Here is a 115,343-nt window from a genome sequence, read left to right on the forward strand (position 1 = left end):
CGCTGCGGTGGAACAGAACCAGCGTGGAAGCGCGGGTGCCGTAGTCGGGAATGGGAGCGTCCCCCGTCGCGGGGCAGGCAATAAAGCGTGAAGACAGGGCTCGTTCTTTATCCAAAGGAATGCCGGTGTCGGGCAACTGGTCCAGCGGTGCCAGGGTGTCATCGGCCAGCAGGTTGAGCAAATCCGCTTTGCGCTCATCGAGTTGCTGCCAGTTGCGCTCCAGCAATTCAGAGAGCATTGCCTTGCCTGAATCCACCTTGGGCCAGGGACTGTTCAGTCCGCCATTGCTCAGTCCGTAGACACCCGCCTGGAGCTCTTGAGTATGGGTCTGATGGCGGTTCGATGCATAAAACAGCTGTTGCGGGGTGCCGGCCAGTAAATTAAATCCATGGTACAGATCTTGGCGGTTGGCGATCTGTTGCAGGGCATCGGTGGTGCTGGCATGGCGCAGGCAGTCTGTGACCAGCTCCCCGCGAGAGCCCGGTCGTGCCTGAGTGTCGAGACCATTGCGGACATTGGTGACGGCGGCGAAGCGCGCCTCACGGTTGATTCCCAGCCAGGTGCCGCCGGCTTGAAGGTCTCTGCCGGCCAGCAAGTCCGGCTGATCTTCCCAAAACTCGGCAAACCGGGTTGGGCGGGCAAAAAACTCATCGCGGTTGGCGGCGACGATCAGTGGGTACTCGCGGTGGCAGCGCAGGGCAAAAAGAATCAGGCACATAGGGTTTCTGCAGAGGTGATGTGTGGTGCGGTCGTATTTTAAGCCGAAAGGTTCAGCAGGCTCATGGTGATGATTAAGGGATAGGATGCCATATCTGGCTGGCCATTGTCGCATCCTGCCCCGATAATGGCGCTGAATTTTCACAGGGGCATTGAGAGATAAATGCTGACAACGTTGATAGTGTTTGCCGCAGTGGGGATCGCGGCGGGTTTGATTGCGGGGCTGTTCGGTCTTGGCGGCGGGGTGGTGATGGTCCCGGCTATGATTTACACCTTTGGTGTGTTGGTGTTTCCTCAAGAGGTGACGGTTCATCTGGCGGTAGGTACCTCACTGGCGTGCATCGTGGTGACGGCGACCGTGGCCAGCTGGACGCACTGGCAAAAAAAGGCTGTTGATCCGGCGCTGTTGAAGCCCCTGGTGCCGGGCGTGATTGTCGGTGCCTGGCTTGGTGGCGTGCTGGCAGCCCAGCTTGAAGGGCATGCTTTGAAGTTGGCGTTTGCGGTGTTTCTGATTTTCGTAGCCATCACCATGCTCAGAACCGTGCCAGCCGAGGGAGCCAGTTTGACCGGACGATTGAAACTGGGTTTGTCTGCAGTGGTCATCGGTGGTTTTTCATCTCTGTTTGGGGTTGGGGGTGGTTCCATGACGGTGCCCTATTTGCGCTTTTATGGTGTCATGATGTCGCGAGCCGTGGCGACCTCTGCCGCGTTGGGGCTACCAATTGCCCTGTCCGGGGCGATTTCCTATATGGTGCAGGGCTGGGGGCGGTCGGAGCTGCCTCAGTGGTCGCTGGGTTATGTGTACTTGCCTGCATTTTTAGGGCTGGTAATCTGCAGCGCGCCGGCATCCCGTCTCGGCGCCAAACTGGCTCACCGCTTACCGGCCGAACGTCTGCAGAAAGCGTTTGCTGTCGTTCTGCTGCTGGTTGCTGCACAGCTGTTGGTCAGTGGTATGATGTCTGCCACTTAGGGGGGATTTCTGGATATTGCTCTCACTGTCCGTAACCGGTAATGGTTACAGGAAGGACATTGACAGCCGGTATATTATGGCTGTGTACGCGGCTACACTCACTCGTTAAATATTGACTCACAACAAGCAAGCAGGATTTATGCTGACTTACCCGGATTTTGACCCCATTGCAGTTGCCATCGGTCCCTTTGAGGCGTTTGGAAAGACCCTGGGCCCGCTGGAAGTACACTGGTACGGCATCATGTATCTGCTGGGGTTTGCCTGTGCCTGGTTTCTGGCCATGCGCCGCACCCGCAGACCGGATTCGCCCATCCAGTCCTCCCAGATCGAGGATCTGATTGTCTATGGCGCCATGGGCGTGGTACTCGGCGGACGCTGCGGCTACGTGCTTTTCTACCACTTTGACCGCTTCCTTGACGATCCGGTCTGGCTGTTCCGGGTGTGGGAGGGCGGTATGTCATTCCACGGAGGTTTGCTCGGTGTGCTGTTGGCCATGGCTCTCTATGCTCGCAAGATTCAGGTGCCCTATTTCAGCCTGACGGATTTTATTGCTCCTCTGGTGCCACTGGGTCTGGGTTTTGGGCGTCTGGGCAATTTTATTGGGCAGGAACTGTGGGGGCGCGCTACTGATGTCTCCTGGGCCATGGTCTTCCCCAAGGATCCGTTGCAGCTGGCTCGACACCCGTCACAGCTGTATCAGGCGGCGCTTGAGGGCCTGGTGTTGTTTGTGGTGTTGATGTGGTTTTCCGCCAAGCCCCGTCCGCGGATGGCGGTGAGTGGACTGTTTCTGCTGCTGTACGGCAGCTTCCGCTTCCTGGTGGAATTTTTCCGCGAGCCGGACAGCTTTATCGGCTTTGATGCCTTTGGCTGGATGACCCGCGGCCAGCTGCTCAGTTCGCCCATGATTGTGCTTGGCCTGTTGTTGCTGGTGCTGGCGTACCGCAGCCAGTCGACCCCTGCCAGCGAGGCGGGTGCTGCTAAAGCCAACGTTCGATAACACAGGATTACAGAGAGAAGGTTATGAAACAGTACCTGGATTTGTGCCGACGCATTATTCAAGAGGGCCACTGGGTTGAAAACGAGCGTACCGGCAAGCGCTGTCTCACCGTCATCAATGCGGATATGACCCATGATGTCGGCAGCAATCAATTCCCGCTGGTGACGACTCGCAAAAGTTACTGGAAAGCGGCTATCGCCGAATTGTTGGGCTATTTGCGCGGCTATGACAACGCGGCAGATTTTCGCCAGCTCGGTTGTAAAACCTGGGACGCCAACGCCAACGAAAATGAGGCCTGGCTGAACAATCCCCACCGTCGGGGTGAGGACGATATGGGACGCGTCTACGGTGTGCAGGGGCGGCGCTGGCAAAAGCCGGACGGCGGGCATGTGGACCAGCTGCGCAAGCTGATCGATGACCTGTCCCGCGGAATTGATGATCGCGGTGAGATTTTGTCCTTCTACAATCCCGGTGAATTCCATATGGGGTGTCTGCGTCCGTGCATGCACACTCACAACTTCTCCCTGCTGGGCGATACGCTGCATCTGACTTCATACCAGCGTTCCTGCGATGTACCACTGGGGCTCAACTTCAATCAGATTCAGGTATTTACCCTGCTCAAGCTGGTGGCCCAAATGACCGGTCACAAGCCCGGCATGGCCTATCACAAGATTGTGAATGCTCACATTTATGAGGATCAGCTTGAGTTGATGCGCGATGTTCAGTTGAAGCGTGAACCCTTTGCGCCACCTCAGTTGCATATCAACCCGGACATCAAATCCCTCGAGGATCTGGAAACCTGGGTGACCCTGGCGGATTTTGAAGTGACCGGTTACCAGTACCACGAGCCGATCGCCTATCCGTTTTCGGTGTAGCGGTTTTCAATTACTTCTTCTATATATCATTTCACTCCTGCGGGGTGCACATGTCTTGCTCCGCAGGCTTCTGGTTGCGGACTGTGTCTTTCACAGGCCGGTGACCTAAAAGAAGCAGCCTTAAAAAACAGGAAACTTCATGACGGATGCACAACCCCGACCCCGGCTCGCACTGATTGTGGCGCAGGCCGAAAATCGTGTGATAGGCCTCAATAACGAAATGCCCTGGCATTTGCCCGAAGATTTGCAATATTTCAAACGGGTGACGCTGGGCAAGCCCATCATCATGGGGCGCAAAACCTTCGAATCCATAGGTCGTCCATTGCCCGGTAGAACTAATATCGTGATTACGCGTCAAACAGATTGGCGTGCGGATGGGGCTCAAGTCGTCGACAGTCTGGACGCTGCGATTGAGCGCGCTGCTCAGGAGTCGCCTGAAGAAATCATGGTTATCGGCGGTGCTCAGATTTATGAGGCCAGCTTACCGCTGGTGGATCGGGTGTATCTCACTCAGATTCATCAAAGCTTTGAGGGCGATGCTTTTTTTCCGGAGTTAGGTGACGCTTGGTATGTCAAAAACTGTGAAGCTGGTCTGTCCGGGAACAGCGGACTTTCCTACTCTTTTTTGACGTTGGAGCGTGTTACCAATCGTTAACTTTATCAGTGCGATAAAAAATAGTTTGCTAATGTAAGTGTTTACTTCGGCTTCTGCCATTGTTTATGCACGCTATTGGGGAGTGATGTTACCCATTGCCCCTTGTTAAAAAAACGATGTGTTACTTTTTGTGATACTAATTTACTCATAGGGCACCTGACATGGATTAACCATTGAATGTTTATGGCCGCTGTTATTAAATGGCCAGCTTCAAATTATTGCCTGTGGCAGTAAATAATGAAAAAGAGCGGCCTAACCGGTCGCAAATGAGTTGATTGTACGCACCCACACTGGGGGATTTATGAAGAAGCAGCGATTAAAAGCCGTGGCGCTGTCCACCGTGCTTTCTGCTGGCGCGCTGATTGGCAGCGTCGCTCAAGCGGACCAAACGTTGAATTCCATTCTGCAAGTCGGTGAGCAGAAAGTTAAACTTGCTCAAACCTCTCAGCAAAAGATCGACAAGATCGCTGAGCAAACTTCCAGCCTGCTGAATGATTTCAAAGTCGTAAACAAACAAATCGAAGGTTTGCGCGTTTACAACGCCCAGCTGGAAAAGCAGATTGCCAACCAGTTGGAAGTTATTGCTCAGTTGGATGAGTCCATCGATAACGTTACCGTCATGGAGCGTCAGGTTCAGCCTCTGATTCTGAAAATGCTCGACGGTCTGGAGCAGTTTGTTGCTCTGGATGTTCCTTTCCACAAAGAAGAGCGCGAAGAGCGTTTGGAAATGCTGCGTAACAACCAGGAGCGCGCGGATATCTCGGTTTCCGAGAAGTTCCGTCAGGTTCTGGAAGCTTACAAAATTGAATCTGAGTACGGTCGCAAGATCGATACTTACGAAGATACTCTGCAGGTAGATGGTCAAGAGCGTGAAGTTAACATTCTGCGCGTAGGCCGTGTTGCCCTGATGTATCAAACCAAGGATACCGAATTGTCCGGTGCCTGGGATCAGCGTCAGAAAGCCTGGGTCGAGCTGGACTCTGGTGAGTACCGCAGTGCCATCCTGAAAGGGATTCGCATTGCTAAGAAGCAAGCTTCTATCGACGTTCTGAAACTGCCAGTGTTGGCTCCGGAGGCAGCGCAATGAAAATGAATTTTGCTAAAAGCTGCCTGGTAGCGGCAGTTGCCGGTTTGTTAGGTTCCGGCGTTGTAATGGCACAGGAAGAAAAGGCTCAGTCTCTGGACCAGCTGCTGAACATGGTTCAGAAAAGCAAGGTTTCCGAGTCTGCCGAGCATCGCAAGCGCGAAGCTGAGTTCCGTCGTCAGAAGGCCAACCAGCAAGAGCTGCTGAATCAGGCCAAGCAAACCAAGGCGAACGAAGAAAAACGTTCTGAAGTCCTGGAAGAGAAATACGCACAGCAAGAACTGGACGTTTCTGCCAAGCGTGCCCAGCTGCAAGATCGTTTGGGTTCTCTGAAAGAGCTGTTTGGTCACCTGACTTCAACCGCTGGTGATCTGCGTACTACTCTGAGTACTTCTATCGTTTCTGCTCAATACCCTGGTCGCGCAGCGTTCCTGGATACACTGATCGAAAAAATGAACAGTGCTACCCAGCTGCCAACCATCGAAGAGATCGAGCGTCTGTGGTACGAAATTCAGCGTGAGACAATCGAAGACGGTAAAGTTGTTAAGTTCAGCGGTACTGTAATCAAGCCTGACGGTGAGCAAGCGACTCAGGATGTTGTTCGTATTGGTAACTTCCAGTTGCTGTCTGACGGTCAATACCTCGAGTACTCTCCGAAGAGCGAAAGCATGGCTGAGCTGACTCGTCAGCCTTCTGGTCTGGCTGCCGGTGCCATGGCTCTGCAGAACTCTACCGACGGTTTCACCCGTGTGGGTATCGACCCAACTGGTCCTACCGGTGGTTCTTACCTTGCTGCTCTGATCAACAGCCCTTCACTGGTTGAGCGCTGGCATCAAGGTGGCCTCGTAGGCTACATCATCTCTGCAGTTGGTGTGTTCGCAATGTTGTTGGCTATCTGGCGCTTCATCGTGCTGGCCGGTATCAGCAGCAAAGTAAACGCCCAGTTGAAATCAACTTCTGCCAATACCAATAACCCACTGGGTCGCGTATTGAAAGTCGCTGAAGATAACAAAGGTCTGGACGGTGAGTCTCTGGAACTGAAACTGGAAGAGGCTACTCTGAAAGAGCGTCCAGCGATCGAATCCGGTCTGAACCTGCTGAAAATCATCTCTATGGTAGCCCCTCTGCTGGGTCTGCTGGGTACCGTAACCGGTATGATCATCACCTTCCAGGCGATTACGATCTTCGGTGCGGGTGATCCAAAAGCCATGGCGGGTGGTATCTCCGGTGCACTGGTAACCACAGTTCTGGGTCTGGTAGTTGCAATCCCGACTGTACTGATGCACACCTTAGTTAACGGCCGTGCCAAGCGTGTTCTCCATATTCTGGACGAGCAGAGCGCTGGTATCATCGCTGAAAACGCGGAACGTAAGTAGGAGATAGCGCATGTTGGCATTGATGGACGCACTAGCAGCCATTAAGGCCTTTGTGGCTCAGGGCGGTGATGTATTGTTGTTGATCGCCGCACTGACCTTCGTCATGTGGACTCTGATTTTTGAACGTGTGTGGTATTTCCACGGAGCCTTGAAGAAAGATGTTCAGGGCGCCCTGGACACCTGGGAAGCGCGCTCCGAGCGCAAATCCTGGAATGCCCACCAAGTTCGTTATGCACTGATTTCCCGCGTATCTGAAAAGGTAAACGTGAACATGGATATGGTTGCCACTCTGGTGGCACTGGCACCCCTTCTGGGGCTGCTGGGTACCGTAACCGGTATGATTGAAGTGTTTAACGTACTGGCTGTAACTGGTGGTGGTGATGCTAAATCCATGGCTGGTGGTGTATCCAAAGCAACAATCCCGACTATGGCGGGTATGGTTGCTGCACTATCAGGCGTATTTGGTAACACTTACATTACCCGTACTGCAGAGCGTGAAAATCAGCTGCTTGAAGACCACTTGACGATGGACCATTAAGGCTTGAAGTTAAAAGCATTAACCGGTTACTAAGAGAGTTATCATGGGCAGAAGAAATAAGGCAGCTGAAGAAGAAGCACAAGCCATCGACTTAACGCCGATGCTCGACGTGGTTTTTATCATGTTGATCTTCTTCATCGTTACCGCTTCTTTTATTAAGGAAGCCGGCATTGAAATTGATCGCCCTGAGGCGACAACCGCGATGCTGAAAAAGAATGCCAACATTCTTATCGCTGTCAGCTCTAGTAATGAAGTCTGGATCGACAAATCCCGTGTAGATATTCGTTCTGTCAAAGGCAGTATCGAGCGTCTGCACGCGGAGAACCCAAAAGGTGCTGTCGTAATCCAGGCGGACGATGATTCCAATATCGAGACCCTGACCAAAGTCGCGGAAGCGGCTCGTGAGGCAGGTGTATTGGATGTTTCTGTATCTACTGAGAAGAAATAGAGCGCTATGAATGTTGCAAGATTACTATTGGCAGGGTTGCTGGCGGCAGCCACAACCTTCGGCCTGCTGTTTTTGATGCATGCATTGATTGAAGCTAACAATAAGCCACCCGAAGCCGGGGAAGAGCGTAAAGTAGCGGATATTCTGATGCCTGAGCGTCAAATCGAAACGCAGTACGAGACCGAGAAACCGGAGAAACCGGAAGACCCGGAAGAGCCACCACCCGATATGCCAGAGCCCGATTTTGACCAACCTGAGGTCAGTCCCGATGCTTTGAATATGTCGGCTCCACGAGTTAAGCCAAACCTGAACGTTAAAGGTGTAGGCGGCTTTGGATCAGATGGTGAGTATCTACCAATTGTGAAGGTTCAGCCGAACTATCCACGCCGGGCTTTATCACGGGGTATCGAAGGTTATGTAATTGTTGAGTTCACTGTAACGGCAAACGGTTCTGTAAGAGATCCTGTCGTTGTGGAAGCTGATCCGCCAAATATCTTCGACAGTGCAGCTATGAAAGCGGCGTTGAAGTTTAAGTACAAGCCTCGTGTTATTGATGGCGAAGCGGTAGAAGTTCCAGGCGTACGCAACAAAATTACCTTTGCTATTGCCAAGTAAACAATGGGAAAGACTATGAAGATGACGGCTAAGGTTTTGAAGCTCGTCAGACAATCTCTGCTGGTGGCGCCGATGGCATTGGCGCCCGCAGCCTCGAGTGTTGTACTGCAATCCCTGGGGATGAACGCACTGCCGTCAGGTAGCGTGTTCGCTCAGGAAGGCGAGGAAAAGCCTCAATACAAGACGAAAAAATCATACTCATTGCGTCAGCCCGTATTTAAAGACTTCGCAAAGGTTCAGGAAAAGACCGATGCGAATGACTGGAAAGGGGCTCTTGTTGTCCTGAAGGATCTTGAGGCAAAGAGCGGTAAGTACACCAGTTTTGAAAAAGCTAACCTGTGGAACTACTACGGTTGGGTTTACTATTCTCTGGAAAATTACCCGCAGTCTATCCGTTATTACGAAAAAGTACTGGCGGAACCCGAGCTGAGTGATGCTCTGCAGTTGGGTACCTTATATACCTTGGCACAGCTGAAATTTGTGCAAGAGGATTATCGCGGTGCCGTTAATCTGTTGCAAAAATGGATGAAACTGCAGCCTATCGTCGGTGCGGATGCTTACGTATTGCTGGCGCAGGGTTATTATCAGCTTGACGATATGAAGTCAGCGCTGAAAAATATCAACACTGCTGTCAGTGATTATGAAGGCAAGGGTAAAGTGCCTAAAGAAAACTGGTACACCCTGCAGCGTGCGATTTACTACGATCAAGGTAACAACAAGAAAGTTATCGAGATCCTGCAAAAGCTCGTTCGCCATTATCCGAAGGCCACCTACTGGAAGCAGCTTTCCGGTATGTACGGTCAGGTTGAGCAAGAGAAAAATCAACTTTACGCACTGGATGTTGCCTACCTGATGGGTGCTCTGGACAAAGAAAAAGAGTTGATGAATCTGGCTTACCTGAACATGGGTCAGGATGTGCCGAACAAGGCGGCTCGCATCATTGAAAAAGGCATGAAAGAAGGCAAGATCGAGAAGACTTCCAAAAATCTGGAAGTGTTGGCGACCGCCTTGCGCCTTGGACAGGATGTGAAAGAGTCGATTCCAGTGATGGAGCAGGCTGCTCAAAAGTCTGACAAAGGTGATTTGTACGCTCGCCTGGCCGGTATTTACCTGGACAGCGATCAAAACAAAAAAGCTTTGGAAGCTGGCTCTAAAGCTTACAAGCGTGGCAGTATCAAACGCCCTGATCAGTTGCAAATCGTTATGGGAATGGCCAATGCCAACCTGAAACGTTACGACGCGGCAATCAAAGAGTTTGAAAAAGCGGCGAAAGATAAGCGCAGTAAGAAATTTGCGGTTCAGTGGATCGAGTTCTGTAAGAACGAGAAGAAGCGTGAAGAGTCGCTGAAAATCTAAAGATAAACACCCATTTATGTAATCCATAAATGGGTGTTTTGATGTGGCTCACAAGGCCACATCATTCTCCTTCCATTTTTCACCGTCCGGTGATGTTTTCCTCGATTTGATTATTCTGTTGGTGCTTTACCTGTCTCGTGTAGAGTGGCTGACTTCTCGTTTTAGCTGTCGGATGCTTCACTTAGTGCGTCCTGATCCAGCAGTATCACCTTGCGATAACCCACATCAATCAAGCCGGCGGCCTGCCAGCGCTTAAGGGCTTTGTTAACGTGCTGTCGGCTGACGCCCAGAGTTGCAGCGAGCTCATCTTGCGACACGTCGATCTCGCATTGGGCTGATTGTGTTCGGGATTGATTTTTGGCCATAAATAGCAATCGCTTCGCCAATTGTTGAGGCAGTTCCAGGCTGGTTGAATCCTGATGGATGTTCACCAATGACCTGAGTCGATGAGAGAGAAATTGCAGCATGCTGCTTATGATGGCGGGATGCTCGCGACACAAAACGTTGTATTGCTTGCGGTTGAGAACCGCCAGGGTGCAGTCGGTGCTGGCCGTGGCAATGTTTTGCCGGGGAAGTTCATCGACAAAGCTTAGCTCACCAAATGTGCAGCCTCGCGGCATGGTGCTGATGGCGATGTCTTTGCCTGACAGAGCCGAGTTGCTGAGACGAACATTGCCCTGTATTACCGTATAAATTTCATTGGTGGGCGAGTGGTGGGAATAGATGGTGTCATGGCGTCTAAAATTTTGAATTTCCATCGCACCAATAACTTCCGGTTGCAGTTCTTCGGGTAGGTAATAAACCCATTGTTCAGACGAGTGGATTGGGTAGTCGGAAATTTTGTCGGGCAAAGCTGAAAATCTGGTCATGGAGTCGAGTGATCACCTTGTGAAATCCCAGAATAATCTGACCGGGACTGTAAACCCAGTCTAGCTGTGTTATTTATTGTTATTTGTAAGTGGCGCAAGTCGTACCCGGCTGTGAAGGATCCGGGTACGGCTTACGGTGTCTGACAGCTATTCGAAAAATTAGTCCAGCTTGCTCAGGTCGCGAACTGCTCCCTTGTCAGCACTGGTTGCCAGTAATGCATAGGCTTTCAGTGCGGCACTGACTTTACGAGGTCTGTCTTTTGCTGGTTTCCAGCCGAGTTTGTCTTGCTCTTCGCGGCGGCGATCAAGCTCTTCAACACTGACCAGGACATCGATGGTGCGGTTAGGAATGTCGATCTTGATGCGATCACCGTTACGAACCAGACCAATGGCACCACCCGCAGCGGCTTCAGGAGAAACGTGGCCAATTGACAGGCCAGAAGTACCACCAGAGAAGCGGCCGTCGGTGAGCAGGGCACAGTCTTTGCCGAGACCTTTGGATTTGATGTAGGACGTTGGATAGAGCATTTCCTGCATGCCGGGACCGCCACGTGGGCCTTCGTAACGGACGATGACCACATCACCGGCTTTGACCTTGTCTGCCAGAATATCCGCTACGGCTTCATCCTGAGACTCGGTTACATAGGCGTTGCCCTCGAACACGAGGATTGAGTCATCGACGCCCGCGGTTTTGACCACACACCCATCAAGCGCAATGTTTCCGCGCAATACCGCGAGGCCACCTTCGCGACTGAACGCATGCTCCAGAGAGCGAATACAGCCGTTGGTGCGGTCTGCGTCCAGGGTTGGCCAGCGAGTTGCCTGACTAAAGGCCGTCTGTGTGGGGATGCCAGCAGGGCCAGCTTTATAGAACTCCATAACTTCCGGAGTTGGGCTGCGCATGATGTCCCACTCGTCCAGTGCGTCTTTCATGGTGGCGCTGTGAACCGTGGGCAGATGGGAGTGAAGCAGACCCGCACGATCCAGTTCACCGAGAATGGCCATGATGCCGCCCGCGCGGTGAACATCTTCAATGTGATACTTCGGAGTATTTGGTGCGACCTTACACAGTTGAGGAATTGTCTTCGACAGACGGTCAATATCGTACATGTCGAATTCCACCTCAGCTTCCTGGGCGATGGCCAGCAAATGCAGGATGGTGTTGGTGGAGCCGCCCATGGCAATGTCCAAAGCGATGCAGTTCTCAAAAGCTTCGAAGGTACCGATAGAGCGGGGCAATACCGTGTAATCGTCCTGCTCGTAGTGGCGCTTGGCCAGGTCGACGATGGTACGGCCTGCACGCAGGAACAGTTGTTCGCGGTCAGCGTGGGTGGCGACAACGGTACCGTTACCGGGCAGGGCAAGCCCCAGGGCTTCAGCCAGACAGTTCATGGAGTTGGCAGTGAACATGCCGGAGCAGGAACCGCAGGTAGGGCAGGCGCTGCGCTCAATCTCGGCGACATCTTCATCGGAAACACTGTCGTCTGCCGCCACTACCATGGCGTCAACCAGGTCCAGCTTGTGCTCGGACAATTTGGTTTTGCCAGCCTCCATAGGGCCACCAGAAACAAAGATCACAGGAATGTTCAGGCGCATGGCGGCCATCAGCATCCCCGGAGTGATTTTGTCACAGTTGGAAATACACACCAGTGCGTCGGCACAGTGAGCATTGACCATATATTCCACTGAATCGGCGATGATGTCTCGTGAAGGCAGGCTGTACAGCATGCCATCGTGACCCATGGCAATACCGTCATCAACCGCGATGGTATTGAACTCCTTGGCGACTCCTCCCGCTTTTTCAATTTCGCCGGCAACCAGTTGACCCATATCTTTCAGGTGAACGTGTCCTGGGACGAATTGTGTAAAGGAGTTGGCAATGGCGATGATGGGCTTATGAAAGTCTTCGTCTTTCATGCCGGTTGCGCGCCACAGTGCGCGGGCGCCGGCCATATTGCGGCCAGCAGTGGATGTCTTGGAGCGATAGACGGGCATGGGTGAAACCTCTTTGCCGTTAAAACGAATTAATTACGAAATCTTATGAATCAGGCCGACGATTTTAACAGATATTGGCTCGTTTGAATGCCCGTCTGTACAGTGGATTATGTGAGCCGTTATTACCGTCAAATCGTCTTTAGGCAAGGTAAACAGAGGGAGCACGCCTCCGTGAGCACTCTGTGCTCTGGAGGCTTGGGGTTTCAGGTGCGAAACGTTATCACCTGGTCTTTAATGAGCCTTAGAGCCGTAGTGGACTAGTTTAAGGGCTTGATAAAGACCTTGGAGTTGCGCTGAAAATTGTAGAGCGACTGCTTTTCTTCGGGCAGGCGATCCAGAGCTGCACCGACGAAGCCCTGTTCCAGAAACCAGTGGGCAGTTTGTGTCGTCAAAACAAACAATTCACGAATTCCCTGTTTCCGAGCTTTGCTTTCAATGGCGTCCAGCACCATCTTGGCCCTGCCGCCTTTGCGGTATTCGCTGTGGGTTGCGACACAGGAGAGTTCCGCAGTCGTCGGATTCTCACCAAAAGGGTAGAGGGCCGCACAGGCGATAATGGTGCCGTCCTTTTCGAGAATGGTGAAGCGGTCAATTTCGCTCTCGAGCAGCTCGCGGGAACGCCTTACCAGCGCACCCTGCTGCTCAAGGGGTTCAATCAGCTCCAGCAGGCCGCCCACATCGTCGATATTGGCCTGGCGGATAAACTCATAATTGTCGCGATGCACCAGCGTGCCCGAGCCGTCGCGGGTGAACAGCTCTTGCAACAGTGCACCATCTTCCTGATAGCTGATGATTTGTGCCCGGGGTACGCCCAGTTGGCAGGCATCGTAACAGGCCTGCAGCGATTGCGAGCGGTCGTGATCCTGCTCCAGTTGGGTCAGTTGCTGGGCACATTCCGATACGCTGAGCTGGCGACACAGGTTGCCATCGTGATCGTAAAAACCGGTTTCAGAGGTGAATGCAATCAGCTTGTCGGCTTTCAGTGCGCTGGCGACCTGGGTGGCGATTTCGGCAAAGCTGAGATTGAACAGCTCACCCGTGGGTGAATAACCCAGCGGTGATATGACCACGATGGTGCCGTTGTCCAGCGCCTGGTGCAGGGCAGCACTGTCGACCCTGCGGACCTTGCCGGTGTGTTGCAGGTCGACACCGTTGATGACACCAATCGGTTTGGCCGTAACAAAATTGCCGCCCACTACGCGTATGTGCGCACCGTGCATCGGGGAGTTGGGCAATCCGGTCGACAGGGCTGCCTCGATGGCAAAGCGCACTTCACCGACAGCCTGGCTGACGCCGGTCATCTGAGACGCGTCGGTTACCCGCCATTGTTCGTGGAAATCCGAATTGGCGTGTTCCAGTCCCAGACGCGCGTCGATCTGCGGGCGCGCACCGTGTACCAGAACCAGGCGAACCCCGAGGCTGTTCAGCAGGGCAATATCGTGAATGATGTTGTGAAAGTTTTCACTCTGCATGGCCGCGCCGGGCAGCATCAGCACAAAGGTTTTATTGCGGTGTGCGTTGATGTAAGGAGAGGACTGGCGGAACCACTTGACGTAGTTTTGGGCGTAGTTCTGGACATAGTTCTGATCTGGCTTTTGGACGTCGTTAGACATGCCTGAATGAGCACCGCTTTTGCCTGAGTCCTGACTGCTGTTTTTCACGGGTGTTCCTTGTGTACCTGAATGTGACGAAGATGATGAAAGAGTATTCCATAAACCGGCCTGGATAAACAAAAGCCTTCTATAAGCAGAATCGTCGGATCAGGCCTTTCAGGGTTTCAATCGCCGGTCTGACCTGATCAACCGGAATGTACTCATTGGGCTGATGAGCCTGATCAATATGGCCGGGGCCCATAACAATCGTTTCCATCCCCAGTCCTTGAATAAAAGGCGCTTCTGTGGCGAAAGCAACACTGTTCGCGGTGTTGCCGGTGAGTTGTTCTGCGGCCTGAACCAAAGCCGAATTGGCAGGCTCTTCGTAAGCGGGTACACCTCCGAACAGGGTTTCTCTGGTGATTTTTGTGCCACTTTCCGAGGCGATCGCCTGCAGCCGCGCGTCGATTTGTTGCCGGAGTTCGTCGTTGTCCATACCGGGAATGGCGCGTAAATCAAATTGCAGCTCACAGTGGCCGCAGATCCGATTCGGGTTGTCGCCACCGTGTATGCAGCCCAGGTTGAGGGTTGGACCCGGTATGGTGAAGCCGGGATTGTGGTATTGCTGCTGTAAATGCCGACGGTAATCCATCAGGTCAGACATCACTCGATGCATGGACTCCAGCGCATTGTTGCCGAGCGACGGGTTGGAGGAATGCCCGGCGAGGCCTTCAATACTCACCTTTTCCATCATGATGCCTTTGTGCATACGAATGGGCACCAGACCGGTGGGTTCACCGATGACCGCGTAGCGTGCCTTGGGGCGTCCCATTTCTGCCAGGGCACGGGCACCACTCATGGAGCTTTCTTCATCGGCGGTGGCGAGAATGATCAGTGGCTGTTTCAGAGGCGTGCCGGCAAAGGCCTTCGCCGCCTCAATGGCGATTGGGAAAAAGCCTTTCATATCCGTTGCACCGAGGCCAAACCAGCGGTTGTCTTTATCGGTCAACTTGAAAGGATCGCTCTGCCACTGAAAATCGTCGTAGGGCACGGTGTCGGTATGTCCGGCCAGTACCAGTCCTCCGGGTCCGGTTCCGAGGGTGGCAATCAGATTGCACTTGTGACCGTTACTTCCGGGTATTTCCAGAATTTCCGTTTCAAAGCCCAGATCGTCGAGCCAGGTGGCCAGCAGCTCGATCACGCCTCGGTTGGGCATGTCCCACTTCTCGCTGTAACTGCTGACGGAAGGGTTGGCGACTAACTGTTGCAATTGAGAGAACAGCTTGGGTAACGGCATATGGGGTAAACCTGAAAGCGGTTAAAAGTTAACGGGAGAGATGGTCAATGTAACAGATTATGGCTGCTATCCGCTATGAATTGCAGTACGGCTGCGCCGATGTGGCGGGGCCTGCGAGCCGGATTACTTGCTCCAGCTACGTCATTTGACGTAGTCCCTTGAGTCGATTGCCGCATGGTGGTGATTTCGGTGCTGTGTGTAAATAGAGATTCTGAAAAAACTATTACGAATCCAATCACGGGTCACAGGGGCACACTATGAAAAAGGAACTGACTGGGCTGCTCAATCGCAGCTTGAAGATGAGGGCGGGGCTTTCTGCCGGCCTCTTGAGTATGGCGTGTATTTCACCAGCTGCGCTGGCGGGTGGAAAAATCGAAATCGATGACACCAAATGGGTGAGTGTGGGAGCAGGCCTGCGTGCTCAGTATGAGTCTGTAGAAGATGGCGCTGACAATGGTGAAGATCGCAGTAACGATTTTGCCGTGACCAACATGCGTCTTTATATGGCGGGCCAGATCCACGAGTACATCAAATTTACGTTTAACACCGAAAAGCTGGATGGCGAAGATGTTGAAGTGCTGGATGCCATAGCGCAATTTGAGCTGAGCCCGGGGTTTAATGTCTGGGCCGGCCGTATGCTCACTCCGGCGGATCGTATTGAAATGAGCGGTCCGTTTTACGCGCTCAGCTGGAATCAATACCGCCAGCCGCTGTACGCCTCTGATCAGGGGGGTGAGGCTGGTCGTATCGGACGTGACGAGGGCGTCACCGTGTGGGGCAAGCTGGGCAAGTTTCAATACGCTGTGGGGGCATTTGACGGTCTCGAAGGTGGTGCGAATGACTCGGATAATCTGCTGTTTGCCGGCCGCTTTGCCTACAACTTTCTCAACATGGAAGACAATCCCGGTTACTACACCAGCTCAACTTATTATGGCGGTCTGGGCAATATCCTGACCGCAGCGGTTTCCTTCCAGACGCAAAGTGACGGTGTCGGCGTGGTGGGTGAAGCCGGTGACTTTACCGGTTATACCTTTGATGTGCTCTCTGAAACCGTTTTTGACGGCGGCAATGTGTTGACGATTGAAGGTGAGTACAAAGACTTCGATGCGGACTACACCCTGGCAACACCGCCCATTGCTGCTGGCGATTGTTTTTGCCTGTTCGATGGAACGTCTTACTTTGCCACTGCGGCATTTTTGTTTGGCGCGGAAGTGGGGCCCGGGAAATTCCAGCCTTATGTCCGCTATGTGGAAAATGATCCCAGTGATGCAGAGACCAGCGACTCAACAGAAGTGGGTCTGAACTATGTGATTTCCGGTCACAACGCTCGCCTCAACATTAATTATGTTGATGGAGACGCAAATGCCAGTGGTTACGCTGGGCCTGACGTAAACGCACTGACCTTTGGTGTGCAAATCCAGATTTAATCTTTTCAATTTTCTCTAAGGGACAAGAATTATGAAACTGAAAAAAATTGCAGCAGGGTTGGCATTGACGGTAGGTACGTCTGCTTTCTCTTTGATGGCACTGGCCGCTGATACCATCAAGGTGGGTGTGTTGCACTCGCTATCCGGTACCATGGCCATCAGTGAAACCACGCTGAAAGATACAGTTCTGATGATGGTTGAAGAGCAGAACAAAAAAGGCGGTGTCATGGGCAAAAAACTGGAGGCCGTTGTGGTCGATCCTGCTTCCAACTGGCCACTGTTTGCCGAGAAAGCCCGCGAGCTGATTTCCAAGGATGAAGTTGATGTGATCTTCGGTTGCTGGACTTCCGTGTCCCGCAAGTCCGTTTTGCCCGTGATCGAAGAGTTGAATGGTCTTATGTTCTACCCGGTTCAGTACGAAGGGGAAGAGTCGTCCAAAAATGTTTTCTATACCGGTGCTGCGCCCAATCAACAGGCGATTCCCGCAGTAGATTATCTGATGAACGATATCGGGGTTGAACGTTGGGTTCTGGCCGGTACGGATTATGTCTATCCCCGTACCACCAACAAAATTCTCGAAGCCTACTTGAAAGCGAAAGGTGTCGCAGCGGAAGACATTATGGTGAATTACACCCCGTTTGGTCATTCCGACTGGCAGAGTATTGTCTCCGACATCAAAAAGTTTGGTAGCTCCGGCAAGGCCACAGCCGTTGTTTCCACCATCAACGGTGATGCCAATGTGCCTTTCTATAAAGAACTGGCGAATCAGGGCATTTCTTCCGAGGATATTCCGGTCGTGGCCTTCTCCGTGGGTGAAGAAGAGTTGTCCGGTATCGACACCAAACCGTTGGTGGGGCATCTGGCGGCCTGGAACTATTTTCAAAGTGTGGATGCTCCGGAAAATGAAGCCTTTATTGAGCAGTGGCATGCGTTTACCAAGGATGACAAGCGAGTTACCAATGACCCAATGGAAGCGACCTACATCGGTTTCAATATGTGGGTGAAGGCCGTCGAGAAAGCAGGCTCTACCGATGTGGATAAAGTCGAGCAGGCCATGATCGGCATGACGACTCCGAATCTGACCGGTGGCATGGCGGTAATGAACAAAAACCACCATTTGTCCAAGCCTGTATTGATTGGTGAAATTCAGGATGATGGCCAGTTTGAAGTAGTGTGGAGCACTGAAGGCTTGGTTGTCGGTGATGCCTGGTCCGATTTTCTTCCGGGTTCCAAGGACTTGATCGCCGACTGGACTGCGCCTGTCAAGTGCGGCAACTACAACACCAAAACCAAAACCTGTTCAGGTCAAAATTACTGAGTGAATTCAATCGAATTCGAATTAAATTGAAGTAAACGGTGCTGCCCGAATTATGTTTTGTTCGGGCAGTGCTGCTTAAAGATGTTTGCCAATGTTTTGTCGTCATGGGGTATTTCAGTGAAGCAGACTAGACAGTTAATTGGGTGGGTGTTTTCACTCTCCCTGCTCTTGGGGAGCTCCTGGCTTTATGCGCAGCAGAGCATTGATAAAATTGAAAGTACGGATAACTATGCAGTAGCAATTTCAGCCGATGTGGATCAATTATTCAAAGATCTCGCGGCCGCAAATCTTAGAGAAAAATCCAATATCATCACGTCACTGGATCAACAGTCCGGGCGCGAAATGTTGCCGGTCTATCAGGCCATGCTCAATGGTGAGCTTTACTACGATAAAGAATCTCTCCAGCTCTATCAGGTAAAAGATAACGATCAGGGTAAGGAGTCAGTCTACTCAGTGTTCAGTGGCGAGCTGGTTGAAGGCCAGACCGCCAAAGGACTCAAAAAAGTCAGGGTCAATAACAAACTTCGCAAACAGCTGAGAGGCAGTATTGCCCGAATCCAGTTGTTGTTTGGTGAACGGGCCGAACGTCAGGCTGCAGCGCAAACCATGCTCGACAATATCTCGCCAGAGACTCTGGCGCTGTTTCAGGATGCAGCCGAGAATGAAAGTGATCAGGAGATTCGCGACCTGTTGGCTGTCGGTATGGCGATGAATACCGTGGCGACTGCCAGTGCAACGGAGGAGCGTGTCGCAGCGATTGGTGTCTTATCCACGCGGCTGGAAACCCCGGTTCGCAATCAATTGATGAATCTGGTGGATAAAGACTCCAGTGGAGAGTTTGTCGAGCAGGATGCAGCGGTCAGGGCCGCTGCTGAAAGTGCCTTGAAAGAAATTGATGGGAAAATCCGTTTTTACGGCTTTATGGAAAAACTGTTCTTCGGCTTGAGTCTGGGGTCGGTCTTTTTGCTGGCTGCCATCGGACTTGCCATCACCTTTGGTGTGATGGGTGTGATCAATATGGCGCACGGCGAAATGATCATGTTGGGTGCCTACACCACGTATGTGGTGCAGCTGTTAATGCCCAATCATCTGGAGTGGACGATTCTGGTGGCCATCCCGGCCGCGTTTTTGGTGTCAGGCAGTGTGGGTGTCATTATTGAACGCACGGTGATTCGCTTTCTTCATGGCCGGCCATTGGAAACCCTGCTGGCGACCTTTGGTATCAGCCTGATTTTGCAGCAACTGGTGCGCACCATCTTTTCACCGCTAAACCGTCAGGTATCAACGCCGGACTGGTTGAGTGGTTCTATTGAATTGAACCCGGTGTTTTCTCTTACTTACAACCGCCTGTCGATCCTGATCTTTTCGCTGGTGGTATTTGCCATCCTGATGCTGGTGATGAAAAAAACCTCCCTGGGACTGAACGTTCGCGCGGTGTCTCAAAACCGCAACATGGCCAAGGCCATGGGGATCAAAACCGAGCGGGTAGATTCCATGACGTTTGGTCTGGGTTCGGGCATTGCCGGTGTTGCCGGCGTGGCCTTGAGTCAGCTGACCAATGTGGGACCCAATCTGGGGCAGTCTTACATTATTGACTCCTTCATGGTGGTGGTGTTTGGCGGTGTGGGCAATTTGCTGGGCACTCTGGTGGGCAGCTTCTCGCTGGGCGTTGCCAATAAATTTCTCGAACCGGTCACCGGTGCAGTATTGGCCAATATTATTATTCTGGTGTTTATTATTTTGTTTATTCAGAAACGACCCAAAGGTCTCTTTCCGCAAAAAGGGAGGGCCGCCGAATGATTTCATTAAAAGGACTTTTTGGAGAAAAGAGTGCGCCGACGGCGGGCAGTTTAACCTCGGGCTTTACGTCCAGAACCACTGCAATTGTGGTGGTGGTATTGTTTGCCACCACCATTTTGGCGTCGGCGGCAAACCTGTGGTTATCTCCTGATTCACCGCTGTATGTCAGTACCTATACCATTACGCTGCTGGGCAAGTATCTGTGTTATGCATTGCTGGCTTTGGCCGTGGATATTGTCTGGGGCTATTGCGGTGTACTCAGTTTGGGGCACGCGGCCTTCTTTGCCCTCGGCGGTTATGGCATGGGGATGTACCTCATGCGCCAGATCGGTGATCGCGGAGTGTACGGCAATCCGGAACTGCCTGATTTTATGGTGTTTCTCAACTGGGAATCTCTGCCCTGGTACTGGCTGGGTATGGATCAGTTCTGGTTTGCCATGCTGATTGCTTTGGCGGTGCCGGGGTTACTGGCGTTTGTCTTTGGCTGGCTGGCGTTTCGTTCCAGGGTCACCGGTGTATATCTGTCAATCATGACACAAGCCCTGACCTACGCGTTGATGCTGGCCTTCTTTCGCAACGAAATGGGGTTTGGCGGTAACAATGGTCTGACTGACTTCAAAGACATTTTGGGATTCAGTTTACAGTCGGACAACGTGAGGGTTGCGCTGTTCGCCATTACTGCGTTGATGTTAATGCTGGCCTATGTGCTCAGTCATTTCATCATGTGTTCCCGTTTTGGTCGGGTGATTGTCTCCATTCGCGATGGTGAGGCCCGTGCCCGGTTTATGGGGTATCGAACCGAGCGTTTCAAAGTCTGGTTGTTTGTTTATTCGGCGCTGTTGGCAGCAGTGGCCGGTGCTCTCTATGTGCCCCAGGTGGGCATCATCAATCCCGGTGAGTTCTCACCCATCAATTCCATTGAAGTCGTGGTTTGGGTGGCGCTGGGCGGACGAGGCACTCTCTATGGTGCAATCATTGGCGCGATTCTGGTGAACTACGCCAAAACCCGATTCACGGCCATTATGCCCGATGGCTGGTTGTTTGCTCTGGGTGCTCTGTTTGTTCTGGTCACGGTGTTTTTACCCAAAGGCATCGCCGGTTTTATCGAGCAGCGAGTGGAGGCCATGCGCGGTGACAGTGGCAGTGGGGGAGACGGTGGCTCAAGCCATAAACAACAGAATGCAGAAGGAGCGTCAGCATGACGGTATTGGACGCAACCCGGGAAATGTTCCGGCGGGATCAGGTGTGGCCATTTCTGGTGGATGAGTCCTCGGCGGTGGATGTTTCCCATAACATGATTTTGTATGTCGAGGGATTGAGTGTCAGCTTTGATGGTTTTAAAGCGCTCAATGATTTGAATCTCTATGTAAAAGACGGTGAATTGCGTTGTCTGATTGGTGCCAACGGGGCCGGTAAAACCACCTTGATGGATGTGATTACCGGCAAGACTCAATGCGATCAGGGCAGTGTCTACTTCGGACAAACCATTAACCTGTTGCAGCGTTCGGAGCCGGAAATTGCCCAGTTGGGGATCGGGCGCAAGTTTCAAAAGCCCACGGTGTTTGAGGCCCATACGGTGTTCGACAATCTGGAATTGTCATTGAAAGCCGATAAAGGCATCTGGTACACCCTGAGAGCTTCACTGAGCTCGGAAGATATCGACCGGATCGACGATGTGCTGGAACTGATTGGCCTGAAAGAGCAGCGCTTTATGCAGGCTGGCGCTTTATCTCACGGTCAGAAACAGTGGCTGGAAATCGGCATGTTGTTGGCTTCGGATCCCAGACTATTATTGATTGACGAACCTGTAGCAGGAATGACCGCCCAGGAGACGGAGCGTACCGCCGAGTTGCTGACCTCTCTGGCCGGTGACCGTACCGTAATTGTGGTTGAGCACGACATGGAGTTTGTCCGCAGTATTGCCCGAACCGTGACGGTGTTGCATCAGGGAACGGTATTGGCAGAGGGAACCATGGACGAAGTGCAGAATAATCGCGATGTGATTGAAGTGTACCTGGGTGAAGAGGCGGGTGAAGAGGCGGGGGAAACTGCATGATCTCAATCAATAAAGTGAGTCAGCATTACGGCGGCACACAAATTCTGTGGGATCTGGATCTGGACATCGAAAAGGGTTCCTGTACCTGCATCATGGGACGCAATGGTGTGGGCAAAACCACATTACTGAATGCTCTGATGGGCTTGCTGCCTGTCACCAGTGGCAGTATTGAATTTGAAGGCAAACCCATTCACGGGCGTCCGGCCGATTCTCGCGCGCACATGGGCATTGGCTATGTGCCTCAGGGCCGACATATTTTTCCGTTGATGACGGTAGAGGAGAATCTGCGTACAGGCCTGCCGTGCCGAAAAGAAAAAACCAAAGACATTCCCGACAAGATTTATGAACTGTTTCCGGTTCTCAAGGATATGAAAAACCGGCTGGGAGGCGATTTGTCCGGTGGTCAGCAGCAGCAACTGGCTATTGGTCGTGCGCTGGTGATTGATCCCAAAGTCTTGATCCTGGATGAACCCAATGAAGGTATCCAACCCAATATTGTTAAACAGATTGGTGATGTTATTTTGAAATTGAATCAGGAAGACGGCTTGACTGTTATTCTGGTAGAACAGAAACTGGGCTTTGCCCGTCGTGTTGGAGAAGAGTTCCGGCTGATGGAAAAAGGACGCGTTGTCGCCAGTGACAAGATGGCAAATCTCAACGACGATTTGATTAAACAACATTTGGCCGTGTAAATGTGAATACCGCGTTAACCGCTGTTTTAAAGAACGAACTGAGCACCAACTCATCAGACCCGTCGGCGCCATCCCGTTGGCATGCGCGACTGAGCCTCGGGCTGAAATTGGGTGTGCGAGGTACTCGTCTTGTTCACAATGAGCACGACGGTCCCTTGTATGTGCAAAAGCCGTTTTATCCGGAAGGGGCAGAATTGCCCCATCTTTATATCCTGCATCCGCCCGGAGGTCTGGTCTCCGGTGATCGATTGCAACTGGATGTCGAGGTTGAAGAAAAGGCACAGGTTCTGTTGACCACTCCCGGTGCAGGGCGTGTCTATCGCGCTCGTGCCGACCGCACATTGCAGCATCAAATCAACTCCTTTCAGGTAAAAGAGGAAGCCACTTTGGAGTGGTTGCCGTTGGAAACCATTATTTTTCCCAATGCCCGCACCCGACTGGAAACCAAAGTGGAACTTGATGCGGGCGCTCGCTTTGTGGGTTGGGAAGTGACGTCACTGGGATTGCCCGCCTGCGATCTGGATGCGGCAGATGCAGAAGTTTCACAGCGCTTTACCGTCACCCTTCAGGGCAAACCGGTGTTTGTGGAACAGTTTCATTTGAATGCCAGGACCAGACGGTTGTATCAGGCAATGGTTGGAATGCAGTCGAAGCCGATCAATGGCGTTTTCGTGGCCGGCCCTTTCAAAAGTGATTCCCCTTTCTCGGCAAAAACAAAGGCCAGTCAGCAGAGGGCGCAGTGGATTGCCGATGAAAATCACCGGCAGTCGGAACATATTCTGAAACAGAATGGTCAGGTACTGGCAGCATTAAGTCAGGTAGGGGACTTTGTCGTCGGCCGGTATCTGGGCGATTGTTCTGAGCAGGCCAGACAGTTATTTGAACGATGGTGGGCAGCCTTACGACCCGAGCTGCTGGGACGTAAAGCGTGTCCGCCCCGTATTTGGTTAACCTAAAATCAACAGATCAAGATGGCCCGGTTGGGCGCAGGTTCAAGGTATTTATTATGGAATTATTGCCTAGAGAAAAAGACAAACTGCTGCTGTTTACGGCAGCACTGCTGGCAGAAAGACGATTAGCCAAGGGATTGAAGCTGAATTATCCTGAGGCGATGGCGTTAATCAGTATGGAAATCATGGAAGGTGCCCGTGAAGGTAAAACGGTAGCCCAGTTAATGAGCGACGGTAAAAAAATTCTGACCTGTGATCAGGTGATGGATGGTGTTGCAGAAATGATCAGCGAAGTGCAGGTTGAGGCTACCTTTCCCGATGGTACCAAACTGGTAACGGTTCATGATCCCATTAATTGATCGATACGAAAGAACTGATGGGTACCAAAGAACTGAGTGGTATCGAACGAGACAGGAGTTGATGTTATGAAGCCCGGAGAAATCAAAACAGCGGCCGGTGATATTGTCCTGAACCCGGGACGTGAGCTTCGCACCTTGCGCGTGGAAAATACAGGCGACCGTCCAGTACAGATCGGCTCTCATTATCATTTTGCGGAAGTCAATCCGGCATTGTCGTTCGATCGTCAAAGCGCCATGGGGTTTCATTTGAATATTGCTTCAGGCACGGCGGTTCGATTTGAGCCGGGTCAGGGGCGAGAAGTGGAGTTGGTGGCTTTTGCGGGTGAACGTAAAATTTACGGATTCCGCGGCGAAGTCATGGGTGATTTGCCGCAGAGTGGAGGAAGTCAATCATGACCACCATGGACAGACACAGCTATGCCCACATGTTCGGCCCCACGGTGGGTGATCGGGTGCGTTTGGGCGATACCGAGTTATGGATTGAAGTTGAAAAGGATTTCACCCACTACGGGGACGAAGTGAAATTTGGTGGCGGCAAAGTGATTCGCGACGGCATGGGCCAGTCCCAGCGCTCCTGCTCGGAGACTGTGGATCTGGTGATTACCAATGCGCTGATTCTGGATCACTGGGGCATTGTCAAAGCCGACGTCGGTATCAACGAAGGGCGCATCGTGGCGATTGGTAAAGCCGGTAACCCCGACGTGCAGGACGGTGTTGATATTATTATCGGTCCGGGTACCGAAGTGATTGCCGGTGAAGGATCGATTCTGACCGCTGGCGGTATCGACGCGCACATTCATTTTATTTGTCCGCAACAGATAGACGAAGCGTTGATGTCCGGTATAACCACCATGATTGGCGGCGGCACTGGCCCTGCCACGGGTACCAATGCCACGACCTGTACACCGGGGCCGTGGAATATCGGCAAGATGTTACAGGCAACGGATTCTCTGCCAATGAACTTTGGTTTTCTCGGCAAGGGCAACGCCAGTTTGCCCGAAGCCCTGGAAGAGCAGTTGTTGGCGGGAGCCTGTGGCCTGAAGCTTCACGAAGACTGGGGCACCACACCGGCATCCATCGATTGTTGTTTAACCATGGCTGACAAATACGATGTGCAGGTGGCGATTCATACTGATACCCTGAATGAATCCGGTTTTGTGGATGACACCATCGGTGCCTTTAAAGACCGGGTGATTCACACCTACCATACCGAGGGTGCAGGCGGCGGGCACGCACCGGATATTATCAAGGCTTGTGCCTATCCCAATGTGTTGCCTTCATCGACCAATCCGACTCGTCCCTACACGGTGAATACCATTGATGAGCACCTGGATATGCTGATGGTCTGCCATCACCTGGATGCCAGTATTCCTGAAGACGTCGCCTTTGCGGATTCCCGCATTCGTAAAGAAACCATTGCGGCAGAAGACATTCTCCACGATCTGGGCGCTTTCAGCATGATCTCGTCGGATTCGCAGGCGATGGGACGTGTTGGCGAAGTCATCACCCGGACCTGGCAAACCGCTCACAAAATGAAAGTGCAGCGCGGTCCGTTAAAAGAAGACCAAGCGGGTGAACCCAACAGTGTGGGCAACCCCAATACCGACGGTGCGGATAATTATCGCGCGCGTCGCTATGTGGCCAAGTACACCATCAATCCGGCAATCACGCATGGCATCGCCCACGAAGTGGGCTCGATTGAAGTGGGCAAGCTGGCGGATCTGGTGTTGTGGAAACCCGCTTTCTTCGGTATCAAGCCCTCGCTTATTTTAAAAGGCGGCATGATTGCTGCGGCTCCCATGGGGGATGCCAATGCCTCCATTCCCACACCGCAACCGGTTCACTACCGGCCAATGTTTGGATCCATGGGACTGGCTGTTGCCAGGACGTCATTTACCTTCGCGTCACAGGCTTCCATTGATGCCGGAGTGGCAGAGAGTCTCGGCTTGCAACGCGAGCTGTTGCCGTGTCGCAACACACGCACACTCACCAAAAGCGACATGATTCACAATGACTGGCTGCCCGATATAGTGGTCGATCCGCAAACCTATGAAGTGCGTGCCGATGGTGAGTTACTGACCTGTGAGCCGGCAAAAGAATTGCCGCTGGCACAGCGTTACACGTTATTTTAAAAACCGGCTGGATTATCGATTGTCCAGTTGATTGCAGGGAGTTATTTGTTTGGACGTATACCAACGCCTGGGGTTGGACTCGGGTTTGCAAAGTGATGAAGTGATTGTGCTGACACAAGAGCAGCGGGATAAGGGGCGTCTGAAAGCCATCTCGGACAGCGGTACAGAGGTTCGGGTCTTTCTGGAAAGAGGAAAGCCCTTGCAGGTCGGAGAGATCCTGAAAACCGAATGTGGAAAACATATCCAGGTTCAGGGTGCGGTTGAACCCGTGACCCGAGCCGAATGTGATGACTGGCATACCTTCAGTCGTGCCTGTTACCACCTGGGTAATCGCCATGTGAAACTGCAGGTGGGCGATCGCTGGTTACAGATGACGCCGGATCATGTGCTGGAAGATATGTTGAAAATGTTGGGGCTGACGGTATCCCATGTGGATGCGGTGTTTGTGCCAGAATCGGGAGCCTACAGTCATGGCCATCACCACCACTGATACCGGGCTGCTGCGTCTGCTGCAGCTCAGCAGTGTCAGCCTGCCGGTGGGTGGCTATGCCTTTTCCCAGGGACTGGAATACGCCATCGAGGCCGGCTGGGTTGACTCTATCAGCAGCGCTGAGGCCTGGCTGGAACTGCAAATGCACGACGCATTGGCACGTGTTGACTTGCCGATACTGTTGCGAAGTTATCAGGCGTGCAGTTCGCAGCAGGGCAACAGGTCAGAACAGGTTTACTACTGGAATCAAATGGCACTGGCCTGTCGCGAAACCCGTGAGTTACGACTCACTGATACGGCCATGGGCGAAGCGCTAATGCGCCTGTTGCCCAGTTTGGGGGTCAGCATCCCGCTGTCTGAACACTCTAAAGATACACCGGAAGATGTGAGCTTTGTCACCGCTTTTGCCTGCGTAGCCCATCAGTGGCAGGTAGAACAGGATGCTGCCCTGTTGGGTTATGCCTGGTCCTGGCTGGAAAATCAGGTGGCTGCGGCGACCAAGTTGATTCCACTGGGGCAAACTCAGGCGCAGCAATTGTTGGGGGCCTTGCAGCAATACGTTCCCGAGACGATCGAAACGGCAAAGGCGCTGGCCGATGATGAACTGGGGGCAAGTCTTCCCGCGCTGGCCATCTCCAGTATGTTGCACGAAACACAATACACGCGATTGTTCCGTTCCTGACGGGACCATCCATTAAAAACGAAACAATCCGTTAAAAAACAGCAAGAAACACGATGCAAAAGGATAGAACCGTATGACTCAGTTGCATGATGCATCCGCTTCACAGGGTGCGCAGTCCAGACCAAAACAAACGTTGCGTGTGGGTGTGGGTGGGCCGGTAGGTTCCGGTAAGACCGCGTTGCTGCGTACCCTGTGTTCGGCCATGCGCGATTATTACAATATCGCTGTCGTCACCAATGATATTTACACGCAGGAAGACTCACAGTTTCTGACCCGCCATGAAGTGCTCAGTGAAGATCGTATTATCGGTGTGGAAACCGGTGGTTGTCCGCATACCGCCATTCGCGAAGATGCCTCGATGAATCTGGCGGCCATTGATGAGCTGCTTCGACGTCACGGTGAGCTGGACGTGGTCTTTGTGGAAAGTGGTGGTGATAATCTCAGCGCGACCTTCAGTCCGGAATTGTCTGACCTGACGATTTATGTGATTGACGTATCCGCCGGCGATAAAATTCCCCGTAAAGGTGGGCCCGGTATCACCAAATCGGATTTGCTGATCATCAATAAAACCGATCTGGCTCCATTGGTGGGAGCGTCTCTGGACGTCATGGATGAGGACAGCAAAAGAATGCGTGGCAGCCGACCTTTTGTTTTTTCGAATCTGAAGGCGGGGCAGGGTATTGACGATATTATTCGCTTTATTGTCAGTGAAGGCATGCTGCCCGAGCGCGAGATCCCGCCAGCCAAGGCCGTCGTTTAGTTTTTAAAAATGTATAGCAAAAAAGTTTATAGCAACGTCAAGAATCAGGAGTGACACAATGACGACATCAGCCGTACTGAAATCTGCAGGCTTATTCATTTTGAGTTTTTTATCTCCCTGGGTACTGGCTCACCCAGGGCACGGAGGAGATGCAGGTGCTGTGCACGATATGGAACATACCCTTTGGGTGTTGCTGGGGGTTTCTGCCGTGGTGATTGCCGCGTTGCTAGTAGCCCACAAAAAGTGGGGCTTGTGGAAATAATCCGCCCGAACCCGCTGTCGATGAACCCTGTGGTATTTTCTCAAAGGGCAACAATACTGAAAAAGTACTACAGGGGCTCGTTGGCAATCTTGAGGGCAACACTGGCTGCAGCGGTTCTGTTCTCTACCCCGATCTTTTGAAAAACCTGTTCCAGATGTTTATTCACCGTCCTCGGGCTGATGGACAGTATCTCCCCGATTTCCCGATTGGTTTTACCGCTGGCGATCCAGTGTAAAACTTCCGCTTCGCGAACGGTTAACGACAGCTTTGTCTGAAATAATTCCTGGTCGGATACCACCACATCAGTCACCAGTTTGAGCAGGAATTCCTGTGGGGCTCTCTTTTCAATAAAGACAACGCTTAATGGCAGGTCGAGCTTTTCCAGTTTCAGTTTTTGTTGAGCCTGGGGGTTGTGCTGCAGCCAGTATTTTAATTCCTGACCCAGGCTTTGGTGGAGTTCCGGCGAAGAAAGATCCGATTGATTCATCAATTCCCGTACCTGTGGCGTCGCCCACAACAGTTGCCCGTTCTGGTTGACGGTCAGCAGGTATTGTCCGGTAGAGTCCAGCGCCGTTTGGGCACTGGCCGTCAGGCGTGCGTTGCTGAGATGCACTTTCATCCGCGCCAGCAGTTCGTTGGGTTTGATGGGTTTGGTCAGGTAGTCCACCCCGCCAGCTTCCAGTCCCTGTACGATATTTTCCGTTTCGCTCAAGCCGGTCATGAAAATTACCGGGATGTCGGCAAGAGCCGGATCGGCTTTCAATTGCCGGCAGGTTTCAAAGCCATCCATTTTGGGCATCACTGCATCGAGTAAGATCATGTCGGGGCGTAACCGCTGGGCAATCGTCAGCGCCTGCCGTCCTTCCAGGGCAACCAAAACACTGATGTTGGCCTCTTCCAGTACGTCACTGATCAAACTCAGGGAATCGGGTGAGTCGTCGACCACCAGTACGATGTCTTGTTGGTCTGAGTGCGTCATGCGGGGTTGATCTCCAAAAGGGTTTCTAATTGCTCGTACTGCATGGCATGAGCCAACTTCCGTAAGTGACTGACTTCGTCAGGGTCAAGAATACCGGATGCCTGAATTTCGTCCAGTGTCTCCAGTACTCCCTTGCGATGGGCGACCTGTACACGCGTTATCAGCTGTATCATCAACGGGTGATCGGCCAGTGCGGTAAAGTCTGGTCTGTCGGGGTTAACAGGGGATGAGGTGCCGGGCGACTCCAGCGGTGGCTGAAGGGCGGGGTCATCGTGGTAATGCCATTCCAGTTTCAGCAGATGTCCTAATTTTTCCAGCAGTAGCTGATTGCGGATCGGTTTCACCATATAGTCATCGTGGGGTGCCTGGTTGTCTGGAATCTGGGTGTGGATGGTGGAACCAGATGGCTCACGATGACGTTCATTGACTTCTGCAGACAACATCAGAATGGGGGTCTTGTATCCTTGTTGGCGCAGAGCCGTCGCCAGCTCAAAGCCGCTTTGTCCGGGCATGTTGACGTCGAGGATAAAACAATCGGGTTGAACATTCTCAAGTTGTTGCAGGCAGTCTTCAGCGCAACTCGCTTCGATAATATTGAAGCCCAGCGGAGTAAGGATGTCGGTCAACAGACCGCGGTTAACCGGGTCGTCATCCACTGCGATGATGGTTTTTTCTGCCCCGTGATAAGCGGTAATAAGCCGCTGTGGGGGCGCCGCATCCTCCGGTACATCCACCCAGGAGAGCATAATGGCGACGTTAAAACAGCTGCCTTCACCGGGGGTGCTTTTGATGTCGAGATTGCCCCCCATGATTTCAGTCAGCAATCTGACAATGGTCAGCCCCAGTCCTGTCCCCGGTGTGTGTGGCGTGTTGCTGTTGCGCACGCGCTCGAATGGGGTAAAGATGCGTTCGATATCGTTCTTGTGAATGCCGATGCCGGTATCAATGACGGCAAATTCCGCCACCTGATTTCGGTAATACACGTGAAAATCCACGCGCCCCTCATCGGTGTACTTGATGGCGTTGGAGAGCAGGTTAATCAGAATTTGGCGCAGGCGTTTTTCATCGGTGATGACAACCTTGGGAAGTCGATGGTGCAGGTGGAAGTGAAAGTCCAGCCCTTTGAGCTGTGCCTGTTGCGTAAACATTTGCACCAATTGATCGAGTAACTCTGGCAGCCGTACCTGATTGCGATAGATATCCAGACGCCCGGCTTCAATCTTGGAAATATCCAGCAGCCCTTCAATCAACCCGGCCAGGTGTTCACCACTGTTGCGAATAATCCCCAGCGGGTGTTGATGTTGTTGAGGTATATCGTCTTTTTGCGAGAGCAATTGCGCATAGCCGAGAATCGATTGTAAGGGGGTTCTCAATTCATGGCTGATGCCGGAAAGGTAGCGGCTTTTGGCATTGTTGGCTCTTTCGGCCAGTTCTTTCGCTTCCTGCAGGGCTTTATCGGTCTCCTGGTGAGCGTCAATTTCGTCTATCAGCAAGCGGGTTTGCCGGTTGGACTCCTGTTGTGCCACCAGGCGACTTTCGTGTGCCAGTAAAATCAGCCAGGAGATCACCCCCGAGATGATCATAAGAGCGTAAAAGATCATCCAGATGGTGGTTCTCAATAATTCAGCGGCTGCAGCCGAATCGGGTTTCAGGTGTGAATAGATCAGCGCTAAAAACGCACCGTTCAGCAGTGCCACGGAAATCAGAATAAAGGCAAAGCGGGCGATGCGGGAATTCAGCGCTCTCACGACTTTCTCCGGTGCAAAGCTGGACAGCCACTGGTTGAGCTGTACCTTCAGACGGGCATCGGGTTTACAGCTGTCGAGGCAGCGAGCGTCCAGTGAGCAACACAGTGAGCAGATTGCCCCCTGATAAGCCGGGCAATAACTCATGTCTTCGTGTTCAAAATCACTTTCACAGATGCAGCAGCGCATGGTGGCCGGTTCGCTGTCGAGCCTGGTGGCAACTTCACTCACACCCATGGAAGAGTCTTCCGCGGGAAGTTCATAAAATTGAATATCGCTTTGCGGGCGGGCCAGATAAAAACGGCCTTTGGTCACCCAGGCGATGGTCGGTACCAGCACAAAACAGGCAGCCAGACTGATAAAGTGAGCCAGGTAGCTGGCGTTATCCCCCAGATACCCCAGATAACAAATGATCCCCAGTGCGGAAGCCACAACCATGGAACCTACCCCGACCGGGTTGATGTCATAGAGGTGCGAGCGTTTGAATTCGATCAGGGGAGGGCTGAGCCCCAGCGGTTTGTTGATCAGCAGGTCTGCGGCGAGGGAGGCGAGCCAGCTGAGCGCCACAATCGCAAACACGCCGAGAATCGCTTCCAGTACCCGATAGACCCCCATTTCCATCAGAATCAACGCGATGGTCACATTAAAGACCAGCCAAACCACCCGGCCGGGGTGGCTGTGGGTCAAGCGGGAGAAAAAGTTTGACCAGGCAATCGAGCCGGCATAGGCGTTGGTTACGTTAATCTTCATCTGCGAGACAATCACCAGGATTCCGGCAAGCACCAGAGAGGCCGATGGCGACTGGGTAAAATAATTAAAGGCCAGTTGATAGAGGTAAACCGGATCAGTGGCTTTGCTGAAGGACATGGCCTGTGTAAATGCCAGGTAGGCGAGAAACGATCCCAGCAGCATTTTGATCATGCCGACGAAAATCCAGCCCGGCCCAGACAGAATTAACCAAAACCACCAGCGGTATCGGTTTTCCGCGGTCTTTGGGGGCATAAACCGCAGGTAATCCACCTGCTCCCCGATTTGAGCAACCATGGCAAAAAAGATGGATACGGAAGCACCGAACAGCATTAAATCGAATCCCTGCACCCCCGCATGTTGCCGTGGCACAAAGCTGACCCAGTTATCCAGCCGGTCCACTTCGTAATACACCACAGCGATAAGTGCACAACACTGCAGAATCAGCCAGAGTGGCTGACTGCCCACCTGGAAACGGCTGATGGCTCGTATCCCGTGGGTCACAATGGGGACCACCACCAGCGCGCTGATGATATACCCAATCCACAGTGGAATACTGAACAGCGCCCGCAGTGCCGAGGCGAAGATCGCGGCCTCGATGGCAAAAAAGATAAAGGTAAATGACGCATAAATCAGCGACGTAATGGTTGAGCCAAGATAACCAAAGCCGCCGCCGCGTGTGAGCAGGTCGATATCCAATCCGTGCTTGGCAGAATAGTAGGAGATAGGAAAGCCGATAATGAAAATGGCCACACTGATGGCCAGTATGGCCCAGAGCGTGTTAACAAATCCGTACTGTAGTGTGGCTGCTGCACTGAGTGCTTCGAGAGCCAAAAAAGCAGTGGCGCCCAATGCGGTCATGCCAATGTGGCTGATGCTCCAGCGGCGTGCTTTCTTGGCGGTAAAACGCAGGGCGTAATCTTCCAGTGTTTCATCGCCGACCCATTTATTGTACTGGCGTCTGACTCGAAATATTGATTGTGTAGCCCGCATGGGCGATTCCTTGTGGTTTTCATTTTTTTTGCCTGCACTGTTGTGGTGCAAGCGGGCGTGTGTGCGTGGTGCCAAGCCCGTTTTGGCTAAAACTCCAGCGCCGGAGACCAAAAAGACGCAAAAGATGCGCCATTTTAGCAGATTCCGGTCTGGCAGAAGTGGTTGGACGTCTGGAGCCAATCTGCGCGCTCTTCAATTCGCCATCAGACCAGATGAGCGCGATGACCTTACTGGTCTGATTAATATCGCTGGGCTGGATCTTTGGCGACTTCGGTGAGCTCATTACTATGGATTTCATCAAAATACTTAGGGTCGTAATAACGGTTCCGGGCACTAGCCTTCGTGAACCTGCGGTTACGATGAATCCGTTCTAACGATCAGTTTCAATATACGTTTTAGCCGAGGTGGACATGACAGACTTGAAAGCAGGCAGCCTGATTGCCGGTGAAATTGAACACAAGGAAATCGCCGCCAAGGCCGTGAAGCAAGATGCGAAACACGTTTGGCACCATTTGACTCCTCATACGGGGCAGGAGTCCATGGTGATTGTCAAAGGTGAGGGCATGAGAGTCTGGGATGCCCAGGGCAATGAGTTTCTGGATGCCGTGTCCGGAGCCGTATGGACGGTGAATGTCGGCTATGGTCGCAAAGAGATTGCCGATGCGGTCCACCAGCAGTTAATGACCATGAACTATTTTGCCCAAACCGCGGGCAATATTCCTGCGGCACAGTTTGCCGAGCGTTTGCTGGAAAAAATGCCGGGGATGAGCCGGGTTTACTATTCCAACTCAGGCTCTGAAGCCAATGAGAAAGCTTTCAAGATGGTGCGCCAGATTGCGGCGAAAAAATATGGCGGTAAAAAGCATAAAATTCTCTATCGTGAGCGCGATTATCATGGCACCACCATCGGTTGCCTGAGTGCCACAGGGCAATTTGAGAGGAAAAATCAATACGGTCCTTTCACGCCAGGTTTTGTTGAGGTTCCGCACTGCTGTGAATACCGCTCCCAGTGGGGAGATGTTGAAGATTACGGGGTGCGCGCGGCCAATGAAATCGAGCGGGTCATTTTGGAAGAAGGACCCGATACCGTTGGCGCAATCTGCCTTGAGCCCATCACCGCTGGCGGTGGTGTTATAGAGCCTCCGACAGGTTATTGGCCCCGTGTGCAGGAAATCTGTAAAAAGTATGATGTCCTGTTACACATTGACGAAGTGGTTTGTGGTCTTGGGCGGACCGGCACCTGGTTTGGGTACCAGCACTATGGTATCGAGCCTGACTTTGTGACCATGGCCAAAGGCGTTGCTTCCGGTTACGCCGCCATTTCCTGTACCGTGACCAATGACAAAGTCTTCAACCTTTTGCAGGATGATGATGGCGATAGTCGTATGGATTACTTCCGTGACATTTCCACTTTTGGCGGTTGTGCTGCAGGTCCGGCTGCCGCTCTGGCCAATTTGGAAATCATTGAGCGCGAAGACCTGCTGACCAATGTTCAGGTGCAGGGAGAGTATTTGCGTCAGCGACTGCTGGAACTCAAGGACAAGTATCCGATGGTTGGGGATGTCCGTGGGAAAGGTTTGTTTATGGGACTTGAGCTGGTTAAAGATCGTGCCACTAAGGAGCCAGTCGATGAATCCGTCGCCATTGCGGTTGCCGGTCACTGTATGAAGCAGGGGGTCATCATTGGGCGCACCAATCGCTCATTCAAGGAGTTTAATAACACACTCTGCTTGAGTCCGGCGTTAATTGCCACCAAAGAGGACATCGATACGATTGTTAATGCAATTGATCAGGCGTTGCTGAATGTTAAAGATTGAGTCTTAGTCATCAACGATTGAGTTGTACAGCTATTCATTAGATGTCGATGACAGAGAAACCGGCCACTTGGCATTATTGCGGAGTGGCCGGTTTTTTTGTGCCTCAGTTTTTCTGAGTGTCAGCCTGGTGAAAGTCCCCTTTCTGGACAGAGATGAGTTTGTCGTCAAAGTGACCTTTAGAGTATTTTTTACCCTTCCTAAATTATTGGCTCCTCTCGTCAACAGCGCATAACAAGAATCCAGGTTTTAGCATCAACCGCCTAACTTTCCGATTAATCGGAAATAAAATTCCATTTATTTTTTTTATGGTCTTTCTCTGGTCTTTCTCTGGGTTAGGAGCAGCGGTTTTTATGCGTCGAGGTTGTAAAGTTTTAATTACACTGTCCATATAATCTTCAACCTGCTGTTGGGTAAGGATTTTTCCCGTTTCTCTCATTGATTGTATTCAGATGTGTTATTCCTGCTTTACAGGTTTTGTGAGCTCAGGTTGGTTTGTGAGTGAAAACATTTTATGGCTTCTTGAAATTAATTCTTTATTTTTCTTTTAAAACAATCGGTTAAAGAAGTCATTATTTTCGTGGCACAGTTGCTGCAGTTGTCAGGCTCGTGGAGGGAATCGCGACGAAAATTATCATGCTGTTTCTTTTCCATATTAACGACACAGGTGCTCTTGAGGAATCTGTGTTTTCAATGCGGAACAGGTAATTGAGTTTTTATCAGGAGATCAAGATTATGAAATTCAAACGTAAAATTCTGACAGCGGCCGTGGCAATGAGCATGTTTGCCAGTTATCAGGTGTTTGCTGATCTAGACAACAATAATACCGCGTTGTTGGGTGCAGTGGCATTCGATGACGGAAGCAACTCACAAAACTGGACGGATAATACGGACAATTCTGACAGTTCCACAAATGATTCAAGTGCAAATGCCAATGACTCGTTCAAGTATTCGGATTCTTCGGATAATTCGGACAACTCTGATAATTCTGACAATTCGATGACCGATGACAGTGTGAATACCAATGATTCATTCAAGTATTCAGACGCTTCGGATAATTCGGACAACTCTGATAATTCGGACAACTCTGATAATTCTGACAATTCGATGACCGATGACAGTGTGAATACCAATGACTCATTCAAGTATTCAGACTCCTCGGATAATTCGGACAATTCCAACAACAGCGATCAGAACAATACCGATCTCGCGGTGTCGGATTCCTTCCAGGATAATGACGACAGTTCTGACAACTCCAATAACAGTGATCAAAACAACACTGATGTTGCGGTTGATGTTGCCGATTCCTTCCAGGACAACTCCGACAACTCCGACAGTTCAGACAACAGCAATGATGTGTCTGTTGCTGATTCGTTTCAGGATAATTCAGATAACTCCGACAGCTCGGATAATTCAGACAGTTCCGATAACAGCAATAACCTGGCAATCAATGATTCGTTCAAAGATCAGTCAGATAACAGCGACAATTCGGACAACAGCGATAACCGGGATCAGAGTGATAACTCCATGACCGATAACAGCGATAATCGGGATCAGAGTGACAACTCTATGACGGACAATTCCGATAATTCTGATAACAGCTGGACCAATGTCGGTAACACCACGCTCACCGTTGGTGATATTGATCTGTCGTCTGCGGTCAATACTTCAACCCTGAGCGGTAGTGTGACTGGCGGTACCTATGTCGGTTCAATTGCGAATAACGGCAGCACCATTGATAAGAGCAATGTTATCAACGGTGGTGTGAGCTCTGCCGGTATTACCGTGATTAATCAAAATACCGGTGCAGGCGGTCTGACTCAGTCCTCCGTGGCTGTTCAATCTAATCTGCAGCTCTAAGTCCACGTCCCAGCACTTCTTTGGCATGAGGCCGGAGAGGTGCTGGCTCTTTTGAGAGGAATGAGTTCTCGAAGTGTTTGGATTCTGATGCAGTCATAACTCTCACCGGATGCGACTGTTTGTTGTCCGGTTGAATGGAGGCGCATGTGAAAAGGAATGTGGTCAGGGGTTTAAAGCAGGGCGTTGTGCTGTTTGGCATGATGCTGGTCGTACCGATCAGTTATTCAGAAAGTAATAAAGAACTTGTTTTTTTAGAAGAAACTGCCATCAGCACAGAGGCGCTGTCAGCCCAAAGCGGAAAATCTGATCTAAACTTACAATTCCAGGTTAATGATTCTGAGCAAAATGCATTATTACAGAACAACACTCTGAATAATGCGGTCACGGGTAATAACTCAATATCGGAAAATGCCTTATCTGGTGCATCGGGTATTTCCACAGTTATTCAAAACACCGGCAATCAGGTCATTATTCAGGGCACCACAATGGTCAATGTCTTAATTAACCAGTGAGAGCCTTTGTGAGGGATTATGAAACACTTGCCGCTGTTGGGAGCAGGGTTCTTACTGCTAACCCTATCCATTCCACCACTCTTTGCCGGCAGCATGCTGCTTCCGGGTTTGGGCTCAACGTATAACGTCGAGGTTGACAGTTATAAAGAGCTCAAGTTTCAAAACGTCATTAAACAGCAGTATGACTTCAGTTGTGGTTCGGCGGCTGTCGCAACGCTATTGACCTACCACTATGACTACGAAGTCACTGAGCACAAGGTCTTTAATGAAATGTTCAAGAGGGCCGATCGCGAAAAGGTCAAACGGGAAGGTTTTTCCATGTTGGATATGAAAAACTATCTCGAGTCGATTGACTTTCTTGCCGATGGTTACCGTCTGCCTCTGGAGAAACTGGATCAGGTTGTCAGGGTTCCTGCAATCACCATCATCAACACCAATGGATACAACCATTTTGTCGTCATTAAAGGTGTTCGTGAGGGACGTGTTCTGGTGGCCGATCCGGCAGTGGGAACCCGGGTGTTTGAGCAGGAAGAGTTTGAGCAGATCTGGAATGGTCTGGTTTTCCTGATTCGAAGCCATGCGGAACAAGGGCGGCTGGCGTACGATACCGATAGTTCATGGGAAGCCTATTCCAAAGCAAATTATGCCAGCCTGTTAAACAACAAAAATTTGGCTCAGTTTACGTTGTCTTTACCCCGCGCTTCTGAGTATTAGTGACACGTTTCTGAAAGCAGATGTGTGTTCACCAGAAGCCCCGGGTTCGCGTGTCTGAGCAGCAGGTACAGTCATGGACAGAACCAAAGGGTTTGCAGGGAATGCGCTGACATTGGCACTGGCAGGGTTTTGCAGTTCGGCTTATTGCAGTCTGGATGCACTCACTGATCGTAATGTCATAGCGTTAAATGAATCGCCGTTATCACTGGAAACGCTGGATCGGCAACGCGGCGGTTTTATCGATGCCAATGGTCTGAAAATACAAATCGGACTTGAAAAAGTGGTGTTGGTGGATGGCGTGGTGGCCGCACGGTCACGCCTGGTTATTCCGGATATGAATCTTCGGTCGAAGATGGAATCGAGTATGGCTGCGGCCAAAGGAAACATGGCAGACTCGAAAGCTGCCATGCAAGAAACTTTTTCAGATAATCGAAAAACGCTTGATCAGCAGATGGCGCAATCGTTTGATGCTGTTAATCAAGTGATTGGTCAAGCGGCAGAAACAGACACCTTGGGTGATAAAAGTTTGACTGCAAACGATGCGGTTGCTGTTAATGCATTTTCTGAAAGTCTGAAAAGTGTACAAAAACAACTGCAAAAACTTCCTGGGGCACAGCGGTCTTCGAGTGGCGCTTCACTGGATGTCAAATCCAATGCCCAGGCGGGAGTGAACACCGAGACGGCAACGCTCAGTTTGGCGAATGCCAATCAGGTTTCCGTTCATCAACCAATGGTTGTCTCGACTCCCGCATCGTCTGAAACTCAGTTAACACAGCCAGCCGCTGAGTCGGTATCGCAGCTGCCGATACAATCGTCGTTGCAGCCGTCGATGTTGGTTGATCAGGCGCTCACCCGGGTGACAGAAGTCGGGAATACCACATTAATCCAGAATTCGGCAAACAACCGCTTGATTCAAACTGTTCAGGTGCTGAATATTGAGCTATCCAATCTCTCCCAGCTTCGCGGCCAGCGAATTCAGGCCCGAATGCTGCCTCAGATGATTCAATACAGTCGTTGACATTGTTGGGACTAAAACTGGATTGGTGCACGTATTGAGATTTGCACATCAGGGCTCTGTTCTGTGACGCCTACAGCGACGGAAACGTTCACGGCGTTGCCGCCGAACATTTGTTGGGATATGCCAAATAGCAAACTTCCTGAGTGATAGGTGTCAAACTCAGCATCTTCAAGGTCGGGGGCGAACTCGATTTCCGTTTTGTCTATGATGTTATGCTCGTAGCCAATGCTGAACGAGGTCTGCTCGTTGACGGAAAAGCCAATCCCAAAACTGAACCCAATGATATCGCCGGGATCAATTTCGCCACCGTACTCTATGCCCTTGTCGTCCTCCTGATTCCACATGTAACTGATGCTGCCGTAAAGCACTGCCGGGTCTGTTGGATAGAGAACGGTGAGTCCCGGCTGTACTCCCCAAAAGCCTGAACCGGTAGGTTGCTCGTCGAAAGCGACACCAATGATGGCGCCGTCAGGTGTGGTAATAGGGCGCTGATCCAAATCAAAAATACTGGTGCCGGTATCGCTTTTGATCCGCAAGTTGGCGATAAAAAACGGCATTCCGTTGAGACCGTCGTTGATTTGGTAGTTGATCGACATTTCAACATCGCCAAGTCCGTCGCCACTGGTATCGCTGATAATGTCGACAGGAGTACCATCAAACACCTGGCGTTCGCGAATGCTTTCGTCAATCTGTATGTATGGTACTTTCAGGCTGAGTTCCAGTCTTTGAGTGAGTCCGTACCGCGCTGTCAGTGAGTAGCCAAAAATATCCCGTTCGGCCTGGCTGATATTGATCAGGCCAACCAGCAGTGCCGGAAGCACCGTGACGCCTTCAATCGCGACAAGGGTTGAAGAACTGTGTGTATAGGTGAACGCTGGCTCCAGAATAAAACTGCCTTTTGACGTAAGTACCCCACGATTTTCGATGGTACTGCTGACCACTTCGCTGACTTGCTGATTTCGCTCCCGGTTTTCAGGTGTCGTAGCAGTTGCCTCTGACTGGCTCCAGCCAGCTGAGCTGAACAGGGAAAAAATCATGATCGATAATGTGCGCGCGGTGTATTTTTGAATCGTTGGATTTTCAAGAGCTGAATAACGTGCAGGTGTCATCATGTGTCTCCTTGACGATGATCAAAAGCGGGACCTCAGGCTTTCTGTTGAACTGTTTTTGGGAGAAAGGTTATGGCGGGCAATAAGCTTGTAAAGAGTGGGTCTTGAAACCTGAAGCAGGCGTGATGCTTCAGAAATATTATTCTGGGTGTAGTCCAGAGACGCTTTGATGATGTCGGCTTCCGCCAGCTCGCGGGCTTTGAACAGTGTCAACGTATGTTTATGGTTATCGTTGTTCTCAAGTCCAAGGTCTTCATCGCTCAGTTCACAGCCGGTGCTCATCATCACCGCTTTGAATATGCGATTTTTGAGCTCTCGTATATTTCCTGGCCAGTTGTGTCGGTGAATTGCCTTGAGTGCGCGAGGGGAGAAATGCAGGTTACGGTCTTGTCTGACCCGAAACTCGGCGAGAAAATGTTCGGCCAGTTCGACAGGATCCTGATCCCGCTCCCGCAGTGGAGGCATATGTACATTGAGAACGTTGATGCGGTAGTAGAGGTCTTCGCGAAAACCTTGCTGTTGGATAGCTTCAACCAGATCTACATTGGTCGCCGCGACGATGCGAATATCAACAAGAATGTTTTTGCGTCCGCCAACCCGCTGTATGACGCCGTCCTGCAGAAAGCGTAAAAAGTTAACTTGCTGATTGAGGGGCAGTTCACCAATTTCATCCAGAAACAGTGTGCCGGTATGAGCTGATTCGACTTTGCCCACTCGCATTTCGGTGGCGTTGGTAAACGCTCCCTTTTCGTGGCCAAACAGCTCTGACTGGATAAGGTTGTGAGGTATGGCTCCGCAGTTTACTGCCACAAAGGGGCCGCGCCGTCGACTGGATTGTTGGTGCAGCTCTCTGGCAACCAGTTCTTTTCCTGTACCACTCTCTCCGGTTATGAGCACAGGTGCATCAGCGCAGGCCGCACGCTTGATCATACTCTTTACCGACTGAATACTGTCACTGGATCCGATCATGGTTGTCGTAGAGTAGGCGCCGGTTGTGTGGGACTTGTCCCGTCTGAGCCGGGCCATGCCCTGGGCATGGCCAATGGAATATCTCAGGCGTGCCTTGTCTGCTGGCAGAGTGTGATAATCAAACGCCAGGTTGGCAATCAGTTGGCGGGAAGGGGGATCATTGAGGCACTCTTTATCGACCAGCGCTACCCAGGGAATGTGAACATTGTGTCGGATAAATTCAGCAATATCTTCTGTTGTAGCAGACGCTGTGTTAGCTGCCAGTCTTACAATCCCCACGGATGCCTGATTGTTGGATAGGGTGACAGGTTCGGTGATGGGAGGTTTAACAGGTTGAATATTCCAACTGGGTAACAGTTGCTTGAAATTTTCTGCGTCTTGATTTGAAAGAGTACCCAGATGCCAAATTTTTCTATTGTGCTTGTCCATAAAATATCCCTTTCTATTTTGGCGTACACAGGCATTGCAGCATCCGGCTGCAACAAACCCCATGTTTTAATTTTTATATCAGTGTATCTTCCGGTTTCCGTGTTGTTCTCTGAGCTGTGTTGAAGGATAGACGCGGGTTATGAAAAGGGTAAATATGTTTTATCTATTAAAAAAACTTTTGATAACTCACATAACAATGTTTCTACACTCAGTTTGAAACTGATAAAAGTCGAGTCTAATGCGTTGATCTTTTTTAAACGTGGGAATTGTGTAGAACCGACAATAAAAAAGGCCGCGAATGCGGCCTTTTTTGGTGACATGCCCAGCCAGAAAAAACACAAGGAGTTCTGGCTGCGGGTGTTTGGTATTAACCAAACATGCCTTTGAAGAAAAAGAAAAACAGAATCGCCAGACCTGCGCCTGCAGGCAGAGTAATGATCCAGCTGGTAAAAATGGTGCCAATGACGCGCATGTTAATTGCACCAATCCCGCGGGCGAGACCAACGCCCATGACAGCGCCTACCAGGGTGTGTGTGGTGGAAACCGGAAGTCCTGTGCCAGACGCGAGCACGACGGTGGCTGAAGCTCCCAGCTCGGCAGCAAACCCGCGGCTGGGTGTCAGTTCAGTGATCTTTTTGCCAATGGTTGCAATCACTTTCCAGCCGTAAGTAGCCAGACCCACCACAATACCGATCCCCCCAAGCAGCAGTATCCAGCTGGGCATCACGGTATTAGCAGCGACAGCACCACTGCTGACGACCCCGTAAACGGCTGCCAGTGGGCCAACCGCGTTGGCAACATCGTTGGAGCCGTGGGCGAAGGCCATGGAACAGGCGGTAAAAATCATCAGAATGGCAAAAACCCGTTCGACACTGGCAAAGCGGCTGTCTTCATTGCCTTCGTCTTTGATCTTGCGCAGCATCCACATGCCGATGGCCATAACCAGCAGACCCAACAGCGTTGCCGCTCCCAGACTCTGGGCAAAGGAAAACGATACGCCAGCATCTTTGAGTACATGTTTGAGACCCTTAAGCAGGGTGACCATGGCCATCAAAAAGCCCACGGCAAACATGTAAATGGGGATATAGCGCTTGGCGTTCTGGAAGGGGTTTTCGGTGTTGAGGATGAGGCGTTGCACACTGCGGAACAGGAAGAAGCTGATCGTGCCTGCCAGCAGTGGTGAAACGACCCAGCTGGCAACGATGTTGCTCACCTTGCCCCAGGCGACAGCATCGGGTGAGATACCCACTGCGGCAAACCCCACAATGGCGCCCACAATGGTGTGGGTGGTTGAAACCGGCCAGCCCAGGATGCTGGCCAGCAACAGCCAGGTACCGGCTGCCAGCAGGGCTGACATCATGCCGAACACCAGCAGTTCCGGGGTTTCTGCCATGCTGGCGGGATCAATAATCCCCTTGCGGATGGTGGAAGTCACTTCTCCGCCGGCCAGATAGGCCCCGAGAAACTCGAACACCATGGCAATCAGAATCGCCTGTTTGATGGTTAGTGCGCGGGAGCCTACGGATGTTCCCATGGCATTGGCCACATCGTTGGCACCTACGCCCCAAGCCATAAAAACGCCAAAGATACAGGCGAGGATCAGTAAAGTCTGACCGTGTTCAGCAAGAATGGACATGAAGAAAAGTCCTCTGTTATTTAATCGTTAGATAGTGGCCCGCAGCCAGATGGCGTCAGCGGGCTAAGAGAAGTTGCAGTCGGGAACCGACTTTTTGAGCTCGGTCGGCAACATCGCCAACCCATTCGATGACGCGATAAAGGAACATCACGTCAACAGGAGGAAGATCCTTCTCCACTTCAAACAAATTACTGCGCACGGAAATTTGCAGTTTATCCGTCAGGTGCTCCAGGCGATCCAGCTCTTCGATCAGCTTGGCAACCATGGAAATTTCGCGACCGCTGAAACCGGTTTCCAGCAGCTCGCTCAGCTCTTTAATGGCTTTCAGGGCCTGAGCTGAAGTGGCAACGGTGGTTTCGACAAATTCCTGCATGTCCGTTTCGATGGTTTTGGGAATGGACATCTCGCGTCCCAGCATAATGCCGGCGATGTCTTTGGCGCGGTTGGCCAGGCGATCCTGAACGGAGAGCAATTCCAGCAGATCGGTTCGGGGAACCGGCAGGAACAGGCTTTTCGGCAGGTGCAGACGGATTTCTTTTTTCAGCTCATCGGCGCGGTTTTCCAGCTCGCCAATGCGTTGCTGGATGTTGGCGGCCTCTTCCCAGTTATCGGCTTTAACAGCGTCAAAGAAAGGGGACAGCTGCTCTACGGCCTGATGGGCCACCGCCATATGCTCCTGAATGGGCTTGATGGGGGATTTTCCAAAAAGGTTTCCGAGTGGGTTTGCAATAGGCATCGTAAGTCTCCCTTGGCTTGCTGCGCGGAGTATAAAGAGTGAGGCGGCAGAACTCATTAAAAAAATGAACTTTTCGTGGCAGTTTTATGACGTTTCTGTGCCGATGCGCGCGGATCTCTGCGAGGCAGTTGCTGTCACTGGGCCGTGTTTCTGGCTACAATCCGTGTAAAACCAGCAGCTTACGTGGATCTTGGCCGACAGAAGTTAGTCATTACTTAGAGTGGACCGAGCCTGAGGGCCGCTCAGTTTGTGGTTCAGTCGCGATAACGTACGGTGTAAGTCATAACGTCTAATAACGTCTATAAGAAGGGTTTTACATGAATGTTCCGGTGACCGTAGAGCGCACTGTCGATTTAAGGAATTTGCTGGACGATCTGGTCGCCGATGGTCGTATCACTCAGCGCGATGCAAACTTCATCGCCGGACAGAGCCGCACCCGCGAGCAGGCCACCATGCACCCGCTCAGCTATATCGCCACCCAGCGGCTTGATGACGGACTGAAGCCCGGTCGGGCACTGGATGAACAGGTGTTGTCCCAGTGGCTGGCTGAAAAGGCCTCGCTGGAACTGGTGCACATTGATCCTTTGAAAATCAACGCCGGGGATGTCACTGAAGTGATGTCCTACGCCTTTGCCAAACGCCACGGCATTCTCTGTGTCGAGATGAACCAGGATGAAATCGTGGTGGCCTGTAAGCAGCCCTATCTGATGGAGTGGATTCCGCAGCTGGAGCATGTGGCCCGGCGTCAGGTGAAGCGTGTTTTTGCCATGCCCTCGGACATCGAGCGTTACATGGTGGAATTTTACACGCTGTCCAAGTCCATTTCCGGCGCTGCGGGCATGGCCGGTGCGTCCAGTGTCACCAACTTTGAGCAGCTGCTGGAGCTGGGGGCACTGAAGGACCCCGAAGCCAATGACCAGCATATCGTCAATATTGTCGACTGGTTGTTGCAGTACGCTTTCGATCAGCGAGCCAGTGATATTCATATTGAGCCCCGTAGGGAAGTGGGGCGCATTCGTTTTCGCATCGACGGGGTACTGCACCAGGTCTACGAGTTGCCGTCTGCCATCACCACCGCGGTGACCAGTCGGTTGAAGATTCTGGGGCGCATGAACGTTGCCGAAAAGCGTAAACCGCAGGACGGCCGTATTAAAACCAAGCGCCCCAACGGCAGTGAAGTGGAGCTGCGTCTGTCCACTCTGCCCACGGCCTTTGGTGAAAAGATGGTGTTGCGGATCTTCGATCCCGATGTGCTGTTGCGCAGCTTTAATGAGCTGGGGCTGACCGGCGACGACTACGCCCGTTGGAAATCGATGGTGAGCAAACCTCACGGTATCGTGCTGGTGACCGGTCCCACCGGTTCCGGTAAAACCACCACTTTGTATTCGTCCCTGAAGTCTCTGGCTTCCAGTGAAGTGAATGTCAGCACCATTGAAGACCCCATCGAGATGGTCGAGGAAAGCTTCAACCAGACTCAGGTACAGCACAATATCGATCTGGATTTCGCCGCCGGTGTCCGGACTTTAATGAGGCAGGATCCGGACATCATTATGGTGGGGGAGATTCGCGACCTTGAAACCGCCCAGATGGCCGTGCAGGCCGCTCTCACCGGTCACCTTGTGATTTCTACCCTGCATACCAATGATGCCGCTACCGGTGTCACCCGTCTGCTGGATCTGGGGGTGCCGTCGTATCTGATCCGCTCCACGGTGATTGGCATTATGGCCCAGCGTTTGGTGCGCACCCTGTGTCCTCACTGCAAAGAGGCCGTGGAAGTGGATAAAAGTGCCTGGCAAGAACTGGTAAATCCCTGGAAGGTGGCGGTGCCTAAGGTCATGTACCAGCCGGTCGGCTGTCTGGAGTGCCGCAACACCGGATACTATGGTCGTCAGGGTGTGTATGAAATCATGCCGCTGAGCGATTCTCTGCAGCCGTTTTTGGAAGATCACTGCGACCTGCTGGCACTGCGCAAGCAGGCCATGCGCGAAGGCATGCGCACCCTGCGTCTGTCCGGAGCACAAAAAGTGGCTCAGGGGCTGACCACCATTGAAGAGGTCATGCGTGTAGCACCACCCGCGGACGGTGGCCGTTAGGCCATTTTCCGCCGATCTCCTATCCTTTTATTTAACCTTTTTCTTTTTGTCTGTGTTTTAACGGAACATTTATGCTGTCTTTTGATTCAATTCCCGCACGTTTTCACCCGGTTTTGCAGCGCCAGCTGGAGCTTTGGCAGGACCGTACCAGCGAAGACCAGCAACAGCGGCTGAACGACTGGGCAGCCACTCACCCGGATGCTGCACAGCAACTGGCCCGGCTGTGGGTGACCAGCGATTACGCCGCCAAGATTGCACTGGATCAAACGGACCCGTTTCTGTTGTGGCTGGGGTCGGAACCCTATGCGCAAACACTGACCCAGGTCGAAATGGCGGGGCAGTTGGCGCTGCGATTGGCGGAGCATAATCTGGATATCACCAGCGACGGATTTGAAGCCGATGACAAGGCGTTTGATCGCCAGTTGCGCTGCTTCCGTCGGGATATGATGTTGCGCATTCTCTGGCGCGATTTTTGTCGTTTGGCTGACATGACCGAAACCACTCGGGATATGTCGCATCTGGCGGAAGTGACCATTCAGGCTGCGATGGCGTACCACCATCATCAGTTGCAGGGGCGTTTTGGTATCCCAATGGGAAAATACAGCAACACCCCCCAGCCCATGGTGGTGTTGGGGATGGGCAAGCTGGGAGGTTTTGAGCTGAATGTCTCATCGGACATCGATTTAATCTTCACCTACCCCGAATCCGGAGAGACTCAACCCGGAGATACCGGCGCCAAGCGGTCGATTTCCAATCAGGAATACTTCATCAAACTGGGGCAAAAGGTCATTAACAGTCTCGATTCCGTGACGGGGGATGGCTTTGTTTTCCGTGTCGACATGCGCCTGCGTCCCTACGGTCAGAGCGGTGCGCTGGTGCTTAACTTCGATGCCATGGAGGAGTATTACCAGACCCAGGGGCGGGAATGGGAGCGCTATGCGATGATCAAGGCGCGGGTTGTCTCCGGCGAGGTCATGCCGGGCGGAGAGCAGGCGGGCGAGCAACTGATGGACTTGCTGCGGCCGTTTACCTACCGCCGTTATCTGGATTTCAGTGCCATTGATTCCATGCGGGATATGAAAACCCTGATCAACCGCGAGGTGCAGCGCAAAGGCATCAGTACCGATGTCAAACTGGGGGCCGGTGGCATCCGGGAAATCGAGTTTATTGTGCAGGTGTTTCAGATGATTCGCGGCGGCAAGGATGTGCGGCTGCGCGAGCGGCAGGTGTTGCTTTTGCTGCCATTGCTGGAAGAGGAGGGCTTCTTGCCAGAGGGTGCTGCTGCCGAACTGAGTGATGCCTATATCTTTTTGCGAAACACCGAGCACGGCATTCAGGGGTATCAGGACAAGCAGACCCAATCCCTGCCGGTTGATGAGCCCGATCAGGAACGTCTGGCCTGGCTTATGGGGTATGACAGTTTTGAAATCTTCCATGAAGATCTGGCGGATTTTCGAGTGCGTGTAAATGCTCACTTTCAGGATGTCATTGCCGAGCCCGAAGACAGTAAGCAAAGCGATGATGACTTTGCCGAGTGGGAGCCTTTGTGGCCCAAGCAGTCGGGGCCGGAAGATGTGCTGCCCGACCTGGAGCATTACACCAGCCAATTGCAGGAAAAGGGCGTTGTCGAGCCACAGCAGGTGGCTGAGATTCTGCTCGAATTGCTGTCGAGCCGTGCCCTGCAGACCATGCAGGTTGATGGCCGTACACGTCTCGATGCCCTGATGCCGCGTCTGCTGGCATTGCTCAGCGAACTGCAGGAGCCTGCGGAAACCCTGCGCAGAATTCTGGTGTTGGTAGAGGCGGTGGTGCGCCGGACAGCCTATCTGTTGCTGCTGGTTGAAAACCCCGACGCTCTGCGGCAGTTGGTGCGGCTGTGCGGTAGCAGCAGCTGGATCGCTGACCAGCTGGCTCAGCATCCGGCGTTGCTGGATGAGCTGCTCGATCCCCGCAGTTTGTACAGCCCTCCGGACAAGAATGCCCTGCGTGATGAGCTGCGCCAACAGGTGTTGCGGGTCAGTTGGGATGATCTGGAAGGGCAGATGGAAACCCTGCGTTATTTCCGCATGGCCCACGGACTGCGGGTAGCGGCCAGTGAAGTGACCGACGTCCTGCCGCTGATGAAAGTCAGTGATTACCTGACCTGGCTGGCAGAGGTGATTCTGGAGCATGTGCTCAATCTGGCCTGGCAGCAGATGGTGGAGCGCCACGGTCGGCCGCAGCCGGTGGATGGCCAGCCGGAGCCGGATTTTGTGGTGGTGGGCTACGGCAAGCTGGGCGGCATTGAGCTGGGCCACGGTTCCGATCTGGATCTGGTGTTTATCCACGACGCCAGTGCCAAAGGCTACAGCGATGGCGAGCGCTCCATTGATAATCAGACCTTTTTCACGCGACTGGGTCAGAAGATGATCCACATCCTCAACACCCAGACCATCTCCGGCAAATTGTATGAAGTCGATATGCGTCTGCGGCCATCGGGGAACTCGGGGCTGCTGGTCAGTTCGCTGACGGCCTTTGAAAAATACCAGCGCAATGAAGCCTGGACCTGGGAGCATCAGGCGCTGACCCGCGCCCGGGTTGTGGCCGGTGGCGAGCGTCTGACGGCTGAGTTTGAGGCGTTGCGCAATGATCTGCTGCAGCAGGAGCGGGATGAAACGTCACTGAAGCAGGATGTGGTGGAGATGCGTGAGAAAATGCGCGCTCATTTGGGCACCAAGGGCTCAGAGGAGAAGAAAGCGGAGCAATTCCATCTCAAGCAGGACGCTGGCGGTATTGTCGATATTGAATTTTTGGTGCAGTACGCGGTGCTGGCCTGGTCGGTGAAGGCGCCTGAGCTGTGCCGCTGGAGTGACAATATCCGGATTTTGGAAACGCTGCAGCAGGTTGGATTGCTTGCTGACGAAGAGGCCAGCCAGCTGATTGAGGCGTATAAGGCCTATCGCTCTGCGGGGCATCGTCTGGCGTTGCAGCGTCTGCCGGGTGTCGTGGGTGGTGAAGAGTTTCAGGCAGAACGGGAGAGCGTCAAGCAGATCTGGAACCGCTATCTGGGAGGGTGAGGGTGTTCGACGTCTGACAGGGGCATACGGGCGCCGGAGCGCCTCGCAATGGCCTGTCGGAAAAGACTCGGGAAGAGGGGGGTTAGATGCTGGTCAGCCAGCCGTGTTTGTCTTCGGTCTGTCCCCACTGAATGCTGTTCAGGGTTTGGCGCAGTTTGGCGGTAGTGGCGCCTGCCTTGCCGTCGCCAACCTGATGCTCTTTGCCTTTGTGCAACAGCGTACCTACCGGAGTCAGTACCGCGGCGGTGCCTGACAGAGCAGCCTCACAGCCGGGTTTACGGCTGCGCTCGAGCAGTTCGTCAACGCTCAGGTCGCGCTCTTCCACGTTCATGCCCAGATCGCGGGCGATGGTCAGCAGCGAGTCGCGGGTGATGCCGTGAAGGAAGCTGGAGTCCAGAGCCTTGGTGATCAGTGTGTCGCCGTCGATGAGCAGGAAGTTGGCGGCGCCGGTTTCCTGTACATCGCCGTTGGGGCAGAACAGGATCTGATCCACTTTCAGGTCGCGCTTGGCGATCATGGTCGGCAGCAAGGCGCTGGCGTAGTTGCCGCCGCTCTTGATGCGTCCCATATGAGGGGCACAACGCATGCTTTCTTCTTCCAGCAGCAGGCGCAGGGTGGTGTCAGAACCACCGGCGAAGTAATCGCCCACGGGAGAAACCAGTACGTATTGCATGGACGTCAGTGATGGTCCGGCAGCCTTGCCGATAGCCGGCTCAGTGCCAATGTGCGTCGGGCGGATATAGAGCGAGCCCGGGGCTTCCGGTGCCTGATCGGCAAAGCGGGCAACCACATCCATGATCATGTCCCGGGTTTGCTCGGGATTGATGGCGGGCAGTGCCAGCAGCTCTGCACTCTGGGCAAAGCGGGCGATATTGCAGTCCATGCGGAAGATCTTGACGCTGCCGTCGGGGTGACGAAACGCTTTCAGGCCCTCAAAACAGGTGCTGGCGTAATGCAAAACGTGGGCACCGGGGTGCAAGCTGAGACTGTCACTGGGGACCAGTTTGTGCGCACCCCACTTTTCTCCGTCAAATTCAGTCAGAGCCATTTCTGGCATGAAAACACTACCGAAGGCCGTCATAGGGAACCTCAGAAACAGGGATCAATAGGAGTCGTTACAGTGATCAGGGTATTCAGCTTGCTAAAGTAAGCGCACGGGTGTTGCGCTGAGAGCGTTGTACGAGTCTGTGGGGAGCCGTCAAATCGGTATCCTATGGCTCATTCACAGCACATGCCTTTATTTCAAGGGGCGACATGGGTACAAGCGCGGTGCAAAGATGCCGGTAAGCATCGTGCAAAAAGCCTGAGACGGGGAATTGTAATGAGCCTGCTCAAAAATTGGAATACCGCAAGCTTCTTTAGCGGCACTTTTACTGACCTTTACAGGCGACTGGGGTATGATGCCGGGTTTTATTTCGCCATGGGATGACCGGGTAAAGAGCACATGGGTAACAAGCGGATTTTGATCATCGGACCCTCCTGGGTCGGCGATATGCTGATGAGCCAATCGCTCTATCGTCAGCTCAAGGCTCAGAACCCTGAGTGCGAGATTGATGTGCTGGCGCCGGACTGGTGCCGGGCGGTGATAGAGCGTATGCCGGAGGTCGCCAACTCCATCGCCATGCCGGTGGGGCATGGCAGTTTGCAGTTGGGGGTGCGCAAGCGGCTGGCGGCGGTGCTGGAAAAGCGTGGCTATGATCAGGCGATTGTACTGCCCAACTCGCTGAAGTCAGCGCTGGTGCCCTGGCTGGCCAATATTCCCTTGCGCACCGGCTGGTTGGGCGAGATGCGTTATGTGTTGCTGAACGACCCGCGCAAACTCGATAAAAACGCCTTCCCGCGAATGGTCGAGCGCTATGTGGCGCTGGCCGGCCCCGGCGTGCGTCGCGCGGAGGATTTGCCCGAGATTCTGCCGCCTCAGTTGCGGGTTTCTGCCGCGGATCAGCAGTCGGCCATGGCAGAGTTCGCCCTGCCTGAAGAGCGTTTGATCGGCATTTGTCCCGGTGCTGAGTTCGGACCGGCCAAGCGCTGGCCGGATTATCACTATGCCGCGCTGGCCAGCCGTCTGATTGAAGATGGCTGGCAGGTTGCTTGCTTTGGCTCTGCCAAGGATGCCGAGGTGGAAGCTGAGATCAAGTCGCAACTTCCCAGGGTGCAGCAAGATTCCTTCCATGGCCTGGCAGGGCGTACCAGCTTGCCTCAGGTGATTGATTTGCTGGCTGCCTGTGATGCCGTGGTGACCAATGACTCCGGTTTGATGCATGTGGCGGCGGCGGTCAATACACCGCTGGTGGCGCTTTATGGCCCTACCAGTCCGGATTTTACGCCGCCGTTGAGTGACAGGGCAGAAATCATCCGCCTGATCGACGGGTATTTGAAAATTCGCAAGGGTGATGCCGATCTGGGGTATCACCAAAGTCTGATTGATATTCAGCCAGACAATGTGCTGGCAGCTCTGGAGCGAGTCTTGAGCCGATGAGTGTGCCGGAATTGATAAATGTACTGGAATTTACGAGCGTGTTGGCCTGATGAGAGTACTCATTGTTAAAACCTCCTCCATGGGAGATGTCATCCATACCCTGCCTGCGTTGACTGACGCAAAGCGCGCTTGCCCCGGAATCGAATTCGACTGGGTGGTAGAGGACAGTTTTGCCGAAATTCCCGGTTGGCACCCCGCCGTCAATACGGTGATTCCGGTGTCCATTCGTCGCTGGCGCAAAGAGATTTTTAAAACCATCGGGTCGGTGGAATGGAAGCAGTTTCGCACCTTGCTGCGCAAGCATCATTACGATCTGGTGATTGATGCTCAGGGGCTGCTGAAAAGTGCCTGGGTTGCACGTCTGGTGAAAGCGCCGACAGCGGGATATGACAAGCACTCCGTGCGGGAAAAACTGGCGGCACTGGCGTATCAGCATCAGTACCATGTGCCCACTGAAATGCACGCCGTGGAGCGCATTCGGCATTTGTTTGCCCAAGCTCTCGACTACCAAAAACCCGAAGGCAAAGGCTCTTACGGAATCGATCGCAGCCGGTTTTGCAGCGTCACTCAGGAAGCCGCCAATGTGGTTTTCCTGCACGGCACCACCCGCCACGACAAACACTATCCGGAAGAATACTGGAAACAGCTGGCTGAGACTTTAACGGCGCAGAATATTCGCGTGCGCCTGCCCTGGGGTAACAAGGACGAAAAGCGGCGCGCCTATCGCATTGCCGGTGAGAACCCCAATATTCAGGTGTTGCCTAAACTGAATCTTAACGGTGTTGCCGGTGTACTGGCACAGGCGACGGCGGTGGTTGCCGTCGATACCGGGTTGGGGCATTTAAGTGCCGCACTGGATATCCCGACGGTATCTCTCTACGGTCCCACCAGCCCGTTGTTGATCGGTGCCTACGGGGAGAATCAAATTCACCTGTGCGCCAAAGACTGTGAACCGGTGGATTACGTTGCCGATCCCGATATTTTTTCGCCGCTGACCGTTGATGTGGTATTGGAGGCGTTGCAGCCTCTGCTGCCGCCGGCAGAATCCGTGGCTAGCTGAGTATTCCCATGAAACTGGCGTTTTGCCTGTACAAGTATTTTCCCTTCGGTGGCCTACAGCGCGATTTGTTGCGCATAGCCGAAGCCTGTCACCGGCGCGGCGCGCAGATCCGGGTGTATACCTTCAGTTGGCAGGGCGAGTGCCCGGACTGGATCGATCTGTGTGAGGTGCCCAAACACGGGTGGAGCAGCCAGGGGAAAAACCGGCATTTTACTCGCTGGGTGCAGGTGCACCGGGCAGAGCATCCGGTCGATTGCCTGATCGGCTTCAACAAGATGCCAGGCCTGGATGTCTATTATGCCGCCGATGGCTGCTATGAGGCCCGGGTAACGGAACTCTATGGCTCTTTGTACCGGTTAGGCGGACGCTACAAGCATTTCTCCGCTTACGAACAGGCGGTCTTCGGTACAGACAGTGATACCGAAATTCTGATGATCTCCCAGCTGCAGGTGCCGGTTTTTCAGCGTTTTTATGATACGCCTGATGCGCGAATGCACCTTCTGCCTCCCGGCATCGCCCGGGATCGGATTGCTCCGGACAATGCGCTGGAGCTCCGCCGTGCCTTTCGCCAGGAGTTTGGCCTGGCGGATGACGAGCTGCTGCTGTTAATGGTGGGTTCGGGCTTCAAGACCAAAGGAGTAGACCGCAGTGTCGAGGCGCTGGCGGCGTTGCCGGAACCCTTGCGCAGCAAAACCCGTCTGATGGTGATCGGTCAGGACAACCCGGGTTCGCTGCAGCGACTGGCTCGCAAGCTGGGGGTGGAGTCGCAGTTTCAGGTATTGAGTGGCCGCGATGATGTGCCGCGTTTTATGCAGGGGGCGGATCTTCTGATCCATCCGGCGCGCCACGAAAACACCGGTACCGTGTTGGTGGAAGCCATCGTTGCCGGCCTGCCGGTACTGGTGACCGACGTCTGTGGTTATGCACACTATGTCTCCGATGCGGATATGGGACGTGTTTTACCATCACCGTTTGATCTTCAGCAGCTGACCCGGGCGCTGACGGAACTGCTGGCCATTGCTCATGAGCAGCGACCGCTGTGGCGTCAGAGGGGCGCCGAGTTTGCCTCCAGTGTGGATGTCTACAGCATGCCGGAAGTGGCGGCTGATCGTATTCTGGAATTTGCAAAGGCTGGGGCATGACGGTTTATTTACGCGAAGAGTTTCAGCAACTGTGGCAGGGCAAAGACCCTTTCCAGATGGTGGAAAGCATTGAAGGCGAGGTCTATCGCGAACTGGACGGTCGTCGCACCTTGCGCTTTGAGCTCAACGGTAAAGGCTATTTTCTCAAGTTGCACCGCGGCGTGGGCTGGGGTGAAATCTTTAAAAACCTGATGCAGGCGCGATTGCCGATTCTTGGCGCTGCGCATGAAAGAGACGCAATCGCGGCATTGACGTCGGCGGGTGTTGGCACCATGACCATGGCGGCCTTCGGTCAGCGTGGGCATAATCCCGCGAAACAGTTGTCCTTCATTATTACCGACGCTATCGAGCCCTCAGTCTCATTGGAAGACCTTGCGATCGAGTGGCGAAAGGCTCCGCCGAGCCTGACTCAGAAGCGCGCCCTGTTTGATACGGTTTGCCGAATGACCCGGGACATGCACGCCGCCGGGGTCAATCATCGCGACTTCTACATCTGTCATTTTTTATTGCGTGATCGGGAATTTACTGACGCACCGGATTTGGCCATCATAGATCTGCACCGGGCTCTGATTCATAGCCAGCTGCCTTATCGCTGGCGGTTGAAGGATCTCGCGAGTCTGTATTATTCAGCGTTTGATGTTCCCCTGACGTTACGCGACAGGTTGCGCTTTATCCGCGACTACAGTGGTCGTCCCCTGCGCGAAGAATTAAAGGATCAGAAGACACTGTGGGATCAGGTGGAGCGCAAGGCTCAGTCTCTGTATGCCAAGGCGCTGCGTAAGGGGATTGTCGTGCAGGATGACGCTCCATGAGCTGGTTCAATGATGTAAATGCAAGTCTGCCTGAAGCGCATAAGGCTTTTTCTTCTCTTGACGCCGTTTGGCAATTGCAGGGGCGAGTGATTACCACCAGCTCACTGTGCGAAGTGTTGAGGGTTGAGCTCGATGGCAAGGGCTATTACGTAAAACGTTATTGCAAGGCAGGTGACAACCCGGTGGGCGCTCTGGTGAAATCCAAGGCCCGTCGAGAATGGGAAAACCTTCAGCGCTTTAAGGCCTGGGGGCTGCCAGTGGCCGAGGTGGTTGCCTGTGGCGAGGAGTCTCGCTGGTCGAGGCCGCGTCGTGGAGCTCTGGTGACCGCAGAAATAGAAAATTCTAAAGACCTGGCCTGGCTGGCCGATCATGATTCTCCCTTGTTACAACAGCCGCAATGGGTGAACAACGTCAGTCGGCAGGTCGCTGAAGCTTCGGCGGTGATGCACCAGCACAGTTTTGCCCACAACGATTGGAAATGGCGCAATATACTGGTATCGGGAAGCGAGCAGGATCCCCGGATTTGCATGATTGATTGTCCCGCCGGGACTTTTTGGTGGGGGGCGTTTTTCGAGTACCGCCGAATTAAAGATATTGCCTGCCTTGATAAAATTGCCCGGCGGACACTGACCATAAAGCAGCGCATACGTTTTTATCAGCAGTACCAGAGCGTCAAAAAGTTAACACCGAAACACCGGCGTGATATCGCAAAGATCCTGCGTTTCTTCAAAGGCAGGGAATAGGCGTCACGTAACTGTGACGGGGTTGTACAAGGGAAATTACAACCAATATTGACAAGGAGCATGAAAGCACATGAAGGACTATATCGCTGCAGAATACCAGGCGGCGTTGAAAGATAGAGGTTTGGATAACTTCGAAAGTTTATGGTCGCTGGAATTACCCACCGTCGATCAGCCCAATACAGAGCGAGGTGGCTGGAGCAGTGTTTGCCGCCTCGAGTTGGATGTTAACGGTGAGAGCCTCGGTTTTTACTTGAAACGACAGAGTAACCACTGCAGTTACAGTTGGCTAAGGCCCTTTGGCGAGCCTACATTTGCCCGGGAGTTTCGCAGTATCCGCCATTACCACAAGGTGGGCTTGCCCGCTCCGGAGGTGGCGTATTTTGCCGAGCGTAAAATCAGCGCTGGGAAACAGTCGATTTTGATGACCCGTGCGCTGGATGATTTTTGCCCACTGTCGGAGCTTTTACTGTCCTGGTCCGGACTGACGGAAACTGCACGAGAACAAGTTTTGGACTCCATTGGGGCCACAGTAGCCAAGATGCACGGGAAAAGGATTACCCATCACTGTTTGTACCCCAAACATATTTTTATAAATCTGAGTGAAACCTTGCCAAAGCCCGAGCTAACTTTGATTGATTTGGAAAAAGCCCGTTTTCAGCTGTTGCCGAAACGTGAACGAGTGGCTGATCTCGAAGCCCTGTTTCGTCGCGCGGACCTGTGGACTGAGAGTGACCGTGACCGGCTGCTTTCAGCCTACGTAGTAAACCTGCCTGCGGCTGGCAAGGTATCTGATTATCAGCGGTTGTTGCAGAAGCGTAATCGCAAAAAGCTCAAGGGGAAAAAGGTGTCCTGTGCGGCCTGATGTGACAGAACTGGCGAAGTATGGTCGCCAGCCACCGCTGCCTTATCGAGCCTCCTGGCTAGAGGTCGATGGCCTGCTGCAAGTAGAGCAGTGGTTGCGGATCTTGCCGGGCAAGCGCTATGTGGGACGTGCAATTTGGCAGGGACAGGAGGTTCTGGTCAAGTTGTTTGTCGGTGCCAGAGCGGCCCGCAAAGCGACCGCCGAAGTTGAGGGCTATGAGCGCCTGACGACTGCCGGGTTGAAGACTCCAGCTATGTTGGCTCATGGCGCGCTGTCGGATGGTCAGGGAGCCTGGGTGATTGTTCGTTTTATTCCGGAATCCCGGACGCTGGCGCAGGCCTCGGGTTTTGACATCATTCCTGAGTGTACCAGGCCTTTGGATGAGTCGCGTCGGCTGGTGGCTGAGGTGATTTCTTCCATTGCCGGATTGCACCAAAAGGGGTTGCGGCAGCAGGACATTCACCCCGGTAATTTCCTGTTGGCCGAGGGGCAGTGCTGGATTATCGACACTGCGGATGTGTTGCCGATCGACGATGATCAGCAGGCTGTCGCCAATCTGGCGGTATTCCTGGCGCAATTACCTGAAAAACTGTGGAAGGATGCCTGGTCTCTGTATCAGCAATTGACCTCTGCTGTCGCGGAATATGGTAGAGTAGCGGCCCTTGCCCACGAGTGGCAGGCCTGGCGAGCGCGGGATCTTGCGGATAAGAGTGTCCGCGATTGCAGCCTGTTTCAAGTGGAAACAGGCGCGACCTTTTTTCGCGCTGTCTGGCGTACAGAAAGCGACCTGATCAGTCCCCTGCTTGAGGATCTGGACGGTGCTTTAGCGACGGCGACCCTGTTGAAAGACGGCGGTAGCGCAACCGTTGGTCTGGTCGATTGGCAGGGCCGGCAACTGGTGATAAAACGCTACAACCTGAAGGGGTTGGGGCACCGCCTGAAACGCTGCTGGCGCCCGACACGCGCGTGGCACAGCTGGCAAGCGGGACACCGGCTGCGAGTGCTGGGGATCAATACTCCCCGACCACTGGCGATGGTTGAAGAGCGCTGCGGTCCGCTGCGCGGACGTGGTTTCCTGATCACGGAGGTCGCCGACGGAGAGGATCTGGGGGGCGCTGCCCAACAGGCTGACTCCGGGCAGTTGCAGTCTATGGGCGCGGCGGTGAAGGCAATGCTGAAGGTCATGGTGTGCCATCGAATTAGTCACGGTGATTTTAAGGCAACCAACCTGCTGTGGGGCGAAGCCCTGACAATGATTGATTTAGATGCCGTGCGTTGGCACAACAAGTTCAATGTGTGGCGCAAGGCTTTTAACAAAGATACAGCTCGCTTACTCCGTAATTGGGCAGACGGGTCACGGGAACATCAGTGTTTTAAAGACGCGATCGACAACGTCGAGTCCTGATGCGTGATTGCCATTTGACCGGTGAAGCAGCGAACAAAGATTAAGAACTTAGCAAGAGGTTAACAGAGTGTCCCTGACCGTATTAGGTTTATCCGGAGCATTGAATCACGATCCTTCAGCGGCATTGTATATTGATGGCAAGTTGGTTGCGGCAGCTGAAGAAGAACGCTTTGTCAGAGACAAGCACGCCAAAAACCGCATGCCTTACGAGGCAGCCAAGTTCTGTATCGAGCAGGCGGGCATCAAACCTGAAGATATTGATGTGGTGGCGATTCCTTTTGCGCCGATCAGCATTACCGAACCTCACCGTTGGCACTTCGCCAAGCGATACTGGTACGCGCCGGACCGTGCGCTGGATGCCATCATCAATGGCAATCGTCGCTATCGTCGTTACAAAAAGAAGGTCACCTGGTTGCTGGAACAGCTCGGCATTAATCCCAAGAAAGTGGAGCTGGAATCCGTAGAGCACCACCTGGCGCACGCTTCCAGTGCTTATCACTGCAGCGGTTTCAAAGAGAAAACCGCCATCATGGGTATTGATGGTAAGGGCGAATACGCCACCACCTTCTTTGGCTATGGTGAAAACGGCAAGATCCACAAGATTAAAGAGTTTATCGATCCGGATTCTCTCGGTGGGCTTTATGGCGCCATCACCGAGTTCCTGGGCTTCGAGATGCTTGATGGCGAATACAAGGTCATGGGGATGGCTCCCTATGGTGATCCTACCAAGTATGACTTTTCCCGCCTGGCCAAATTCGAAGACGGTGAGCTGATCATCAATACCGATTATGCCAATGTCATCGGTCTTCGCCGCCACAAGGATAAAGGCAAGGGCTATTACTTCAGCGATAAACTGATTGATTGGTTGGGCCCCAAGCGCGAAGGCGATATCGCTGACGAGCCCTACATCCATTACGCTGCCAGCATGCAGGATCTGTTCGAAAAGCTGGCCTTGCAAATGATGGACTACTATCTGGGTGACATCATCAAAGAAACCGGCAAGCTGGCGTTTGCCGGCGGTTGCGCATTGAATGTGAAATTCAATCAGAAGATTGTCGCGCGTGACGAAATCAAAGAATTGTTCGTGCAGCCGGCCTCCGGTGACTCAGGCACAGCGATTGGTGCCGCGGCTTATGTTTCTGAAGCGCGCGGTGTGCCGGTTGAAAAACTGGAACACGTCTATCTTGGGCCCAGCTACACCAGCGAAGAAGTTGTCGCCGCCTGTGCCAAACATGAAGGCAACCCAAACTGGCAACGCATCGACGATGTGCCACAAAGAATCGCTAAAATCTTGGCTGAAGGCCATCCGGTTGCCTGGTTTCAAGGGCGTATGGAATTTGGTCCTCGAGCGCTCGGCGGACGTTCAATTCTGGGTTGCCCCAGCGTCGAAGGTGTCGCAGACAAAATCAACGAACAGATCAAATTCCGCGAGCGCTGGAGACCGTTTTGCCCCAGTATGCTCAGCCGCGTAGCGCCGGAAATGTTCAAAGTGGATCATCCCGCTCCGTATATGACCTTCACATTTGAAGTCAACGAAGAGTGGAAAACCCGGGTGCCGGAAGTGGTTCATGAGGACGGCACGGCTCGGGCTCAAGCTCTGCAGCCAGGTGTAAATGATCCTTACTACCAGTTAATGGAAGAGATGGAGAAGTTGACGGGTAATGCTGTAGTGATGAACACGTCTCTGAACCGTCGCGGTGAGGCCATGGTGTGCTCGCCAACTGATGCACTGAATATGTTCTTTGGGTCGGATCTTGAGTATCTGATTATGGAGGATATTTTGGTGGTGAAAGATCCTGCAGGTAAGAGCTAAAGTGTCTTCAGAACGGTGGGTGCTTCAGCTTTGTCATGGTTATGATGCACCTTTCGATGATGTGGCAAGACAGTGGCGTGTGCTTTTCGACGAAACTGACTACCGCGTGATGACGGTATTTCTCACGGGTAAGGCGAATCCTGATGTTGAGTCTTTGGTTGGCTCGGATAAGACACTCTTTTGGGAGTACAGATCAAAAGACATCAAGGGACTCAAGCGAAAGCAAATTCGTGAGTTAAGAGCTTTACATGAAGAATACAAATTTGAATTCGCTATATGCCATCGCTATAAGCCGACGTTTATAGCCTGCCACCTCCCACAAGTGCAAGTTTATGGGGTGGCTCATGCGTATGGTGTATTTCAATCTTTTTGGAGAAAGGTGTTTACCTATCGCCATCAAAAGAAATTAACACTGTTTGGTGTGTCTAATGCAATCAGAGATAATATTAGGAGCGCACTGCCCTGGTTCCCTTCTGAAAAAGTCCTGACTCAGTACAATCATATCGATATTAATAAATATACCCGGGAGCAGCTTTCACGAGAGTCATCGAGGAAGTTTTTAGGGTTGCCAGAGGATAAATACATCATTGGCAATGTTGGTCGGTTACATCCGGATAAAGATCAGGCAACGTTACTTAAAGCGTTTTCTGAGCTCAAAATGCCAGACTCGCTTTTGGTGGTGGTAGGTCAGGGCCGACTGGAACGGAGTCTAAAGGCACTGGCATATGAGTTGGGTGTGTCGGAGCGAGTGCTTTTTTTGGGGCGTGTAGAAAATGCCTGGAAGTACTTTAAAGCGTTTGATGTGTTTGCTCTGAGTTCTGATAATGAACCTTTTGGTATGGTTTTATTGGAAGCAATAGCAGCAGGCATTCCTGTGCTGTCTACCAATGGTGGTGGTGCGGCAGAGATAGTGGATGAGAACAGACAGTTTGCGATTGGCGACTATAGATCTCTGGCTAAGTTGATCGTTGAAATGAGAAGTGCCGAGAGTGATCAGGCTAGTCAAAAAATCCAAAGTCGTTTTACAGATGATGGCGCGAAATGCCATTTTCGGCATGTTCTCGATCGTTGAATTGGGAGGGAAGTGTGAATTCCAATGATCGTTATTTGTCGAAACGTCTTAAGAAATTTATAAGAGTTAATGCAAAGAGCAGTAAAAGTAAGGGGTGGCTATCTGATTGGCTGAGTTATCAGTCCCAAATAGCCAAGCTATTAGTTAATGGTTTAAAAGGCGTTTCTATATACCGGGAAAATCGTCTCGTTATTGAGAACTCTGTGGATGTTCTCTTTATTCATGAAGTTGAGTTAATGAAAAAGCTTCATCGTAAACGGGGGATGTTTTCCAGATTAGATCGGCTTCAAATTACCCATGCCGAAATTGACCCGAAGACGTCAAAGCAAATCGCTAAATCAAGAGAGCTTTTTGGATGTTCCAATGAGTCATTGTTGTTTCGTAATTATGATCTCTACGCTCAATATTTGTTAGAAACATATTCTCCCAAGGTTATAGTCACTGACCGAAACGGTGATCTCTTTTCTCCGTTCTTAAAAAAAAGAGCTGCTGAAACCGGCTGTAAAGTAGTTCATCTTCCCCATTCGGTGTTAACCAAAGAATCATCCAAATACAGAATGATAGATTATGACTATTATCTCTTGTATGGAGCGAGTTCCCTTGAGCACTTAAATGCATTGACAACAAAGTTTGGGGAGTGTGACGTAATTCTGTCAGGTAGTTATCTTTTTGATAGTGATTTTACACTGCCTCCTGCAACCGAAAAGGGTTATGTTCTGTTGCTTGGCATGGGGCCTGCGATGGAGGAGAGACCCCGTTACGCACAGTATTACCATTCTGTTCTGGAGTGGGCCGAGCGGAACCCATCTATTCAGTTACACGTACGGTTACATCCGAGGAGTTCTGGAGCGTTTTGGATACAAGCCGCTGAATCTATTGATAATGTTGTTGTGCGGCCTCAAGGTGAGTCTTTTATTGATTCTTGCCGAGGGGCATTTATGTGTCTGACTTCGTACACCAATGCTGTTGTGGATGCGGCGCTTTTGGGTAGACCCTCATTGCTGGTGTGTGGCAATGATGTGGTTGATTATTTGCAGGTGGAAAGATTTTTTTCATCTAGAGTGGTGGATTCTGAGGCTATATCTTCTTCGATTAATCTGTATAAAACTCAGTTAAGTACGTTTCAGAAAAAAGCTGAACATTTTGCAGAGTACCATGTTTATTCAAAAAACCGGTCGGTTGAAGATATTACAAAAGTTATCGTTGAGCTGGTGGAGGGTAAACAGCCAACAATTGAATGTCATCTGAAAGGAGATTGTTAGTCCTTTACCGTAACTGTCACATAGACTCTGGTAGGAAAGTAATTGTTGGTCTATCAGTGTTTTGGTGCATTATTGTGGAATGGCAGCCTAAGGTGGCTGCCGTTGGGTAAGGATCGGTACTTAAGTCGGCTTCTCTGTCTGAAAAGTTTGTTTCGATATGGCATACCCTATCGGAATGAGTACTAATAGCCAGTAGGGTAATGGCGAATCAAAAAATGAAGGATCATCCAGCATAGTGGCGGTCAAGCCGGCTGCAAACAGCGCAAGAAATAAGGAGTGTCCCGGGGACTTTCTCATAAGCTCTCTTGCTGTAAACACCAGTAATATGATGTGTATAAACAGTCCGATGCCACCAGAGCTTAAAGCAGTACCGACAAACACATTGTGAGGGTCATAGTAAGGCGTTTTCCGGCTGTCCGTCATGACCGATTGTTGGTGGGAGGCGCCATGTCCGATAAGTGGTTTTTGCTCGATAACCTTGTAAAAGCCAGCCCAGATGTCTAGCCGGTCACCGAAAGTCGTGTCGAAGTCCAGGATTCTGGGAGGAGATATGGGTAGAGGAAAGCTACGCCCCTTTTTATCTTGCGCGATAAGTTCGAATTGGCTGTAGGGTTTGAAGGTTGGGGTGGCCAGAGTGATGGTAATGCTGCGAGTCTGTTGGTCTAGCTTGATCTTGTTGCCATCTGCTTTCATGAGGCCTGACTGTAACGATAATATTTCCTGGTTTTGTACGTTATTTGATACGATCGGATTGGCTTGAACAGAGGTGATATCAAGCTCTTTGGGGATGTGGTAGGTTACCTTTTGAGGTCCAGCAGTGGGAATAGCCAGCCAATTTTTATGCATTGCGTAGGTTGCTATAAGGCCGGCAGTAATAATTGAGCAGGTAGCGAAAATTTTAAGTTGTCGTGCTTTGGCGAATCGAAAGCATAATAATACGGCTGCACCGGCCAATAGGGCGGCAAGTGAGCCCCGCGATTGGCACAAAGTAAAAACATAGAAATGCAATAAAGCCGCGAGTGCATATACGAGAATATGCGCTTTGCGCTTTTCATTACTGGCCAGGTATACGTTGGTAATGATCAGAAAAACCAGTGAATTTGCCGCGGTAATCGGGTTGCTAAAGATTCCTGGCCCACCCTTCAGTCTGACGCTGTGGTCGCTAGTGAATAGGAGGTAAAGAATCGGCAAGCAGGTTATCAGGCTGGAGATAATCAGAGTGTGTGGGTGACGGTGGTCCCTGTTTTGCCATGCAATTGCAATAGCGATGACAAATAGCACAACATAGAGGACATCTTTTGCGTTATCGATATTTGGGGCATCTGACCATGTTATCGAGGCAATGTGCCATACCCCAAAAGCCAGTAATATTTTAAAGACTGTACTGCGGAACAGATTTTGTAACAGTTGCTTGTTTAATATGAGCAATGTTGGGAGCAAGGCAAATAGGTAAAATGCGTTGTGTAATTGCTTCGAGGTTTGTGCAAGAAAGTAGCAGCTCAGGGTTATGGCAATATAGGTCGTAATGTGGCGAAGATAATGAGTGCGAAATGATCGAAGCAGCATGGTAATAAGGGAATCCTGAGGAAAAGACCAAATCGTCGCTAGCTAACTAAGAAGTAGCCAGATAAGAAAAAGCAAAATTACAAATAAGAATAAATATTCCCAACTATACCAAATTGAATCTGGTTAAGGAATGGCAGTAGCTCTGGAGGGAGGACAATAGGGAAAGTGGTTTGTTGAATTAGAGTCGTGTCAGCCGATCGTACTTCGTGCGAACACGATCTTTGAGTTTGGTGCAACGCTTTCAATATATGACTGGGAGATATTCGAGTGGTGAACCAGATGGCAGGTCAGAGTAATGTATAGCATTTGTTTTGTAATTCCGTATTTTGGGCCTTTCCCTTTCTGGATGGAGTATTTTCTGGAAAGTTGCCGGGCAAACCCTGGCGTTGATTTTTTGCTTTATACCGACAATCCGAAGCCAGAGGGCTTGCCATCCAATATCCATTACAGGCCCATAAGCTTTAAGGCCTATAAACACAAGGTCTCTGAGGGCCTCAGCATTGGTTTTGATCCAGATAGTGCCTATAAATTGTGTGATATCAAACCGGCTTTAGGAGCTGTCCATAGGGAAGAGTTAAAAGGCTACGATTTCTGGGGCTTTTGTGACCTCGATTTGATTTTTGGTCGTGTGCGTCATTTTTTTAATGACGATCTGCTATCCCGTTATGATGTAGTGAGTACCCATGAAACCCGAGTGTCTGGGCATTGTTGTATTTTGCGAAATACGCCTCAATACGTCTTTGCTTTCTCCAAAGTCAAAGGGTGGCGGAAAGCTTTTGAAGATCCGTCCCACTGTGGGTTTGATGAGAAGTGCTTTTCCAAGCTGTTTGTGGGTTTGAAGAATTATCCTCGTATCTTGCGTGCTGCTCTACAGTACCTGTTTCGCCCTTATAGCCGAAAAGCATACTTTGTTGAGCAGTACTCGACACCGGGTTTACGTTATAATTGGCTGGATGGATCGAGAAATTTTCCTACACGCTGGTTTTGGTGTGATGGCGTCCTTACAAATAACGTTACAGACCGTGAATTTCTTTACTTTCATTTTCTTGAGTGGAAAAGGCATTGGGGGGGGCACCCTGAACATTTCACTCCTCCTGCTAAGAATTGGGTGATATCCAAAGAAGGTTTTGAGAGTTCTTCTTGATCATTCGATAGTAATTAATGAGTTTGGTTTGAAATATGTCAGAGATAGATCACCCCAAGGCAGCAGATTATGTGAATCATTCCTCTGGAATGACCATATATTTCAGATTGTTAAAGTATGTAAAGTCTCAATGGCATATTTTCACATTAAGTATCCTGGGCTTTTTGATCTTTGCCGCCAGTCAGCCTGCCCTTGCCCAGATTATGGAAATGCTGATCAACGCTATTGAAAGTGGTGAAAAAGATCAGCGGATCATGATCCCTTTGATGATGATGGCTGTATTTACCGTTCGGGGGGTGGGTTCTTTTATTGGTAACTATTTTATTGCCAAGGTGTCATTGAATATTGTTCACACCCTCAGGGTTCAGCTGTTTAATCAGCTGACCACCATGCCCAGTCATTACTTTGATGACAATAACTCAGGCAACCTGATTTCCCGGATAACCTATAACGTGCAGGGTGTAACCGGAGCCGCAACCGATGCCCTCAAGGTGCTTATCCGTGAGGGATTTACCGTGATTTGTCTGTTTGGTTACCTGTTGTGGAAAGACTGGAAGCTGACCATGGTGTTCGTGGTCATTGCCCCTTTTATTGGCATTCTGGTGGCAACAGTGGGCAAGCGGTTGAAAAAGCTCGCCAGCAAGATTCAGGTGGTGATGGGGAATATTACTCATATCTGTTCAGAGATGATTTCCGGTTATCGGGTGATGAGAACCTTCTCTGGTGAAGAGTACGAGCGCCGCCGATTTGAAGAAGTCAGTAAAGATAACCTCAAGCAAAACCTGAAACTGGTTAAAACCAGTGCATTGGCGACACCGGTGATGCAGGTAATTGTGGCTGCGGCCATGGGGACACTGGTGTATCTGGCCATGACGTTTATGGATACCTCCAGCCCGGGGCCCTTTGTCGCATATATTACAGCTGCGGGGTTGATTCCCAAGCCGGTAAGACAGTTGAGTGAAGTTTACGGCACCATTCAAAAGGGCATTGCTGCGGCTCAAAGTATTTTCGAACAGTTGGATGAAACCCCGGAAAATGACACCGGACAAGTGGTTGCCAAGCGAGTACAAGGTCGCCTCGAGTTTAAGCAGTTATCGTTTTCCTACCATCCCGATGAAGGGAATGTGCTCCACGACGTAGATCTCTCCATCTCACCGGGAGAGACTGTAGCCCTGGTGGGCAGTTCCGGCAGTGGCAAGTCGACGTTGGCGAGTCTGATTCCGCGTTTTTACGAATATAGCCAGGGTCAGATCCTGCTGGATGGTGTTCCCCTCACGGACTATACCCTGGCTTCCCTGCGTGAGCAGATTGCTCTGGTCAATCAGGATGTGGTGCTGTTTAACGATACCGTAGCCAGCAATATCGCCTATGGCGGTTTGGCGGGGGCGTCTGAAGAAGCCATTCGTGAAGCGGCCAAAGCTGCCCATGCGACCGAATTTATTGAAGACATGCCGCAGGGCTTTAATACCCTGATTGGTGAAGATGGTACCCGTCTGTCTGGCGGTCAACGACAGCGGTTGGCTATCGCCCGGGCGCTGTTGAAGGATGCCCCGATTCTGATTCTGGATGAGGCCACCTCGGCGCTGGATACCGAGTCCGAACGGGCCATTCAGGACGCTCTGGAAGAGCTGATGAAAGGCCGTACCACACTGGTTATTGCCCACCGTTTATCCACCATTGAAACCGCAGACAAGATTGTGGTGATGGACAAGGGCCGTCTTGTGGAGGCGGGCAGTCATGCCGAGCTTCTGGCTCAAGGCGGTGTCTACGCCAAACTGCATTCCATGCAGTTTCAGGCCTAGCGGGTTAAAATGACCGCAGTCTTAACGAATTACTGAGAAAATATCATGAAACTCTCCATGCCCCGTTTTGACCGATCCCAGGTTCTGGTGATCGGCGATGTCATGTTGGATCGCTATTGGGTCGGCGCAACTTCGCGTATTTCCCCTGAAGCTCCGGTCCCGGTGGTAAAGGTCAACGGCATTGAAGACCGTCCGGGCGGTGCGGGCAACGTGGCGCTGAATATTGCAGCACTGGGGTCCGGAGCCTCCCTGATCAGTGTGGTTGGGCAGGACGAAGCGGCCGATGCCTTGCGTTCACGTCTGGAAGCGGTGGGGATTCATACGGATTTCCAGACCTCGACTGACAAACCGACCATCACCAAGCTGCGTGTCATCAGTCGTCATCAGCAGCTGATTCGCATGGATTTCGAGGAGTCTTTTAGCGCTGAAGACAGCGACGGATTCCTGGAAAAAGCCAAAAAGCGCCTGCCGATGATGGGGGCGGTGATTCTGTCGGATTATGCCAAAGGCAGTCTGCAGGATACTCAGAGTCTGATTCAGGCTGCCCGTAAAGAAGGGGTGCCGGTGTTGGTGGATCCCAAGGGTACCGATTTTGAACGGTATCGCGGTGCCACCTTGCTGACCCCGAATCTGCATGAGTTTGAAGCGGTAGTTGGCAGCTGTCCTCACGAAAGTGATTTGGTGGCCAAGGGCACCGAGCTGATGTTGTCTCTGGATCTTGAGGCGCTGTTGGTTACTCGTGGCGAGCACGGTATGACATTGCTGCGCCCCAATCAGCCCGAGTTTCATTTGCCCGCTCGTGCCCGCGAAGTGTTTGATGTCACCGGTGCCGGCGACACTGTCATTTCGGTGTTGGCGTCAGCCCTGGCGGCTGGCAGTGAGCTGCCTCTGGCGGTGACTCTGGCGAATGTCGCGGCCGGTATTGTCGTTGGCAAATTGGGTACGGCAACGATCAGTGGTCCCGAGCTGCGCCGGGCCATTCAGGCTGAGCAGGGTGCCCAGCGTGGAGTGATGACTGAAGAGCAGTTATTGATTGCGCTGGAAGACGCCCGTGCCCAGGGTGAAAAAATTGTCTTCACCAACGGCTGTTTCGACATCATCCACGCCGGACATGTGGGTTACCTGGAAGACACCCGTAGTCTGGGGGATCGACTGGTGGTTGCCATCAACAGCGATGAATCGGTTTCCCGCCTGAAGGGCCCTGCACGGCCGATCAATCCTGTGGATCGCCGTATGGCCGTATTGGCCGGACTGGAAGCGGTGGATTGGGTGATTTCATTTTCTGATGATACCCCGGAGCGTTTGCTGGAGCTCATCAAGCCGGATGTCCTGGTTAAAGGCGGCGACTATACCGAAGATCAGGTTGTCGGTTGGGAAATTGTCAAAGCCTATGGCGGTGAAGTGAGAGTGCTGAGCTTTTTTGATAACTGTTCAACCACCGCGATCGTCGAAAAAATCAAAGAGCGCGATTAAAGAGCTGGTGCGAGTTCGCTACAAGGCCGTTGCTATTGAACGGCCGGAACTGCCTGCCGAATAATCTCTTCAAAATAGCGCAGTCTGGCTCCCTGACTGCCGCTCTCGCTCTGGTACCCTTTGATAAACTCATCCAGATCGATAATTTTCATATCGTCTTGGTAGCGAAACACATGCTGAAAGTTTCGCTTTCTCTGCCAGTTACTCAACTTGAAGACATTGATCCGCATATCGGCGATATCAATCAGGCCGAAGTGACCGTCGTCCAGCTGAATAATATTGCCAAAGTGCAGCGAGCGAAACATCACGCCGGCATCGTGCAGTTGAGCCACATAGCTGCCCAGCTGACGTGACAGCGTTAGATCTTGCGGCTGCTGTTTGAGACGGTTGCGCACGGTATCGCCCGGGATGCCGTGGTAGCAGACACAGTCGCGTCGCGGACTGTCAGTTTTGAAGGTGTCCAGAATACCGACCGTGGTGATCTGACGCTTTTTCAGTTTGGCGGCATTGCTGGCAAACTGTTTGGCGCGGGAGCGCAGTTTGGCCATCGAAACCCTGTTCTTGTGATAAAAGATTTTCAGGTAGCGGTGTTCTGCCAGCACAACCACCTTGGGGCCGTGATGGTCTTTTTCGATGACGGTGCCGGAGTCGATCAGCTTGTTGAGTTCTGAATTCTGTAGCGTTTTCATGGTTGTTTCTGTGTGTTGCGCAAGGCGTTCAGGGTGGTCAGTGCCTTGTTGCAGTTATCCTGCAAATGAGCCGGGTTAATGGTGCCGATAATGGCACTGCTAACCGCAGGGTGCCCGTACAAAAAATCCATGCTCGCCTGTACAGGGTCTTCATGATCGTCGAGAGTGATGTGACCGCTGGCAAGCGCTTTCTTGATAAACACGCCTTTGTTGTGAGCGGCACAAAAGTCGAGCACCGGTTCTTCTTCCCGATGGCTCAGGTTATAAGTCACCATCACACAGTCACTCTGTCTGCCCGCTTCAATACCGCCGTCGACGGTTTTGGTAGACATGCCATAGGCGCGAATCAGGCCTTCCTGTTTCAGGTCTGCCAGAGTGCCCAAAGCTTCGCCGTTATGGATGATGTCCATATCCTGTCCGTCAGAATGTACCAGCACAAGATCAATGAAGTCGGTCTTCAAGCGTTGCAGGCTGCGCTCTACACTGCGGCGAGTGTGTGCGGCAGAAAAGTCGAAGGACGATACACCTTGATGGAATTCTTCCCCCACCTTGCTGCAGATTACCCACTCGTGTCGCTGGCCGTGCAGCAGGGGGCCCAGGCGCTCTTCACTGATGCCATAAGCCGGTGCCGTATCAATCAGATTGATCCCGAGATCTTTTGCCTGTGCGATTAAATTGGCGGCTTCGGTGTCATTGGGTAATTCAAAACCGGTGGGGTATTTAACGCCCTGATTGCGTCCCAGTTTGACGGTGCCCAGACCAATCGGACTGACCTTGAGACCGGTGTTGCCGATTGCGTTGCGAAAATCTGCGAGTGTGGTCATGGAATGCTTACAGGCCAGTGGCTGGAAAAGGACGGAAGTCTGCCAGATCCCAGGGGGACTTGGCCACCGTCGCTTGAGGCAGTAAATCAAGCGGGCTCAGGTCAGTCTTGGCATCACTGGGCTGTATGCCTCGCTGTTGTAACTGTTCGAGAGCCTCGGTGGCAAGATTGGGAGCCAGCGTTAACTTGGTTGGCCAGGCGACAGACAGATTGGTGCAGTGTTCTGCCTGTCCGATAAAGGCTTTGTCGGGACGGATCATATTCTGCTGTTTCGGTTCGGCCCGATTCACAGGCAGGGTCGCCCACTGAGCATCCGACAAATCCAGCCAGGGCATCAGATTGCTCAGTTCCCGGTGTGCCTGCCGGATCAGCGTATCCGGGTCTTGATCAACACCTTTCTCGGCGAGGCTGCCGCCCAGATACCAGACCCAGCTGCCGTCACTGCACGGGTGGCTGGAGATGGTCAGGCGGGGGGTCTTGTCTGTACCCAGGCAGTGCCCATAAAAACCGTAGGGCTGGTTCAGTTTGACCATCACTTGTTGCAAAGGGCGGATCTGCATCTCGGGAGAGCTTTCGCCCAATTGTTGCAGCAGCTCAGCGTTGCCCTGTCCGGCGGTAAAGATAAATTGCCGGGCACGAATATTCACCTCGCCTTGATCGGTCTTCACGGTCAACTGACACGTATTCTGGTCGTCTTTCGTCCAGTGTGCCTGTTGCTTGGGAAGTTGATAGACGCGACCCTCGACGTTGCTGGCCAGAGTTTGCAGAACACTGGGAACGTCCAGCACGATATCCACCAGCTTGTAGAGCTGCCCTTTAAAATCACGGTGCTGAAAAATCGGTGGGCGATCCTGTGCTTTGACTTTGTCGACCCGACCCCGGGTCGCCTTGCTGGCAAAGAAGGTGGTGAGCTTGGAGGTGACGCTGGCGCTGGACCACATGTAAAAGTGATCGCTGAGGACATTGGCGCCGCGTAAATCGACATCGCCACACCCGGCCAGGCAGTCCTGCCAGTGTGCCGGCATATCGGCGATGGCCTCGGATGCCCCGGTGAGCGTGCCGCTGAGGGTATACTTGATGCCACCATGAATCATGCCCTGCGAGGCGACGGACTGATCACCACCGAGTGCATGGGCTTCAAACAGTGCGCACTGGTAGCCGGCATTCTGCAAGCGGTTGATGAGCCAGAGCCCTGCAATACCACCGCCGATAATGGCGATGTCGAGTTGAATGTGCTGCGACATGAGATCCACAAGTCAGGAATTTCCCCAATTATACGGGTTTTCAGTGTAAAAAACCTGATCTGGTCGGTTCGTTTGTATCCCATTGCTTGGCTTGTGAAGGTGGTCTGGGTATGCTGCCCATTCTTTTTTGCAGGACGCGATCTTGGCTATGATGCGCTGGTTATACAGTCTGTTTTTTTACCTTTGTTTGCCGCTGGTGATCGTGCGTTTGTTGTGGCGCGCACGCTCCGCACCGGCTTACGCCAAAAGATGGAGTGAACGATTTGGTTTTTTTGCCCCGCGCAGCAGTGAGCGTCCGGCCATCTGGGTGCACGCGGTCTCCGTGGGTGAAACCCTGGCAGCCTTGCCTCTGATCAAGGCTCTGCAGAACCGTTTCCCTGAGCACGATTTGATTGTGACCACCACAACGCCCACCGGCTCGGATCGGGTCCGCGCCTCCCTGGGGGATTCTGTATTTCATGTGTATGCGCCCTACGATCTGCCGGACTGCCTGGGGCGCTTCCTGAATCGTACCCACCCCAGCCTGGCGATCATTATGGAAACCGAGCTGTGGCCGAACACCATTGCTGCGTGCCATCGACGTGATATTCCTCTGGTGGTGGCCAATGCCCGGTTGTCCGAAAAATCGGCGCGGGGCTACGCGCGTTTTTCGGCGCTGGCCGAACCCATGCTCAAGCAGATTTCCACCGTGGCTGCACAGCATCGCGACGATGGCGAGCGTTTTGTCCGTCTGGGATTGCCGCGAGCGGCGCTGGCCATTACCGGCAACATCAAATTCGACCTGACCCTTGATGACACCGTCATTCGGCAGGCGCAGGTTATCCGCAAGCGCTGGCTGGGCAATGGACGACGCCCGGTATTGCTGGCGGCGAGTACTCATCAGGGGGAGGATACGCTGTTATTGCAGGCCTATGAAAAACTGCTGCCCGGTTATCCGGATTTGCTGTTAGTGCTGGTGCCCCGTCACCCGGAGCGATTTGATCGGGTTGTGAGTGAAGCCGAAGAGCAGTATCGCGTTCAGCGGCACAGTGAGGGCGGCAGCGTCATGGCCGACACACAAGTATTGGTGGGCGACACCATGGGTGAAATGCTGCCCATGCTGGGTGCTTCCGATGTCGTATTCATGGGGGGGACCTGGGTGCCCAATGGCGGCCACAATCTGATTGAGCCTGCGGCCTGGGCCAAACCGATTTTTTGTGGACCCTCGCTGTTCAACTTCGCGGAAGTTTCGCGCCTGCTGAAGGAGTCTTCGGGTTTGAAGGTGGTAGAGACGCCAACGGATCTGGCGGTGGCGGTGGATCAGCTGCTGGCGTCCGAGCTGCGTTCCGACACGATGGGGGAAGCCGCCAGACAGGTGGCGGAAGCCAATCGTGGCGCCTTGCAGCGATTGCTGGATGTGATCGATCAACAACTGAAAGCCTGAACAAAAAAGCCCGCCGTGATGTCTCATGGCGGGCTTTTTTGTGTCTGATCAGACTGTCCGGTATTTACTTCACCGTTTCTGTTTCGTACGTGCTGCGATCAACCTGATTCTCGGCATCCAGCCAGCGGTTGAGCTGCTGTACGTCTTCCGGAGTCAGGTTGCCTGCTACCTGTTTCAGTTGCAGCATGTTGATGATGTAGCCGTAACGGGCATCGTCGTAGTTGCGCTGAGCCGAGTAGACATTTTGCTGGGCAATCAGCACGTCTACCAGGTTGCGGGTACCCACTTCATAACCCGCCTGGGTGGCTTCAAGAGCACTTTTGCTGGAGGTGATCGCCTGTTTGCGGGCGTTTACCTGAGCCACATTGGCGACCACAGACAAGTGCAGTGAACGGGTGGCCTGAATCGTGTCGCGCTGGGTCTTGTTGTAGAGTTCCTTTGCCTGCATGGACTGACTGTAAGCCTGACGGCGTTCGCCGGAGACACGCATTCCGCTGAAAATAGGCACGTTCAATTGCACCGCAATGGTGGAGTGGTCGTCGATGCGGGAGTCGTTAGCGGTTGGACCCGACCCTGAACCAAAAAACAGATCCGTGTTGGTGTCATTACGATTGCTGTATGAATAGCTGGCTGTGACTGTCGGCAAGTGGCCCGAAGCGCGAGCGCGAGCGTTTTCTTCAGAGGCCTTGGCGTTGAGCTCAGCGACCTTGAGCGAGTAGTTGTTTTCCAGGGCGAAATCCACCCATTCGCTGCGCGTCAGGGGCTCAGGACGGATTACCGGAAAGTTCTCTACCAGTGGCGCAACGGTGTTTTCCGGGCGGCCGGTCAAGACTTCCAGAGCTTCAAACGCGATACCGAGATTACCCTGTGCCTCGAGCTTGGTCGCTGTGGCGTTGTCATAGGCGGCCTGGGCTTCGTGCACGTCGGTGATGGCCGTCAGACCCACATCAAAACGCTGTTTGGTCTGCTCGAGCTGATGGCTGAGGGCTTTTTCTTCGGCCTGTGCGGTGGTCATGTTGTCAATGGCACGCAGCACATTGAAATAGGCTTCGGAGGTTCTCACGATCAACGCTTGCTGGTCGGCACTGAATTGCGCTTCGGCCTGTTCGCTCAATGCAATGCCCTGTTGATAACCAAACCACGCCGCCATATTAAACAGCGGCTGTGTCAGTGACACGGAATAGCTTTCGCTCTCAGATTCGGCATCGTATTCGTTGGGAGCACCTTGAGAAAAAACACTGGAGCCAATGTTGGTTTGCTCCGATTCTGCGTAGGACGCTTCGGCATTAATCTGTGGCAGTAACGCGGCGCGTCCGATGGTCAGGGCTTCTTTGCCTGCTTCATAAGCGGCGGTATCGGCTTTCAGCTGATGATCGTTTTCGAGTGCACGTAGATAGATATCTTGCAAGGTATCGGCATGCAGGTTTAAGGCGCACAGACTCATAACGCCTGCCAGGCCAAGGGTTAAGCGACGCTTAAACATAGATATTCCCGTATCTGATGGTGAGAAGGCCGTTTCTGGCCTCATTGCGATGAACTGACCCGCGAGTTTAGCGCTTTGTGCCAGAAGCGTCGAGCTGTAGCCGGTTGCGCTGCCGTAAATTAGTGTTAAAGGCAAAATTGGCCAGCTTAATTATTGATGCATTAACACCGGGCGGGAAAATCATCTGCTAAGCTCATGTTGTTGTTCATATTTTTGGCTTTTGTATGCGCCATTCCGTCTCCCCATTGACTGACTGAGCTGTTTTTATGCACACACTTTTTACCCGAGGTTTGCCTTGTCCCCGCGTGTTTATGAGTCTGATGCTGTCGGTGTTGTTACCCGCATTGTTGCTTGCAGGCTGTTCCAATTCCCCCAACTCTTCGGCCAGGAAGGACCCTCTGAAACAGAAAGTCTCGGTAACCGTTTCAAGCCCCGACATGCCCGTCACCGCATCCACACCGCTGAGCTGGCACACAGAAGTGGCCGGCGTGATTGCCCCCAGTGGCAAGGGAGCCAACCCGGCGGGAATTTCTGTGCTGCCGGACAATGGCTCGGTACCGGCCTGGATCCAGCAGGAAATCCAGAAGCAGCTGGAGGCCAAAGGGTTTCTGTTTACACAGGGGCCTACCCGATATCAGCTCGTCGGAGCGATGGTGCTGGGAGAGGGGGAGGCCAGTGCCAGGGCTCAGGCCCTGTTCCGGTTGTTTCCCAGTCTTGAAGGGACATCGGATGCCAAACATCCCAAGGGCACCATGTTGCTGGGTATTTGGGATTCACAAGAGCGAAAAGGTGTCTGGCGCAGTGCCTTGCAAACCTTTGCCGAACCGCAAGCGCCTGATGCCCTCAAGCGAGAGCGTCTGAGTGGCCTGGTGGCCGAGATGTTGGCCAAACTCGAACCCGCCCGTTCCTGATTCGAGCTAGGATTGCAGGCTTTGGCGGCTCAGCTCGAGTAGCAACTCCCGCAGCCAGCGATGGGCCGGACTGTTATCCGTGCGCTGGTGTTGCAACAGCATAAAGGGCAGTTTGGGAAAGCGCAGGGGCTCCGGGAACGGCATCGAGATCAGTTTTTGCTGATAGCTGCCGGTGGTCGTCAGATGGCGAGGCCCCACCATCAGGCAGTCCGTGTTCAGCAGTGTCTCCAGCGCCGCGGTCAATTGGGTGGTGTCAAAAGCAATATGGCGACTCAGTTGCTGTTCTTTCAGTACCTGGTCAATGATCCCTGTATTGTCGTCGGTCATGCCGGGAAATGACACCCGAATGTGTGGGTAAGACAGATATTCTTCCAGACTGAGGCTCGATTGCTGGCTGAGCGGGTGCCCTATTCGCATCAGGCAGCTGGCATCGCCACTGCCCAGCGGGGTGCTGAGAAAATCTTCAGGAACCGGCTGTTCACGCTGAATCACAAAGTCCAGCTTGCCGGTGGCCAGTTGCTCCAGATAGTCCTGTGGCATGTCGCAGCTGGCCAGCTGGACATTGGGAGCCTGCTCGCAGATGGCCCGAACGATCAGCGGCAGATTCATTTCCGATACCCACTGGGGCAGACCGAGACTGAATCGCCCGCTCCAGGCTCCAGGGTCGAACTTTCCTCCGTCAACCAAATCCTGCAGTTCCCCCAGCAGTGACGGCAGGCGCAGCGCCAGCTCATTGGTTTTGGGGGTGGGGATCAGTCCGTAAGCCGTGCGGGTGAACAGCGGGTCGTTGAAGACGTCTTTCAGGCGCACCAGTGTTTTGCTCATGGCCGGTTGCGAGATACAGAGCCGATCTGCCGCGCGGGTCACATTGCACTCTTCAATCAGTACCTGAAAGGAATAGAGCAGTTTGAAATCTATACGACTCAGAGAAGAGGGAGGTTTCACCATAAGATAATCATCGGGATATATGCTTTTGGTTATTAACTTTATACTAAAAATGTCATTGGAGATATAACTTGTGGCTGGGGTAGCATGGCCCACTCGCACCTGCCTCAGGGAATCCCAGCTGTCCTTGTTGTGACAGACATTGACTGGAGTCGTTGTCACTGGATCTGGAGGCCTTGGGAGCAACTGCACTTCTTCAACAGAAGTGACCTTACCCCTAATAATCACAGAGGTTGATTCGATGACTCGATACTCTAGGGCGTTTCCGCCACTGAAATCATGCCTGTCAAAACTACTTTTATCCAAACTGGTGCGGCCGGTGCTGGCGGCGACCACATTACTGACGCTGGGTGCTGGCTCGACGGCTGCTCTGGCAGTGGAAAAGCCCAACATACTGGTCATCTTTGGCGATGATATCGGGCAAACCAACATCAGCGCCTACAGTCATGGACTGATGGGGTACAAAACCCCCAACATCGACAGCCTGGCCCGTGAGGGCATGATGTTCACCGACTATTACGGGGAGCAGAGCTGTACCGCCGGCCGTTCGGCCTTTATTACCGGCCAGATTCCGGTGAGAACCGGATTGACCAAGGTGGGCACCCCCGGTGCGGATACCGGCATTCAGAAAGAAGACCCGACGCTGGCCGAAATGCTCAAACCGTTGGGCTATGCCACCGGACAGTTCGGCAAGAACCACCTGGGTGACCGCAATGAGTTTCTGCCCACCAATCACGGTTTTGATGAGTTTCTGGGTAACCTTTACCACCTGAATGCCGAAGAAGCTCCTGAAAGTCCGGACTACCCTCAGGATCCGTGGTTCCAGAAAATGGCCAATCCGCGCGGTGTGATTCACAGCTACGCCGATGGCCGGATCGAGGATTCGGGCCCGCTGAACAAGAAGCGGATGGAAACCGTCGATGAAGAATTTGCCTCCAGTGCGAAAGATTTTATTGATCGCGCGCACAAGGCCAAGAAGCCGTTCTTCGTTTGGCTCAACACCACCGGCATGCACTTCTGGACCCATCCGGCGAAGAAACATCTGGGCAAATCCGGGCAGGGCTTTTACAACGACGTGATGGTGGCGCACGATCAGCTGGTGGGCGAGATGCTGCAGCAGCTGAAGGATCTGGGCATCGAGGACAACACCATTGTGCTCTACACCACCGACAACGGCCCGCATTACAACACCTGGCCGGATGCGGCCATCTCGCCATTCCGCAGTGAAAAGAACACCAACTGGGAAGGGGGCTTCCGGGTGCCTGCGCTGGTGCGCTGGCCGGGTAAAATTGCGCCGGGGCAGGTCTCCAACGAGATTATGTCGCACCTGGACTGGTTGCCGACGTTGATGGCCGCGGTAGGTGACGACAAGGTGGTGGAGGATCTTAAAAAGGGCCGCACGTTTGGCAGCAAGAAATTCAACGTGCATCTGGATGGCCACAACTTTCTGCCATACCTGACCGGCAAGGCAAAAGCCGGTCCGCGGGAAGACTTTTTCTACTTCAGTGATGACGGCCAATTTCTCGGCATCCGTACCGGCGACTGGAAAGTGGTTTACGCCGAGCAGCGTGCACACCGCTTTGACGTCTGGCGCGAACCGTTCGTTAAATTGCGTATCCCCAAAATCTTCAATCTGCGCCGCGATCCCTACGAGCGAGCCGATACTGACGCCAATAACTACAACACCTGGTGGGAAAGCAACGCAGGAAGAATCATGTATGGATCGGCCAGAGCCCTGCGTTTTGCCCAGACTTTCCGCAAATTCCCTGCTCGTCAGGCGCCCAACAGTTTCACCGTCGATGGTGTGATTGAGGACATGACAAGATTCAAAACCGGGCAATAGTTTCCTCAGAAACAGCATCTCACTTCTTCTGTCTTGTAGCGTCGTCCAGTAATGGACGGCGTTTTTTTATGGGCGTGTGGTGCGAAAGAGCCGTCAATTGGATGGGGCGATACTGGCGCTTGTACGCTTTTACAGGAATACTTACAGCCACATAAAAAACTGACTACACTCACAGTTCTGTTTCACACACCAACGCTGGCGCATGTCCAACACCGGCGATAACACCGCAGGAAGCCCGTGAATTATCTGTCCAATAGGTTGTTCCCCCGTTTTTTATTTTCCAACGCCCCTCTGACTTGCGCTGTATTCAGTTTCGTTTTGCTGATCGTCAATGGTCTGCCGGGGTCAGTGATGGCCGCCGAGGACGCCATGTCCGGTGCGGTTGCTGATCCACGCCTTCAGGCCAAATTTGTTGGCCGCCAAGTGTGCAGTGACTGTCATCAGCAAGAAGATCAGTTGTGGCAGGGCTCTCATCACGACTGGGCCATGAAGCCCGCCAACGACCAGTCGGTACTGGGTGACTTCAACAACGTGGTGTTCGATCACTACGGGGAGAAAACCCGTTTCTTTAAGAAAGACAACAAGTACTGGGTGACTACCGACAATGCCAGGGGCGAGCAGGAAACCTTCGAGGTACTGTATACCTTTGGCTTTTATCCACTGCAGCAGTACCTGTTGTCGATTGGCGACGGGCACCTGCAGGCTTTGGGGGTGTCCTGGGACAGCCGATCCCAAAAAGAGGGTGGCCAGCGCTGGTTTCATCTCTATCCGGATGAAGCGATTCCCTTTGACGATGTGCTTCACTGGACCGGCCCCTATCAGAACTGGAACAACCGCTGTGCCGATTGTCACTCCACCAATTTGCAGCGCAACTACAATCCCGAAACCGGGGCGTATGACACCCGCTGGTCCGAGATCAATGTCAGTTGTGAAGCCTGCCACGGGCCAGGCAGCAAACACGTGCAGCTGATGCAGGCCGGTGATAAGACCCAGGGCCAGGCTGTCACCGCGGAAAACCATCAGGCGGGCGGTACGCATCACGGCTTTGATCGCTCTCTCGACCCGGTGGGCCAGTGGTTGCACAGCAAAGATTCGTCCACCGCTCACAATGCGCTGGCGGCCAAAACAGACAGTGAGCAGTTGAGTGTCTGCGGCACCTGTCATTCCCGTCGCTCAATGCTGGATGATCAGAACCTGGCGGGGGCTTTTCATCAGAAAGACCGCTTGCAACTGGTGGAGCAGCCGCTGTATTACGGCGATGGTCAGATCCGTGACGAGGTCTACGTATTGGGATCATTTTTGCAGAGCAAGATGCATCAGCAGGGGGTGGTGTGCAGCAATTGCCACGAGCCGCACAGCCTGAAACTGCGAGCGGAGGGCAATGGCGTCTGTGCTCAATGCCACCGCCCGGATGTTTTTGATCAGCCGGAGCACCACCACCACCCGGTCAATTCCCCCGGTGCCCAATGCGTGAGCTGCCACATGCCGGAAACCACCTATATGGTGGTTGATCCCCGTCGCGATCACAGTCTGCGCATCCCCCGTCCTGATCTGAGTGCAAAGTACGGCACGCCCAATGCCTGTAACCAGTGCCACACAGACAAGGATCCAGCCTGGGCCAGTCTGGCTGTCGATGAGTGGATGAAAGCCTCGGGGAAAACCCGCAAATGGCATTTCAGTGATGATTTGCTGCCCGCCTTGAATGCCGCGCCCGATGCCGCCCAGCGGCTGATGAAACTGGCCATGGCGCGGAATATTCCGGACATGATTCAGGCCTCGGCGGTGCTGGCGCTGGAAGGTCATCTGTCACCCCAGTCGGTGCTGGTGGCGCAGACCCAGCTCAACAATGATGAGCCCATGGTGCGTTCGGCGGCCATACGGGTGCTGTCGTCATTGCCTCCGGAGCAGCGCTGGCAGGATCTAAAACCGCTGCTCAATGACAGCAGCAAGCAGGTGCGCCTGACCGTGGCAGAGCATACCGCCGATATCGACGACGCTACCCTGTCGCAGTCCGAGCGGGAAAGCCTGAAGGCCCTGCGTCAGGAATATGAGACTTTCTTGTTGCGCGATCAGGATACCGCCGACGGACAAATGGCCCTGGGGGTGTATCGTTTGCGTCGGGGAGACTTGCCGGCTGCCGAGGCCGCCTACCGGCAGGCACTGAGTCTTAACAGCAGTCAGATGGCGGCTTACCTGAATCTGGCCGATTTGTACCGCCAGACCGGTGAAGAGGCCCGCGTGAACACAACCCTGCGTCAGGGGCTGGAAAAGCTGCCACAGGCGGCGCCACTCTACCACTCGCTGGGCCTGTCTCTGGTGCGGCAAAAGGATTACCCATCAGCGCTGAAGGGACTGGCGGCGGCGGCACAGCTGGATCCCGGCAATGCCCGCTACGGTTATGTTTACGGCCTGATTCTGCAACAATTGGGGCAGGACGGTGCGGCGGTGGCCGAATGGCAGCGGGTACTGGGCATGTATCCCATGGATCGCGATGTTCTGATGGCCATGTTTACTGCCGGCCAGCGCAATGGTGACGGGGCAATGATGCTCAAGTACGCCAAACGCCTTGCGGACATGGCACCGGGTGACACCCGCTGGCAGCAGATCGTACAGCAGCTGCAACAGCACTTTGGCCAGTGATTTGCTTGCCTGTGACACGTTGGCCGGAGCATCCGGACTGCGACAGTCGGATAGTGTCAGGACTTGTTGAATTTGAGGTATAAGGGTCGAGGATGACGAAGGATTTCTTAAAGCCCCCCTTCGGGCTGAATGATGTGGAAATGCTGGAGCGGGAGTCGCTCTACAAAGGGTTTTTCAGGATGGAGCGCCTGCACTACCGCCACAAACGCTACCGCGGTGACTGGAGCGAGACCATCAGTCGGGAAGTGCTCTTTCGCGGCGACGCGGTAGGAGCCGTTCTCTATGATCCGACCCACGACCTGATTGGTCTGGTGGAGCAGATCCGCCCCGGCGCCTTCGCCGATCCCAATGGACCCTGGTGCCTCGAAGTGGTGGCGGGTATGGTCGAGCCGGGTGAAACCACTGAAGCCGTGGTCTGGCGTGAAATGCAGGAAGAGGCCGACATTACGCCGTCTCACGTTGAATACATCTGCCAGTACATGGCATCCCCCGGTGGTTGTGACGAGCGTCTGCACGTTTACTGTGCGCTGGCGAACCTGCAAGGTCTGGATGGCGGTATCAGCGGGCTGGACGAAGAGGGCGAGGATATCCGCCTGCTGATCATCCCGGCAGACGAAGTGTTTGCGAATCTCTACGGCGGCCGTTTTAACAATGCCGCGACCATGATTTCGTTGCAGTGGTTGCAAATGAATCGCCAGCGATTGCAGCAACAGCACAGGTAAGCCGGCAGCGAATGGGGTAGACTGTGGACTGATGACAGTGACCCGAAGGACGACGTTGTAACGGGCCTGTTATCAGAACATCCGGTTATGCAGGCAAACGAGGTATTCATGGTGAATAAAGGGCCCGGTCGCTACAAGGTGGATCTGGCCGGTCAAATGGCGTGCTGCGAGGCGAATTACGCACGTCTGTTGAAACTCATGCCCACGTTCGATCAGCACGATCAGTGGCACTACGATGTCCAGGCGGGGGAGACCTCCTGGAATATCTGCCTGCGCGTCACGGAAAGAGCCCGTTATACCACCATGCTGGAAGTCACACAGCGCAACGGCTTGCAGCATTGGGGCAGTTCCCCCCGACTGCAGGTGCGACTCTACCACGATGCCCGCATGGCCGAAGTGGTGGCCTGGCAGGAGCACCGCCGGGTACGTCCCAAATACGATTACCCCAATCAGAAAATGTACCAGCGCGACGAGAAAGCCCAATTCAACCGTTTTCTCGAAGACTGGCTCAGCCACAGTCTTGCCCACGGAAAAAGCTGTCAAGTTGTACCACTTTGAGGTGGTTTTGTGACAGGGTTCAGGCAAATCATCCCCTCAATGAGCATTCATCGCCAATCAGACTGATATAATTTGACCTACCTGTATTAAAAACAGTTAGTTAAACGTGGTTGTATGCCAGCCGGTGGACACTATGAGCAGGAGCTGCTCGCAGATACCGGCAGCAAAGGTGTTTACGGAAGCTGTCTGTTACAGCCGCCGCAGTAAGAGAGCGAGTACATGGAGTGCTTTTTGTGGCGCGTACTGGCACACTATTGACCTTGCAGTTCAAGGATGAATGAGACGAGAAAATGGACTTGAGAATTGTGTATAGTACTAAGACGTTGTCGCCCATGCGGTTAATTCAAATCACCGATTGTCACCTAGGCTCCCATCCGGGAGAGTCCCTGTTGGGGCTGGATACTGACGAAAGCTTCGCAGATGTCCTGCACCGCCTGTCCCGCGACGAAAAGCACGCTGATTTTGTCGTGGCCTCCGGCGATGTCGCCAGTGAGGGCAGTGTCGAGGCTTACGAGCGCTTTCTCGGTGCCCTCAAAGCCCAGTATGATCTCCCGGTGGCCTGGCTGTCGGGCAACCACGACCTCGACGAACTGATGCAACAGTTTCCCAAAGAGCAGGTGCAGCGGGAACACATCGAATTCGAGCACTGGCAGCTGATCCTGCTGAACTCCAGTATCCCCCACGAAGAGCGCGGCGAGCTGGCCGAAACCGAGCTCGAGCGTCTGCGTCACTGTCTGGAAACCTGCGACAAGCACGCCCTGGTTTTTGTGCATCACCAGCCGGTACCGGTCGGTTGCGACTGGCTCGATCAGTACGTGATCAGCAATTCTGCGCAATTGCTCGAGATCCTCAACGAATACCCTCAGGTGAAGGGGCTGGTTTGGGGGCATGTGCATCAGGAGTTTCAGGCCCGCCATCGGCATTTCAACCTGTACTCAACACCCTCGACCTGCATTCAGTTCAAGCCCAACAGCGACGATTTCGCGTTGGATGACACCATGCCCGGTTACCGCTGGTTCAATCTTCATCAGGACGGACGCCTCGAAACAGGTGTTGAACGTGTCGAAGAAAAAGCCTACGGTATCGATTTTGCCTCTGCGGGTTACTGATCGGCCAAATACTGATTGGTTTCAAGATGCGGTTTTGCTCCGGAGGCAGTGACTCACCTTCAACAAAGCTTATTCCATGTCGACGCTGGTTTATATTCACGGTTTTCTCAGTTCCCCTCAGTCGCTCAAGGCTCAGGTCACCCGGCAGTGGCTGCTTGATCACCGCCCTGAAATCGATTATCACTGCCCCTTTTTAAGTCCCTATCCTCTCGAAACCGAGCGCCAGCTCAGGGAGATGATGACGCAATTGGGGGATCAGACCGTGGGGTTCGTCGGCAGCTCGCTGGGGGGCTTCTGGTCCACCTGGCTGGTGGAACACTACGACGCCAAAGCGGTGCTGATTAACCCCTCGGTGCGCCCGTTTGAACTGGTGGATCGCGTGCGGGGCATGCCCCAGAAAAGTTACTACACCGACGATACCTACCTGATGCTGCCAGAGCATGGCGAGCAGTTCCGGCAGGCCTATTGCGAACAGCTGAAGGACCTCAGCCGCTACTACCTGCTGGCACAGACGGGTGACGAGACGCTGGATTACCGCCAGGCCGAAGCGCGCTATTGGGGCTGCCGCCAGCACATCGAAGAAGGTGGGGATCACGGCTTTCAGAATTACGAGGCGCACCTGCCCGACATCGTCGACTTCCTCTTCGGCTCCCCCTGATCAGCCCTCGAGATGTGATACCAGTTTAATATGTGGTACAACATGAGCCTGCATAGCCGCTGGCGACCGGGTTGGCTGAATCCCTGTCGAAGTGCACAAAAAAGCAACAGATCAGCGCGCTGACCGTCGATATTTGAATTAACCCCAGCTTTAAGGCCGCAACCGGTCTTGGAGCCATTGAGATTGCAAGACCACTGTATGGCGAACTATTCCTCAGAAGATATTGAAGTCCTCACGGGCCTCGACCCGGTTAAAAAGCGTCCGGGCATGTACACCGAGACCACGCGTCCCAACCACCTCGCGCAGGAGGTCATCGATAACAGTGTCGATGAGGCGCTGGCCGGACACGCCAAAAACATCGAAGTCATCCTCCACAAAGACCAGTCCATCACCTGTTCCGACGATGGCCGCGGCATGCCGGTGGATATTCACCCCGAGCAGGGCAAGCCCGGGGTCGAGGTAATTCTCTCGACGCTGCACGCCGGTGGCAAGTTCTCCAACGACAACTACCAGTTCTCCGGTGGTTTGCACGGTGTGGGTGTCTCGGTGGTGAACGCCCTGTCCCAGGCGCTGGAAATTACCATCAAGCGCGACGGGCAGGTACACCGCATGGCGTTTAAAGATGGTGACAAGGCCACCGAACTGGCGGTGATTGATACCTGTGGCAAGCGCAACACCGGTACCAGTGTGCGTTTTCTGCCGAACCCCAAATATTTTGATTCGCCGAAGTTTTCCGTGTCGCGCCTGCGTCATAACCTGCGAGCCAAGGCGGTACTCTGTCCCGGCTTGCGGGTCATTTTCAAAGATGAACAGAGCGGCGAGTCCGACGAGTGGTATTACGAAGACGGCCTGAAAGATTACCTGAGTGCGGCGACCAACGGCTGGGAAAACCTGCCCGCTGAACCGTTCATCGGCAGCTTTGCCGGTCAGACCGAAGCCGCCGACTGGGCGGTGCAGTGGTTGCCCGAAGGTGGTGAGTTGATTCAGGAAAGTTACGTCAACCTGATTCCCACCGCGCAGGGCGGTACCCATGTGAATGGCTTGCGCACCGGCTTGCTCGATGCCCTGCGGGAATACTGCGAATTCCGCAACCTGTTGCCCCGCGGGGTCAAGCTGGCACCGGACGACATCTGGGCCAACTGCTGCTATGTCCTGTCTTCCAAACTGGCAGATCCGCAATTCTCCGGTCAGACCAAAGAGCGTTTGTCCTCCCGCGAAGCCGCCGCGTTTGTGTCCGGGGTGGCCAAGGATGCTTTCAGCTTGTGGCTGAATCAGCACACTGAAGATGGCGACAAGCTGGCAGAGTTTTGTATCAGCAATGCGCAAAAACGTGTGCGCTCCAGCAAAAAAGTCGCCCGTAAAAAAATCACCCAGGGCCCTGCATTGCCCGGCAAGCTGGCGGACTGTTCTACCGGCGAACCCGAGCGCGGCGAACTCTTTCTGGTGGAAGGGGACTCGGCTGGCGGTTCAGCCAAACAGGCGCGCGACCGTGAATTTCAGGCGATCCTGCCGCTGCGGGGGAAAATCCTGAACAGCTGGGAAGTGGACAGCCAGGAAGTGCTGGCCTCTCAGGAGATTCACGACATCTCCGTCGCGCTGGGCATCGATCCCGGCTCCGATGACCTCAGCAACCTGCGCTACCACAAAATCTGTATCCTCGCCGATGCCGACTCCGATGGTCTGCACATTGCCACCCTGATCTGCGCGTTGTTCGTGCGTCACTTCAAGCCCATGGTGGCCGCCGGTCACGTCTACGTGGCCATGCCACCGCTGTATCGTATCGATATCGGCAAAGAGGTCTACTACGCTCTCGACGAAGCCGAGAAAGAAGGTGTTCTCGAACGCATCAAGGCGGAAAAGAAAAAAGGTCAGGTGAACGTGCAGCGCTTTAAAGGTCTGGGTGAAATGAACCCCTTGCAACTGCGCGAGACCACCATGGATCCCGATACCCGTCGTCTGGTGCAACTGCAGATTGAAGCGGGTGACGATACCAACCAAATGCTCGACATGCTGCTGGGTAAAAAGCGCGCCTCTGATCGCAAGAGCTGGCTGGAGTCCAAAGGCAACCTGGCGGATACCGGGTTGGAAGCCGGACTGGTCGAAGAGCCTGTTTTATAAGGCCGTTACTGTTTGTAAGAAACCAGTGCCTGTGAGGTACCGGTACTCATAAAATGACTTCTGAAAAGCTCGCTTTTCAGAGTAACAATAAGGACTGTCGAGGTCTGCTGTCGTGTGATGCGGCACAGGCTTCGGCGATCTCTCAGGAAGAGGGAATTGACTGTGTCTGTGGTTGTTTTCGGTGCTCCGTTGAGGGCACAGAGACGAAATTCATTCACTGTTCTGCAATCCATTGCCGTGATCAGCATCAGCCTGTTTCTCGGGGCTTGCAGTGTCACCAGCACCTATTCACTGGCAGAGTACAATCAGCCGCAAGAGGCACCCATGCCGCCTCTGTCTGTGTTCTCTCTCCAGCCGTCTGAAGACTTTCATCAAGCCTGTCAGAGCTTTCATCAAAAATCCCTGCTAGCCCACTGCCAACTGAATCAGAATGATTTGAGATTGGTAACCCAGAAACTCAGCAACAGCCAGCGGTTTCAATACGTCAACTTTGCCAATAAAGACAGCAGTGATGATCGACGGTTACTGTCAGCCGCAACCTACAATTTGCAAGACGCAGAAGAATTCGGCATGGCAGTGGTTACTGGAGCGACCTTGATGCTGGCACATAACACTAAAGTGCCGGATGAATCCTTATTCACGGCGAAAGTCAGAAACAACTGGCGAGACAAGGGACCATTGCAAAGTCAGGAATCACCTTAAGATAAAATATTGAATCAGGAGAGTTCAAATGGAAGTGACTCGCACCATCAAAGCCGGCGAAAAGGGAAGCCTGCGGTTTTTGAAACAATGGGGACATCAATTGGTCGCGGTACGATATCGCAAAGACCATCGTCAACAACGAGTCCTGACGACCATTGAAATTATTGTGGACGAACGACCGCTACACCAGTCACCCATTAATCAGACATCATTTTTAGCGCATCGGGACAAGCAAGCCGTTGCCGTACATATTGATTATGAAGAACTTGAGCTAAGACAGTTGGTAAAACAACAGGGCGCACGCTGGAGCAGAGCCGGTAAGCTGTGGGTGATGACTTACGGCAAAGCCGTAGAGCTTGGACTGGGTGCAAGAATTATTAAAGACGGTGTGGGTCGATGTACAGATTTAGACACCAGCATTGTGCTGGCAGGGATGTAGATATGGACACTGGTTTTATAAATAGACACTTTGTGGTTATATGTAGACATGTTTACATATATAACTACGACAGATAATACGCTGTTAGGTGCGTATGAGGTTAGTTCTAGCTTTTATTTCTGCAATAGCGCTGCCCACAATGATAATGACGTTGTGGTATTTATACGGCCAGTTTCAAACTTTTGAGGCCGATGATCCTTATATTTGGGTGCGTACGAAAGGGGCTCTCAATTTATTTGCTATTGTAAGTGGCGGCTTTGTCTTGCTGCTTGGTTTACCCACATATTTGTTAATGCGCCTTTTCAAAAAAATTAATTTTAGGTCTACCCTCACCGCGGGGTTCGTTCTAGGTGCAATCCCGATGGCAATAATTACTTGGCCATTACAGTATATCGGCACAAAATCTAGTTCTACGGTAAATGGCGTCCAAACAATGATTGACGGTGTTCCAACTTTAGCTGGTTGGTATGAATATTTTGAAGGCGTTGTCTTCTTTGGCCTATTTGGGTTTGGTGCAGCCTTGGTTTTTTGGTTAGTAGCAGCACCTAACAAGTACAGCCAGCAGGACGGCGCAAAAGACGCGCCGCCACTGCTGTAAGCGTTATGTGTAATTGAAGAGTATGGATAAGAAGAATAGGTGGGGAATCCCCAAAATCACTAATCTTGCGCATGAAAAATTCCATGAATTAGCTGGTGAGCATTTATGCCCAGAAGATATCGAGCTATGGAATTGTGAATCTGGTTCAAGGGGTTTTGTTGCGCACAACTCGCCTGACAATACGTGGAAAAAGATCGTTGAATTCGAACCTGATCCAACGTTCTATTCACAAGTAACTGTAGGGCTCGCCGTTGAGCCTGGAGAGTCGCCAGAAGTATTCGCAAAAATTCTTATTTGCCGTGAAAAAAATCATGAATTTGCAAAAATTGTTTGGCGCCCAAACACATAACAAACACGCGCAGGTTGCCGCAAAAAACGCGGCGGGACTGCCTACACTTCGTTTCGGCAGCCCCTGGCGTGGGCGTTATGAGAAAACCATGAATAGATTACTTGCCATATTTCTACTTCCGATAGCGCTGTGTTCACTCGCATCGCCGGGTATTACTGAGCAAGAAATCACGTATAAGAACGCAAGGGATCTAGGTTTCGCTGTAACAGTTGAAGTTACCTCAGAGGCAACATCTATCAAGTTGATTGGTCCCAAAAGCATTAACGGCAACTGTACTCCCGCGCGTAGTGGTAACGCACTGATGTCCGCAGCTGGCGAAGAGTTAATGGTCTATCAAGCCAACTTACAGCCTGGAGATTCGGTGCCAGTGGCATTTGGGTACTTTACTCAAAAAAATACAAATATGAGTGTTTGGCTAGATTACTTCTGTCCGCCTGGGCAAGAGCTTGAAAGCCGTAGGTTTGTCATTCCTTCGGTAGCAAAGTATCTCATAACAAGTCAATCAACTTCGCGCCTGTCGGCGCCGGACAGCCTACGCTACGCTTCGGCTGCCGGTTATTGAGGCGTTATGCATAAATAGCTATGAAGTTAATATCAGGGAATAGTATCAAAGGCAGTATTTCGGACGCTGAGTACTTACTTAGGAAGCGAGGCATATTGGCAACAAATGCTTCTGAATATGCAAATATTCCTCGCTATGGAACCGCGGCAAGAAGTATTAAAAAAGGTATTTGGGTGCATCTAAATCATCAGTATGATGATGCCGTCAAAGTGCTTAATAATCCAAATCATGTTGTTTCAACCGCACTTACAGACGAACAAATGGAAACCATTGAGGCCGAGGCCAAAAATGCACTTATTAATGCCTCTTCTAGTTTTTTCTCTAGAGTCGCAGTTATTGTTCTCGGAGCAGCATTAATACTGGTTGTCGGGTATGTGGTGTTTGGGGTGTTGAGTGCATAACAAAGCAAAGCAGCGGAGCACAAGCAAAAGACGCTTGTGCTGGACCTCACTATCGTTCGGCCGCTGTTTGCGGCGTTATGTGATTCTGAAAATATGAGAAAAATTCTAGCATTCATGTTTTTTGTGAGTACGGCAGCAAGTGCTACTGAAGATTTGTGCTACCAAAAAGGCGCTGATGCAGCGCATAAGTTCAACCAAGTTATGTCTACATCTTCATACTCGGTAGAACTAATAGATAATGGTTCTGAAGATCCATCGGAAGTCACAGTATCTGTTCCGACGGAATACAATAAACTTCCATTCTCAAGCCTCACCGTGAAAATCGGTGGATATAATGGCTTCGCAACTGATGTGGCGACGGTAGTAGAATCAAATGTGGTTTCAGGTGGTTTTTACATAGCTAAAGCAGATTTATCAAAGGTGTCCGTGTTAGCGAATTATCGTTCCACCGAACCATGTGAAAGTATACAAATTACAAAAGAATTCGTTAGTTACAATGTGCCAATATCACATAACAAGTAAAGGCAGCATCGCCCTTCGGGCTGGACGCGCTCACGCGCGCCGCTGCTTTAGGCGTTAGGTGTTCATACTATGAAGCTGTTGACGATATGGCTTATTACTTACGCTTTATCCTTTATGCTAATAATCGTCATGGATTTAGCTTCGCTTAGCGGTATCGTTGAATCCTTTTCAGGGAATGTTTACTGGCCTAATCATGCTTTTCACATTGCAGAAGCGGGCGTTATTTCATTGATTAGCTTTGGGTTATGCAGGCTAATACTTATAAATGGCCAAAATATCAAAGGGGCAGGTTTAGTTGTATTGTCATTATTGGTTTCATTGGTGTTTTTTGCTCCATTACTTTATTTTCAAGCTCTTATGTTCTCAGGTACATAGGGCACCTAACAAAGCCAAGCATCTGACGGCTTTTCCGTTGCTTGGCTTATGCGCGGACCGCTACGCTAGCGCAACACCAACCAACTACAAAGCCGCAGCTGTTGGCGGCGTTAGCGGTACAAAGTATGACGCACATTGCCGGTCTTATAGTTGTCCTGCTATTAAGCTTTGCCAGCGCATCACAAGGAATTGAAATGAGTGAATATCAACAAGAAATAATGAATCGGAGAGTTTCTGAAGCACGAGCGCTCTGGAATACGATGGAATCTGAAGGGTTTACTCCGAAAACAGTTGCGGCACTAGATTTTGTGTTCTTCTCAAAATCAGAGAATGAAGCTAAAGAACTCATAGAACAACTTTCTGAAAACTATTCATTAGAACTGGTCCCAGCATCTGAAAAGGATTACGTACTAATAAAGGGAACTACTCGACCATATGGCAACGAATTCACCTTTGAACAGTGGTTGAGCTGGGTAGAGTTTATGGTTTCTGTTGGGTTTAGTCACAACGCAGTATTTTCAACGTGGTCGGTATATGCTCCAAGTAGCAAAACCACTTGGTCCTCAGAATCTATTGATGTTCAGTAATGTGCCACTTCACCGCTAACAAGGCCATCAAAAATCGCTCCACTACGTTCCGCTGGACCTCCTTACGCTGCGCTCCAGTCGGCCCTTTATGGCGGCGTTATCTTTTAAGGCAACTTCTTCCATGATAACTAATAGGCCTTCACCAGAAGATTTTGAGAAGCAATCAATACAGTATCTCATTCAATCACTTGACCTAATCATTAAAAATTCTGAAGGTGAAGAGTTCGTGGATATGGTAGAAGTGGAAATCGATGACTATTGGAAATACCATCAAGGTATTCTTAATAACTCATTAACGCTGCTATTTTTGAGTTTAGAAAATTATTTAAAGAAAGAAATTTGTACGGTTTCTCCGATGTTACTGGTAGCCGGTGAACCTAAAAAATGGGCTAAGAAAAATTCGGATAGGAAATTTAGTGAACTATTTATTCACCCATTCGACGATCTACTTGTTCTGTATACGGAATTAGGCTTAGGAAACATAACGGAGCAAACCGCATCAAAACTCGAAGAGTTTCGGTTAAAAAGGAATCAGATAACACATGGCGTTCTTGAAGAACACATTACTCCTGAGTATATATTAGAGAGCTTCTATATCTTCATGGCCCATATTTGGGGGCATAGACAATGGTGGGATCAGCTCAAGAAACATATTTATAACGAACCTCTGTTTGGTATTTACGATACAGATCATGAGAAAGCGAGTGTAACGACATATATAGATTTCCTAGTATCTTACTTGGGTAAGTCGAAGACAGGGGAAATTCTAGGAGTTGACTTAAAGCAGCGTAACTATTTTTGCCCGTCTTGCCATTACTGGTTAAATCATGAATACGAAGTAACGGACTCAAAATATGCCGTACTAAAGCCCAATAGCTCTTCCTCTACAAATCTATACTGCGTGATTTGCGACTCGAATTACACAGTATTTAGAAAAAAATGCGAGGAGGAAGGCTGTAAAGGAAATGTTATCGGTGAAGGCTATTGTTTGACATGTTTCGCCGAACAAAGCTAAGAAGATAACAATACGCTGTAGCAATGCAGCCCTAAAAACTACCGCTTCGCGGCGGGCTGTGGACTCGCATTCGCTCGCCGCTAAGCTCTGCGTTAGTGCTACAGGTACACCTATGCATCGAACTATGACTACAATTTTATTGCTTTTAACTAGTAACTTCTGCTTAAGTGCGCCGAGCATGTTAGATATTAATATTGGTGAAAGCTTTCCAGTTAAAATAACCTCGCGAAGTAATGATGAAGGGAATCAAAGGCCGACGATTCAGTTTAAGGTACCAAATTCAGATATGTCGGCGGAGCTATTTTCAGAGTACGAGGTAGTTATAAATAGAAAGACTTCAGAGATTGCTGTTATTACCGGGCGTCGCGTTTACAAAACATTGCCTGAATGCGAGGAAGGTAAAAATATCGCGCTTAACTGGCTAAAAAAAGCTATCTCCAATGCACAATATTCTGAATCAGAGAATATATATAGCTCAAATGAAAATAACGTTTTCGGCAGTCTCTATTGCGCATTTCACGATGAAAGCCCATTTCCAACCCTAGAGTTCCAATTTAGGGGTAAAAAACAAGACAGGGAGCTAGAATCGGCATGGGAATCATATTTCAATTAAAAGCACTAACAAAGCAATCTAGCGGACCCAAGCAAGCAATGGCCTTGAAAAGCAGGCCATTAAACGCTTTCTGGGTCCGCTAATTGCGGCGTTATAGCTTATGACAAAGAATATCGTACTATTTCTGCTAATCCTGCTTGCCGTGTTGGTTCTTTCTACTTTCCATGCGGCAATATCTAATGCTCTGGGTTTTTCTGAAATCTACGATAGGTATCCGTATTATATTGGCCTTACAAAAGGTTTTTTGCTTTTCCATTTAGCACAAATGATCTTGTTTTTTCCGGTTTACGATTATCGAAAATTGCTAAAGTTAAACCTCATACTATTTATATTTCTGCAAATATCTATGGCATCCGTAAACAGTTACTTCAAATCAGATAGCTATGAAAATGGCGGTACGGTTGTGGGCTTAATGGTTATTATTGCAATTCTGTCGTATGGGTGCTTCTCCGTCGCATGCCACTTTATTTATCGCAATAAAACCAAACAACTTACGTAGGGCTAAGCAATGGGCTATAACAAAATGGTCAAGTGCACTCCGGCCGCAAAAGGCGCGGCCTGCGCGGGACAACCTACACTACGTTTCGGTTGCCCCTTACCACGGCGTTATGTTTCTTGAGATATGTACGAATTACCGAATGAATCACATTTAAAGGAGCTGATTGGCCAAGAAGTAAATCTTGTGTCGGTTGGCCCCTATGATGCTCAAATTGCCTTCGAAAAAGGAGTAGTGATTCAATCTCTACACAAACTAGAGGGTGAGGTAAATGGAATTAAATCGCTGTGGTTCGATGGTGAGTGGGTAAGCACTAAAGACGTTATCCACGTACCTAAGAAAGAGGTAACTGACATCAGAAATGAAAATCAACTGGTGCTAAAAATTACTTTAACAGGCGGTGTGGCTCTCTACATACACACAGAGGTCTCGCAATACGAGAGCATCAATATTACTCGTAGCGATGGCACACTTGAGGTTATATGAGCAAGCACCAAAACATAACAAGGCCAGGCACAATCGCCCCTTCGAGGCTGGACCTCCGCACTGCGTGCTCCGGCCTGTGCTGGCGGCGTTAAGTTTCTTTATCGAGATCGAGCATGGATGAAAAAGTTAAAGCATCATGGGAGCGAGCCCTTCATCCTGAGACGCTTAAGACAAATATAATTACCGCCTCTATATTTTCGATGGCCTTCGAAATGCTCAAGGGCAGTATTGTTGAAAAAATCGAAGGTTTTTTTACAAGTAGCTTTGATAAAAATGGGAGGGTTGTTAGCCCTGAATATAAAAAAAAGGTGCTTAGCCTAAACAGAAGCCCTCTCTATGCATCAATGAAATGGCTACAAGATATGGGCGCTATTGATAATGAAGATTTAGAGGCATTCGAACACATCAAAAGGTGTCGCAACACCTTGGCTCATGAAATGCTTACGTTTGCATCGTCAGGTGTAGATTTTGATGTCGCAGAAGCCTTTGAAGAAATGGTCGGTCTACTGAGAAAAATAGAAATTTGGTGGTTTGAAAACTTAGAAATGGCGATAGACCCCGAAGCTTACCCCGAAGATCTAGACTTAGAGCAGGTAACACCTGGCCCCGTCTGGAGTCTTCAAATGCTGATTGATGTTGCGCTAGGGTCAGAGGAAGAGGCACGAAAGTATTATGACCACTTTGCCGCAAATGCAGACAAAACTTAACAAGCGCATTTTGCCGGACTGGTTTTCCGCTGCGCTCCAAACCAGCCGCAAATGCGGGCGTTAAATTCCTCGATGACCATATTGCCAGTCGGGCATCAGTGATATATGATTCATATACATATCGTATATCAAAGGGTTGCTATGGGAATTGTTAAGATTGACGACGAACTACATGGGGAGATTCGCAAGGCGAGTTCAGTTATGGTTCGCTCTATCAATGCTCAGGCTGAGTATTGGATAAAGGTTGGCATGCTCGCCGAGGCGAACCCCAGTATGTCTTTTACTGACATCATGCGCGATCAAATGAAGCTGGCCGAAGTTGATATAAGGAAGGCTGTCGGTGGCTAGCGTAAAACTGAAAAGTGCTGAAGAATTGAGCGTAATGCGGGAGTCCGGTCGGCTTCTGGCGACTGTTTTTGAGCACCTTGACGGCTTTATTGATGTTGGGGTCTCAACGATGGAGATCAATGATTTGGCGGACAGGTATATCACCGATCAGCTGCGTGCTCGTCCAGCGAGTAAAGGTCAGTACGGGTATCAGTATGCTTTGAATAGCTCTGTAAATCGCGTTGTATGCCACGGTGTACCTTCAACCACTCAGAAGCTGAAATCCGGTGATATTATCAACGTTGATATCACGTTGGAGCAGGGCGGATTTATCGCTGACTCCAGCAAAATGTACATGATCGGTGACGTGACTCACACAGCCAAGCGGTTGGTCGATAAAACCTATGAGGCAATGTGGGAAGGGATACGGACTGTAAAGCCCGGCGCGACCCTTGGCGATATTGGTCACGCCGTTCAGAGCCACGCCCAGAAACACGGCTATTCTGTTGTTCGCGAATATTGTGGGCATGGAATTGGGCGAGAAATGCATGAGGAGCCACAGGTTCTGCATTATGGCCAGGCAGGTAAAGGTTTAGCTCTACAAGAAGGGATGGTGTTTACCATAGAGCCCATGATTAATGAGGGAAAGGCCAAAGTTAAGTTGAAGAAAGATGGGTGGACCGTTGTCACCAGCGATAAGAAATTATCTGCTCAGTGGGAGCATACAATCGCGGTTACCTCCGATGGTTACGAGGTTCTGACGCTCAGAGCCGAAGAGCGAATTTAACAATTGCAGGCACAGCGACGGCTTTCTCGTGCGGCTTCCCCTTCACTGCAAAGCCGCGCGTGCTGCGGGCGTTAGGCAAGCTCCAGTACTGATCAATTATGAATGTTTTAGGGTTTAACATATCAGAAAGTAATGAATCAAATGATCATCAGGTCAGGATTCTTATTGATCGTAAAGACTGGCTTGGTGGAAATTATTTGGGTATGGATCCACCAGCTTTATTTTCTCAAGCCGCTTTAATATCGGGAGGAAATGTTGTTGTTGGTAGGTGTAGTTGCGGTTGCGAAGGGTGTGATGATGTTGTCGTAGACATAGAGATAACTGAGCATTCGGTAATCTGGCGTTCAGATAATGGCCTAATGTTAGAGTTTGTTCTCAACCAGTATCTGCGTACTATTGAAAAACAGAAGAATGATTATAGCTGGGAAGATCTAAATAGAACTGCTGGGCGCTTGGTAAGTGAAGTCTTTGAAGGTAAAAGAAATAATAAGGACAGGCACCCTCAAAAAAACACATCAAAAAATCTCCGTACCTTTCATAACGCTCTCTAAATTGTCTTAACGACAAGTGTTCTTGACCAAAAAGAACAAAATAATAAGGACAGGCACCCTCAAAAAAAACACATCAAAAAATCTCCGTACCTTTCATGACGCTATCTAAATTGTCTTAACGACAAGTGATCTTGACCAAAAAGAAAATTTCACGTCAAACAAGCGATTTTCAAACAGCAAAATTCCGACGTTCTGGTTGCGAATAAGGTAGTGAGGTTGTCAAGCGGTTTTTCGAAATCGTCGGTGTACGATTTTTTCAAAACATTGACTGTTTACCAACCACTGATCTGGCGGGATGTTCAGTCGGTTAAGAATCGGAGGAAGGTTTGTGGGGATTGCACCGCGTTTGGTATCCCTGACGGCTCGTCCAGTCCAATCGACCAGTTGCAGGTAGTCGCTGAATGAGTAGGGCAGGCCGTGTTGGTCGGTGGACTTAATACAACCGTCAAACCGCAGCAGGGGTTTGAGGGGTACATCAAAGTCATTGGTCAGGCATTGATCTTTGATGGCATCAGCAAGGTTAAATGTTGGGTTTATACGTTCTTGAAGGCTGGTGTGATCAGATGTCTCCGGTGTTTTCGCCATGCCAGCCCGGATGGGATTCAAATCCACATAAGCCATGCAGGAGATTAGTGCTTCTTCTGTGAGTAAAGCCTGGGACTTAAAGCGCGACTCCCAAAAGTGTCCGGTACAGTTGTCTTCGGCGTTGGCCATACGAGCGATGGGTTCATTGAGACACTTCATGAACCAGCTCAAGTCTTGCAATCGCTGACGCCAGACATTGATGATGTCTGAGACAGTCTCTTTTTCTGCAAGGCTTAAGATTTCACCGTTGCGATAGCGGGAAATAATCAGTGGGCCCTTGTGCAGTGTTAACCAGCGTTCCAGAACTTGGTGTTCTGACCAATCTTTGGAGGAATCGAGCTTGACGACCAGATGATAGTGATTACTCATCACGGCATATCCACAAATATCAATTGCAAAGAGTGAGCTGAGCAAGCGAATACGATTTTCGAGCCATTGTCGCCGGTGTTCATAGCAGTGTCCGGTGACGGAGTCGGTGCCGCAAAGAAAGGCTCGCCTCACGCAACGTGAAACACAATGGTAATAGGGTGTGTCCGAAGGGGAAATTAGTTGGTTGCGGGGTTGTGTCATCGCAGAATTGAAAATTTATTAACGTTGACCGTGATGAAACTACAGGTGTTGGCTGGCTGCAATGGTCAGTGGGAAATTATCTGGGATGCTGTATGAAGTTTTGGCCAGGCTTCAGTCTAACGTAGGAAAACAATGGTAAATAAGGGCAGGAACTTTAAAAATTTAAAGTCCTGCCTTACTTATGTTTCTGTATCGCGTTCTATTGCATTGACATGATCGGCATGGCTCAGGTCGCAATGGATCAGCCTGTCTTTTACAAGCACGGGGTTTCATTCTCGATACAGTTTTTGTCTTTCTTTGAACAGGTGTTGATATCTAGGATGTACCAAAAATAGCATCTGGAAAAAACACCATTTAAAACGAGCATCAAGGATATTACCAGTACAAACCACTCTATCCCGTTTAGGTCGGGCTGGATCGCTGCCCAGGCAGCCAGAATGACACCGAACAAAACACGAAAAATTCTTTCAATGTTTCCAATATTTTTTTCAATCATAGCGTTCCTCCTTAATTTCCATTGTTTACGTATGGCTGGAGTCCTTGGATCTTCAATCACACAATATTTTAATGATTAAGGGGTTTTGGCTTGAGGGCTGTTTGATGTAAAACCGCAGTTTGCGCAGGCACAGCCCTAAGTTTTATTTTTAATTATCGTCGATTCTGGTTTGTTGACCGGGGTTAAAAAACTGATTCAGCGTTGCTGCAACCGGGAAAAGTTATTGGTCGCTTGTTGTAAATTATCAGAATCTATAAATGCCAGGGCCTCCGTATTGTTTTTTACATAGGCATCGAGGAATGCGGTGGTGGCACTGTTGAGCATTTTCAGTGCATCATATTGCGGCGGCTGTTCCCGCTCAGGACGACAGATCAGATTACCCAGGTAATGGTCGGCTCCCTGGGTTATTAATGCATAGTTCTGGCCGGGTTGGGCGGTATCAAAAGACAGTTTGTGTGCCCGCCAATCGGGCCAGAACTGGGCATTGGCATCCCAGGTGCCGGTAGTCAGCATCATTGGCCCTTGCAGGTTGATCCAGCTGCCTTCATTAATGACATCGAACATTGGGCCGGGCGGTGAAATCGCAACCATCGCTTTGATGCGTTTGTCGGTAAAGTAGACATACTCTTCGGTATCGGGATTGAAGGTGCCGGCGCCCCCGAACTGTTGTGCGGTGAAGGCGCCAAACGAATGTCCGGTGGCGGCGATACGGCTGGTATCCATTTTCCCCGCAAGACCATCGACGCTGTCTTCAATCTGGGGCAGGTGGTCTAACAGACTTGAAAAATCCCTTATCCGCTCTTCGATCAGACCAATCTGACCGTAACGTACACTGTTCCAGATCCCGTTTACCATGCCGCAACAATCCAGATGGTTGGGGGCCAGTACTACATACCCATGACTCACCCAGTGCTCAATAACCGGGTTGTATTTGTCTTTGGTGGACCAGTTGCCGTGGGAAAACAGCAAAATGGGAAAAGGGCCTTCGGCGTCCGGGTAAAAGATACTGAGGTCGAGTTCTCGGTCATCCAGCGATAAGTGTACGTTGGTTTGGGCTACAACGTTTAAGGATCCTGTCTCCGCTTTATACAGGCTGGCGAGTGCCTCTGGGCTGGCATTGAGGGGTGTGACTTCCGGTAAGGTGAGCTTATCACCGCTGCAGCCGCTGAGCCCAAAAATGACTGAGCACCACATAATCGCAGTTAACGTCGTAAGTCTGTGCATATACTTTTTTCCTTGTCAGAGAAACACACAAGCCTTTTAGTGTCACTCTCGGGGCTGTGAATTCCAATGCTTATCGTATGTTTGTTGTTGATCCAAAAAAGCCTGCAGCTGTGACTGGCGGAGCTAAACGACGAAATCATGACTGTCATGAGCGGCCTGACTGCTAGCAGATGATGCAGGCCTTGTTCGCCAGTTTTGGGGACGATAAGAAGCAGCTAACAGCGCATGCTCAATAATAAAGCAGGGATGACATTGCCGGTTTGACTATCCGCAAAATCAACTACAGGAACTGGCTTTCAACAGGCCAGTCAGATGTATCAGACCGGACCGTCACCCCATCTAGATAATCAGCCTGATAGTCAAAAACAATCATCAACTGTCATCTGAATCATCTGTGGTTGCGTACAACCGGGCAATATTAATCCTTTGGGGAATTTTCGATGAAGGGAACCTATGCTCTCGAGCTGGTATTTGCCTCCTATTGTGTCGCAGTAATCGCCGCTTTTACCGCTATCTACTTTGGTGCACGCGTGCGCTCTCTATCGGGCAGCACCAAAACAGTCTGGTTTACTATTGGTGCGTTCTGTCTGGGCGCAGGCATTTGGTCAATGCACTTTGTTGGTATGAGTGCCTACCAAATGCCAATGGAAATGGAGATGAGTTTTGACTTAAAGCTTACCGTGGCTTCATTGGTTATTGCTGTTTTAGCATCTGGCCTGGGACTTAAAGCGATTACCAGCGAAATGCTATCGGTGTCCCAGCTGATTATCTATGCGTTTATCATGGGCACTGGTGTCTTCACCATGCATTACACCGGCATGTTTGCAATGAAGATGGATCCTGCGATGCAGTATGACAACTTCCTTGTGTTTATATCTGGCGTTATCGCAGTGGTTGCCTGTGGTGCGGCGCTGTGGATCTGCAGAAATATTGACAAGGTCGATCAGGGATACAGTTTCTGGGTAAAACTGGTTGCCGCGTTAGTGATGGGGGTTGCGATTTGCGGTATGCACTATACCGGCATGGCTGCAGTAAGTTTCCCCATGGAATCCCAAATGGCTGCCAGCAATACATTGCGTGGTAACTGGATGGGAGCACCAACTGCTATAGCCTCTTCTATCTTTATTTTACTGCTGGTCTATATGGCGTTTCAGGACTTTCGTGAGCAGGAAAGAATCAAGAGAGAGAAGGAGGCCGCAGAACAAGCGGTTCTTCATGCCGCGTTTAATGACAAGATCACCAATCTGCCCAACAGAGCTGCATTTGAAGACCAGCTATTAAAAGTCATCGGTAAAAATACGAGTTTTACCCTGCTCTATCTGGAACTGAGCAGCTACAGGGATATGAACAAACTTTACGGCGAGGCACAGGCACAAGAACTTGCGAGTCGCTTCTCTGAAAAGCTCCGTGGAAATTTTGTGGAGGCGATCTATATCGCCCGTTATTCGACCACGGGTTTCTTTGTGTTGCTCAATAGCGCAAATAAAAATGAAATTGCCCAACAGGTTAAGCAGTTTGCCAGTAAAAACAATCAGCCACTGAACATACAGGGGGAGTCATTCTGGCCAACCGTCAGCGTAGGTTTTAGCCACTATCCAAACTCCGGTACCAATACCCGCCTGCTGATTCGCCAGGCACAGGTCGTCAAAACCAAATTTGCAGCCCAACCTGTTACACGTCTGATAAAAAATGAAGCCGCGGTGGCTTAGTTTTCATGGCAGGAATGGAAGCCGTTATTAAACCGGGGCAGCTCGAGCATATCGGTTGGGCTTTCATCTGCGGCAATTTCCGAATCTATTGAAATGACCCAGGAGCTTAACTCTGGCCATATCGCTTTTCGAGATACCGATAAGGTTGAGAGTCGTTGGGGAAGGATCAAGCTTGATACAGTGGTTGATGCTCTCACGGCAAGCTGAGCAGGCTGGTTTACCGGTTAGCGTCTATATTTCTTTATTACAGAGACTCTTTCTTGCTGAGGAGTGAGTGGTGAATAACGTAATAATTAACTCTGCGCTAGCGACACTATTACTGATTGTGGTTTCGGCAGCCGTTGCAGAAGAAGCAATATCCGTTTCGCCGACAGATACGGCCATTGAGTGGGGGCCGTGTCCTGCCTTTTTTCCGGAGGGATGTGAAATCGCCGTATTGCACGGTGATCCGGCAAAACCAAATGCAGATATTTTCTTTAAAATCCCAGGCGGCTATGAGTTTCCTGCGCACTGGCACACGTCGGCGGAAAGAATGACGCTGGTGTCAGGACAGCTGGATGTGACTTACATCGGGCAAGCAACAACCCACCTCAAGGAAGGCATGTATGCCTATGGTCCTGCCAAGGCTGTGCATGACGGTAAATGCATCAGTCAGGAAGCCTGTGTTCTGGTGATTGCTTTTGAAGAACCTGTGGACGCATTTGAGCATCAATAAAGCGCTGCCTGACCTCCCTCACACGGGAAAATGTCCGTGTGAGGTTATGTCTGGGAAAGTAATCCGTTAGAGACTAAAACCGGTTCTCGAACAACACTTCACTGACAGGCAATTGCCCACCCCGCCCATTGGGCGCCTGGGCTGCTTTGCCCACGACAATCATCATCCCGATTAAATAGCCTTCGGGAAGGTTGATCAATTCCGCGACCTGCTCTGTATCAAACCCTATCAATGGACCGCTGCCGTATCCCATGGCGGTGGCGGTTAACATAAGCGTTTGTGCGGCAATCCCACAGCTTCTGATGGCTTCGTCCCGTTGCAGTTGAGGTTTGCCCTGATAGAAATCGGTCAGCATGGGCACCAGAATTTCCCGGGCTTCTTTGGGGGCGTCGGCCCAGTAGCGTTCGGGGCGATCTTGCCAGGCGTTGATGTCGGCGCAGAGGACAATCAGTTCCGCTGCATCTTCCACCTGTTGCTGACTCCAGGCGGCCGCTTTCAGTTGCGTGCGCAGCGAGGGATCGGTGATGCGTAAAAAACGCCAGTGCTGAATATTGAAGGATGTGGGCGACAGCATGGTTGCACGGATGAGTCGCTCAAACTCTGCTTCCGGCATGGGCTCAGAGGCATCGTAGTGTTTAACAGATCGGCGGGATTCTACGGCGGTAAACAGGTCCATAGCTTCTTGTCTCCTTTAGGTAAAGCTACTCACGCACTTGGCCGCCTGAAGTGGGCCGCCAGTGATTTCAATGAGGGAAAGTGTATCTGGTTTCTTATGAGTCGATAATATGGTCAAAAAGGAAATTACTGTTGATAAAAGGTAAACAATGCTTGTTTGGCCAGTCGTTAATTATCCCAATAGGGTTGATCCCCACCGAAGTATTCAATGGCAAAGTCGATAAAGGCCCGAACCTTGGCAGGCAAGTACTGGCGCTCGGGGAATACCGCGTAAATGATTTTGGCGGGCATTTGGTATTCCTCAAACAGGGTGATCAGGCGGCCGGCTTTAATATCCGGTCCGGCAATAAAGGTGGGCAGGCGGCCTATGCCTGCACCTTGTAACAGGGCTTCGCGCAGGGCTTCACTGTTGTTGACCTGGTAGTTGCCTTTGATGTCGATGGCCTGGGTGGTGCCATTTTTCATAAACGCCCACTCTTTCACGTCGTTGGAATGGGTAAAAATCAGACAGTTGTGATCTTTCAGGTGTTCCAGTTGCTCAGGCTTGCCGTGGGTTTTTAAATAGTCTGGCGATGCACACAGCACACTGTTTAGTGGCGCCAGCTTGCGGGCAATCAGGCTTGAGTTGGGCAGTTCTCCGGAGCGAATCGCAATATCAAAGCCCTCGCCAATCAGGTCCAGCACCTTATCGTCCATCACCATATCGATGGTGATTTTGGGGTAGCGCTTGAGAAACACCGGTATCAGCGGCGCCAGGTGCAGGCGACCGAAGGACATGGGCGAGTTGATGCGCAAACGGCCCTGGGGTTCGCCCTGCAGCTGGGAAACGGCATCCTGCGCATTCTTGGCCGCTTCGTGAGCAATGCGTGCATGCTGGTAAAAGTGCTCGCCGGCTTCGGTCAGACTCAGTTGGCGGGTGGTGCGGTGTATCAATTTGACGCCCAGTTGCTCTTCCAGCTGGGTGACGCGCTTGCTGACTGCGGACTTTGATATCCCCAGCAGTCTCGCGGCGGGGGAAAAGCCTCCCGTCTCTATCACCGTTACAAACACCGGGATGGCCGCAAAATTCTCCATAAGTCACCGTTTACTTATTCTCAACAGTATTTGTCCAATCGTCTGGATTATCAGTTTATCAGAAACAGCCTATGCTTCACTTTCCCATTTGAGAGGCAAACACCATGAGCGCATTCGTCGAGACAACCCGCCGTCTAGCCGTCACTTCAGCCAGGGCAGGGGGCAGCGCCTTGTGGTGGGTTCACGGTTTGATGGTCATGACCATCCTGTTTACCTCCAGCTCATTTCCGGTGGCGGAGTTGATCACCAGCGCCATGCCTGCCGATGTGATGATGCTGATCCGGTTTGTCATGGCCGCCGGTCTGTTTGCACCGTTGGTGTTTTGCCGACACGGTTTCCATGTGCCACCCGTCAGGCGGTTACTGGGCTACGCCTTGTTAAGCATGCCATTGGCGACGTTTTTCTGGTGTATGTTCGAAGCCCTTAAAGACACAACGGCCATTAAAACCGGTGCGCTCTTTACCACCATACCGGCCATGACCGCACTACTGGCATTACTGATCAATGGTGAGCGAACCACTGTGCGCAAAAGCCTGGGCTTGATGTTGGGTACTCTGGGTGCCGTCTGGATCGTATTCAAGGGCGAGCTGGCAATGGCTTTAGGGCTTGAATTGAATACCGGTGACTGGATTTTCTTTGCCGGAGCTGTCGCCCTGAGTGTCTACAACACGTTTATTCGGCGGGTGTATTCCGGCGAGCCGATGGAAGTCATGACCTTTTGGGTGATTCTGTTTGGCGCTGTGTGGATGTTTATGGTTTCTCTGCCAAGCTTGGCGCAGGTCAATTGGCAGCAGCCTGTCAGTGTCTACGGCGGTTTGTTTTACCTCGCCTTATTCACCACCCTGTTAAGTTTCTTTCTGCTGCAATTCGGCACGGTCAGAATAGGCCCTACCAAGGTCGCGTCCTACAGTTTCCTGACGCCGCTTTTTGTTTGGATATTGTCCCTGCTGTGGGGGTTGGCGGAATTTAACTGGCGTCTGATGCCGGGGTTGGTACTGGTGGTTGTAGCCATGGTGTGTATACAAAAAGAGCAATAGGCTTTTTAAAACACAGGAAGAGGCGTGTCGGTTTTGTGTGCGCTATCTCTCTGGCAGGTTAAACCCTTTCGGTGATATAAATCAGATGTTGATGTAAAACGTGAATCCTAGTCCTTGGGATCTTTCAACGGGAAAAGTAACCATGCAACTAGCCCATTCATCCGCTCCGGTTATACAGCCTCGATAGAGACTGCCCGACGGCTATTTATAGTGACGCAGATTTTAATAATACAGCCAGGTGGTTGTTTTTATTTGACGTGGCGGTTTAAATAAATAGCTTAAAATACATTGCGTAGTCAGTAGTGAGAATCTCTGACGTCAGGCATTACAAGGGTAAAACTCTATGAAGGTCTTAATCGCAATATCGATTGCTGTTTTCGCACTGCTTTTTTTTACACGCTATGATTTATATGAATCTGAAAGCAGCTTTAGCGACTCCTATGTTGTTGTAGAAAAAGGGTTTTATCTTCGAGACAGCTGTATGGCCAAAGGTGAGCAGCTGGATAAACCGTACAAGTGTATTGGTCATAATGTCTGGGGCGAGTTTCGAAAAAAGAATCATGACTACAAGCAGGAGCGTGACATTCAATTCTAAACGTTGATTCCCTGCCATGCTGGCTTGCCCGGTTGATGCCTATTGGATTGTCATCTTTTCTACATAGTCCTCACACATTTCAATAAAAGCCTGCGCGGCGGGTGACCTCGACCGTGTCTGGTGTTCGATAACACTCAATTGGATCTTTAACTCCGGATAGTGTGCGTCCAGCTTACACCGCTTGCCTTCTTCCAGCGCTTCCGTGAAATAGGCTGCATTTGCTAGGTGCAGGTGCAGGTGCAGGTGCTATCACCCAAAGTGGTGATTTGAATCTAGAGGCAAATCCTATCTATACCGTCCTCAGTGGTCCGGTGGGTATTGGCGGGCTGGGATGGTTGTCCAAAGCTCGCGGTTTGGAAGCTGCGACACCGGCTGCATTGTCCGTCAAAGAGATTATGCATCCGGCCGAGCTGAACGGCTTTACAGTGCTGGATATCACACCTGGCAGCATCAAGGTGAATCTGGTGAGTTGTCCAAAAGGCTATGTGGCGCCGGAGTATCTGACGTTGACCAGCGCCAGTCAATTTGAGATCGGATAGAGAATATCGTATTGATTCCGTTTATCTCGCGCTGAAGACCGTTGCGAGCCCCGATTGCTCAAGAGAAGCGGATGATATCACTGCGAAAGTTGATTAGACTGTGCGGGTAGGAATATTGTCCAGTTTCTTGAGTAATCGTTGTCTGCTGCGTTGATAGTTGCATTCTTGCCGGCAGTTGCTGAATGACGGAGGAGTGCCGGTGAATGCTGTTGTCGTTGCCGTAGGTCTTATGCTCGGTTTAAGCCTGATGAGAATCAATGTGGTTCTGTCACTGGTTCTGGGTGGCCTTGTGGGTGGCGTAGTCGGGGGGCTAACCCTGACGGAAAGCATCGAGATCTTCAATGGCGGCCTGGGCGGTGGTGCTACCGTGGCATTGAGCTACGCCCTGCTGGGAGCTTTCGCCGTAGCCATTGAACGGTCCGGTTTGCCGGATATACTGGCGGCCAAAGTCCATGCCCTGTTAGGGCGGCAAGCCAGTGACAAAGAGCAGAAACGCATCAAGTATCTGCTGTTGTTTGTTATTTTGCTGGTGTCGGTGTGTTCACAAAATCTGGTGCCGGTGCACATCGCCTTTATCCCGATGTTGATTCCACCCCTGTTGCACTTGTTTCACGAGCTCAAACTCGATCGGCGTTTGATCGCCTGTATCCTGACCTTTGGTTTGACCATGCCCTACATGATTTTGCCCATTGGTTTCGGGGGTATCTTTATGAATGAGATTCTGCTGACCCAGTTGCAGACCAATGGTCTGGCTGATATCGACAGCGGCATGATACCGGTGGCTATGGCGATCCCGGTGGCAGGCATGTTGCTGGGTTTGCTGGTCGCGGTGTTCTACTCCTACCGCACGCCTCGCGAATACACCCTGGAGGCGCTGGACGATCCGGGACATCCCTTGGATGAAAGTGTCGTGACCGAGGCGCCAACCACCGTGACGGGCAAAACCTGGGTGCCGGTGTTGGCCATTGGATTGGCTTTTGGTGTACAGCTTGCCACCAAATCCATCGTCGCCGGCGCTCTGGTAGGCTATTTGGTTTTTTTGCTGGGCGGTGTATTCAGTTTGCGCGATTCCAACGATGTGGTGATCAATGGCATGAAGCTGATGGCCCAGATTGGTTTTGTGATGATTGCTGCTTCGGGCTTTTCCGAAGTCATCAAAGCCACCGGGGATATTACAACCCTTGTCGACACCTCATCCGACTGGATTGGCAGCAATCAGGCGCTGGCCGCCTTTGCCATGCTGGGTATCGGTCTGTTGATTACCATGGGAATTGGATCTTCGTTTTCCACGATACCGATTATTGCCGCAGTCTATGTGCCTTTGGCATTGCAGCTGGGATTCAGCCCGCTGGCGATTATTGCCCTGGTGGGAACCGCGGGTGCTTTGGGGGATGCAGGATCACCGGCTTCCGATTCCACGCTGGGGCCGACCATGGGGCTTAATGCCGATGGCCAGCACGATCACATTTGGGATTCTGTGGTGCCTACCTTTATGCACTACAACATTCCATTGGTTGCATTTGGTTGGCTGGCGGCGATGACCTTCTAGAGTTAGGCCGGCATTAGTCGGTGCGTTTAACCTCATGGGCGTTGATTTCAGGCTCTGGCCTGTCACCAAACAGAATCAACAAGATAAAAACACCTAGCAATATGACGACTTCATTTATCGGCGTTTACGATTCGGGCCTTGGCGGATTGTCTGTTCTTCGAGCCATTCATCAAGTCTTGCCCAGAGAGCGTCTGGTGTATTTTGCCGATTCAGCTCACGCCCCCTATGGTGATCGCTCGATAAGCTGGATCGAGCAAAGAGTCTCAGCAGTTGTCGCCAGTCTGGAAGCTCAGGGAGCCAAGGCGGTGGTCTTGGCTTGCAATACCGCCACGGCTGTTGCCGTCGAAAATCTGCGCCTTAAGTACAGCATTCCCATTGTCGCGATCGAGCCGGGTATCAAGGTGGCGATTGAGCGTACGCTCAGTGGAGTGGTCGGGGTTATCGGCACTACGGGCACCTTGCACAGCGACCGTTATCAAACATTACTCGCGCGTCTTAAGGGTAAGGTTGAAGTACTGAGTTGCGCCACTCCGGGATTGGTGGAATATATCGAAGCCAATCAATTGGAAGCAGAGGGATTGCGCGCGCTGCTGCAGCAATACATTCAACCGATGTTGCACAGGGGCATAGACCAGCTGGTACTGGGTTGTACTCATTATCCCTTTATCGAACAGCAGATTCGTCAGGTGGTTGGCGATCGGGTGAGCTTGGTTAATCCTGCCGGTGCGGTTGCAAATTACTTGAATCAGCTGCTACAGAGCCATGGATTGTTAACGGTGGAAATCACTTCTGCCTTGATTGAAAAAGAGGGGCGAGAGGCTCGGCCAGAGGGCTTGTCAAATATTCAGGTTGTGACCTCGGGTGAGGTTACGCTTGCTCAACAATTTTTAAAGCAATCGGTTGGTTGGCAATTGACACCTGTTTTTGCCGAACTGCCTGTGTTGAGTTAACTGACAATTTGAAAACAAACTGGCCCGTCAGTGGCTGGATGGTCTAGGATTCAGCGGCAAATCCGTTATTGTGTGAGTGGTTTATGAATAATTTTTTGCGGTACAGATTAAACGTAGAGCATCCGATAATTCAGGCTCCGATGGTGGGTGTATCCACTCCGAGTCTTGCCGCAGCGGTGTCAAACGCCGGGGCTCTTGGGTCGATTGGCGTTGGCGCGAGTACCGCTGAACAAGCCCGTTCCGCCATTCAGGCCACTCGTCAATTAACAGACAAACCCTTCAATGTGAATCTGTTCTGTCATCAGCCTGCAACAGCACGACCGGACATAGAGGCACAATGGCTGGAGTATCTTGCGTCTCGCTTCTTAGAGTTTGACGCAGTACCACCGAATCAATTGCGTGAGATATATCCGAGCTTTTTGCAATCGACCGACATGCTCGAAATGCTTGTTGACGAAAAGCCTGCCGTTGTCAGTTTTCATTTTGGTTTGCCGCAACGTGAGTGGGTAGCTGCACTGCAACGAGAAGGAATCACAATTCTGTCTTGCGTCACCTCGGTGTATGAATTGATGCAAGCGCAAGCCGTTGGCGTCGATGCCATTGTTGCTCAGGGCGTAGAGGCCGGCGGACATCGTGGTGTGTTTGAGCCTGAACGTGACGATGAGTTGGGCACGCTCGCTTTGCTCCCCCAAATTATCAGAAAAACCGACCTGCCAGTGATAGCTGCGGGAGGCATTATGGATGGTCGCGGAATACACGCCATGATGGCGTTGGGGGCAAGTGGTGTGCAAATGGGTACTGCGTTTATTCTGTGCCCGGAGTCTTCGGCGAATGATCAATATCGCACAAACCTGAAAAGTGAGAAGGCTTACAACACCCGTATTACGAGCAATATTTCAGGTCGTCCGGCCAGAGGACTGGCCAACCGTTTTTACCACGAGCTCGATGTGGGGGCGCCGCCACGCCCGGATTATCCCATTGCCTATGATGCCGGCAAAGCTTTAACCGCTGCTGCATCGGCGAAAGGCTGTTTTGATTTTGCCGTGCAATGGGCTGGACAAGGCGCTCCCATGGCACGTGAGTTACCTGCGGAAGAGCTTGTCGCGCTGCTGGTAAGCGAGTGGCAAGCCTGTTGTTAACATCTTGCCGGTTCTACAAGGAGCGGTTCAACTTAATAAATGCGCTCTTTTCTTTGTGTTTGTCTATGACGGTGTTCAGAAGGGCACATCATCGTCATAGGCGTCCAATGGTGGCCCCTGATCAAAACCGGGAGGTACGCTGTTCTGATTGGCCTGAGCCAAAGACTCAATGCGCCAGGCCTGCAGGCTGTTAAAGCACTTTTCAGGCTTGCCCGGAGGCGACCAGAGGCGGCCGTTCAAGTTGAAGTGGACCTTGATCTCATCGCCGATATTGTAGGCATCCATAATGCCGCAGTTATCCTTGACCAGCTCCATCGCCAGATAATTCGGGTAGGCCTCGTTGACGCCTTCACCAGTTACCCGGATTACAAATTCACGTTTGATAAAACCGTTATTACCGTACTCGGTGGTGTCGCCGATGGAGTGGATAACACCCTGTGTTTCAAAACTGTTAGACATGGTTAATTCCTGATGGCTGAGGCGGCATTCTAACACTTCTCAGACAAAAAACTCGCGTACAAGACCATCCGGTTGGATTGTGGTGTTATTGCGATATCTCCGATATATTTGTGTCTGCGAGTGCAAAACGTGGGCTGTAGGGCCGGCCTCGCTACTGCCCGGTTAAATCGTGAGGTCATAAGGAGATGCTATGAACTGGTACCTGGATGTTTTGAAGAAATACGCGGTGTTTAACGGACGTGCGAGGCGCAAGGAATATTGGTTTTTCGCCTTGTTTAATGTAATTGCGACCATCATTTTAGCGTTTGTGGACTCGGCACTGGGGACATTCAATATGGAGACGGGTATTGGCATATTGGGCATGATTTATGCCTTGGCTGTATTGTTGCCTGCCATTGGTGTCGCTATTCGCAGATTGCACGATACCGGTCGCAGTGGCTGGTGGTTATTGCTGGCTATCCTCCCGCTTATCGGGGCGATCGTGTTGATTATTTTCTTTGTCCAGGACAGTGCGCCCGGCGAGAACGAGTACGGTGCAAACCCCAAAGGGGCAGCGGTTTGATGATTATCTGACTCAATAGGTGAAGCGGCAGATTGCAGATGCGGCTTCGCCCGTGTCGGGTCTGCACTACGCCAAACTCTTTTTTATAACAACAACAAAAAGAGGCTGTGGGATGTTTAAGTGGATTCTTGGGATTGTGTTCAGCCTGTGCCTGATTCTGGCAGGACTCTATGGTTATTTTGTCCGTTCCTACACAACAGCCGAACCCCCCGAAAGCGGTCAACTGAAGTTAGATAGTCTGGTCGTCAATAAGCTTGAACGCACGTTCACTTACTATCTGCCCGAGCAGCTGGGTGAGCAGCCGGCGTTGGTGTTTGTGTTACACGGTTCGATGGGCAGTGGTGAGGACATTCGCTGGCAGACTGCCTACGGTTTTGAGCATTTGGCGCAGACTGAAAACTTGATTCCCGTATATCCCAACGGCTTTGAAAATCACTGGAACGATTGTCGGGCGAGTGCCAATTACAGCGCCAACACGCAAAACATCAACGATCCTGCATTCTTTAAAGCCATGGTGGCCTACTTCAGGCAGCATTACGATATTGACGATCAGCGAGTGTTTGCAACCGGACTCTCCAATGGTGGGCACATGTCCTACCGTCTGGCGCTGGAGGTGCCTGAGTTGGTGCGAGCCATCGCGCCGATGGCGGCCAGCTTGCCGGTAAAGAACAACAATGATTGTGGTGTCCGTGGCAAACCGGTTTCGGTGGCGCTCTTTAACGGTACCAACGACCCGATCAATCCCTATGGTGGCGGGTTGGTAGAACTGATGGGGGATAGCTCGCGGGGAAGTGTCCAGTCATCGGATCAGACGATGGACTACTGGCGTGTTCTGGCGGGAATACCTTCACAGCCTTCCCGCCAGTGGCAGGTGACAACCGAGAAAAAACCAGGCCCGGTTGCGCAAGTGACAGAGTGGTCTGCCAATGGGGAAGTGATGCGGCTCTACAAACTGCTGGATTCCGGCCATGTCGTACCCTCATCCCAGGTGCATTTTGGTCGCCTGTTTGGGGGGGACGCTCCGCAGATAGAGGCCGCCGATGAGATCTGGGGATTTTTCAACTCACTGGAGAAAAAACGGGAGCCATCCAGCGCTCCGGTGGTTCCTCCTGAAGAGGGCAGTGAGCAGTTGGCTGGGCGACACTAATCCAACAGATCCGCAGGAATGTTGCCACCATTGTCTGCCAATTTTTGCAGTACCGTTTTGTGCAGCCACATATTCATTTGTGCTGACTCCTCCATCTTGTCGGCAGGGCAATTAAGCTCTGTCGCCAATTCTTTTCGCGCCCCGTAACTGCTGTCCAGGTTCAGCAGCTTTAGCAAATCCACAATGGAAGTTTTCCAGTTGAGATTTTCAGGGTTGGCTTTCGCCATGGTTTCAAGTTTGGCGACCACATCCACCATTTTCATGGTTTCGGGGTTGGTCAGACCGGGCTCGAGTTGAGGTTGGTCTGCGGCTGAGTCGGTGTCGGACGTGGCGCTGACGGTTTCGTCTTTGGGAGCGTTCGCGTCGTCTTTGCCGAAGCCCAGTTTTTCCATAATGCTGCTGAACATGCCCATAGTGGTGTCCTGTTTGATGGTGTGATCTGGATAAAGATAAGTACAGCGATCAGGAGAGATCCGTTGCCTCTAAGGCAGCAGAACTCTAAAAAGGTAGCACACGAATCAAGACAGACAACGGAGAATTCCGCTTTAGAAAGGAAGAGGCGACAATTCGTTTGTCGCCTTTGGGGCATGCATGAAGATGCAGTGTTTTTCTCTTAACCAGCCTTAAACAAAAATGTGTTCTTTACTGGGGAAGACACCCGTTTTTACATCGTTGACGTATTTTCTCATGGCGCCGGGAATATCACCCGCTTCAATCAAAAAGTTTTTGGAAAACTTGGGCGGTTGTTCGGTCAAACCGAGGATGTCATTGATCACCAGTACCTGTGCGTCGGTGTCGGTACCGGCGCCAATGCCAATCGTCGGCATGCTGACCGACTCGGTGATGCGTTTGGCCAGTGCCGAAGGAACGCACTCCAGTACCAGCAGATCGGCACCGGCGTCGTCCAGCGCTTTGGCATCGGCCAGGATTTGTTCGGCCTGGGCATCGCTGCGCCCCTGAACCCGAAAGCCGCCCAGTTTGTTGACCGATTGTGGGGTCAAACCCAGATGTGCACACACCGGTACGCCGCGGTCACTGAGCATCTGTACGGTGGGTGCCAGCCATTCGCCGCCTTCAATTTTCACCATCTGCGCGCCGGCCTGCATGATACGGGTGGCATTGACCATGGCTTGTTCGGGCGTGGCGTAGGTCATAAAGGGCAGGTCGCCCATGATCAGGGATTTGTTGTTACCGCGTTTTACGGCTTCAACGTGGTAGATCATTTGTTCCATGGTGACGGGGATGGTGCTGTCGTAACCGAGCACGGTCATGCCCAGACTGTCGCCAATCAGTAGCACTTCGACTCCGCATTTTTGTGCCATCGCGGCCATGGGGGCGTCGTAAAGGGCGACAGTGGCGAATTTTACGCCCTCCTCTTTCATCTTGCGCAAGGTGAGGGTGGTAATGGGTTTGGTAAGGCCGGCATCGGCCTGAACTGTTCCGTATGGCATAGCAATCACACTTTCAGTAATGACAGAATCGTCAGGGTTACGGCGCTCTTGAAGAGCGATAGCGCCGGTAACGAGTTATAACGTTGGGGTCGGATTATAGTAATGACGGCCGCTTTTCACCGTCAGCATATATTCGACCAGCTGTTGATAGTGATCCGGGTTGTTGGCCAGATCCAGCTCGGCGGCATTAACGATCAACAGCGGCGCCCGATCATAATAGTGGAAAAAGTGCATGTAGGCATCGTTGAGCGTCGTCAGGTAGTCGCTTTCAATGTTGCGTTCGGCCTGTACGCCGCGAGTGCGGATACGCTCTTCGAGGACATCATTGGGCGCCTGGAGGTAGATCACCAGGTCCGGGGCTGGCGCATTAATATCCAGCTGGTCGTAGACCTGTTGATAGATGTTCAGCTCGTCGTCGTCCAGAGTGACCTGGGCAAACAGCTGATCTTTATCCATCAGAAAGTCCGCCACGCGGCTGCTCTGAAACATGTCCTGCTGCTGCAGATCCTGAATTTGCTGGGCTCGCTGGAACAGAAAAAACAGCTGTGTAGGCAGGGCGGCGGCCTTGGGGTTGGCGTAAAAACGTTCCAGAAACGGGTTGGCGTCTGCCTGTTCCAGCATCAACTCGTAGCCCAGTGTGCGGGCCAGATGACTGGCCAGCGTGGTCTTCCCGACTCCGATTGGGCCTTCGATGGCGACAAATCGCGGCAGGTCGAGACCTGTAGTATCCAGGGTGATGTTAAAACCGTCACTCACAGTCTGCTCCTGATCAATCCTTAAGTTGGTGTAGCCCGTCACTTGAGCAGTGTGCCATTAATGACTCAAGTGTGTCACCGCAGGGAAGTATTAATTGAGGGGCGATGTCCGTCAGGGGGTAGAGGACAAAATTGCGCTGCGTTAAATAGGGGTGGGGTACCTGCAGGCGCTCTGTATCAATGATTTCTGAGCCGTACAGCAGCAGATCCAGATCGAGGGTTCTTGGCCCCCAGCGAATTTCCCGGACCCGTTCGTGGGCGTGTTCAATTGCCTGCAGCTGATCGAGCAGGTCATGGGGTGCCAGTCCGGTGGTCAGTTGCGCCACGCCATTGATGTAGTCTTGCTGCTCTCCGGGGCCCACTGCCCGGCTCTGGTACCAGGGCGAAGCTGATACCAGTGAAGTCTCGGGGATCTGGGCCAGTTCCTGCAGGGCCTGTTCTACCTGCTGGCGTGGGTTGTCAAGATTGCTGCCCAGCCCGATGTAAGCCACTGTGGTCATGGCGATTAATCTTGTCCCTGAGGCTTGGGTTTTCTGCGGCGCGGACGACGACGCTTGCGCGGCTGTCCCGATTCCAGCTTGGCGACCATGTTTTCCCGTTCCGCCGGGTCGACCTCCTGATAGCGGGTCCACCATTGGCCAAGGCCTTGTAAATCTTCACCGGCTTGCTCGCGCATCAGCACGAAATCGTAGCCGGCGCGGAAGCGGGGGTGCTCAAACAGACGTTCAGCCCGTTTCCCCTGACGACGTGGCAGGCGGTGTTGCAGATCCCAGATCTCTTTCATGCCCTGAGTGAAACGCTTCGGGATAGAGGTGGTGCGCAACTGGGCGGAAACAACATTGTGGGCGGCCTGCTGGTGAGCCTGAACCGGCTTCATGCCTTCGGCTTCCAGTTTGCGCTGCTCGGCGCAGACCGAGGGCCACAGCATGGCGGCGTAGATATAGGCCGGAGTGACCCGCTGATTGTTCTTGATGCGTTTGTCGGTATTGGTCAGTGCCTGCTGGATCAGGGCTTCGGCGAAAGGTTCGTCTTCCTTCAGAGCCTGATCCGTCAATGGCAGGATGTATTGCAGCAAATCGTATTCTTGCAGCAGCGGCAGTACGGCGCGGCCATAGCCCCCCATAAACAGCTTGAGAACCTCCTCAAACAGGCGGGCTTCGGGAATGTTGCGCAACAGGGAGCCCAGCTTGTGAATCGGCTCGGCAGAGTTCTTCTCGATATCGAATCCCAGTTTGCCGGCGAAACGGACCGCCCGAAGCATGCGCACCGGGTCTTCCTGATAGCGGGTTTCCGGGTTGCCAATCACGCGAATCCGGCGGCGGTTAATGTCCTGCAGACCGCCGGTAAAATCGTGGATACTGAAATGATCCAGGGTGTAATAGAGGGCATTGACGGTGAAATCACGGCGGATGGCGTCAGAGCGGATATCCCCGTAAACATTGTCGCGCAGCAGCATGCCGTCTTCAGACTTGGCCGAATGCTGGGCGCTGGCGTTGTCTTTGTGATTGTCGCGGAAGGTGGTGACTTCAATAATCTCGCGGCCAAAGCGCACGTGCACGATTTTAAAACGGCGACCGATGATGCGGGAGTTGCGGAACAGGTGTTTTACCTGTTCCGGCGTGGCGTTGGTGGCCACATCAAAATCTTTCGGATGATCCCCCAGCAGCAGATCTCGCACACCGCCGCCCACCAGATAGGCCTCGTAGCCGCCATCACCCAGTCGCTGCATCACTTTCAGGGCCGAGCGGCTGATGTCCCGGCGGGAGATGCTGTGCTTCTCGCGGGGAATAATCTGATGATTGATGGACGGGGCTTTACTGAAGGTGCTGATGATCGGTCGAATTAGCCGCTTTAACATGGTCGGTTACTGGGTTGGCTGCCGGGCTGGCCCGGATAGGCTTATGGATCGTAGACGCTCAGATTGAGCGGGATATGGAGGCGCAGTGTACCACGCAGAGGCGAGAAAGCCAGCCAAAGCAGGGCTCAGGCTGGCTTTCCGGGGCGGGATTAAAGCCCGCACTCAGCTATTTCTGAACGGTGACAATGATTTGGGTATATCGGTCGTGGGTGGTGAGAGGGTGGAAAAATACACCCCACAAATGAAAACGGGAAAGCCTAAGCTTTCCCGTAGAATTTTTTATTTTCCAGTTTTCTTATTTTCCCGCAAAACATTTGGCTTCCTTGCGTTGCGGTGATTTGCTCTGTGGCAAACACTCTCCAAATTTCAGTCAGTTGTAACAGTCAGTTTATCGCTTTGTTTTTATTATTTGTTGTTGTTATTAGTCTTGTTATTTTCTTTTTTATTATTTGTTGTTGTTATTATTTTGTACGCTTTTTTTATTATTATTTCTTGTTGTTATTGTATTAATGTTTTTTTTTATTCTTTATTGTTTTTATTATGACAGCACTAAAGCATTGTGCGTGCCAACTTTTAAAAAACTATATTTTTCAATGGGTTACAAGAAAATTGAGTTGGGGCGGGGCGTGCCAAAAAGGGTGGCTCGTTACCGATGGTCTCGGTTTTTGTTACTCATGACATAAGTTGGTAACACTTGAAGATGTGCCACACTTGTGAACAACTGTTACCGCGGTATAGGGGTTATCCCGCGGTTCAGCCGGTTGCCAGCTTGTTGGAAAGCTGGCCTGTAGAAAAGATCCTTGTCGCGTCATTCTGCTTATCCAGGATGACAGTAATAAAAGTGCCACTGTGCGGGGATAAACATTGCGCACCATCATAGACAGCGCTGGCCGGTCAGAGTTCAGTAACCCGTTTGAGAAAACAATAATCGGGGCAAGGACACAAAAAAGGGCGCTAAAGAGCGCCCTTTTCTCGTTTGGTTCAGCAGGTATGCCAAGTCACCCGGGGGGTTACTTGGCACTGGATGCCGTTTTTTTGCGGGGAATGCCCAGCCGTTGACGTCTCTCCCACAAACATTTGCGGCTCACGCCCAGCTTGCGTGCCAGTTCGGTCTCGCTCATGGTGTCCTGATGTTCAAGTACGAAGCGCTGGAAGTAGTCTTCCAGAGACAGGTCTTCATTGGACTCGGGCACCGCCAGAGAGGTCGCAGCGTCACGGTCTGTGCGGGTACGTCTGACCTGACTGGCGATTTCGTTACGGCTTTCGACATCGATTTCCACTTCCACCAGATCCAGATCAATGGCCAGCAGGTCGTGGGTAATTTCACGCTCGTCTTCACAGAGGATGGCTGAACGCTGCATGGCGTTTTCCAGCTCACGCACGTTACCGGGCCAGGTATAGGTGGTGATGGCCTGGATGGATTCAGGACTCAGAATCAGCGTGGGCTTGCCCAGTTGTTCGCAATAGCGCTCCAGAAGGGTTTCGGCCAGGGTGATGATGTCTTTGCCGCGGTCGCGCAGTGGCGGCAGGGTGAGCTGCACGACGTTGATGCGGTAGTACAAGTCTTCCCGAAATTTGCCTTCGCGACTCAGTTTGCGCAGGTCGCGGTGGGTGGCCGCCACCAGACGGACATCCACCTTGTGGGATTCGGTTGAGCCAATGGGGCGCACTTCGCCTTCCTGCAGTACCCGCAGCAGACGGGCCTGGGCTTCCAGCGGCAATTCGCCAATTTCATCAAGAAACAGGGTGCCACCGTCGGCAGCGGCCACCAGGCCTTCGCTTTTGCTGGCGGCGCCGGTAAACGCGCCTTTTTCGTGGCCAAAGAGTTCGGATTCGATCAGGGTTTCCGGGATGGCGGCACAGTTCACCGAGATCATGGGCTTGCCGGCGCGCGGGCTCTCGCTGTGAATGGCGCGAGCCACCAGTTCTTTACCGGTACCGGTCTCGCCGTGCACCAGCACAGTAGCTGGGGTCGGTGCGACCTTGTGGATGCGGTTGTAGAGGTTTTTCATCACCTGACTGGAGCCGATCATGCCGGGTATCTGATGGCTTGAGGTCTTGCTGACTTTTTTCTGCCGGGCGGCGTCGGTGGCTTTGCCGATCACCCGTTTGACGGCGATCAGCATTTCGTCGTGATCAAAGGGTTTGGCGATATAGTCGACGGCACCCAGTCGCATGGAGTCTACGGCTGAGCGCAGGCTGGCGTAGCTGGTC

General features: G+C 51.9%; 109 protein-coding genes (2 of these 109 running past the window's edge). 79 read left to right on the plus strand and 30 right to left on the minus strand.

Annotation, left to right across the window (positions count from 1 at the left end; translation table 11 throughout):
- On the minus strand, positions 1-718 hold the 5' portion of the coding sequence (locus tag KOI40_RS03845) for an NRDE family protein (RefSeq protein ID WP_216096148.1). Its footprint begins 98 nt before the window's first position; only the first 718 of its 816 coding nucleotides appear in the window; it begins with the start codon at positions 716-718; its stop codon lies off the left edge, out of view.
- 162 nt (positions 719-880) lie between these two features.
- Here KOI40_RS03845 and KOI40_RS03850 point away from each other — a divergent pair, with 162 nt between their 5' ends.
- From KOI40_RS03850 to KOI40_RS03895, 10 genes are all read left to right on the plus strand, one after another.
- On the plus strand, positions 881-1,687 hold the full coding sequence (locus KOI40_RS03850) for a sulfite exporter TauE/SafE family protein (RefSeq protein WP_216096149.1): 807 nt from the start codon (positions 881-883) through the stop codon (positions 1,685-1,687).
- 139 nt (positions 1,688-1,826) lie between these two features.
- On the plus strand, positions 1,827-2,684 hold the full coding sequence (lgt, locus tag KOI40_RS03855) for a prolipoprotein diacylglyceryl transferase (RefSeq protein WP_216096150.1): 858 nt from the start codon (positions 1,827-1,829) through the stop codon (positions 2,682-2,684).
- Positions 2,685-2,707: 23 nt separating this feature from the next.
- Positions 2,708-3,559 carry a thymidylate synthase gene (locus tag KOI40_RS03860; RefSeq protein WP_216096151.1) on the plus strand — a complete coding sequence of 284 codons (852 nt, stop codon included), beginning with the start codon at positions 2,708-2,710 and terminating at the stop codon, positions 3,557-3,559.
- A gap of 139 nt (positions 3,560-3,698) precedes the next feature.
- Positions 3,699-4,214, plus strand: coding sequence for a dihydrofolate reductase (locus tag KOI40_RS03865; protein ID WP_216096152.1), 516 nt, complete (start codon positions 3,699-3,701; stop codon positions 4,212-4,214).
- Between the two features lie 301 nt (positions 4,215-4,515).
- On the plus strand, positions 4,516-5,301 hold the full coding sequence (locus tag KOI40_RS03870; RefSeq protein WP_216096153.1) for a DUF3450 domain-containing protein: 786 nt from the start codon (positions 4,516-4,518) through the stop codon (positions 5,299-5,301).
- Positions 5,298-6,674: a MotA/TolQ/ExbB proton channel family protein gene (locus KOI40_RS03875; RefSeq protein ID WP_233710006.1), complete on the plus strand. Its 1,377-nt coding sequence runs from the start codon at positions 5,298-5,300 to the stop codon at positions 6,672-6,674. Before KOI40_RS03870 ends, KOI40_RS03875 begins: the two co-directional genes overlap by 4 nt.
- Positions 6,675-6,684: 10 nt before the next feature.
- Entirely contained in the window at positions 6,685-7,212 is a 528-nt protein-coding gene (locus KOI40_RS03880; RefSeq protein ID WP_216096154.1) for a MotA/TolQ/ExbB proton channel family protein, read from the plus strand.
- 43 nt (positions 7,213-7,255) lie between these two features.
- Entirely contained in the window at positions 7,256-7,660 is a 405-nt protein-coding gene (locus KOI40_RS03885) for an ExbD/TolR family protein (RefSeq protein WP_216096155.1), read from the plus strand.
- A gap of 6 nt (positions 7,661-7,666) precedes the next feature.
- Positions 7,667-8,275 carry an energy transducer TonB gene (locus KOI40_RS03890; protein ID WP_216096156.1) on the plus strand — a complete coding sequence of 203 codons (609 nt, stop codon included), beginning with the start codon at positions 7,667-7,669 and terminating at the stop codon, positions 8,273-8,275.
- A gap of 15 nt (positions 8,276-8,290) precedes the next feature.
- Entirely contained in the window at positions 8,291-9,631 is a 1,341-nt protein-coding gene (locus KOI40_RS03895) for a tetratricopeptide repeat protein (protein ID WP_216096157.1), read from the plus strand.
- A 161-nt stretch (positions 9,632-9,792) separates the two neighbouring features.
- On the opposite strand, the gene KOI40_RS03900 is transcribed toward KOI40_RS03895, so the two are convergent.
- The 4 genes from KOI40_RS03900 to argE all read right to left on the minus strand — a co-directional run bounded on the left by KOI40_RS03900 (position 9,793) and on the right by argE (position 15,384).
- Entirely contained in the window at positions 9,793-10,500 is a 708-nt protein-coding gene (locus KOI40_RS03900) for a Crp/Fnr family transcriptional regulator (RefSeq protein ID WP_216096158.1), read from the minus strand.
- A gap of 159 nt (positions 10,501-10,659) precedes the next feature.
- Positions 10,660-12,495 carry a dihydroxy-acid dehydratase gene (ilvD, locus tag KOI40_RS03905; RefSeq protein ID WP_216096159.1) on the minus strand — a complete coding sequence of 612 codons (1,836 nt, stop codon included), beginning with the start codon at positions 12,493-12,495 and terminating at the stop codon, positions 10,660-10,662.
- A gap of 257 nt (positions 12,496-12,752) precedes the next feature.
- Positions 12,753-14,108 carry an amino-acid N-acetyltransferase gene (argA, locus tag KOI40_RS03910; RefSeq protein ID WP_216096643.1) on the minus strand — a complete coding sequence of 452 codons (1,356 nt, stop codon included), beginning with the start codon at positions 14,106-14,108 and terminating at the stop codon, positions 12,753-12,755.
- Between the two features lie 127 nt (positions 14,109-14,235).
- The gene (gene argE, locus KOI40_RS03915; RefSeq protein WP_216096160.1) at positions 14,236-15,384 is read right to left on the minus strand and encodes an acetylornithine deacetylase; all 1,149 of its coding nucleotides are present in this window, start codon (positions 15,382-15,384) and stop codon (positions 14,236-14,238) included.
- A 257-nt stretch (positions 15,385-15,641) separates the two neighbouring features.
- Between argE and KOI40_RS03920 the strand changes: the two genes are divergently transcribed.
- From KOI40_RS03920 to KOI40_RS03985, 14 genes are all read left to right on the plus strand, one after another.
- A complete protein-coding gene (locus tag KOI40_RS03920) occupies positions 15,642-16,811 on the plus strand; it encodes a porin family protein (RefSeq protein WP_216096161.1) in 1,170 nt (389 codons plus the stop codon).
- Between the two features lie 28 nt (positions 16,812-16,839).
- A complete protein-coding gene (urtA, locus tag KOI40_RS03925) occupies positions 16,840-18,129 on the plus strand; it encodes an urea ABC transporter substrate-binding protein (protein ID WP_439653226.1) in 1,290 nt (429 codons plus the stop codon).
- Between the two features lie 117 nt (positions 18,130-18,246).
- Positions 18,247-19,929 (plus strand): urea ABC transporter permease subunit UrtB, encoded by a 1,683-nt coding sequence (urtB, locus tag KOI40_RS03930; RefSeq protein WP_369413142.1) that lies wholly within the window; start codon positions 18,247-18,249, stop codon positions 19,927-19,929.
- Positions 19,926-21,131, plus strand: a complete 1,206-nt coding sequence (gene urtC, locus KOI40_RS03935; protein WP_216096163.1) for an urea ABC transporter permease subunit UrtC — start codon at positions 19,926-19,928, stop codon at positions 21,129-21,131. The genes urtB and urtC overlap by 4 nt, the downstream gene beginning before the upstream one ends.
- 92 nt (positions 21,132-21,223) lie before the next feature.
- A complete protein-coding gene (gene urtD, locus KOI40_RS03940; protein WP_233710040.1) occupies positions 21,224-21,985 on the plus strand; it encodes an urea ABC transporter ATP-binding protein UrtD in 762 nt (253 codons plus the stop codon).
- The gene (gene urtE, locus KOI40_RS03945; RefSeq protein ID WP_216096165.1) at positions 21,982-22,677 is read left to right on the plus strand and encodes an urea ABC transporter ATP-binding subunit UrtE; all 696 of its coding nucleotides are present in this window, start codon (positions 21,982-21,984) and stop codon (positions 22,675-22,677) included. Before urtD ends, urtE begins: the two co-directional genes overlap by 4 nt.
- A gap of 2 nt (positions 22,678-22,679) precedes the next feature.
- Positions 22,680-23,633 carry an urease accessory protein UreD gene (locus KOI40_RS03950; RefSeq protein ID WP_216096166.1) on the plus strand — a complete coding sequence of 318 codons (954 nt, stop codon included), beginning with the start codon at positions 22,680-22,682 and terminating at the stop codon, positions 23,631-23,633.
- A 50-nt stretch (positions 23,634-23,683) separates the two neighbouring features.
- Positions 23,684-23,986: an urease subunit gamma gene (locus KOI40_RS03955; protein WP_216096167.1), complete on the plus strand. Its 303-nt coding sequence runs from the start codon at positions 23,684-23,686 to the stop codon at positions 23,984-23,986.
- A gap of 66 nt (positions 23,987-24,052) precedes the next feature.
- The gene (locus tag KOI40_RS03960) at positions 24,053-24,382 is read left to right on the plus strand and encodes an urease subunit beta (protein WP_216096168.1); all 330 of its coding nucleotides are present in this window, start codon (positions 24,053-24,055) and stop codon (positions 24,380-24,382) included.
- The gene (ureC, locus tag KOI40_RS03965) at positions 24,379-26,118 is read left to right on the plus strand and encodes an urease subunit alpha (protein WP_216096169.1); all 1,740 of its coding nucleotides are present in this window, start codon (positions 24,379-24,381) and stop codon (positions 26,116-26,118) included. Before KOI40_RS03960 ends, ureC begins: the two co-directional genes overlap by 4 nt.
- Positions 26,119-26,167: 49 nt before the next feature.
- Positions 26,168-26,608, plus strand: a complete 441-nt coding sequence (gene ureE, locus KOI40_RS03970) for an urease accessory protein UreE (RefSeq protein WP_216096170.1) — start codon at positions 26,168-26,170, stop codon at positions 26,606-26,608.
- A complete protein-coding gene (locus tag KOI40_RS03975; protein WP_216096171.1) occupies positions 26,589-27,290 on the plus strand; it encodes an urease accessory protein UreF in 702 nt (233 codons plus the stop codon). The genes ureE and KOI40_RS03975 overlap by 20 nt, the downstream gene beginning before the upstream one ends.
- 73 nt (positions 27,291-27,363) lie before the next feature.
- Complete coding sequence (ureG, locus tag KOI40_RS03980; RefSeq protein ID WP_216096172.1) at positions 27,364-28,050, plus strand: urease accessory protein UreG; 687 nt, start codon at positions 27,364-27,366, stop codon at positions 28,048-28,050.
- Between the two features lie 58 nt (positions 28,051-28,108).
- Positions 28,109-28,312, plus strand: coding sequence for a hypothetical protein (locus tag KOI40_RS03985; protein ID WP_216096173.1), 204 nt, complete (start codon positions 28,109-28,111; stop codon positions 28,310-28,312).
- Positions 28,313-28,379: 67 nt separating this feature from the next.
- Here KOI40_RS03985 and KOI40_RS03990 read toward each other — a convergent pair whose 3' ends face one another.
- Together KOI40_RS03990 and KOI40_RS03995 are read right to left on the minus strand one after the other, a co-directional pair.
- A complete protein-coding gene (locus KOI40_RS03990) occupies positions 28,380-29,291 on the minus strand; it encodes a response regulator (protein ID WP_216096174.1) in 912 nt (303 codons plus the stop codon).
- Positions 29,288-32,776 carry an ATP-binding protein gene (locus KOI40_RS03995; protein ID WP_216096175.1) on the minus strand — a complete coding sequence of 1,163 codons (3,489 nt, stop codon included), beginning with the start codon at positions 32,774-32,776 and terminating at the stop codon, positions 29,288-29,290. Before KOI40_RS03995 ends, KOI40_RS03990 begins: the two co-directional genes overlap by 4 nt.
- Positions 32,777-33,186: 410 nt before the next feature.
- Between KOI40_RS03995 and KOI40_RS04000 the strand changes: the two genes are divergently transcribed.
- From KOI40_RS04000 to KOI40_RS04020, 5 genes are all read left to right on the plus strand, one after another.
- Positions 33,187-34,593 (plus strand): aminotransferase family protein, encoded by a 1,407-nt coding sequence (locus KOI40_RS04000; protein ID WP_216096176.1) that lies wholly within the window; start codon positions 33,187-33,189, stop codon positions 34,591-34,593.
- 732 nt (positions 34,594-35,325) lie between these two features.
- Positions 35,326-36,450 (plus strand): hypothetical protein, encoded by a 1,125-nt coding sequence (locus tag KOI40_RS04005; protein ID WP_216096177.1) that lies wholly within the window; start codon positions 35,326-35,328, stop codon positions 36,448-36,450.
- 146 nt (positions 36,451-36,596) lie between these two features.
- Complete coding sequence (locus KOI40_RS04010; protein WP_216096178.1) at positions 36,597-36,962, plus strand: hypothetical protein; 366 nt, start codon at positions 36,597-36,599, stop codon at positions 36,960-36,962.
- An 18-nt stretch (positions 36,963-36,980) separates the two neighbouring features.
- Positions 36,981-37,676 (plus strand): C39 family peptidase, encoded by a 696-nt coding sequence (locus KOI40_RS04015; RefSeq protein WP_216096179.1) that lies wholly within the window; start codon positions 36,981-36,983, stop codon positions 37,674-37,676.
- Between the two features lie 73 nt (positions 37,677-37,749).
- Entirely contained in the window at positions 37,750-38,694 is a 945-nt protein-coding gene (locus tag KOI40_RS04020; protein ID WP_216096180.1) for a hypothetical protein, read from the plus strand.
- Between the two features lie 11 nt (positions 38,695-38,705).
- Here KOI40_RS04020 and KOI40_RS04025 read toward each other — a convergent pair whose 3' ends face one another.
- The 4 genes from KOI40_RS04025 to KOI40_RS04040 form a co-directional block, all read right to left on the minus strand.
- The gene (locus KOI40_RS04025; RefSeq protein WP_216096181.1) at positions 38,706-39,806 is read right to left on the minus strand and encodes a transporter; all 1,101 of its coding nucleotides are present in this window, start codon (positions 39,804-39,806) and stop codon (positions 38,706-38,708) included.
- A gap of 18 nt (positions 39,807-39,824) precedes the next feature.
- Positions 39,825-41,201 (minus strand): sigma-54 dependent transcriptional regulator, encoded by a 1,377-nt coding sequence (locus KOI40_RS04030; protein ID WP_216096182.1) that lies wholly within the window; start codon positions 41,199-41,201, stop codon positions 39,825-39,827.
- Between the two features lie 367 nt (positions 41,202-41,568).
- Positions 41,569-42,837: an inorganic phosphate transporter gene (locus tag KOI40_RS04035; RefSeq protein WP_216096183.1), complete on the minus strand. Its 1,269-nt coding sequence runs from the start codon at positions 42,835-42,837 to the stop codon at positions 41,569-41,571.
- Between the two features lie 55 nt (positions 42,838-42,892).
- Positions 42,893-43,573 (minus strand): TIGR00153 family protein, encoded by a 681-nt coding sequence (locus KOI40_RS04040; protein ID WP_216096184.1) that lies wholly within the window; start codon positions 43,571-43,573, stop codon positions 42,893-42,895.
- A gap of 317 nt (positions 43,574-43,890) precedes the next feature.
- Here KOI40_RS04040 and tfpB point away from each other — a divergent pair, with 317 nt between their 5' ends.
- Positions 43,891-45,666 (plus strand): type IV pilus assembly ATPase TfpB, encoded by a 1,776-nt coding sequence (tfpB, locus tag KOI40_RS04045; protein ID WP_216096185.1) that lies wholly within the window; start codon positions 43,891-43,893, stop codon positions 45,664-45,666.
- Positions 45,667-45,737: 71 nt separating this feature from the next.
- A complete protein-coding gene (gene glnE, locus KOI40_RS04050; RefSeq protein ID WP_216096186.1) occupies positions 45,738-48,722 on the plus strand; it encodes a bifunctional [glutamate--ammonia ligase]-adenylyl-L-tyrosine phosphorylase/[glutamate--ammonia-ligase] adenylyltransferase in 2,985 nt (994 codons plus the stop codon).
- 82 nt (positions 48,723-48,804) lie between these two features.
- On the opposite strand, the gene KOI40_RS04055 is transcribed toward glnE, so the two are convergent.
- Positions 48,805-49,803 carry a branched-chain amino acid aminotransferase gene (locus KOI40_RS04055; RefSeq protein ID WP_216096187.1) on the minus strand — a complete coding sequence of 333 codons (999 nt, stop codon included), beginning with the start codon at positions 49,801-49,803 and terminating at the stop codon, positions 48,805-48,807.
- Between the two features lie 363 nt (positions 49,804-50,166).
- Between KOI40_RS04055 and waaF the strand changes: the two genes are divergently transcribed.
- From waaF to KOI40_RS04105, 10 genes are all read left to right on the plus strand, one after another.
- Positions 50,167-51,201 carry a lipopolysaccharide heptosyltransferase II gene (waaF, locus tag KOI40_RS04060; protein ID WP_216096188.1) on the plus strand — a complete coding sequence of 345 codons (1,035 nt, stop codon included), beginning with the start codon at positions 50,167-50,169 and terminating at the stop codon, positions 51,199-51,201.
- 49 nt (positions 51,202-51,250) lie between these two features.
- Complete coding sequence (waaC, locus tag KOI40_RS04065) at positions 51,251-52,261, plus strand: lipopolysaccharide heptosyltransferase I (protein ID WP_216096189.1); 1,011 nt, start codon at positions 51,251-51,253, stop codon at positions 52,259-52,261.
- A gap of 8 nt (positions 52,262-52,269) precedes the next feature.
- Complete coding sequence (locus tag KOI40_RS04070) at positions 52,270-53,403, plus strand: glycosyltransferase family 4 protein (protein WP_216096190.1); 1,134 nt, start codon at positions 52,270-52,272, stop codon at positions 53,401-53,403.
- Positions 53,400-54,215, plus strand: a complete 816-nt coding sequence (gene rfaP, locus KOI40_RS04075; protein ID WP_216096191.1) for a lipopolysaccharide core heptose(I) kinase RfaP — start codon at positions 53,400-53,402, stop codon at positions 54,213-54,215. Before KOI40_RS04070 ends, rfaP begins: the two co-directional genes overlap by 4 nt.
- Positions 54,212-54,958: a lipopolysaccharide kinase InaA family protein gene (locus KOI40_RS04080; protein ID WP_216096192.1), complete on the plus strand. Its 747-nt coding sequence runs from the start codon at positions 54,212-54,214 to the stop codon at positions 54,956-54,958. The genes rfaP and KOI40_RS04080 overlap by 4 nt, the downstream gene beginning before the upstream one ends.
- 70 nt (positions 54,959-55,028) lie before the next feature.
- Complete coding sequence (locus tag KOI40_RS04085; protein WP_216096193.1) at positions 55,029-55,820, plus strand: lipopolysaccharide kinase InaA family protein; 792 nt, start codon at positions 55,029-55,031, stop codon at positions 55,818-55,820.
- A complete protein-coding gene (locus tag KOI40_RS04090) occupies positions 55,810-57,225 on the plus strand; it encodes a lipopolysaccharide kinase InaA family protein (protein WP_216096194.1) in 1,416 nt (471 codons plus the stop codon). Before KOI40_RS04085 ends, KOI40_RS04090 begins: the two co-directional genes overlap by 11 nt.
- Positions 57,226-57,292: 67 nt before the next feature.
- Complete coding sequence (locus tag KOI40_RS04095) at positions 57,293-59,038, plus strand: carbamoyltransferase family protein (protein ID WP_216096195.1); 1,746 nt, start codon at positions 57,293-57,295, stop codon at positions 59,036-59,038.
- A gap of 1 nt (position 59,039) precedes the next feature.
- Positions 59,040-60,110: a glycosyltransferase gene (locus KOI40_RS04100; RefSeq protein WP_216096196.1), complete on the plus strand. Its 1,071-nt coding sequence runs from the start codon at positions 59,040-59,042 to the stop codon at positions 60,108-60,110.
- A 14-nt stretch (positions 60,111-60,124) separates the two neighbouring features.
- Positions 60,125-61,372, plus strand: coding sequence for a hypothetical protein (locus KOI40_RS04105; protein ID WP_216096197.1), 1,248 nt, complete (start codon positions 60,125-60,127; stop codon positions 61,370-61,372).
- A 120-nt stretch (positions 61,373-61,492) separates the two neighbouring features.
- Here the strand turns inward: KOI40_RS04105 and KOI40_RS04110 are convergent, their stop codons facing one another.
- Positions 61,493-62,938 carry an O-antigen ligase family protein gene (locus tag KOI40_RS04110; RefSeq protein WP_216096198.1) on the minus strand — a complete coding sequence of 482 codons (1,446 nt, stop codon included), beginning with the start codon at positions 62,936-62,938 and terminating at the stop codon, positions 61,493-61,495.
- Positions 62,939-63,233: 295 nt separating this feature from the next.
- Between KOI40_RS04110 and KOI40_RS04115 the strand changes: the two genes are divergently transcribed.
- The 3 genes from KOI40_RS04115 to hldE are packed head-to-tail and all read left to right on the plus strand — an operon-like array spanning position 63,234 to position 67,357.
- A complete protein-coding gene (locus KOI40_RS04115) occupies positions 63,234-64,082 on the plus strand; it encodes a DUF6625 family protein (RefSeq protein ID WP_216096199.1) in 849 nt (282 codons plus the stop codon).
- Positions 64,083-64,117: 35 nt separating this feature from the next.
- On the plus strand, positions 64,118-65,884 hold the full coding sequence (msbA, locus tag KOI40_RS04120; RefSeq protein WP_233710007.1) for a lipid A export permease/ATP-binding protein MsbA: 1,767 nt from the start codon (positions 64,118-64,120) through the stop codon (positions 65,882-65,884).
- A 45-nt stretch (positions 65,885-65,929) separates the two neighbouring features.
- Complete coding sequence (gene hldE / locus KOI40_RS04125) at positions 65,930-67,357, plus strand: bifunctional D-glycero-beta-D-manno-heptose-7-phosphate kinase/D-glycero-beta-D-manno-heptose 1-phosphate adenylyltransferase HldE (RefSeq protein ID WP_216096200.1); 1,428 nt, start codon at positions 65,930-65,932, stop codon at positions 67,355-67,357.
- A 32-nt stretch (positions 67,358-67,389) separates the two neighbouring features.
- On the opposite strand, the gene KOI40_RS04130 is transcribed toward hldE, so the two are convergent.
- Genes KOI40_RS04130 through KOI40_RS04140 form a run of 3 tightly spaced genes read right to left on the minus strand, consistent with a single transcriptional unit; the run spans position 67,390 to position 70,113 of the window.
- Positions 67,390-68,046, minus strand: coding sequence for a BUD32 family EKC/KEOPS complex subunit (locus KOI40_RS04130; protein ID WP_216096201.1), 657 nt, complete (start codon positions 68,044-68,046; stop codon positions 67,390-67,392).
- On the minus strand, positions 68,043-68,870 hold the full coding sequence (locus KOI40_RS04135) for an aldo/keto reductase (protein ID WP_216096202.1): 828 nt from the start codon (positions 68,868-68,870) through the stop codon (positions 68,043-68,045). The genes KOI40_RS04130 and KOI40_RS04135 overlap by 4 nt, the downstream gene beginning before the upstream one ends.
- A 7-nt stretch (positions 68,871-68,877) precedes the next feature.
- A complete protein-coding gene (locus tag KOI40_RS04140) occupies positions 68,878-70,113 on the minus strand; it encodes an FAD-dependent oxidoreductase (RefSeq protein ID WP_216096203.1) in 1,236 nt (411 codons plus the stop codon).
- Positions 70,114-70,261: 148 nt separating this feature from the next.
- On the opposite strand from KOI40_RS04140, the gene waaA reads away from it, so the two are divergent.
- Positions 70,262-71,536: a lipid IV(A) 3-deoxy-D-manno-octulosonic acid transferase gene (gene waaA / locus KOI40_RS04145; RefSeq protein WP_216096204.1), complete on the plus strand. Its 1,275-nt coding sequence runs from the start codon at positions 70,262-70,264 to the stop codon at positions 71,534-71,536.
- A gap of 64 nt (positions 71,537-71,600) precedes the next feature.
- On the opposite strand, the gene KOI40_RS04150 is transcribed toward waaA, so the two are convergent.
- Positions 71,601-73,019 carry a TolC family outer membrane protein gene (locus KOI40_RS04150; RefSeq protein ID WP_216096205.1) on the minus strand — a complete coding sequence of 473 codons (1,419 nt, stop codon included), beginning with the start codon at positions 73,017-73,019 and terminating at the stop codon, positions 71,601-71,603.
- A gap of 266 nt (positions 73,020-73,285) precedes the next feature.
- Here KOI40_RS04150 and KOI40_RS04155 point away from each other — a divergent pair, with 266 nt between their 5' ends.
- The gene (locus tag KOI40_RS04155) at positions 73,286-73,930 is read left to right on the plus strand and encodes a hypothetical protein (RefSeq protein WP_216096206.1); all 645 of its coding nucleotides are present in this window, start codon (positions 73,286-73,288) and stop codon (positions 73,928-73,930) included.
- Positions 73,931-73,936: 6 nt separating this feature from the next.
- Here the strand turns inward: KOI40_RS04155 and KOI40_RS04160 are convergent, their stop codons facing one another.
- Positions 73,937-74,878, minus strand: coding sequence for a LysR family transcriptional regulator (locus KOI40_RS04160; protein ID WP_216096207.1), 942 nt, complete (start codon positions 74,876-74,878; stop codon positions 73,937-73,939).
- Between the two features lie 238 nt (positions 74,879-75,116).
- Between KOI40_RS04160 and KOI40_RS04165 the strand changes: the two genes are divergently transcribed.
- The 23 genes from KOI40_RS04165 (at position 75,117) to KOI40_RS04275 (ending at position 94,040) form a co-directional block, all read left to right on the plus strand.
- Positions 75,117-76,718 carry an arylsulfatase gene (locus tag KOI40_RS04165; protein WP_216096208.1) on the plus strand — a complete coding sequence of 534 codons (1,602 nt, stop codon included), beginning with the start codon at positions 75,117-75,119 and terminating at the stop codon, positions 76,716-76,718.
- A gap of 237 nt (positions 76,719-76,955) precedes the next feature.
- Positions 76,956-79,358: a tetratricopeptide repeat protein gene (locus KOI40_RS04170; RefSeq protein WP_216096209.1), complete on the plus strand. Its 2,403-nt coding sequence runs from the start codon at positions 76,956-76,958 to the stop codon at positions 79,356-79,358.
- A gap of 92 nt (positions 79,359-79,450) precedes the next feature.
- Complete coding sequence (locus KOI40_RS04175; RefSeq protein ID WP_216096210.1) at positions 79,451-80,080, plus strand: NUDIX domain-containing protein; 630 nt, start codon at positions 79,451-79,453, stop codon at positions 80,078-80,080.
- An 87-nt stretch (positions 80,081-80,167) separates the two neighbouring features.
- A complete protein-coding gene (locus KOI40_RS04180) occupies positions 80,168-80,638 on the plus strand; it encodes a DUF1249 domain-containing protein (RefSeq protein WP_216096211.1) in 471 nt (156 codons plus the stop codon).
- 290 nt (positions 80,639-80,928) lie between these two features.
- The gene (gene cpdA / locus KOI40_RS04185; RefSeq protein WP_255568220.1) at positions 80,929-81,747 is read left to right on the plus strand and encodes a 3',5'-cyclic-AMP phosphodiesterase; all 819 of its coding nucleotides are present in this window, start codon (positions 80,929-80,931) and stop codon (positions 81,745-81,747) included.
- A gap of 76 nt (positions 81,748-81,823) precedes the next feature.
- Positions 81,824-82,405, plus strand: a complete 582-nt coding sequence (locus KOI40_RS04190) for a YqiA/YcfP family alpha/beta fold hydrolase (protein WP_216096213.1) — start codon at positions 81,824-81,826, stop codon at positions 82,403-82,405.
- Between the two features lie 198 nt (positions 82,406-82,603).
- Positions 82,604-84,523 carry a DNA topoisomerase IV subunit B gene (gene parE, locus KOI40_RS04195; protein WP_216096214.1) on the plus strand — a complete coding sequence of 640 codons (1,920 nt, stop codon included), beginning with the start codon at positions 82,604-82,606 and terminating at the stop codon, positions 84,521-84,523.
- Positions 84,524-84,685: 162 nt separating this feature from the next.
- On the plus strand, positions 84,686-85,225 hold the full coding sequence (locus KOI40_RS04200; RefSeq protein WP_216096215.1) for a hypothetical protein: 540 nt from the start codon (positions 84,686-84,688) through the stop codon (positions 85,223-85,225).
- A 28-nt stretch (positions 85,226-85,253) separates the two neighbouring features.
- Positions 85,254-85,664 carry a hypothetical protein gene (locus KOI40_RS04205; RefSeq protein ID WP_216096216.1) on the plus strand — a complete coding sequence of 137 codons (411 nt, stop codon included), beginning with the start codon at positions 85,254-85,256 and terminating at the stop codon, positions 85,662-85,664.
- Positions 85,665-85,758: 94 nt separating this feature from the next.
- Entirely contained in the window at positions 85,759-86,262 is a 504-nt protein-coding gene (locus tag KOI40_RS04210; protein WP_216096217.1) for a hypothetical protein, read from the plus strand.
- 22 nt (positions 86,263-86,284) lie between these two features.
- On the plus strand, positions 86,285-86,611 hold the full coding sequence (locus KOI40_RS04215) for a DUF440 family protein (RefSeq protein WP_216096218.1): 327 nt from the start codon (positions 86,285-86,287) through the stop codon (positions 86,609-86,611).
- Positions 86,574-87,173 (plus strand): hypothetical protein, encoded by a 600-nt coding sequence (locus tag KOI40_RS04220; protein ID WP_216096219.1) that lies wholly within the window; start codon positions 86,574-86,576, stop codon positions 87,171-87,173. Before KOI40_RS04215 ends, KOI40_RS04220 begins: the two co-directional genes overlap by 38 nt.
- Before the next feature lie 20 nt (positions 87,174-87,193).
- Positions 87,194-87,574, plus strand: coding sequence for a hypothetical protein (locus KOI40_RS04225; RefSeq protein ID WP_216096220.1), 381 nt, complete (start codon positions 87,194-87,196; stop codon positions 87,572-87,574).
- Positions 87,575-87,610: 36 nt separating this feature from the next.
- Positions 87,611-88,096 carry a hypothetical protein gene (locus KOI40_RS04230; RefSeq protein ID WP_216096221.1) on the plus strand — a complete coding sequence of 162 codons (486 nt, stop codon included), beginning with the start codon at positions 87,611-87,613 and terminating at the stop codon, positions 88,094-88,096.
- A 69-nt stretch (positions 88,097-88,165) separates the two neighbouring features.
- Positions 88,166-88,471, plus strand: coding sequence for a hypothetical protein (locus KOI40_RS04235; protein ID WP_216096222.1), 306 nt, complete (start codon positions 88,166-88,168; stop codon positions 88,469-88,471).
- A 125-nt stretch (positions 88,472-88,596) separates the two neighbouring features.
- On the plus strand, positions 88,597-89,058 hold the full coding sequence (locus tag KOI40_RS04240) for a hypothetical protein (protein WP_216096223.1): 462 nt from the start codon (positions 88,597-88,599) through the stop codon (positions 89,056-89,058).
- A gap of 88 nt (positions 89,059-89,146) precedes the next feature.
- Positions 89,147-90,073 (plus strand): hypothetical protein, encoded by a 927-nt coding sequence (locus KOI40_RS04245; RefSeq protein WP_216096224.1) that lies wholly within the window; start codon positions 89,147-89,149, stop codon positions 90,071-90,073.
- Between the two features lie 178 nt (positions 90,074-90,251).
- On the plus strand, positions 90,252-90,686 hold the full coding sequence (locus KOI40_RS04250) for a hypothetical protein (protein ID WP_216096225.1): 435 nt from the start codon (positions 90,252-90,254) through the stop codon (positions 90,684-90,686).
- Positions 90,687-91,308: 622 nt separating this feature from the next.
- Complete coding sequence (locus KOI40_RS04255) at positions 91,309-91,668, plus strand: hypothetical protein (RefSeq protein WP_216096226.1); 360 nt, start codon at positions 91,309-91,311, stop codon at positions 91,666-91,668.
- A gap of 113 nt (positions 91,669-91,781) precedes the next feature.
- Complete coding sequence (locus KOI40_RS04260) at positions 91,782-92,375, plus strand: hypothetical protein (RefSeq protein ID WP_216096227.1); 594 nt, start codon at positions 91,782-91,784, stop codon at positions 92,373-92,375.
- A 141-nt stretch (positions 92,376-92,516) separates the two neighbouring features.
- Positions 92,517-92,723: a ParD-like family protein gene (locus KOI40_RS04265; protein ID WP_216096228.1), complete on the plus strand. Its 207-nt coding sequence runs from the start codon at positions 92,517-92,519 to the stop codon at positions 92,721-92,723.
- Positions 92,716-93,489, plus strand: a complete 774-nt coding sequence (gene map, locus KOI40_RS04270; RefSeq protein ID WP_216096229.1) for a type I methionyl aminopeptidase — start codon at positions 92,716-92,718, stop codon at positions 93,487-93,489. Before KOI40_RS04265 ends, map begins: the two co-directional genes overlap by 8 nt.
- A gap of 98 nt (positions 93,490-93,587) precedes the next feature.
- Positions 93,588-94,040 carry a hypothetical protein gene (locus KOI40_RS04275; protein ID WP_216096230.1) on the plus strand — a complete coding sequence of 151 codons (453 nt, stop codon included), beginning with the start codon at positions 93,588-93,590 and terminating at the stop codon, positions 94,038-94,040.
- 219 nt (positions 94,041-94,259) lie between these two features.
- Here KOI40_RS04275 and KOI40_RS04280 read toward each other — a convergent pair whose 3' ends face one another.
- The 3 genes from KOI40_RS04280 to KOI40_RS04290 all read right to left on the minus strand — a co-directional run bounded on the left by KOI40_RS04280 (position 94,260) and on the right by KOI40_RS04290 (position 96,915).
- Entirely contained in the window at positions 94,260-94,994 is a 735-nt protein-coding gene (locus KOI40_RS04280) for a transposase (protein WP_216096231.1), read from the minus strand.
- A gap of 454 nt (positions 94,995-95,448) precedes the next feature.
- Positions 95,449-95,691 (minus strand): YgaP family membrane protein, encoded by a 243-nt coding sequence (locus KOI40_RS18825; protein WP_216096232.1) that lies wholly within the window; start codon positions 95,689-95,691, stop codon positions 95,449-95,451.
- 195 nt (positions 95,692-95,886) lie between these two features.
- Positions 95,887-96,915, minus strand: coding sequence for an alpha/beta hydrolase family protein (locus KOI40_RS04290; protein WP_216096233.1), 1,029 nt, complete (start codon positions 96,913-96,915; stop codon positions 95,887-95,889).
- A 440-nt stretch (positions 96,916-97,355) separates the two neighbouring features.
- Between KOI40_RS04290 and KOI40_RS04295 the strand changes: the two genes are divergently transcribed.
- Both KOI40_RS04295 and KOI40_RS04300 read left to right on the plus strand, forming a co-directional pair.
- On the plus strand, positions 97,356-98,624 hold the full coding sequence (locus KOI40_RS04295; protein ID WP_216096234.1) for an MHYT domain-containing protein: 1,269 nt from the start codon (positions 97,356-97,358) through the stop codon (positions 98,622-98,624).
- Between the two features lie 277 nt (positions 98,625-98,901).
- On the plus strand, positions 98,902-99,339 hold the full coding sequence (locus KOI40_RS04300) for a cupin domain-containing protein (RefSeq protein ID WP_369413143.1): 438 nt from the start codon (positions 98,902-98,904) through the stop codon (positions 99,337-99,339).
- A gap of 73 nt (positions 99,340-99,412) precedes the next feature.
- Here the strand turns inward: KOI40_RS04300 and KOI40_RS04305 are convergent, their stop codons facing one another.
- Together KOI40_RS04305 and KOI40_RS04310 are read right to left on the minus strand one after the other, a co-directional pair.
- On the minus strand, positions 99,413-100,015 hold the full coding sequence (locus KOI40_RS04305; RefSeq protein WP_216096236.1) for a nitroreductase family protein: 603 nt from the start codon (positions 100,013-100,015) through the stop codon (positions 99,413-99,415).
- A gap of 167 nt (positions 100,016-100,182) precedes the next feature.
- A complete protein-coding gene (locus KOI40_RS04310) occupies positions 100,183-101,088 on the minus strand; it encodes a LysR family transcriptional regulator (protein ID WP_216096237.1) in 906 nt (301 codons plus the stop codon).
- Between the two features lie 104 nt (positions 101,089-101,192).
- Between KOI40_RS04310 and KOI40_RS04315 the strand changes: the two genes are divergently transcribed.
- The 6 genes from KOI40_RS04315 (at position 101,193) to KOI40_RS04340 (ending at position 106,897) form a co-directional block, all read left to right on the plus strand.
- Positions 101,193-102,125, plus strand: a complete 933-nt coding sequence (locus KOI40_RS04315; RefSeq protein WP_216096238.1) for a DMT family transporter — start codon at positions 101,193-101,195, stop codon at positions 102,123-102,125.
- A gap of 343 nt (positions 102,126-102,468) precedes the next feature.
- Complete coding sequence (locus KOI40_RS04320) at positions 102,469-102,720, plus strand: hypothetical protein (RefSeq protein ID WP_216096239.1); 252 nt, start codon at positions 102,469-102,471, stop codon at positions 102,718-102,720.
- A gap of 266 nt (positions 102,721-102,986) precedes the next feature.
- Entirely contained in the window at positions 102,987-103,259 is a 273-nt protein-coding gene (locus tag KOI40_RS04325) for a hypothetical protein (RefSeq protein ID WP_216096240.1), read from the plus strand.
- A 199-nt stretch (positions 103,260-103,458) separates the two neighbouring features.
- Positions 103,459-104,808 (plus strand): Na+/H+ antiporter family protein, encoded by a 1,350-nt coding sequence (locus KOI40_RS04330; RefSeq protein WP_216096241.1) that lies wholly within the window; start codon positions 103,459-103,461, stop codon positions 104,806-104,808.
- Between the two features lie 101 nt (positions 104,809-104,909).
- Entirely contained in the window at positions 104,910-105,758 is an 849-nt protein-coding gene (gene murI / locus KOI40_RS04335) for a glutamate racemase (RefSeq protein ID WP_216096242.1), read from the plus strand.
- Positions 105,759-105,841: 83 nt separating this feature from the next.
- A complete protein-coding gene (locus KOI40_RS04340) occupies positions 105,842-106,897 on the plus strand; it encodes an NAD(P)H-dependent flavin oxidoreductase (RefSeq protein ID WP_216096243.1) in 1,056 nt (351 codons plus the stop codon).
- 75 nt (positions 106,898-106,972) lie between these two features.
- Here KOI40_RS04340 and KOI40_RS04345 read toward each other — a convergent pair whose 3' ends face one another.
- A complete protein-coding gene (locus KOI40_RS04345) occupies positions 106,973-107,356 on the minus strand; it encodes a DUF3127 domain-containing protein (protein WP_216096244.1) in 384 nt (127 codons plus the stop codon).
- 190 nt (positions 107,357-107,546) lie between these two features.
- Between KOI40_RS04345 and KOI40_RS04350 the strand changes: the two genes are divergently transcribed.
- Together KOI40_RS04350 and KOI40_RS04355 are read left to right on the plus strand one after the other, a co-directional pair.
- Positions 107,547-107,918 (plus strand): DUF805 domain-containing protein, encoded by a 372-nt coding sequence (locus tag KOI40_RS04350; RefSeq protein ID WP_216096245.1) that lies wholly within the window; start codon positions 107,547-107,549, stop codon positions 107,916-107,918.
- A 112-nt stretch (positions 107,919-108,030) separates the two neighbouring features.
- The gene (locus KOI40_RS04355; RefSeq protein ID WP_216096246.1) at positions 108,031-109,065 is read left to right on the plus strand and encodes a CE1 family esterase; all 1,035 of its coding nucleotides are present in this window, start codon (positions 108,031-108,033) and stop codon (positions 109,063-109,065) included.
- Here KOI40_RS04355 and KOI40_RS04360 read toward each other — a convergent pair.
- The 6 genes from KOI40_RS04360 to KOI40_RS04385 form a co-directional block, all read right to left on the minus strand.
- A complete protein-coding gene (locus KOI40_RS04360; protein WP_216096247.1) occupies positions 109,062-109,478 on the minus strand; it encodes a DUF3597 domain-containing protein in 417 nt (138 codons plus the stop codon). The genes KOI40_RS04355 and KOI40_RS04360 overlap by 4 nt on opposite strands.
- A 210-nt stretch (positions 109,479-109,688) precedes the next feature.
- Positions 109,689-110,516: a 3-methyl-2-oxobutanoate hydroxymethyltransferase gene (panB, locus tag KOI40_RS04365; RefSeq protein WP_216096248.1), complete on the minus strand. Its 828-nt coding sequence runs from the start codon at positions 110,514-110,516 to the stop codon at positions 109,689-109,691.
- A gap of 75 nt (positions 110,517-110,591) precedes the next feature.
- On the minus strand, positions 110,592-111,272 hold the full coding sequence (locus tag KOI40_RS04370; RefSeq protein WP_369413144.1) for a deoxynucleoside kinase: 681 nt from the start codon (positions 111,270-111,272) through the stop codon (positions 110,592-110,594).
- Between the two features lie 13 nt (positions 111,273-111,285).
- Entirely contained in the window at positions 111,286-111,771 is a 486-nt protein-coding gene (gene folK / locus KOI40_RS04375; RefSeq protein ID WP_216096249.1) for a 2-amino-4-hydroxy-6-hydroxymethyldihydropteridine diphosphokinase, read from the minus strand.
- A 5-nt stretch (positions 111,772-111,776) separates the two neighbouring features.
- Entirely contained in the window at positions 111,777-113,129 is a 1,353-nt protein-coding gene (gene pcnB / locus KOI40_RS04380) for a polynucleotide adenylyltransferase PcnB (RefSeq protein WP_216096250.1), read from the minus strand.
- 1,010 nt (positions 113,130-114,139) lie between these two features.
- A protein-coding gene (locus KOI40_RS04385; RefSeq protein ID WP_216096251.1) for a sigma-54-dependent transcriptional regulator crosses the window boundary here: on the minus strand, positions 114,140-115,343 show its 3' portion. The gene runs 224 nt beyond the window's last position; 1,204 of the gene's 1,428 nt are visible here — the last part of the coding sequence; its start codon lies beyond the right edge, outside the window; it ends in the stop codon at positions 114,140-114,142.

Source organism: Pseudomaricurvus albidus, from assembly GCF_018863235.1.
GTDB classification, from domain to species: domain Bacteria; phylum Pseudomonadota; class Gammaproteobacteria; order Pseudomonadales; family Cellvibrionaceae; genus Pseudomaricurvus; species Pseudomaricurvus albidus.

What these genes read in the sequence shown, in the direction of transcription:
- KOI40_RS03850 (WP_216096149.1), top strand. Translation starts at nt 881, where the DNA reads ATGCTGACAACGTTGATAGTGTTTGCCGCAGTGGGGATCGCGGCGGGT.
- lgt (WP_216096150.1), top strand. Translation starts at nt 1,827, where the DNA reads ATGCTGACTTACCCGGATTTTGACCCCATTGCAGTTGCCATCGGTCCC.
- KOI40_RS03860 (WP_216096151.1), top strand. Translation starts at nt 2,708, where the DNA reads ATGAAACAGTACCTGGATTTGTGCCGACGCATTATTCAAGAGGGCCAC.
- KOI40_RS03865 (WP_216096152.1), top strand. Translation starts at nt 3,699, where the DNA reads ATGACGGATGCACAACCCCGACCCCGGCTCGCACTGATTGTGGCGCAG.
- KOI40_RS03870 (WP_216096153.1), top strand. Translation starts at nt 4,516, where the DNA reads ATGAAGAAGCAGCGATTAAAAGCCGTGGCGCTGTCCACCGTGCTTTCT.
- KOI40_RS03875 (WP_233710006.1), top strand. Translation starts at nt 5,298, where the DNA reads ATGAAAATGAATTTTGCTAAAAGCTGCCTGGTAGCGGCAGTTGCCGGT.
- KOI40_RS03880 (WP_216096154.1), top strand. Translation starts at nt 6,685, where the DNA reads ATGTTGGCATTGATGGACGCACTAGCAGCCATTAAGGCCTTTGTGGCT.
- KOI40_RS03885 (WP_216096155.1), top strand. Translation starts at nt 7,256, where the DNA reads ATGGGCAGAAGAAATAAGGCAGCTGAAGAAGAAGCACAAGCCATCGAC.
- KOI40_RS03890 (WP_216096156.1), top strand. Translation starts at nt 7,667, where the DNA reads ATGAATGTTGCAAGATTACTATTGGCAGGGTTGCTGGCGGCAGCCACA.
- KOI40_RS03895 (WP_216096157.1), top strand. Translation starts at nt 8,291, where the DNA reads ATGAAGATGACGGCTAAGGTTTTGAAGCTCGTCAGACAATCTCTGCTG.
- KOI40_RS03900 (WP_216096158.1), bottom strand. Translation starts at nt 10,500, where the DNA reads ATGACCAGATTTTCAGCTTTGCCCGACAAAATTTCCGACTACCCAATC.
- ilvD (WP_216096159.1), bottom strand. Translation starts at nt 12,495, where the DNA reads ATGCCCGTCTATCGCTCCAAGACATCCACTGCTGGCCGCAATATGGCC.
- argA (WP_216096643.1), bottom strand. Translation starts at nt 14,108, where the DNA reads ATGTCTAACGACGTCCAAAAGCCAGATCAGAACTATGTCCAGAACTAC.
- argE (WP_216096160.1), bottom strand. Translation starts at nt 15,384, where the DNA reads ATGCCGTTACCCAAGCTGTTCTCTCAATTGCAACAGTTAGTCGCCAAC.
- KOI40_RS03920 (WP_216096161.1), top strand. Translation starts at nt 15,642, where the DNA reads ATGAAAAAGGAACTGACTGGGCTGCTCAATCGCAGCTTGAAGATGAGG.
- urtC (WP_216096163.1), top strand. Translation starts at nt 19,926, where the DNA reads ATGATTTCATTAAAAGGACTTTTTGGAGAAAAGAGTGCGCCGACGGCG.
- urtD (WP_233710040.1), top strand. Translation starts at nt 21,224, where the DNA reads ATGATTTTGTATGTCGAGGGATTGAGTGTCAGCTTTGATGGTTTTAAA.
- urtE (WP_216096165.1), top strand. Translation starts at nt 21,982, where the DNA reads ATGATCTCAATCAATAAAGTGAGTCAGCATTACGGCGGCACACAAATT.
- KOI40_RS03955 (WP_216096167.1), top strand. Translation starts at nt 23,684, where the DNA reads ATGGAATTATTGCCTAGAGAAAAAGACAAACTGCTGCTGTTTACGGCA.
- KOI40_RS03960 (WP_216096168.1), top strand. Translation starts at nt 24,053, where the DNA reads ATGAAGCCCGGAGAAATCAAAACAGCGGCCGGTGATATTGTCCTGAAC.
- ureC (WP_216096169.1), top strand. Translation starts at nt 24,379, where the DNA reads ATGACCACCATGGACAGACACAGCTATGCCCACATGTTCGGCCCCACG.
- KOI40_RS03975 (WP_216096171.1), top strand. Translation starts at nt 26,589, where the DNA reads ATGGCCATCACCACCACTGATACCGGGCTGCTGCGTCTGCTGCAGCTC.
- ureG (WP_216096172.1), top strand. Translation starts at nt 27,364, where the DNA reads ATGACTCAGTTGCATGATGCATCCGCTTCACAGGGTGCGCAGTCCAGA.
- KOI40_RS03985 (WP_216096173.1), top strand. Translation starts at nt 28,109, where the DNA reads ATGACGACATCAGCCGTACTGAAATCTGCAGGCTTATTCATTTTGAGT.
- KOI40_RS03990 (WP_216096174.1), bottom strand. Translation starts at nt 29,291, where the DNA reads ATGACGCACTCAGACCAACAAGACATCGTACTGGTGGTCGACGACTCA.
- KOI40_RS03995 (WP_216096175.1), bottom strand. Translation starts at nt 32,776, where the DNA reads ATGCGGGCTACACAATCAATATTTCGAGTCAGACGCCAGTACAATAAA.
- KOI40_RS04000 (WP_216096176.1), top strand. Translation starts at nt 33,187, where the DNA reads ATGACAGACTTGAAAGCAGGCAGCCTGATTGCCGGTGAAATTGAACAC.
- KOI40_RS04005 (WP_216096177.1), top strand. Translation starts at nt 35,326, where the DNA reads ATGAAATTCAAACGTAAAATTCTGACAGCGGCCGTGGCAATGAGCATG.
- KOI40_RS04015 (WP_216096179.1), top strand. Translation starts at nt 36,981, where the DNA reads ATGAAACACTTGCCGCTGTTGGGAGCAGGGTTCTTACTGCTAACCCTA.
- KOI40_RS04020 (WP_216096180.1), top strand. Translation starts at nt 37,750, where the DNA reads ATGGACAGAACCAAAGGGTTTGCAGGGAATGCGCTGACATTGGCACTG.
- KOI40_RS04025 (WP_216096181.1), bottom strand. Translation starts at nt 39,806, where the DNA reads ATGATGACACCTGCACGTTATTCAGCTCTTGAAAATCCAACGATTCAA.
- KOI40_RS04030 (WP_216096182.1), bottom strand. Translation starts at nt 41,201, where the DNA reads ATGGACAAGCACAATAGAAAAATTTGGCATCTGGGTACTCTTTCAAAT.
- KOI40_RS04035 (WP_216096183.1), bottom strand. Translation starts at nt 42,837, where the DNA reads ATGTCCATTCTTGCTGAACACGGTCAGACTTTACTGATCCTCGCCTGT.
- KOI40_RS04040 (WP_216096184.1), bottom strand. Translation starts at nt 43,573, where the DNA reads ATGCCTATTGCAAACCCACTCGGAAACCTTTTTGGAAAATCCCCCATC.
- tfpB (WP_216096185.1), top strand. Translation starts at nt 43,891, where the DNA reads ATGAATGTTCCGGTGACCGTAGAGCGCACTGTCGATTTAAGGAATTTG.
- glnE (WP_216096186.1), top strand. Translation starts at nt 45,738, where the DNA reads ATGCTGTCTTTTGATTCAATTCCCGCACGTTTTCACCCGGTTTTGCAG.
- KOI40_RS04055 (WP_216096187.1), bottom strand. Translation starts at nt 49,803, where the DNA reads ATGACGGCCTTCGGTAGTGTTTTCATGCCAGAAATGGCTCTGACTGAA.
- waaF (WP_216096188.1), top strand. Translation starts at nt 50,167, where the DNA reads ATGGGTAACAAGCGGATTTTGATCATCGGACCCTCCTGGGTCGGCGAT.
- waaC (WP_216096189.1), top strand. Translation starts at nt 51,251, where the DNA reads ATGAGAGTACTCATTGTTAAAACCTCCTCCATGGGAGATGTCATCCAT.
- KOI40_RS04070 (WP_216096190.1), top strand. Translation starts at nt 52,270, where the DNA reads ATGAAACTGGCGTTTTGCCTGTACAAGTATTTTCCCTTCGGTGGCCTA.
- rfaP (WP_216096191.1), top strand. Translation starts at nt 53,400, where the DNA reads ATGACGGTTTATTTACGCGAAGAGTTTCAGCAACTGTGGCAGGGCAAA.
- KOI40_RS04080 (WP_216096192.1), top strand. Translation starts at nt 54,212, where the DNA reads ATGAGCTGGTTCAATGATGTAAATGCAAGTCTGCCTGAAGCGCATAAG.
- KOI40_RS04085 (WP_216096193.1), top strand. Translation starts at nt 55,029, where the DNA reads ATGAAGGACTATATCGCTGCAGAATACCAGGCGGCGTTGAAAGATAGA.
- KOI40_RS04110 (WP_216096198.1), bottom strand. Translation starts at nt 62,938, where the DNA reads ATGCTGCTTCGATCATTTCGCACTCATTATCTTCGCCACATTACGACC.
- KOI40_RS04115 (WP_216096199.1), top strand. Translation starts at nt 63,234, where the DNA reads ATGTATAGCATTTGTTTTGTAATTCCGTATTTTGGGCCTTTCCCTTTC.
- msbA (WP_233710007.1), top strand. Translation starts at nt 64,118, where the DNA reads ATGTCAGAGATAGATCACCCCAAGGCAGCAGATTATGTGAATCATTCC.
- hldE (WP_216096200.1), top strand. Translation starts at nt 65,930, where the DNA reads ATGAAACTCTCCATGCCCCGTTTTGACCGATCCCAGGTTCTGGTGATC.
- KOI40_RS04130 (WP_216096201.1), bottom strand. Translation starts at nt 68,046, where the DNA reads ATGAAAACGCTACAGAATTCAGAACTCAACAAGCTGATCGACTCCGGC.
- KOI40_RS04135 (WP_216096202.1), bottom strand. Translation starts at nt 68,870, where the DNA reads ATGACCACACTCGCAGATTTTCGCAACGCAATCGGCAACACCGGTCTC.
- KOI40_RS04140 (WP_216096203.1), bottom strand. Translation starts at nt 70,113, where the DNA reads ATGTCGCAGCACATTCAACTCGACATCGCCATTATCGGCGGTGGTATT.
- waaA (WP_216096204.1), top strand. Translation starts at nt 70,262, where the DNA reads ATGATGCGCTGGTTATACAGTCTGTTTTTTTACCTTTGTTTGCCGCTG.
- KOI40_RS04150 (WP_216096205.1), bottom strand. Translation starts at nt 73,019, where the DNA reads ATGTTTAAGCGTCGCTTAACCCTTGGCCTGGCAGGCGTTATGAGTCTG.
- KOI40_RS04155 (WP_216096206.1), top strand. Translation starts at nt 73,286, where the DNA reads ATGCACACACTTTTTACCCGAGGTTTGCCTTGTCCCCGCGTGTTTATG.
- KOI40_RS04160 (WP_216096207.1), bottom strand. Translation starts at nt 74,878, where the DNA reads ATGGTGAAACCTCCCTCTTCTCTGAGTCGTATAGATTTCAAACTGCTC.
- KOI40_RS04165 (WP_216096208.1), top strand. Translation starts at nt 75,117, where the DNA reads ATGACTCGATACTCTAGGGCGTTTCCGCCACTGAAATCATGCCTGTCA.
- KOI40_RS04175 (WP_216096210.1), top strand. Translation starts at nt 79,451, where the DNA reads ATGACGAAGGATTTCTTAAAGCCCCCCTTCGGGCTGAATGATGTGGAA.
- KOI40_RS04180 (WP_216096211.1), top strand. Translation starts at nt 80,168, where the DNA reads ATGCAGGCAAACGAGGTATTCATGGTGAATAAAGGGCCCGGTCGCTAC.
- cpdA (WP_255568220.1), top strand. Translation starts at nt 80,929, where the DNA reads ATGGACTTGAGAATTGTGTATAGTACTAAGACGTTGTCGCCCATGCGG.
- KOI40_RS04190 (WP_216096213.1), top strand. Translation starts at nt 81,824, where the DNA reads ATGTCGACGCTGGTTTATATTCACGGTTTTCTCAGTTCCCCTCAGTCG.
- parE (WP_216096214.1), top strand. Translation starts at nt 82,604, where the DNA reads ATGGCGAACTATTCCTCAGAAGATATTGAAGTCCTCACGGGCCTCGAC.
- KOI40_RS04205 (WP_216096216.1), top strand. Translation starts at nt 85,254, where the DNA reads ATGGAAGTGACTCGCACCATCAAAGCCGGCGAAAAGGGAAGCCTGCGG.
- KOI40_RS04210 (WP_216096217.1), top strand. Translation starts at nt 85,759, where the DNA reads ATGAGGTTAGTTCTAGCTTTTATTTCTGCAATAGCGCTGCCCACAATG.
- KOI40_RS04215 (WP_216096218.1), top strand. Translation starts at nt 86,285, where the DNA reads ATGGATAAGAAGAATAGGTGGGGAATCCCCAAAATCACTAATCTTGCG.
- KOI40_RS04220 (WP_216096219.1), top strand. Translation starts at nt 86,574, where the DNA reads ATGAATTTGCAAAAATTGTTTGGCGCCCAAACACATAACAAACACGCG.
- KOI40_RS04225 (WP_216096220.1), top strand. Translation starts at nt 87,194, where the DNA reads ATGAAGTTAATATCAGGGAATAGTATCAAAGGCAGTATTTCGGACGCT.
- KOI40_RS04235 (WP_216096222.1), top strand. Translation starts at nt 88,166, where the DNA reads ATGAAGCTGTTGACGATATGGCTTATTACTTACGCTTTATCCTTTATG.
- KOI40_RS04240 (WP_216096223.1), top strand. Translation starts at nt 88,597, where the DNA reads ATGACGCACATTGCCGGTCTTATAGTTGTCCTGCTATTAAGCTTTGCC.
- KOI40_RS04245 (WP_216096224.1), top strand. Translation starts at nt 89,147, where the DNA reads ATGGCGGCGTTATCTTTTAAGGCAACTTCTTCCATGATAACTAATAGG.
- KOI40_RS04250 (WP_216096225.1), top strand. Translation starts at nt 90,252, where the DNA reads ATGTTAGATATTAATATTGGTGAAAGCTTTCCAGTTAAAATAACCTCG.
- KOI40_RS04255 (WP_216096226.1), top strand. Translation starts at nt 91,309, where the DNA reads ATGTACGAATTACCGAATGAATCACATTTAAAGGAGCTGATTGGCCAA.
- KOI40_RS04260 (WP_216096227.1), top strand. Translation starts at nt 91,782, where the DNA reads ATGGATGAAAAAGTTAAAGCATCATGGGAGCGAGCCCTTCATCCTGAG.
- KOI40_RS04265 (WP_216096228.1), top strand. Translation starts at nt 92,517, where the DNA reads ATGGGAATTGTTAAGATTGACGACGAACTACATGGGGAGATTCGCAAG.
- KOI40_RS04275 (WP_216096230.1), top strand. Translation starts at nt 93,588, where the DNA reads ATGAATGTTTTAGGGTTTAACATATCAGAAAGTAATGAATCAAATGAT.
- KOI40_RS04280 (WP_216096231.1), bottom strand. Translation starts at nt 94,994, where the DNA reads ATGAGTAATCACTATCATCTGGTCGTCAAGCTCGATTCCTCCAAAGAT.
- KOI40_RS18825 (WP_216096232.1), bottom strand. Translation starts at nt 95,691, where the DNA reads ATGATTGAAAAAAATATTGGAAACATTGAAAGAATTTTTCGTGTTTTG.
- KOI40_RS04290 (WP_216096233.1), bottom strand. Translation starts at nt 96,915, where the DNA reads ATGCACAGACTTACGACGTTAACTGCGATTATGTGGTGCTCAGTCATT.
- KOI40_RS04295 (WP_216096234.1), top strand. Translation starts at nt 97,356, where the DNA reads ATGAAGGGAACCTATGCTCTCGAGCTGGTATTTGCCTCCTATTGTGTC.
- KOI40_RS04305 (WP_216096236.1), bottom strand. Translation starts at nt 100,015, where the DNA reads ATGGACCTGTTTACCGCCGTAGAATCCCGCCGATCTGTTAAACACTAC.
- KOI40_RS04310 (WP_216096237.1), bottom strand. Translation starts at nt 101,088, where the DNA reads ATGGAGAATTTTGCGGCCATCCCGGTGTTTGTAACGGTGATAGAGACG.
- KOI40_RS04315 (WP_216096238.1), top strand. Translation starts at nt 101,193, where the DNA reads ATGAGCGCATTCGTCGAGACAACCCGCCGTCTAGCCGTCACTTCAGCC.
- KOI40_RS04320 (WP_216096239.1), top strand. Translation starts at nt 102,469, where the DNA reads ATGAAGGTCTTAATCGCAATATCGATTGCTGTTTTCGCACTGCTTTTT.
- murI (WP_216096242.1), top strand. Translation starts at nt 104,910, where the DNA reads ATGACGACTTCATTTATCGGCGTTTACGATTCGGGCCTTGGCGGATTG.
- KOI40_RS04340 (WP_216096243.1), top strand. Translation starts at nt 105,842, where the DNA reads ATGAATAATTTTTTGCGGTACAGATTAAACGTAGAGCATCCGATAATT.
- KOI40_RS04345 (WP_216096244.1), bottom strand. Translation starts at nt 107,356, where the DNA reads ATGTCTAACAGTTTTGAAACACAGGGTGTTATCCACTCCATCGGCGAC.
- KOI40_RS04350 (WP_216096245.1), top strand. Translation starts at nt 107,547, where the DNA reads ATGAACTGGTACCTGGATGTTTTGAAGAAATACGCGGTGTTTAACGGA.
- KOI40_RS04355 (WP_216096246.1), top strand. Translation starts at nt 108,031, where the DNA reads ATGTTTAAGTGGATTCTTGGGATTGTGTTCAGCCTGTGCCTGATTCTG.
- KOI40_RS04360 (WP_216096247.1), bottom strand. Translation starts at nt 109,478, where the DNA reads ATGGGCATGTTCAGCAGCATTATGGAAAAACTGGGCTTCGGCAAAGAC.
- panB (WP_216096248.1), bottom strand. Translation starts at nt 110,516, where the DNA reads ATGCCATACGGAACAGTTCAGGCCGATGCCGGCCTTACCAAACCCATT.
- folK (WP_216096249.1), bottom strand. Translation starts at nt 111,771, where the DNA reads ATGACCACAGTGGCTTACATCGGGCTGGGCAGCAATCTTGACAACCCA.
- pcnB (WP_216096250.1), bottom strand. Translation starts at nt 113,129, where the DNA reads ATGTTAAAGCGGCTAATTCGACCGATCATCAGCACCTTCAGTAAAGCC.